This window comes from Mycobacterium sp. IS-2888 (assembly GCF_001954215.1).
Lineage (GTDB): Bacteria > Actinomycetota > Actinomycetes > Mycobacteriales > Mycobacteriaceae > Mycobacterium.
In genome coordinates this window covers 57,672-141,987 of the sequence record NZ_MBET01000104.1, presented here as the reverse complement: position 1 = coordinate 141,987, position 84,316 = coordinate 57,672, and the positions used below count along the sequence as shown (strand labels likewise).

The window sequence follows — 84,316 nt, the reverse complement described above, 5'->3', positions numbered from 1 at the left end:
CAGCCGGACAGCGCCGGCCGCGGTGCGATCGAAGACCTCGCCGGCCGGGGCGTCGCCGCCGAACAGCGCCGAACTCACCAGCGCCCGGCGCAGGTGCAGGTGCGCATCGTGTTCCCAGGTGAAGCCGATGCCGCCATGCACCTGGATGTTGAGTTCGGCGCTGTTCGGCGGCGACGCCCCGGCCGGCGAGGTCTTCGATCGCACCGCGGCCGGCGCTGTCCGGGAGAACAGCCTGGACCTGCCGCCCGAGGCCGAAGAACTGCGCAAGCGGATCCACGCCGATGCCGCCGAGATCGCCGCGCTGGACAAGAAGGCGCAGCGCGACAAGCTGATCGAGACGGGCTACGTGATGCCGCACTGGCCCAAGCCCTGGGGTCGCGCGGCCGACGCCGTGGAACAGTTGGTGATCGAGGAGGAGTTCCGCGCAGCGGGCATCAAGCGGCCCGACTACTCGATCACTGGATGGGTGATCCTGACCCTGATCCAGCACGGAACTCCTTGGCAGATCGAGAGATTCGTGGAGAAGGCGCTGCGTCAGGACGAGATTTGGTGCCAGCTGTTCTCAGAGCCCGAAGCCGGGTCGGACGCGGCGTCGGTGAAGACGCGGGCCACCCGGGTAGACGGCGGCTGGAAGATCAACGGGCAGAAGGTGTGGACCAGCGGGGCGCAGTACTGTGCGCGTGGCCTGGCGACCGTGCGCACCGACCCCGACGCGCCCAAGCACGCCGGCATCACCACTGTGATCGTCGACATGAACGCGCCCGAGGTCGAGGTGCGGCCGCTGCGGCAGATCACCGGCGGCTCGGAATTCAACGAGGTGTTCTTCAACGACCTGTTCGTCCCCGACGAAGACGTCGTCGGCACCCCCAACTCGGGATGGACGGTGGCGCGGGCGACGCTGGGCAACGAGCGGGTCAGCATCGGCGGCAGCGGATCGTTCTACGAGGGCCTGGCGTCGAAACTCGTGCAGCTTGCTCAGGCGTCAGATCGGTTGGCGGGCGCGCGAATCCGGGTCGGAAACTTCCTCGCCGACGATCACGCGCTGCGGCTACTGAACCTGCGCCGCGCCGCCCGCAGCGTCGAGGGCGCGGGCCCGGGTCCCGAGGGCAACGTCACCAAACTCAAGCTGGCCGAGCACATGATCGAGGGCGGCGCGATCTCCGCGGCGCTGCTGGGGCCCGAGGTCGCACTGCTCGACGGGCCCGGCGCGATCGTGGGTCGCATGATGATGGGCGCCCGCGGTATGGCGATCGCGGGCGGCACTTCGGAGGTGACCCGAAACCAGATCGCCGAGCGGATTCTCGGCATGCCGCGCGACCCGCTGATCAACTAGCTTCGACGGGCGGCCTGTCCTGTCGTCCGCGCTATGTCGACGTGTCTTCTAGATACGGCGCCAAGCCGAGGTTTTCGGTTAGTGTCAGCCAATCGGCCGCCGAGACCGTATAGGCAGGGGGTTCATTCGTTACGGGCGCGTTGGCGGACCACGAAAATCGCCGCTTGAGCCCTTCGAAATTGCGGCATCCGATGGTCAGTGGTTGCATGCCCGGAACGCAGACGGACATGGCGGGCGTCGTCGAAAAGTACTGGCCCGCAGCATCTGAGGCGACATTTTGGGCCGACGGGAACGCATGGCCTGCCGAAAGCTGGTAGGTAGCCGGTGTAGCGGTCACCTGCGAAGCCGAGGCCCGGGCATTGGGCGCGTTGGTTTTTGGGTCGATCACTTGGATCGTGTCGTTGTCGACGTCAATGAACAGTTGGGGTTGGGAGAGCGATTGCGTCAGTCGGTGTTTCTTTACGAGCGCGAATGGCCCCATTTCCTGGATCAGCAGCGGGTTGGGAAACAGCAGGCACCGGGTCGGTTCTCCTGGTGCGGGCCCGCGCGCAGCGGACCGGCCACCCAGGAGCAGCAGCTCATCGAAGTCTGACTCCGCCAGCCAGGCGTCGACGACCCACACCGGTGGCGCGTCGAGTGGTGTCGCCGGACCGATGCGACGATCGCGTCCGCCCAGAACAAAATCGCGACGGCCACATTGCAGATGGAGCGCGACCCCGTTGTCTAACCAGAGGCCCAGCTGCGCATCAACGAGTGGATAGACATCACCGCGCCGCCGATCGATGGCGAGCCCGTCGCTGTTCACGGTGATGAGGTACTTGCGGCGCGATCGCCAAAAGATGCGGGCGGCAAAACCCACCCCGACAACCAGCAGCCCGACCACGACGCCGTAGATGACCGGGGCGCCGATATGTGGGGAGGGCAGGCGAATGACCTTTAACACTCGCAAGACCTGCAGCCCGCCAAACAAGACGGCCACCGCAAAAATCGCTGAATAGCCGACCTTCCAGTATCGAATCCAGTTGGGCGAGAAGGCCCCAGAGGACGCTGCGAACTGACGCGATGTGGCCGATTGGTCGCTAATGCTCATGCCGCCTCTTTTCTTTCCGCTGCTGTCGATGGCTATCCGTGGAACCCCGGGTCGTAGTGCGGCGGGACGGGACACCAGCCTGGGCCGCAATTGACACCCGAGGGATTATCGGGCGGGGGATTGTCGCCGTCCCAAGTATGCGAACTCTGCAGCGTCGGCTGCCCGTTGAGCGCAATTCGGGGAACGTTGCCCCATCCGTCGGCGACGATGTACCAGGTATGGCACACGCTCATATCCCAGGCGTAGTTCTGTGCGACGCCACGAGACGAGTTCGGGCCACTCGGCCACTCCATCGACTGCCCTGGGCACCAGGTAAATGGTCCCTTGTTGGCGTGAGCGATACCTGGGACCAGCCCTACGCCGACGACGGCAACGCCGCCGGACAGCAGTGCACCGGCAATGATTCGCGAGATTTTTCGACTGAGGTTCATGCGGGGTCCCTTTGTCCCGTGCGCCGCCTACCTCGGCGCGGCTTTCGCAATTACACCGGCATCGGTTCGCTACCGATCCCAACAAAGCTTTTCGAACCTTTCGCCGAAGGATCATTCGCAGTCGTTAAGGACCCGCAGCATACTGCGCGGCGCTGTGCCGCGGAAGAGAATTCGGAGGCTAGGCGGGCGCGAACAATGGGGCGCCGCCGGCGCCCTTCTCGGGCCGTGCCTCGACTGTCATCCCGCACTTGACCGAATCCGGTTCGCAGTCAACGATATTGGCGGCCACGCGTAGGCCGCTTTGTTCGGCGAGCTCGACGATCGCGATCACGTAGGGGACCGGGATCTCCGGGTTGTACGGGTGGTGGTTGACCGTGTAGGTGAACACCGTGCCGCGTCCGGAGACCGGCCGCGCCACCAGCGGGCCGCCGCACGCGCGACATTCACCGGAAGCCGGATGCACCCAGCGGCCGCAATGGTCGCAATGCTCGATAAGCAGCTGGGACGGCGACTCGGCTGGCACGGCCAATACAGTACACTCTATTGGTCCAGTGTGTGCGGTGGGGTTTGGCCTTTCGGGCGGTGCAGATGACGTATTTCGAAAAAGACGCGATCTTGTCGGGGATCGGCATCTCGCGAATAGGCCGTCGCACCGGCATCCCGGGATTCGACCTGACCATGGAGGCGGTGCGGTCCGCCATCGCCGACGCCGGTCTGGAGGCCGCCGACATCGACGGGATCGCGACCCTGGGCGACACCCCGGCCGCCGAGGTGAACGCCGCGCTGCGGATCGAGGCGGCCGACTGCGGCTCCGGATTCGGCACCGGCGGCCTGCTGAGCCCCGTGATGTCGGCGTGCCGGGCGGTCGCCGAGCGCCGCGCCCACCACGTGGTGGTCTACCGCACGATCCAAATGCTGGGCGGCACGGTCCTAAAGCAGGAAGAGAGCGCGCCGGCGCCGGCGCTCGCGCGCATGTTCGAGACACCCGAAGGGGCCGAGCGTCCCGCCGTCGGCGCGATGGACGACGTCAACGACCTGGTTGCGGCCCAGGCCTACTCCGCCGCGAACTGGCTGGCGCTGAACTGCCGTCGGCACATGGAGCTGTACGGAACCACCAAGGAGCAGCTCGGCTGGCTAGCCCTCAACGGCAGGCGCAACGCCGCACTGAATCCCCTTGCGGTATACCGCGAACCGATGACGATGGCCGACTACCTGGCCGCGCGGCCCGTGTCGACACCGTTCGGCCTGCTGGACTGCGATGTGCCCATCGACGGATCGATCGCCGTGGTGGTCTCGCACGCGGACTACGCCCGCGATTGCCCACACCGCGCGGTGCGGGTGGAAGCGATCGGCGGGTCCGACGGCGCCGGTGGTTGGTTCCACCGCGACGACTACCCCAAGATGGCGATGTCGGATGCTACGACGCAGATGTGGTCGCGCACCGAATTGAAGCCCGCGGACCTCGAAGTCGCCGAGTTGTACGACGGCTTCACCTTTCTCGCCCTCGCCTGGTTGGAAGCGCTGGGCGTATGCGGTGACGGCGAGGCCGGCCCGTTCGTCGAGGGCGGTGCCCGGATCGCCCGCGACGGCGTGCTGCCGCTGAACACCTATGGCGGCCAACTCTCGGCCGGGCGCATGCACGGGTATTGGGCGTTGCACGAAGGTTGCCTGCAGTTGCGCGGCGAAGCGGGGGAGCGGCAGGTGTCGCGACGCCCGGAGGTCGGCGTGGTTTCCGTGGGCGGTGGCCCCGTCGCGGGATGCATGTTGCTCACCTGTTGAAACGATGAGTACCGCTCCGCAGGCCAGCCCAGCGAACAAACTTGCTTCGACGATCGCCCGCGAGATCGAGGCGGACATCGTTCGTCGCGGCTGGCCCGTCGGCGAGTCGCTGGGTTCCGAACACGCTCTGCAGCAACGCTTTTCCGTGAGCCGGTCCGTGCTGCGGGAAGCCGTTCGGCTGGTGGAGCATCATCAGGTCGCCCGGATGCGCCGCGGACCCAATGGCGGACTACTCATCTGTGAACCGGACGCCGGCCCGGCGACCCGCGCCGTCGTCATCTATCTCGAGTACCTGGGCACGACGCCGGCCGACCTGCTCAACGCGCGCCTGGTCCTCGAACCGCTGGCGGCCTCACTTGCCGCCGAGCGGATCGACGAAAGCGGCATCGATCGGCTACGAGCGGTGCTGCGCGCGGAGGAGCACTGGAGGCCGGGTCTGCCGGTGCCGCGAGACGAATTCCACATCGCACTGGCCGAGCGATCCAAAAACCCCGTCCTGCAATTGTTTATCGACGTCTTGATGCGGCTCACCAAGCGATACGCGCTGCAGTCGCGAACCGAGTCGGCAAGCGCGGCCATCGAGGCGATCGACTACATGCACAACGACCATTCCGAAATCGTCGCCGCCGTCACCGCCGGTGATTCGGCGCGAGCCAAGACGCTGTCCGAGCGCCACGTGGAAGCGGTCACCGCCTGGCTGCAGCAGCATGGCGACGGGCGCCGAAGCAGGGCACGCCAGCGGCGGCTCAACCCCGAGGCGCCACGGGCCAAGCTGGCCGAGATACTGGCGGCCAACATCGGCGACGACATCGCGGCCGCAGGCTGGCGGGTCGGGTCGGTCTTCGGGACCGAGACGGAGCTGCTCACGCGCTACCGGATCAGCCGCGCCGTGCTGCGTGAAGCGGTGCGGCTGCTCGAATATCACTCGGTGGCGCGGATGCGGCGCGGACCCGGCGGCGGGCTCGTCGTCACCCAACCCCAGGCGCAAGCCAGCATCGACACCATCGCGCTGTATCTGCAGTACCGCAAGCCGAGCCGCGAAGACTTACGCTGCGTCCGGGACGCGATCGAGATCGACAACGTCGCCAAAGTCGTCAAGCGGCGCAGCGAACCCGACGTGGCCGCCTTCCTCGATACGCATGGGCCCGCGTTCGGCGAGAACCCCCAAACCGATGACGAAGTGCGCAAGGCCACGGTCGAAGAATTCCGGTTCCACGTCGGACTGGCGCGGCTGGCCGGCAACGCGTTGCTGGATCTGTTCCTCAGGATCATCGTCGAGCTGTTCCGCCGGCACGGGTTCAGCACCGGCGGGGCGCTGCCGACCGCCGCCGACGTCGTCGCCGTCGAACACGCGCACCGTCGGATTCTCGAGGCGATGGCCGCCGGGGACGACAGCCTGGCGCGTTACCGCATCCGTCGTCATCTGGACGCCGCGGCCTCCTGGTGGCTGTGATCGAGCCGCATTTGGGGCGATCCCGGTTTGTGACCGATTACCTGCGTAGCCAAGGCGCGCAGGGGGTATGGGGGTAGGTAACGCGTAGGCAGGGCGGGCCGGTCCAGCAGGGGGTTGGCATTGTGATGGAAAGCGGGAGCGCCGAAAAAGTGAGCTTGGGCACGGAAAGGGAACATCAGGGCTTCGTTCACTCCGCGCTCCTCTATCACTCTCAGCGGGAGTACCTGGATTTCGTGGCGGGCTTCGTCATCGACGGGCTGGCGATGGACGAGCCGGTGCTCGTCGCCGTGCCCGGCGACATGATGGCGCTCGTACACGACGAGCTATCCGGCGCGTGCGGGACGCCGGACGGGCTGCGAATGGCCGATACCACCGAGGTCGCCCGCAATCCGAATCGCTTCATGGCCATGGAGGGTTCCTTCGTCGAGGAACACCCCGACCGGCGGGTACGCATCGTCAGCGAAGTCTTCTGGCCGGGCCGTACCGACGACGAGCTCTGGGCCTGCGTCGAGCGTGAGGCGCTGGTGAACGAGGCATTTGACGGTCACGCGGTGACGGGGTTGTGCCTCTACGATGCGAGCCGTCTGGATGACGACGTGCTGGCGGACGTCCGTGCCACCCACCCGATGCTCTGGAATAGCGGTTCGCTGCATCCCAGCGCCGAATACGCGCCGGACGCGGTGATGGCGCGCTGCAACGAACCCCTGCCGAACAACCCCGGGGCCGTCACGTACATGGTTCGCAAGTCCGCGGATCTGCGCCTGGCGCGGGCTTTCGCCGTCAACTACGCCGACTGGGTCGGACTATCCCAAGACGGCATCGAGGATTTGCAGTTGATCGCCACCGAGCTGGCCAGCAACAGCTTGATGTACACCGACGGCGCGTGCCGGCTGGCGTTCTGGCGAGACGACGATCACTTGGTCTGCGAGGCGCGTGACAGCGGACGCCTCGACGACCCGTTGGTCGGACGGCTGAACCCGGGCCCCAGCGGCCCCGCCAGCCGGGGACTATTTCTGGTGAACGCCATATCGGATTTGGTGCGCACCCACTGCACGCCGGCGGGCACGACGATTCAGGCCTATCTGCGGCTTGATCCCTCGCCGCGGCCGGTTGGATAGAAACAGGCGACCCGCTGGAGGGCGATGTTCGCGCAGGTCAACGCGCCCGCGACCGAACCGGGCGCCAGGCGACGCGCCCTCGTGGGTGCCGGCGAAACGGCTAGTCGACGGTGGCTGGCGCTACGACCGAGGTAGGCGCGCCCGGGGCCGGCTGGGCAGGTATCGGTGCCGGCTGCGACTCCGACGCGCATCCCGTCGGGAGCAGCACCGCGACCAGGCCCCCGGCCAGGGCGGCGGATTTCAGAGTTCTTTTGCTCTTCGCATTCATCGGCTTGCCTTTCCCGTGCCGGTGCGTGGCCACGTTTGCGCCTGACGCCACCAAGCAGATGCTATGCCCTTTATTTGACACACGTAAGATACTTCGGGTGAAAAGCACGCCGAAGACCCTGTCGTCGCGTTGGTTGGGGCGGCGGTACCTGTTTCACATTGGGCGACTTGGCATTCCGACCTTCGCCGGACTGCTGTACTTCGGATTTGCGCTCGGCGTGCTGTTGGGGGGCTGCTTAACCGGACTCGGTTACTCGCGTTTTGCGCCGGCCGCGCTAATCCTGCTGGTGTTCGCCCTGATCGGCGCGCGCATCTGGTACTTCATTGGCCACCCGAAATCGCTTGCCGACGGTGCCGTGCGCGTGCAGGACGCCGGCGCCGCGCTCTACGGCGGCTTGGTGCTCAGCTTCGCGGTCTCGTGGCCGGTGCTACACCTCATGGGGCTGGAGTTCTGGCGAGCCTGGGACGGCGTGGGCATCATCATGCTCGTCGGGATGGCCGTGACGCGCATCGGCTGCCTGATCAACGGCTGCTGCTCTGGACGAGAAACGCAGGGGCCCTTCGGGTTATGGCTGCCCGACGACCGCGGCGAATGGAAGCGCCGGTACCCGACACAGCTCTTCGAAGCGGGTTGGTCGGCAATGATTTTGGGTGTGGGAGTGTGGTTGTACGAGCCGTCCGCACGTCCCGGATTGTTGTTTCTGGGCTCGGCCGCGGCGTACGGGACTGGCCGGCTCGGTCTGGAGTTGCTGCGCGCGGACGCCGCGAGCATCGCCCTGCCGACGCGTCTCAATGTGGCGTTTTCGGTGGTGCTGGGGGCGGTCTCGCTGGGGGCGTTCGTACTCAAACTGCGGTAACCGTCGTCGTTCTGCCGGCCGAAAAGCCCGACACCATGCCCCTTTCGAAGCCACTTCCCACGTCGCCGCGCGGTCTGCGGGAGCCGAGCCCATGACGTGGGAAAACTTCGTCGCGACCTACAGTCCCACGGCCGCGGGACGACGTGTCCGCGTGGGCGCCCTGTGAAACTTTTTACTCGACCGTCGGCGGCGGCGCGACGACCGTAACCGGCGCTCCCAGAGATCCCGCGGGAATCTCGACCGGCGACGACGTCATCAAACATCCCGTCGGTAGCAGCAATAGCCCGACAAGTCCCGCGCCCAGTGCCACGGCTTTCAGAACCTTTTTGCGCTTCGCATTCATTGGTTTGCCTTTCACGTGCCTGTAGGTGACCACGATCGCGCCTAGAACCACCAAGCAGATGCTATGCCTTTTTTGACGCACAAGTAAGTTTTTCGGGCGAAAAGCACGCCGAAGAGCCGGTCGTCGCGCTGGTTGGGGCGACGGTACCTGTTTAGCATTGGGCGACTTGGCATTTCGTTTCGCTGCGGGCGTTCGTACTCAAACCGCCGTAAAGGCAGTTGCGTTGCCCGGCCGTGGCGGCTAGCCTCGGCGCTCGTGCGTCTTCTCGAGCGTGCCGTAGTAGCCAGCACCCGCAGCGGGGTCTGATCCAGACCGACCCCCCGCTGTGGGTCGGAAGCTACGCCGTCGGTCGCTCCTGCTGATCAGAGAAGCCCGACACCATGCCCCTTTCGAAGCCAGTTTCGAAGCCTCTTCCCACGTTGCCGCGCGGTCTGCGGGAGCGGGCCGAGGCGATGACGTGGGAGAACTTCGTCGCGACCTACAGCCCGACGGCCGGCCCACTGCGACTCGGGCATTGGGAGTGCACGGATATCGAGCGGCCCGCCGCACGGCTGGGTCCACAAGCCCGCAACTTTCGGGCGATGATCGCCGTCCGCGACCGCATCAGCGCCTCCACCGCATCCGCCAGCGGGCCCATCGCCGCGCTCACCGAGATGCTGCACGAGCGCGGGATCACCGTCGAGACGCTGAGCTTCCATCAGCTGCGGTCGGGCGAATTCACCGCCACATTCATCTGCGGCAGCAACGGGATTCGCTCCGAGTGGGCGATGGGTTGGTCGGAGGATGCGACGCAGTCGGCGCTGCGCGCGGTCATCGCCTGCGCCAACCGGCTGCTCACAGCCGTCTAGGCCGACCGGTCAGAGCGGACGCAGCACGATCGGCATGCCGTCCTTCGGAATCGGCATGCCGCCGTAGTCCCAGCTCGGCTGGTAGCCGGGCCGGGGCAGTTCCAGTCGGTACCGGCGCAGCAGCCGGTGCAGGATCGTCTTGACCTCCAGCCGCCCGAAGGTCATCCCGATGCACTTGTGCGCACCGCCGCCGAATGGCGTGAACGCATAGCGGTGTCGCTTGTGCTCGCTGCGCGGCTCGCAGAACCGCTCGGGGTCGAACTTCAACGGATCCGTCCAGAGTTCCGGAAGGCGATGATTCATCCCGGGATACGCAATGACGTTGGTGCCCTTGGGAATGTAGTAGCCGAGCAGGTCCGTGTCGCGCACCGTCTGCCGCATTGCCCACTGCACCGGGGTCACGATCCGAATCGACTCATCCATCACCAGGTCGAGTGACTCCAGCTTCTCCAGCGACTCGATGTCGAGCGGGCCGTCGCCGAGGCGGTCGGATTCGTCGCGGCAGCGCTGCTGCCATTCCGGATTGGCGGCGAGGTGGTAAACCATCGTCGTCGCGGTCGACGTCGACGTGTCGTGGGCGGCCATCATCAAGAAGATCATGTGATTGACGATGTCCTCGTTGGAGAACTTGTTGCCGTCCTCGTCCTCGGTTTCGCATAACACCGACAGCAGGTCCGTGCCGTTCTTTCCGCGTTGTTCCTTGACCCGTTCGCGGAAGTAGTTCTCCAACAATTCGCGCGCCTTGAGGCCGCGCCACCAGGTGAACGGCGGCACGCTGGTGCGGATGATCGCGTTGCCCGCGCGGGTGGTGACGGTGAACGCCTTGTTCACCTTGGTGACCAGCTCGTGGTCGGTGCCGGGCTCATGACCCATGAACACCATCGACGCGATGTCGAGCGTCAACTCCTTCATCGCCGGGTACAGCAGGAAGCGCGCGTCGTCGATCACCCAGTCGTCGGCGACCACCTGCGACACGACCTTGTCCATCTGCTCGACGTAGCTGACCAGCCGGGAGCGGACGAACGCCTCCTGCATGATCCGGCGGTGGAACATGTGCTCGTCGAAGTCGAGCAGCATCAGCCCACGGTGGAAGAACGGCCCGATCACCGGGACCCAACCCTGCTGCGAGTAGTCCTTGTTGCGGTTGGAGTAGATGACCTGCGCGGCGTCCGGGCCCAGCGCCGCGACTCCCGGCAGCACGGGCGAATCCCCGAACACGACCGGCCCCTTGGTCTGGTAGAGGAACATCAGATAGTCCGGCCCGCCGCGCAGCATCTCGATGATGTGCCCGATGACCGGCAGTCCCGCGTCACCCAGGACCGGCTTGAGCCCGCTGCCGGGCGGCGGATCGGCGAGTTTGTGCTCCGGGAATTGAGTGTTCAGCAGCCTTCGTTCGACCAGTCCCATGCCGGGAAAGTTGTTGATCGACGGGGTAAATCGGCGCCGCGCCTGGTCGAGCAGGTAGTGCGGGGTGCTGATGGTGGCGGCCATGGACGCTCCTTTGCGATCCCGGGACACGTGCGCGCTAGCACTTCAGCCCATCCTGAAGTCCGAACTTGACGCCTGTCAAGTTTTGGTCTTTTCTGAACAGGATGACAAGGTCAGACCATGGCAGCCGACCCGACGCCCACCGCCCGGCGTAGCCGCGGCGATCTTCAGCGGGAGGCGATCGTCAGCGCTGTGCGGGAGCTGCTGCAAGAAAGTTCGTTCGCGGACCTGTCCGTTAGCACCATCAGCGAGCGGGCCCGCATCGCACGGTCGGGCTTTTACTTCTACTTCGACTCCAAGTACGACGTGCTTGCCGTGATCCTGGGCGAGGCAACGCACGAACTCGAGGAGCTCACGCAGTACTTCGCGCCGCGCGCGCCCGGCGAGACGCCGGCGGCGTTTGCGCGGCGGATGGTCGGCAGTGCCGCCACGGTGTTCGCCCACAACGACCCGATCATGACCGCGTGCAACGACGCGCGGAACACCGACGCGAAGATCCGGGAGATCCTGGACGGCCAGATCGACATCGTGATCGACCAGATTGTCAGCATTGTCGATGACGAAATCGCCGCCGGCACAGCGCATCCGATCAGTGACGATGTACCGGCTCTGGTCCGCATGCTGGGAGCGACGACAGCGATGATGCTGTCCGGCGACGTGACCTTCCTCGGGGCCGACCGTGACGTGGAGCGCGGCGTGCGGGTGCTCGAGCAGTTATGGCTGAATTCGCTGTGGGGCGGCGGTCAGAGCTAAGGCGTTACCGGCGGTATCGTCACGGCCATGGCACAGAAGGCGTATTTCGCGGGGAAGCGGTGTCTGGTCACCGGTGCGGCGAGCGGCATCGGCCGCGCCACCGCGTTACGGCTGGCCGCGCAGGGAGCCGAACTCTATCTGACCGACCGCAACCCCGACGGCCTGGAACTGACGGCGGCCGATGCCCGCGCCGCGGGCGCGAGCGTGCCGGAATATCGGGTCCTGGACATCGCCGACTATGAGGATGTTGCGGCGTTCGCCGCCGACATTCATGCCAAGCAACCCAGCATGGACGTGGTGATGAACATCGCCGGGGTGTCGGCCTGGGGAACCGTCGACCGGCTGACCCACGAGCAGTGGAGCAAGATGGTCGCAATCAACCTGATGGGTCCGATCCACGTCATCGAGACGTTCGTCCCACCAATGGTGGCCGCCGGGCGCGGTGGCCACCTGGTCAACGTGTCGTCGGCGGCCGGGCTGGTCGCGCTGCCCTGGCACGCCGCCTACAGCGCCAGCAAGTTCGGACTGCGTGGTGTTTCCGAGGTGCTGCGCTTCGACCTGGCCCGGTACCGCATCGGGGTGTCGCTCGTCGTACCCGGCGCGGTGAATACCCCGTTGGTCAACACCGTCGAGATCGCCGGGGTCGATCGCGAGGACCCCAACGTCAGCAAGTGGATAGACCGCTTCAGTGGTCACGCCGTGTCGCCGGAGAGGGCCGCCGACAAGATCTTGGCCGGGGTCGCAAAGAACAGATACCTCATCTACACCTCGCACGACATCCGGGCGCTGTACGCGTTCAAACGGCTTGCGTGGTGGCCCTACAGCGTGGCGATGCGCCAAGTCAACGTCATCTTCACGCGCGCACTACGACCCGCTCCGGTGCCGTCACGCCGGCATGACCAACTCGAGTCGCACCCCGAGTAACCGGACCGGCCGATCGAGTTCGAAGAGGTCCAGGACGCGCAGGGCGGCCGCGACGATGACGTCGGCGTCGGTGGTGGGCGCCACCAGCTTGCGGATCTTGGTGCGGGTGTAGAACGTCGCGGTGCGCACGGTGACCGCCACCCGGCTGACGATCCGCCCGCCCGCCACGACATCGTCGAGCGCTTGGCGGGCCAATGCCGTTACCGCCGAATCCATCTCGGCGCGATCGGTGAGATCGCGCGGAAACGTCACGACATGGCTGCGTGAGCGCGGAACCCACGGCTCCGCGCTGACGTCCGTGTCGCCGCCACCCTTGGCGAGCAGCAGCAGCCAGAGGCCGGTGCGCGGACCAAAGGTGGACGTCAGCAGCTCGGCGTCGGCGTGGGCGAGCTCGCGTACCGTCGTTATCCCCAGGGCCGCAAGCTTTTTCGCGGTCTTGGGTCCCACGCCCCACAAGGCGTCGACGGGCCGGTCCGCCATCACGTTCATCCAGTTCGCGTCCGTGAGGACGAAGACGCCGGCCGGTTTCGCGAACCCGGTGGCGACCTTGGCCCGCTGCTTGTTGTCGCTGATGCCCACCGAGCAGGACAAGCCCGTCGCGGAGGAAATGACCGTCTGGATCTTTTCGGCGATTTCGACGGGGTGCTCGCCGGCGAAACCGACGTAGGCCTCGTCCCAGCCCCACACCTCGACGGGGTGCCCCAGGTCGCGCAGTAGTCCCATCACCTCGTCGGAGGCCGCGTCGTACGCCGCGGGATCCGACGGGAGGAACGTGGCGTCGGGGCAGCGGCGAGCGGCGGTGCGTAACGGCATGCCCGCGTGCACACCGAACTCGCGGGCCTCGTACGAGGCGCAGGTGACGACCTTGCGCGGTTCGGTCGGATCGCCGCTGCCGCCGACGATCACCGGCAGCCCCGCCAGGTCGGGGTGGCGCCGCAGTTCCACCGACGCCAGAAACTGATCGAGGTCCACGTGCAGGACCCAGTTCGTCACCGCCCGCACAGCTTGCGCGCCAGGCTTTCCCACGCGTCGCCCAACGTCTCCAGGGTGTGGCCACCGTCCTTGAGTTGGTGCTCGACGTAGTTCACATTGAGCAGTGCGAGCAGGGCGTCGGCCTGAGCGTCGAGGTCGCCGGTGGTGTGCGCCGCCTGGAGCAGCACCCGGACGTGGGTGCGGTGTACCAAGACGGGCGCGCTGTTGCGGGTCTGCGGATCCCGGTGGGCTTCCGAGAGCAGCTCGTGGTGGGCGTGGACGAAGCGCATCCGCTCCCGGCCGAAGGCCACCAGCCGGTCCATCGGCGGTGCATCGGGTCCCAGCGGCGGCGGGCCGAACAGGAATGCCTGCTGACTGGCGCGCTCGTCCTCGTCGAGCAGCACCATCATCAGGCCGGCCCGGTTGCCGAATCGGCGGAAGACGGTGCCCTTGCCGACCCCGGCGGCCGCCGCGACGTCGTCCATGGTGACGGCGTCGGCGCCGCGCTGGGCTACCAGATTGCGCGCGGCCTCCAGCAGGAGCGCGCGATTGCGCGCCGCGTCACCTCGCTCGTGGGGGAGCTGTTGGGGAGCGGACACCGGCAACTCGCGCAACCGATCGCTCATACCTGCACTTTAACGCGTTCGGAATAAAACGGACCAGGGTCCGGTTTGGTCGTGCAAAGATGTAGACCAAGAACCGAAGGGAACCGAACAGTGCCAGAGAACAAATCCGAGATCAAAGTCTTGGCGTTGGTGGGGAGCCTGCGTTCGGCGTCGATCAACCGTCAGATCGCCGAGCTGGCGGCGGCGGTCGCTCCCGACGGCGTCAGCGTCACGCTGTTCGAAGGGCTGGCGCAGCTGCCGTTCTACAACGAGGAGATCGACGACGCGATGACGCCCGACGCCCCGGCGCTGGCTGCGGTGGACGCGCTGCGCGCGGCGCTGGCCGACGCGGACGCCGCGCTTGTGGTCACCCCCGAGTACAACGGCAGCATCCCGGCGGTCGTCAAGAACGCGATCGACTGGCTCTCGCGACCGTTCGGCAACGGCGCGCTGAAGGGCAAGCCCCTTGCGGTGATCGGGGGGTCGTTCGGCCAGTACGGCGGGGTATGGGCACACGACGAGACCCGTAAGTCGTTCGGGATTGCCGGCGCGTCGGTGGTCGAGTCGATCAAGCTGTCGGTGCCGTTCAAAACGTTGGAAGGCAGGGCTCCCGCGGATCACGCCGAATTGTCGGCGAATGTGCGCGACGTCGTCGGCAAGCTCGCCGCCGAAGTCGGTTGATTGGCCTGAATTTGGGGAAAGCCGACAAGCCGCCCGACGGCGACCTGCGCCGTTTCGACAACCGAATAGCCAAAGCCGCCAGTTGCCGCTGGCGGCTTTGCTAGCGCGGGGCGCACGCGCCGGCGGAAGCGGCTCCAAACGAGCACTGTCGGTGGCCGGTGATATACCGATCCGTATGGGCATCCGCGGCGCGATATGTGACCTGCGACACGCCGGGCGTGCGGCCGTCGCAAGCCTTACGACCAGGGAATTTCAAAATTGTTATTCCGAACATCTTGTATCTCGACAACTTGTCGGCCACTAGGTGTAGTGTTTCGAGCACCGGCAGATCCCAGGATCCCCAAGCTGGCCGGGCGTGGGGCACCTCCCGGAATCGGTACCGCCAGGCCGTTCGGCCTGACCTCCGCAAAACGGGAATCTGGGGCCTTGACGGGCCGCTGAACATAGCGCAGACGTAGTACCCCCAGCAGTTGCCAGTCCGTAATGAGTTCCCTTCCGCAAAGGAGCGGCATCCATGAGCGTTACCGTGTACACCAAGCCGGCGTGCGTGCAGTGCAGCGCCACCTTCAAGGCTCTGGACAAACAGGGCATCGCCTACGACAAGGTCGACATCACCCTGGACTCCGAGTCCCGCGACTACGTGATGGCGCTGGGCTACCTGCAGGCCCCCGTGGTGGTGGCCGGCAACGACCACTGGTCCGGCTTCCGGCCCGATCGCATCAAGGCGCTTGCTGGAGCCGCGCTGAGCGCCTAGTGCTGTAGATGAGCAAGTAAGGAGGTTGCGGTGCCATGGACACCACGCAGCGCAACCTGGTCTATTTTTCGTCGGTGTCGGAGAACACCCATCGCTTCGTGCAGAAGCTGGGTGTTCCCGCCACCCGAATCCCGCTGCATGGCCGGATCGAGGTCGACCACCCGTACGTGCTGATCCTGCCGACGTACGGCGGCGGCCGGGCCACCCCGGACATCAACGACGGTGGCTACGTCCCCAAACAGGTCATCGCCTTTTTGAACAACGAGCACAACCGATCGTTGATCCGCGGCGTCATCGCGGCGGGCAACAACAACTTCGGTGCGGAATTCGCCTACGCGGGTGAAGTGGTCTCCCGCAAGTGCGGCGTTCCGTACCTCTACCGCTTCGAACTGATGGGAACCCCGGACGACGTCGATGCCGTCCGAGCCGGTCTCGCTGACTTTTGGAAGGAACAGACGTGCCACCAACCGTCACTGCAGAGCCTGTAGCCGCCGGCACGCACGTGGTGCCCGAAGAGACGGATTACCACGCTCTGAACGCGATGCTGAACCTGTACGACAAGGACGGCAGGATTCAGTTCGACAAGGACGTGCTGGCGGCGCGCCAGTACTTCCTGGAGCACGTCAACCAGAACACGGTCTTCTTCCACAATCAGGACGAGAAGCTCGATTACCTGATTCGCGAAAACTATTACGAGCGTGAGGTTCTCGACCAGTACTCGCGCAACTTCGTCAAGGAGCTGCTGGACCGCGCCTACGCCAAGAAGTTCCGCTTCCCGACGTTCCTCGGCGCGTTCAAGTACTACACGTCCTACACGCTGAAGACGTTCGACGGCAAGCGCTACCTGGAGCGCTTCGAGGACCGCGTAGTCATGGTCGCGCTGACGCTGGCGGCCGGCGACACCGGGCTGGCCGAGAAGCTGGTCGACGAGATCATCGACGGCCGGTTCCAGCCGGCCACCCCGACGTTCTTGAACTCGGGCAAGAAGCAGCGCGGTGAACCGGTTTCGTGCTTCCTTTTGCGCATCGAGGACAACATGGAGTCGATCGGGCGATCGATCAACTCCGCCCTGCAGCTGTCCAAGCGCGGCGGGGGAGTTGCCTTGCTGCTGTCCAACATTCGCGAGCACGGCGCGCCGATCAAGAACATCGAGAACCAGTCCTCCGGCGTCATTCCCATCATGAAGCTGCTCGAGGATTCCTTCTCCTACGCCAATCAGCTGGGAGCGCGCCAGGGCGCCGGCGCGGTGTACCTGCATGCGCACCACCCCGACATCTACCGCTTCCTGGACACCAAGCGGGAGAACGCCGACGAGAAGATCCGCATCAAGACGCTCAGCCTGGGCGTGGTGATCCCCGACATCACCTTCGAGCTGGCCAAGAAGAACGAGGACATGTACCTGTTCTCGCCGTACGACGTCGAGCGGGTCTACGGCCTGCCGTTCGCCGACATCTCGGTGACCGAGAAGTACTACGAGATGGTCGACGACGCGCGCATCCGCAAGACCAAGATCAAGGCACGGGAGTTCTTCCAGACGCTGGCCGAGCTGCAGTTCGAGTCCGGCTACCCGTACATCATGTACGAGGACACGGTGAACCGGGCCAATCCCATCGAGGGCAAGATCACCCACTCCAACCTGTGCTCGGAGATCCTGCAGGTGTCGACACCGTCGGTGTTCAACGACGACTTGTCGTATGCCAAAGTGGGCAAAGACATTTCGTGCAATCTGGGATCGCTGAACATCGCGAAGACGATGGACTCGCCGGACTTCGCCCAGTCGATCGAGGTCGCGATCCGTGCGCTAACCGCGGTCAGCGACCAGACGCATATCACCTCCGTGCCCTCGATCGAGCAGGGCAACAACGATTCTCACGCGATCGGGCTCGGGCAGATGAACCTGCACGGCTACCTGGCCCGCGAGGGCATCTTCTACGGTTCCGAGGAAGGTGTCGACTTCACCAACATCTACTTCTACACGGTGCTGTATCACGCGCTGCGGGCGTCCAACCGGATCGCGATCGAACGCGGCACGCACTTCAAGGGTTTCGAGCGGTCCAAGTACGCGTCGGGGGAGTTCTTCGACAAGTACACCGAGCAGGTGTGGGAGCCGGCGACCGACAAGGTGCGTCAGCTGTTCGCCGATGCCGAGATCCGCATTCCCACGCAGGACGATTGGAAGCGACTGAAGGAATCGGTCCAGGCGCACGGCATCTACAACCAGAATCTGCAGGCGGTGCCGCCGACCGGGTCGATCTCCTACATCAACCACTCGACGTCGTCGATCCACCCCATCGTGTCGAAGGTCGAAATCCGCAAGGAGGGCAAGATCGGGCGGGTCTACTATCCGGCGCCCTACATGACCAACGACAACCTGGAGTACTACCAGGACGCCTACGAGATCGGCTACGAGAAGATCATCGACACCTACGCCGCGGCCACCCAGCACGTGGACCAGGGGCTTTCGCTGACGCTGTTCTTCAAGGACACCGCCACCACCCGCGACGTGAACAAGGCGCAGATCTACGCCTGGCGCAAGGGAATCAAGACGCTGTACTACATCCGGCTGCGTCAGCTGGCGCTGGAAGGCACCGAGGTCGAGGGCTGCGTGTCCTGCATGCTGTAGCCCGGTCTGCCCAGGTCAGCGGCTCCCACGCGGTATGGTGCATGACGTGGTGAGAATTCCCCGACCGCCGCACCCGAGCGTGAAGCCCGGGCGCAAGGTCGACGCGCGCAGCGAACGCTGGCGCGAGCACCGCAAGAAGGTGCGCGGCGAGATCGTCGACGCCGCCTTCCGCGCCATCGACCGCCTCGGGCCCGAGCTCAGCGTGCGGGAAATCGCCGAGGAGGCCGGCACCGCCAAGCCGAAGATCTACCGGCACTTCCACGACAAGTCCGACCTGTTCGAGGCGATCGGGCAGCGCCTGCGCGACATGCTGTGGGCGGCGATCTTCCCGTCGATCGACCTGAAAACCGATTCGGCGCGCGAAGTGATCCAGCGCAGCGTCGAGGAGTACGTCAACCTCGTCGACAAACACCCGAACGTGCTGCGGGTCTTCATCCAGGGCCGTTCCGCCGCGAGCCCCAAGATCCTCGATGAGGGCCGCGGGATCACTCTGGCCATGGCCGACATGTTCGACAACGAGCTCCGCGAGATGGAGCTGGACCACGCAGCGATCGAACTGGCCGGACACGCGGCCTTCGGATCGGCCGCGTCGGCCACCGAGTGGTGGTTGGGCCCCGATGCCGACAGCCCGCGACGCATGCCGCGCGAACAATTCGTGGCCCACCTGACCACCATCATGATGGGGGTCATCGTCGGCACCGCCGAGGCGCTGGGCATCACGATGGACCCCGACCAGCCGATTCACAGCGCCGTGCCCAGCAAGCCGGCCGCCAGCTGAGCGGCCGCGACGTTGACATCGCCACGGCCGTCGATAACACTCGCCTTATCCGATACCCTGGGTACTGGGTATTGCGTTAGCTAAAGGAAGACCCGATCCGCCATGACCGATGTCGTAACCGAAGCCGATCTGCGGCCGCAGTCCGACCAGCCGCCCGTGCATACCCGTGTCCTCATCATCGGGACCGGGTTCTCCGGTTTGGGCATGGCCATCGCGCTGCAGCAGCAGAGCGTGGACTTCGTCATCCTGGAAAAGGCCGACGACGTCGGCGGCACCTGGCGTGACAACAGCTATCCGGGCTGCGCGTGTGACATCCCGTCGCACCTGTACTCGTTCTCCTTCGAGCCCAAGCCGGACTGGAAGAACCCGTTCTCGTATCAGCCCGAGATCTGGGACTACCTCAAGGGAGTCACCGAGAAGTACGGCCTGCGTCGCTTCATCGAATTCAACTCCCTGGTCGATCGCGCCTATTGGGACGACGACGAGTACCGCTGGCACGTGTTCACCGCCGACGGGCGCGAATACGTCGCCCAATTCCTGGTCTCGGGGGCCGGCGCGTTGCACATTCCGTCCTTCCCCGACATCGAGGGTCGCGACGAATTCGCCGGTCCCGCTTTCCATTCCGCGGAGTGGGATCACAGCGTCGACCTGACCGGCAAGCGGGTGGCGATCATCGGGACCGGAGCCAGCGCCATCCAGATCGTGCCCGAGATCGTCGGGCAGGTCGCCGAGCTTCAGCTCTACCAACGCACCCCGCCGTGGGTGGTGCCGCGCTCGAACCCCGAGATCCCGTCGGCGCTGCGCACGGCGATGGAAAACGTCCCCGGGCTTCGTCCGCTGGTGCGCCTCGCGATCTACTGGGGGCAGGAGGCGCTGGCGTTCGGCATGACCAAGCGCCCCAATGCGCTGAAATTCATTGAGGCGTATTGCAAGTGGAACATTTGGCGCTCGGTGAAAGACCGTGAGCTGCGCCGCAAGCTCACGCCCAAGTACCGCATCGGTTGCAAGCGAATCCTGAACTCCTCCACCTACTATGGCGCCGTCGCGGACCCGAAGACCAAACTGATCACCGACGGCATCACCCGCATCACGCGCGACGGGATCGTCACCGCGGACGGCGCCGAACACCGGGCCGACGTGATCGTGTACGCCACCGGCTTCCACGTCACCGACTCCTACACCTACGTCCAGATCAAGGGGCAGCACGGCGAAGACTTGGTCGATCGCTGGAACCGCGAGGGCATCGGTGCGCATCGCGGCATCACCGTCGCCGACGTGCCCAACCTGTTCTTCCTGCTGGGACCGAATACGGGGCTGGGCCACAACTCCGTGGTGTTCATGATCGAATCGCAGATCCGCTACGTCGCCGACGCGATCGCGAAATGCGACAAGATGGGCGCGCAGGCGCTGGCGCCGACCCGCGAAGCGCAGGACCGCTTCAACGACGAGCTGCAGAGCAAGCTCGCCGACTCGGTATGGAACACCGGCGGGTGCAGCAGCTGGTACCTCGACGAGCACGGCAAGAACACCGTGCTCTGGGGTGGCTACACGTGGCAGTACTGGATGGCGACCCGTTCGGTCAAACCGGCGGAATACCAGTTCTTCGGCGTGGGCAAGGTAGGCAGAAGCCGAGTTCAGGCTTCCTAGTAGGGGAACCGCGCTTTACGCTAGGAGGCTTATGAGCGCCTATCAGACCGTCGTGGTCGGCACCGATGGCTCGGACTCGTCGCTGCGAGCGGTGGAGCGCGCGGCCGCGATAGCTGCGGACAACGGCGCGAAATTGATCGTTGCGACGGCCCACCTTCCCGTCCCGGAAGAAAAGGGCCGCTACGCCATCCCGCCCGGGAGCGACCACGGCCAGGACTACCGGACGGTCCGCGAGGCCCCCTACTACGCGATCCTGCAGAACGCCAGGGAGCGCGCGCATCAAGCCGGGGCCCGGAACGTGGAGGAGAAGTCGATCGTCGGCGCCCCCATCAACGCGCTGGTGCAGCTCGCCGAGGACGTCGATGCCGACCTGCTGGTCGTCGGCAACGTCGGGCTCAGCAGCGTCGCCGGGCGGCTGCTGGGATCAGTCCCATCCGAGGTCTCCCGCAGGTCCAAGACCGACGTGCTGATCGTCCACACCACCGGCTGAAGCACTCGTTAATCGCGGCCTAGTAGCTCTGAGAAGGCTTTCGCAGCCGCATCCACCGCGGCGTCGTCGGTCGTGGCCACCAGATCCAGCAGCAGGCCACGAGTGACCGCGAGCCCGAGCCTTGCCATCGCGCCGTCGTAGGGCACATCGGCGGAGGCCTCGACCTCGCGCAGCCAGTCGTCGACGGCGCCGGGAATCATGCGCGTGAACGGCTTTTCGCCTTGGGCCGCCCGCGCGTAGCACTCGAAGAAGAGCCGCTCTAGCTGACGCAATTCGGGGCGGCGGAGGTCGGCCCACATCGCCGCGAAGCCTTCGGCCGGATTCACCGGCAGCCCGGGGACGAGAGCCATCTGCCGGCGCTCGACCTCCTCGACGACCGCCACCAACAGATCCTCTCGAGACCCGAAGTGGTGCAACAGCATTCGATGACTGGTGCCGACCGCGGCGGCCACGTCGCGCAGCGACCGGTCGCCGATGCCGTTCGCCGCGAAATCCTCGATCAGTGCGTCGAGCAGCTGCCGGCGCCGCTGTGAGTCAGGAGTGCGGGCCATCGGCGCGGCTGAGCTGTTCAGACCGCGCCTTGAGGCCCTGGGCCTCGAGTTGCAGGAAGCGCTTGGTCTTCTTGACCATCAGCCGCCCGACGAGCGCGCCGAGTGGACCCCGCTGGTCGAGCTGCTGGCGCACCAGGGTGCGGCTGCCGGGTTGGGCGGTCACGAAGTGGCGCGCGGTCACCAGTGAGCCGGGGGAGCGCTGCACCCACGTCCAGGACGTGCCGGGTTCGATCTCGGTGACCTGCCAGACCAGCTTCTGCATGCCGGGCTGCTTGATCGCGAACCGCCTGCCTACGGCCAGAGCGGGTCCGTCCTGCCCGACCAGCGACGTCACCGAGGCGGTCCAGTCGGGCCAGTGCTCGACGTCGCTGAAGACCTCCCATACCAACTGCGGCGGCGCGTCGATCTCGATGGCGTCCTCGTTAAACATGTACCAAATGGTACATCTGGGTGTCGGGCTTTGCCTAGGTCTGTCCGATGCGGGCGTCGAGGCGCTGGAGGGCCGCTTCCGCGCCGTTCCACCCGGGGATGCCGGTCACACCCGGGCCTGGGTGGGTGCACTGGCCGCACAAGAAGAGGCCGTCGACCGGCGTGGCGAACTTGTCGGCTCCCTCGACGACGCGGCCGGTCCACAACTGGTTGGGCTGCAGCAGGCCATGCGAGTAGTCGCCGGCGTGCGCGCTGAAGGTGCTGCCGAAGTAGCGGTTGGAGAACACGACCCGGTTGGTGACGGAGTCGGCGAAGCCGGGCGCGAACGTGTCGAAGATTCGCACGCAGGTGTCGGCGTATTGCTCTTTCCAGCTTCGGTTTTCGTCGGCGTCGAGCCCGGTCGGGAAGTAGGGCGTGAAAATCGTTGCGCTGTGCTTGCCTTCGGGCGCCAGCGACGAGTCGACCATGCTGGGGATGTACAGGTAGGTGGGCGGGGCGTCGGGAAGCTGGCCCTTGCGGTACTGCTCCCACGCGTCGCTGATGTATTCCGGTGATGGCGCGTACGCGACGGTCGGACACCATTGTCCGTTGTCGTGCATGAACGGCTGCAACCGCTCGATCCACTGGGGCGCCTGGTCGATCGTCAGGTGCGCCTGGATGTATCCGAGATTAAAGTTGATTTCCTTGATCTTCCGGATGTAGTCGGGCGGAAAGTGTTGCGCGCCAGCGAGATTCACGAAGGTGGTGTACGGGTCGAGCGAGGATAGCACGACGTCGGCCGAAATCGTTGTGCCGTCGCGCAATTCGACCCCGGAGGCGCGCCCATCGGTCACCAGGATATGCTTGACGTGCTGTTTGAGCTGCACCTCGGCGCCCAGCGATTCGGCGCGCCGGCACAGCGCCGTGCTGAGCGAGCCGATGCCGCCGCGGGGCATGATGTATTCCACGTTGCCGCCGCCGATCAGGTAGTGATACAGCGTCGACGCGTTCGAGCCCGGGGTCCAGGGGCCGCCGTCGAACGCGTCGATGGACATCGCGGCCAGCGAGCCCTGGATGCAACGGGCTTGGTCGGGCGCGAGGAACCGGCGGACCGTGTCCATGGTGCTGCCGTACCACATCTGGGCGAAGTCGTGGCGGTCCTCGGCCGTGGGCTGCGCGGCGATCACCCCGATGATGTCCAGCGGGGGACCGAACGCCGAGTCGACGAAATACGGTGCGAACCGGCCGATGTGGGCGAACAAGCCGCCCAGCGCCGCCGCGGTTTCGGCGCCGTGATCGTCGAGCAGGTGGCGGGCCATGCGTTCGAGGTCGTTGTACATCACGAACGGGGTGTCCCCGGGCTCGCCGAAGGTGCACGTCGACGTCCACTGGTCCATCAGCTCGAAGCCCCACTTGGTCAGCTCCAGGCGCTCGGTCATCTCCTGGCGCCAGATCAACACCGCCCAGGCGCCGACGCTGTGCTTGTAGCCGTCGAAGAGTTCGCGTGTCGCGGCCATCCCGCCGAGGAAGTGCGCCCGTTCCAGCACAAGGACTTTCGCGCCGCTCTTAGCCAGCACGTTCGCGGCAACCAGGCCGTTGTGACCGGCCCCGATGACGATCGCGTCGTAGTCCGCCATGGTGACTCCTTGGGGTGGTGAGCGCATCTGAACGCACAATGTCACATATGACATATTTGCGTCAATGGTGACATTTTGTGGCATGCTGTCAGGCGTGGAATCGCGTAGGCAGCGCACGCGTCAGGCGTTGTTGCACGCGGCGATGAAGCGATTCGTCGCCGATGGCGTGCACCAAACCAGCGTCGCCGACATCGCCCGCGATGTCGGGGTGACCGAGCGGACCTTCTATCGGCACTTTCCGTCCAAGCACGCCGTCATATTCGCCGACTACGACATCGGCTTCGAATGGTTCGCTCGCGCGTTGGCGCTGCGCCCGCACGGCGAACCCATCACGGCGTCGGTGCGAAAAGCTGTGGACGCCTTCCCTTTTGACTTCGCGATGGTCCGCGAGGCCGCCACCATCCGATCGCGCGACCTGGATCAGGACATCATCACCACACACATTCGACGGATGCGCGATCAGGTCGCCGACGAGATCGCGCGCTTCATCCACGAACGATCGGCACCGACGGCCGACGGGGCCATGATCGCCGACATCGCGGCGCACAGCCTGGCGACCGCGGTGTTCGTCGCGCTGGAGGCATGGATGGCCAAAGACGAGCACGACATCGACGACCTGGGCCGGCTGACCGACATGGCGCTGAGCGCGCTGGAGGATGGCCTCACCCACACGTTGCGCAAGGCGGGACTGGATTAGCGCTTGCCTAAGCGCCGAACGTGTACCCAGTGCGAGATTTCGGCCGGTTTGTCGCCATGACTACACGCTCGACGACCCGGGAAGCCGCGACACGCAAGCACAACGTCTTGTGTTGCCGCGGGTTGTCGCACCCCAGGGGTAGTGTTTGAGGCCTGAGTACCGCAGGCAAACCGTCTGGTGAAGTGGGGTTCTGGTGAGCGAAAAATTGAAGCTGATTGACCGCGTCTCGGCGATCAACTGGAACCGGCTGCAGGACGAAAAAGACGCCGAGGTCTGGGATCGGTTGACCGGCAATTTCTGGCTGCCCGAGAAGGTGCCGGTGTCCAACGACATCCCGTCCTGGGGCACGCTGACGGCTCACGAAAAGCAGATGACCATGCGGGTTTTCACCGGCCTGACGCTGCTGGACACCATCCAGGGCACGGTCGGCGCGGTCAGCCTGATCCCCGACGCGCTTACCCCGCACGAGGAGGCGGTGTACACCAACATCGCGTTCATGGAGTCGGTGCACGCGCGCAGCTACAGCAACATCTTCTCGACGCTGTGCTCGACCGCCGAGATCGACGACGCGTTCCGCTGGTCGGAGGAGAACCCGAACCTGCAGCGCAAGGCCGAGATCGTCATGCAGTACTACAAGGGCGACGAGCCGCTCAAGCGCAAGGTGGCCTCCACGCTGCTGGAGAGCTTCCTCTTCTACTCCGGGTTCTATCTCCCGATGTACTGGTCGAGCCGGGCCAAGCTGACCAACACCGCCGACATGATCCGGCTGATCATCCGCGACGAGGCCGTGCACGGCTACTACATCGGCTACAAGTTCCAGCGTGGCCTGGCGCTGGTCGACGAGGTCAAGCGCGGCGAGCTCAAGGACTACACCTACGAACTGCTCTTCGAGCTGTACGACAACGAGGTGGAGTACACCCAGGACCTCTACGACGAGGTCGGGCTGACCGAGGACGTCAAGAAGTTCCTGCGCTACAACGCCAACAAGGCGCTGATGAACCTCGGCTACGAGGCGCTATTCCCCCGCGACGAGACGGACGTGAACCCGGCCATCCTGTCCGCGCTGTCACCCAACGCCGACGAGAACCACGATTTCTTCTCCGGCTCCGGCTCGTCGTACGTGATCGGCAAGGCCGTCGTCACCGAGGACGAGGACTGGGACTTCTGAAACCCGCGAGGTGCTAATTCCAGTGGGCTACCACATACTGCGCACGCTGGAGCAAACCCCACGTCGGAACCTCCTGCGCGTCGTCTGACAGGTCTTGCGCTGATTGTTCCGCGCTCTCGGCGATCGCGGCTGCATCAGCGTCGGAGCACCACGGTGGGCCGTGCATACATGCTCCTATCTTTTGGAGAGTGGACCTGAAGGCTGCAATGTTGGCGGGTTTCAGCTTTAGGGGATTTCCACGGATGAAACACTTAACTCTGATTTTGTTGGACGGCGCGGTAATTGTGTCGTTGTACTTAATCAGTAAAGGCGTGTTGTCCACTACGGGAGCGTCGGCACGCCGATGTAGCGATTGTTCTGCGAGTATGAAATTCGAACTGACGCCAACGTTATATTGTCCTAGCGCGTCGAGGCAGTCGTCCGAACGTTTGACAAAATCCGATACTTGACTTGATGCGACCCCGAGGAAGAAGGCGACCAGAGTGCTAATTAGTACCCCTAGGGCGCCAAGTATTTTTACGAGTGGCCGTTTCTTCGGTTCCTCCAGCTGAACCGTTACTGTGATTCCGCTCGATCGATCAGCGGCTTCGTTGCTGGTCTCGGCCGCTGTCGATGCTTGATGTTCGCTGCTCCGGGGTTCGGCCGTCGTCCGCTCTTGCGCCTGCTCGGCGCTGGCCGGGTCGGGCGTTATTGGTGCTTTGCCTGGCTGCTCGGGTTGTCCCTCATGGTTCATGCAGGGGATGCTAGGCCGACGGCGTCTGCGGTTAGTTGAATTTTGTTAATTCCGAGCTGCTCGGAATTTAGAACGGTTTGATTCGACGCTTTGCTGTTGCTTTAGTCACGGCCGTGCTGATGTCGGATGGCTTCTCGGCCCGTTTTTCAGTACCGAGCTAATTAGACTCCGGGCCTGTGGCCGTCGGCACCGTCGAGGTGTTGGGCCTGGGTGGGCGAGTAAAACCTCGGCGCGATCGTCGCCATCACCGGTAGGCGCAGTGTCATCCCGTCGCGGATCGGCATGCGGACGTTGACGTACACGACCTGCATGTCCAGGCCCATCTGGACGCGCATCTCCCGCAGGCTCTCGGTTTGCACGGCCAGGCCCATATCCCGTAGGCGCGCCGCCAAACCGCGCTGCAAGGCCCGGACCGGTTTCAGATCGCCCGGGTTGTTGAGATGCACGTAGGCGATTGGCTTGGGAAGCTTCGGGCTGGGTCGGGTCATGGCTCGACTGTACTCCGCGCGCCGAACGAGAAAGCGCAAAAACCGTTTTGACCAGCGGCTAGCAGGATTCCGCCGCCCCGACGGTACGGGCGGTGAACGTGGAATGAATTGTCGGGACGGGACGATGCCCCGGTGGCGCGGGTGACCGCGAACCCGTGACACTGATGGGGTGACCACATCCGGTTCTTCGCGCAATCACCCCCACTTCCTGCGGTCGGTAATCCGCTGGCTGCAAGTCGGCTACCCCGATGGTGTGCCCGGCCCCGACCGGGTGCCGCTGATGGCGCTGCTGCGCAGCACGCCGCTGACCGCCGATCAGCTCAAGGAGGTTGTGAGCAACCTGACCGCGAAAGGATCACCCGCGATTACCGACGGCGTGATCGACGGCAACGAGATCGCCGAGACCATCTCCGAGCTGACCCACCGCGACCCTGGCCCCGAGAACGTCCGCCGCGTCGCCGCCACCCTGGCCGCCGCCGGATGGCCGCTGGCCGGCATCGACGTCAGCGAGGTTATCCCCGGTGACGAGGACGGCGAGGCCGCCGAAGAGATCGCGTGCGGGCGCAGTGTGGCCGAAGGTGCCTCACAGGCGTGAGATGTCGATGACGAAGCGGTAGCGCACGTCGCTGGCGAGCACGCGCTCGTAGGCTTCGTTGACGTAATCCGGCTCGATGAGCTCGATTTCGGGCGTCACGTCGTGCTCGGCGCAGAAATCCAGCATCTCCTGGGTCTCGGCGATCCCGCCGATGTTCGACCCGGACAGGCTGCGCCGCGCCAGCGCCAGCGGGAACGCGCCCACCTCCATCGGATGCTCGGGGATGCCGAGCTCCACCAGCGTCCCGTCGACGTCGAGCAGGCCGAGGTAGTCGTTGAGCTTCAGGTTCGCCGACACCGTGTTGAGGATCAGGTCGAAGTTGCTGCGCAGCTTCTTGAAGGTGTCGGGGTCGGCCGTCGCGTAGTAGTGGCTCGCGCCCAGGCGCAGCCCGTCCTCCATCTTCTTCAGCGACTGCGACAGCACCGTCACCTCGGCGCCCATCGCGGCGCCCAGCTTGACGCCCATGTGCCCGAGGCCGCCCAGGCCGATGATCGCCAGGCGGGTGTTCGCCCCGGCGTTCCAGTGCCGCAGCGGCGAGAACAGCGTGATGCCGGCGCACAGCAGGGGCGCCGCCTTGTCCAGCGGCAGCGAGTCGGGGATGCGCACGACGAAGTTCTCGTCGACGACGATCGCCTGGCTGTAGCCGCCCTGCGTGGGCGTTCCGTCTTTGTCGATCGAGTTGTAGGTGAATGTCGCGCCCGGTTTGCAGTACTGCTCGAGCCCGGCCTTGCAGCTACTGCACTCGCCGCACGAGTTGACCATGCAGCCCACGCCGACGTGGTCGCCCACCTTGTACTTGGTGACCTCCGAACCGACCTCGGACACCACGCCGGCGATCTCGTGGCCGGGGACTACCGGGTAATTCGGTTGGCCCCATTCGGCTTTGACGGTGTGGATGTCGGAGTGGCAGATCCCGGCGAACTTGATGTCGATCGCTACGTCGTGCGGACCGGGGTCGCGGCGGGTGATGGTGGTCTTGGTCAGCGGTGCGGTCGCCGACGTAGCGGCATACGCCGAAACAGTGCTCATGGCAGATCCCTCTTTTTCGTTGCGTCTTAGAAAAGCTTAGCTAAGGTAAAGTTTTTAGGCCAATCGGCCGGGGCTCGTTAGTTGATCGCGGCGTTGACCATGCGGAGGTCGTCCACGATGCCGCGCGCGGCGAGCACGCCCTCGCCGGTCTGCCATATCTCGTCGTTGACGACGTAAACCCGGTTGTCGTGATTGGCGGACAGCTTGCGCCACGGGTCGCTGTCCAGGACGGTGGCGGCGCGGTCCGCGGCGGCGGGGGTGGCGCACGACACGTAGATCACGTCGGCGTCGGCGGCGGACAGATTCGGCACCTTCGCGAGGTCGGCATCGGTGGCGGCGATCTCGATATAGGGCTTGTCGGTGAACCGCTGGGCGGCCGGCCGGTCCACGCCGACGGCGGTGAGCACGCTGGCGGGAAAGTTGTTGGACCCGTAGATCCGGATGGTGGTGGTGGTCAGTTGCACGACCGACGCCTGGAAGTGGGCCGCGTCGTGGCTGGCGCCGATCTGGGTGGCCCGCTGGGTGAAGCCGCCGATCAGTCCGTCCACCGCGCCGCCGCGGGCCGTGGCCGCGCCGACGCCGCGCAGGTTGTCCTGCCAGGCGGCGCCCGGCGCCGCGGTGAATACCGTCGGGGCGATCGCCGCCAGCTGCGGGTACAACTTCGGGGTCAACCCTTGCGAGCCCAGGATCAGGTCCGGGTGGGCCGCCGCGATCGCTTTGAGGTCGGGGTTGCTGCGCGTTCCGACGCCGGGCAGGCCGTGGACCGCCTTGCCCAGGTAGGACGGCTGGCTCGGGGAGCCGTCCGGCAGGGCGGCGGCCACGACGCGGGATTGCAGGCCGAGCGCGCACAGGGCGTCGAGCTGATCACCGGAGAGGACCACGATGCGCTGCGCCTCGGCGGGAACGGTGGCGACGTCGGGGGTGACCCCGGCGGCGTTGTGGGCCTGCCGCGTGGGTGGCCCCGGGTCGGCCGCGGCCACGTCCCGCGCGCACGACTCGTCGGGCTGGCGGTCGTTTCCCAGCACCCCGGCCCCGGCGATCTGTGTGGTGGGCGTGACCAGCGATCGGGCCGACGGTTTGGAGCCGGATCCGGACCCGCAACCGCCGCATGCCACGACCAGTGTTGCGGCCACGGCCACGGTCGATTGCCACCTGAGCACGCGTCCGACGCTAACATTCGGCGACTTCGGAGCGGATTACGACAGTTTGTAGGACCAGGCCCGCCACCGACCTGATCGGGGGCTAAGATTCGAACCATTGGTTCTGGGCCCCGGTCCGAGAATGTTTGGAGGAGCTGTTGACAGCTGAAGCGCCCCCCTTGGGAGAACTCGAGGCCGTCCGCCCGTATCCGGCCAGAACCGGTCCCAAAGGGAACCTCATCTACAAACTGATCACGACCACCGATCACAAGCTGATCGGCATCATGTACTGCGTCGCCTGCTTCATCTTCTTCTTCATCGGCGGGCTGCTGGCGCTGCTGATGCGCACCGAGTTGGCCGCGCCGGGTCTGCAGTTCCTGTCGAACGAGCAGTTCAACCAGCTGTTCACCATGCACGGCACGATCATGCTGCTGTTCTACGCGACGCCGATCGTGTTCGGTTTCGCCAACCTGGTCCTGCCCCTGCAAATCGGCGCGCCCGACGTCGCCTTCCCGCGGCTCAACGCCTTCTCGTTCTGGCTGTTCTTGTTCGGCGCCACCATGGGTATGGCCGGTTTCGTCGTTCCGGGCGGGGCCGCGGACTTCGGCTGGACGGCCTACACCCCGCTGTCCGACGCCATCCACTCACCCGGCGCGGGCGGAGACCTGTGGATCATGGGTCTGATCGTCGCGGGTCTGGGCACCATCCTGGGTGCGGTCAACATGATCACCACGGTCGTCTGCATGCGCGCACCCGGGATGACGATGTTCCGGATGCCGATCTTCACCTGGAACATCCTGGTGACGTCCATCCTGGTGCTGATCGCGTTCCCGTTGCTGACCGCGGCGCTGTTCGGCCTGGCCGCCGACCGCCACCTGGGCGCCCACGTCTACGACGCGGCCAACGGCGGAGTCCTGCTGTGGCAGCACCTGTTCTGGTTCTTCGGCCATCCCGAGGTGTACATCATCGCGTTGCCGTTCTTCGGGATCATCACCGAAGTGATCCCGGTGTTCTCCCGCAAGCCGGTCTTCGGCTACACCACGCTGGTCTACGCGACCCTGTCGATCGCCGCGCTGTCGGTGGCGGTGTGGGCGCACCACATGTTCGCCACGGGAGCCGTTCTGCTGCCGTTCTTTTCGTTCATGACGTATCTGATCGCGGTGCCGACCGGGATCAAGTTCTTCAACTGGACCTTCACAATGTGGAAGGGCCAGTTGACCTTTGAGACGCCGATGCTGTTCTCGGTGGGCTTCCTGGTGACCTTCCTGCTGGGTGGTCTGACCGGCATCCTGCTGGCCAGCCCGCCGCTGGACTTCCACGTCACGGACACGTATTTCGTCGTCGCGCACTTCCACTACGTGCTGTTCGGCACCATCGTGTTCTCCACCTTCGCGGGCATCTACTTCTGGTTCCCGAAGATGACCGGCCGGCTGCTCGACGAGCGGTTGGGGAAGCTGCATTTCTGGTTGACGTTCATCGGCTTTCACACCACGTTCCTGGTGCAGCACTGGCTGGGCGATCAGGGGATGCCGCGCCGCTACGCGGACTATTTGCCCACCGACGGCTTCCAGGGGCTGAACATCGTCTCGACGATCGGGGCGTTCATCCTGGGCGCGTCGATGTTCCCGTTCGTCTGGAACGTCTTCAAGAGCTGGCGCTACGGCGAGGTCGTCACGGTCGACGACCCGTGGGGCTACGGCAACTCGCTGGAGTGGGCGACCAGTTGCCCGCCGCCGCGGCACAACTTCACCGAGCTGCCCCGAATTCGTTCGGAGCGACCGGCATTCGAGTTGCACTACCCGCACATGGTCGAGCGGCTGCGCGCCGAGGCGCACGTGGGCCGAGCCCATGGGCCGGCGAGCGGCGACGTCACCAGAGCCGACGACGTCAGCGTTCGCAGCTGACGGGCGGCGGAGGCCCTAAGCGAGGCTAAGTCAGGGGTGAACACTCCATACAGGGTGTCGGTGCTGATCACCGTCACCGGCGCGGATCATCCGGGTGTGACGTCGGCCCTCTTCGACGCGCTGTCGCGGCACGGAGTCGAGCTGCTCAACGTCGAACAGGTGGTGATCCGGGGGCGGCTGACGCTCGGTGTGCTGGTGTCCTGCTCGGCCGAGGTCGCGGAAAGCCCCGCGTTGCGCGCCGACGTCGAGACCGCGATCCACAGGGTCGGGCTCGATGTCAGCATCGAGCGCAGCGACGACGTGCCGATCATCCGGCAACCGTCGACCCACACCATCTTCGTACTGGGCCGGCCGATTACCGCCGGCGCGTTCGGCGCGGTGGCCCGCGAGGCCGCGGCGCTGGGCGTCAACTTCGATGTGATTCGCGGGATTTCCGACTATCCGGTGACCGGGCTGGAGTTGCGGGTCTCGGTGCCGCCGGGAGCCGACGGCCGCCTGCGGACGGCCCTGAACCGGGTGTCCTCCGAGGAGCGCGTCGACATCGCGGTCGAGGACTACGGCCTGGCCTGGCGCACCAAACGGCTCATCGTGTTCGACGTCGACTCGACGCTGGTGCAGGGCGAGGTCATCGAGATGCTGGCCGCCCGCGCGGGCGCAGAGGGAACCGTCGCCGCGATCACCGAGGCCGCGATGCGCGGTGAGCTGGACTTCGCGCAGTCGCTGCAGCAGCGGGTGGCGACGCTGGCGGGCCTGCCCGCGACCGTGATCGACGAGGTCGCCGCCCAACTGGAACTGATGCCCGGGGCCCGCACCACGCTGCGGACGTTGCGGCGCTTGGGTTTTCACTGCGGCGTGGTCTCCGGGGGATTCCGGCGGATCATCGAACCGCTGGCACATGAGCTGATGCTGGACTTCGTCGCCGCCAACGAGCTCGAGATCGTCGACGGCACACTGACCGGCCGGGTCGTCGGCCCGATCATCGACCGGCCCGGAAAAGCCAAGGCGCTTCGCGACTTCGCGCAGCAGGCCGGGGTGCCCATGGCGCAGACCGTCGCGGTCGGCGACGGTGCCAACGACATCGACATGCTGGCCGCGGCGGGCCTGGGCGTGGCGTTCAACGCCAAGCCGGCGCTGCGTGAGGTCGCCGACGCGTCGTTGAGCCACCCGTATCTGGACACCGTGCTGTTCCTACTCGGCGTGACCCGCGGCGAGATCGAGGCCGCCGACGCCGGCGATCTTGGAGTGCGACGTGTGGAGATCCCTTCGGATTAGTGGCCGCCGCGGGCAAGCACCCGGCGGCTTTGGCGACGCCGCGGTACGGCACGATAATCGGGTGCCCGAAACCGGCGACACCGCATCCGATCCCGATCTGCTGATCGACTTGCGGGCTGTGTCGTTGCGCCGCGGCGGGCGCACCTTGGTCGGGCCGGTGGACTGGGCGGTCGAACTCGACGAACGCTGGGTGATCGTCGGCCCCAACGGCGCCGGCAAGACGTCGTTGCTGCGGATCGCGGCGGCCGCCGAGCACCCGTCGTCGGGCGTCGCCCACGTGCTCGGCGAGCGGCTGGGCCGCGTCGACGTCACCGAGTTGCGCGCCCGCATCGGCCTGTCGTCCTCGGCACTGGCGCAGCGGGTGCCCGACAACGAAGTGGTGCGCGACCTCGTCGTCTCGGCCGGCTACGCGGTGCTGGGCCGATGGCGGGAGCGCTACGAAGACATCGACTACCGGCGCGCGATCGACATGCTGGAGAGCCTGGGCGCCGAGCATCTGGCGGAGCGCAGCTACGGCACGCTGTCGGAAGGCGAACGCAAGCGGGTGCAGATCGCCCGTGCCCTCATGACCGACCCGGAGCTGCTGCTGCTCGACGAGCCCGCCGCCGGCCTGGACCTGGGCGGCCGGGAGGAGTTGGTGGCCAGGCTGGCGGATCTGGCCGCCGACCCCGACGCGCCCGCGCTGGTGCTGGTCACCCACCACGTCGAGGAAGTCCCTCCAGGCTTCAGCCACTGCATGCTGCTGTCGGAGGGCCGGGTGGTCGCGGCGGGCCTGCTGTCCGACGTGCTGACCGCCGAGAACCTGTCGGCGGCGTTCGGCCAGTCGATCGCCCTCGAGATGGTCGACGGGCGCTATTTCGCGCGGCGCGTCCGCAGCCGCGCGGCCCACCGGAGGCCGCTATGACCGCACCGCACGACGAGCCCCCACTGGTTCCGCGGCCGGCCGCAACCGTGATGCTGATCCGTGACGACGGGCCCGGCCTCAGCGTGTTCCTGATGCGACGGCACTCGCGGATGGAATTCGCGGCGGGCACGATGGTGTTCCCGGGCGGCGGCGTCGACGACCGCGACCGCAACGCCGAGATCGCGTGGGCGGGCCCGCCGCCGCAGTGGTGGGCGCAGCGCTTCGGCATCGAACCCGACCTGGCCGAGGCGCTGGTCTGCGCCGCGGCCCGTGAGACCTTCGAGGAATCGGGGGTGCTGTTCGCCGGGCCGGCGGGGCAGGCCGGTTCGGCACCGGACAGCATCGTCGGCGATGCCTCGGTGTACGGCGACGCCCGCCGCGCGCTGGCCGCCGGCACGCTGTCCTTCGCCGACTTTCTGCGCCGCGAAAACCTGGAACTGCGGGCCGACCTGCTGCGGCCGTGGGCCAACTGGGTCACCCCGGAAGCCGAACGGACGCGGCGATACGACACCTATTTCTTTGTGGCGGCGCTGCCGCGGGGTCAGCGTGCCGACGGTGAGAACACCGAATCCGACCGCGCCGGCTGGACGACACCGCAGGACGCCATCGACGACTTCGCCGCCGGCCGTTGCTTCTTGCTGCCGCCCACGTGGACGCAGCTGGACTCGCTCGCCGGCCGCACGGTGGCCGACGTGTTGGCGGTCGAACGACAGATCGTGCCGGTGCAGCCGCATCTCGAAATCCAGGGCGACAACTGGATTTTCGAGTTCTTCGACTCCGACCGCTACCACCAGGCGCGCGAGGCCGGGGGAATGGGGTGGCGGCATTGAGCGAGTTCGTCAGCGTCGTGGTCAGTGACGGCTCGCGCGACGCCGGCCTGGCCATGTTGCTGCTGTCGCGGCCGCCCACGAACGCGATGACCCGGCAGGTCTACCGCGAGATCGTGGCCGCGGCCGACGAGCTGGGGCGCCGCGACGACGTCGCCGCCGTCATCCTGTTCGGTGGCCACGAAATCTTCTCCGCCGGCGACGACATGCCCGAGCTGCGGACGCTGAGCCCGAACGAGGCCGACACCGCGGACCGGGTGCGCCGGGAGGCCGTCGACGCCGTCGCCGCGATCCCCAAGCCGACCGTGGCCGCGATCACCGGATACGCGCTGGGCGCCGGCCTCACCCTGGCCCTGGCCGCCGACTGGCGGATCAGCGGCGACAACGTCAAGTTCGGTGCGACGGAGATCCTGGCTGGCCTGGTCCCCGGCGGCGGCGCAATGGCTCGCCTGGCCCGCGTGGCCGGGGCGAGCCGGGCCAAGGACCTGGTGTTCAGTGGGCGCTTCTTCGACGCCGAGGAGGCCCTGGCGCTGGGCCTGATCGACGAGATGGTGGCCCCCGACGACGTCTACGACGCCGCCGCGGCGTGGGCGCGCCGCTTCCTCGACGGGCCGTCGCGCGCGCTGGCCGCCGCCAAGGCCGGCATCAACGCCGTCTTCGACCCGCATCCGGGCGCCGGTTAGGCTGCCCTGCATGACGAGGAGTTCGACTAACGCCGTCCCCAACCCGCGTGCCACCGCCGAGCAGGTCGAAGCCGCCCGCCATGACAGCAAGCTCGCCCAGGTGCTTTATCACGACTGGGAAGCCGAGACGTACGACGAAAAGTGGTCGATCTCGTATGACCAGCGCTGCATCGATTACGCCCGGGACTGCTTCGACGCCGTCGCGCCCGAGGAGGTCCTGCGTGACCTGCCCTACGATCGGGCCCTCGAATTGGGTTGCGGGACAGGGTTTTTCCTGCTGAACCTGATCCAGTCGGGCGTTGCCCGCCGCGGTTCTGTCACCGATCTCTCGCCCGGCATGGTCAAGGTCGCCACCCGCAACGGCCAATCGTTGGGACTCGACATCGACGGCCGGGTGGCCGACGCCGAGGGCATCCCGTACGACGACGACACCTTCGATCTGGTCGTCGGGCACGCCGTCCTGCACCACATTCCCGACGTCGAGCTGTCGCTGCGCGAGGTGGTCCGGGTGCTGCGCCCGGGCGGGCGGTTCGTCTTCGCCGGGGAACCGAGCAATGCCGGCGAGGTCTATGCGCGCGCGCTCTCGACGTTGACCTGGCGGATCGTCACCAACGCCACCAAGTTGCCGGGACTGACCGGTTGGCGGCGCCCGCAGGCCGAGCTGGACGAGTCCTCGCGCGCCGCGGCGCTCGAGGCGCTCGTCGACCTGCACACCTTCGCGCCGGAAGACCTGGAGCGGATGGCCACCAGCGCTGGAGCCGTCGACGTCGCGACCTCCACCGTCGAGTTCACCGCCGCGATGCTCGGCTGGCCCCTGCGGACCTTCGAGTGCGCGGTGCCGCCGGGGCGGCTGGGCTGGGGCTGGGCGAAATTCGCATTCACCAGCTGGAAGACCCTCAGCTGGGTGGACGCCAACGTGATGCGGCACGTGGTGCCGAAGGGCTGGTTCTACAACGTGATGATCACCGGGGTCAAACCGTCCTGAGCGTCGGCGGCCTGAGCTTCGGCACCGACGACGTCGAATATCTGCGGTCGGAAGTGGGCACCGCGGCGCTCGCCGCCGTCGCCGACCTCCCGCTGACGGACCGCACCCGCATCGCCGACGTCGCCTCCGTGCGCGCCCGCTTCGGCGGCCGGGCGCCGATTCTGGTCGAGACGACGCTGCTGCGCCGCCGTGCGGCGGACAAGCTCGGCCAGCTCGGTGACGTGTCCGATTGGCTGTTCACCGACGAGGCCCTGCAGCAGGCGACCGCGGCGCCGGTGGCCCTGCACCGGGCCGGGCGCCTGGCAAAGGCCGGGAGCGCACTGGTTCACGACGCGACGTGTTCGATCGGCACCGAGGTGGCCGCGCTGCGCGCGTCCGGCACCGACGCGGTGGGCAGCGACATCGACCCCGTGCGCCTGGCGATGGCGCGCCACAACCTGGGACCCGGCGCTGCCCTGTGCCGCGCCGACGCGCTGCGTCCGGTGACCCGCGACGCCGTCGCGCTCGTCGATCCGGCGCGACGGGTGGGCGGGCGGCGCCGTTGGCGCCCGGCCGACTATCAACCGGGCCTGGGGCAGTTGCTCGACGCCTATTGCGGTCGCGATCTCGTCGTAAAGTGCAGTCCCGGAATAGATTTCGAGTACCTGCGGCGCGCCGGTTTCGACGGCGAAATCGAGGTGACGTCGTATGGCGGTTCGGTTCGGGAAGCGTGCCTGTGGTCGGCCGGGCTGACCGCGCCGGGGGTGCGTCGTCGAGCGAGCGTCCTGGATATCGGCGAGCAGATCACCGACGCCGAGCCCGCCGACTGCCCGACGCGGCCCGCCGGCCGATGGATCGTCGACCCCGACGGCGCCGTCGTACGGGCCGGGCTGGTGCGCCACTACGGCGCGCGGCACGGGCTGTGGCAACTCGATCCCGATATCGCCTACCTGTCCGGTGCCGAGCTGCCCCCGGCGGTCCGCGGCTTCGAGGTGCTCGAGCAGCTTGCGTTCGACGAGCGCCGGCTCCGGCAGGCGCTGTCCGCGCGGGACTGCGGGGCGCTGGAGATCCTGGTCCGGGGCGTGCGCGTCGACCCCGACGGGCTGCGGCGCCGGCTGCGGCTGCGCGGCAGGCGTTCCCTGTCGGTGATCGTCACCCGGGTCGGCTCCGGACCCGCGAGTCATGCGACGGCCTTCGTGTGCCGTGCCTCTCGATAGTGCCCAGGTAGGCTGGCTGCCATCGATCTTCCAGGCGCCCCGCCTGCGTGATTTTGCGAGGGACGAATTCGAACAATGCGCTACCTGATAGTGAGCACCGTGCTGGCCGCCGTGGCCCTGCTGGGCTGGCCGGCCGCCGCCGCGCCGGCGACGTGTGCCGGGATGGGGGGCACCGTCGACGACACCCAGCTGTGCCACGTGCACACCACGGGGTCCACCTACGCCATCACCATGACGTTTCCCGCCGACTACCCCGACGAACAGGCGCTGACCGACTACATCGCCCAAAACCGCGACGGCTTCCTCAACGTCGCCCAGACGTCCGGCGGGCGCGACCAGCCCTACCAAATGGAGACCAGCGCCGACCAACGCACCTCCGGTCAGCCGCCCCGCACCCGCAGCGTGGTGCTGAAGTTCTTCCAGGACCTCGGCGGATCGCATCCGTCCAGTTGGTACAAGGCGTTCAACTACAACCTGGCGACCAAGCAGCCCATCACCTTCGACAACCTGTTCGCGCCCGGCACGACGCCGCTGGACAGCATCTTCCCGCTGGTGCAGCGCGACCTGGAGAATCAGAGTGCGTTCGGTGCCGCCATCCTGCCCTCGACGGGCCACGACCCGTCGCACTACCAGAACTTCGCCATCACCGACGACCAGCTGATCTTCTACTTCGCCCCCGGTGAGATGCTGCCGGCGGTCGCCGGTCCCGCCCAGGCCCAGGTGCCGCGCAGCGCGATCCCGCCCCTGGCCGTCTAGAGCCGCCTGGTCAGTGCACCGGGCCGGCCAGCCACTCCATGGCCGCGGCACCGATGCCCAGCGCCACCTGGGCCACGCAGCCGATGATCGGGACGAAGAACGCCCGCCGCTGGCGCACCAGGAGGTATACGGCGACCACGAAGTCGGCGACCAAGACCGCGGCGCCGCCCCAGATCCCCAACGTCGTGGCGCGGTCGATCCAGGCCGGGTCGCCGCATTTCACGGAACCGCACGGGTCGGTGACCATGACGAACAGGCCGAGCAGCACGATCGTCACCCCGAACAGCGCCCCGTGCACGATGAGCAGGACAAGCGTCGCGGCGAGGTCCGCGGGCCGGCCGCGTCGATCGGCGCTCATGCCGGCCCGAATCCGTAGACCTGGCCGTCGCTGGTGCAGGCCACCACCCTGCGATCCACCCCGACCGACACCCCGACGGGATACCCGGTGGCCGCGGGCAGCGGATAGCTGCCCAGGGTGTGGCCGTTGCCCGGATCGAAGGCCAGCAGCGACATGCCGGCCGCGCCCTGCCCGGGCGGGGCGCCGACCACCGTGTAGCCAACGCCGCCGCCGGCCAGGCTCGACGACGACAGCGGGCCGACGTCGTCGCGCCGCCAAGCCTGATCGGCGTGATCGCCGGCATCCTTGAAGGCCGCGAGCCGGGTGTCGGGTCCGCCGCCGGCCACGATCAAACCCTGCGGGGTCACCGAGGGCGGCGTCTGCGCCAGAAAACCAAGCGGCACAGACCATTTCACCTTCCCATCGGCGGCGTGCAGCGCCCACAGCCGTTGGTCGCGGCCATTGACGTAGACGGTCGATCCGTCGGCGGAAAGCACCGGGCTGGCGATCACGCCGGCGCCGACCGCGTCGCTGCTCCACTCGCGCGTGAGCAGCGGCGTCTGGCCCGGATGGTATTTCAGCCCGACGAGTTCCGCGGCCACCGCGCCCGGCTGCCAGACGCCGATCACCGCCATCTGGCCGGCCTGCGAGAAGGCGGGCGCCGCGGCGACCGGACAGCCTTGGCGCGCCGGCGCGCAATCGGCCAGCCCGCGCGTCGCATCGGTCGGGTCGACGCCGTCGACCAGATCCAGCGCACTGCCCACCACCATGCCGCGGTGGGCGTCGAACGTCAGGACCTGACCCAGATGCGTGATGACCAACAGTTGACCATCACCCAAAAACCTTGGCGTGGTGGGCATTCCGATCACCGGCTGGCGCCACCGAGTCCACTGCGTCACCGGAAAGGAGAGGAAGGCGCCGGGCTGCCCGACGTAGAGATTGTCGAAGCCGTCGAACAGCGGACCGGCGAAGCCGCCACCCTGGACCATCCGGACGCACCAGCGTTGCCGGCCGTTGTCGTCGTTCTCCCACTCCATGAGCGAACATCCGCCCGGGGTCTGCGCGTTGAGGGCGAGATAGCCGCGTGCGCTCAGCGCGGGCCCGGCGGCCAGGCTGCCCTTGACGGACCGCGTCCACTGCAGCGACAGCTTGGTGGCCCCGCTGGTGGGGGTGTAGCTGCTGTTGGCCGCGTCGGCGTATTGCGCGGGCCAGCCTTGCGATGCCGAGGCTTGCACCCACGAGTCGGTGTTGCCGCAACCGCCGAGTCCCACGATCAGCGCGGCGACCGCCCCCACGAATGACCAACGCCGAAGACCGAGTTGTCGGGCAAGCACCTCGATTTCCCAAATCCTTCCGCGGCCGTTGGTTCGTTTCCAGAGCAGCGATCGAGTACAGGTGAGGGTAACCCGTGGCGGCTCGGATAAGCTCTCCGGCCATGACGACCATGTGGGGTGCTCCGCTCCATCGCCGTTGGCGTGGATCGATGTTGCGCGACCCACGCCAGGCCAAGTTCCTCACGCTGGCCTCGCTGAAGTGGGTGCTGGCCAACCGCGCCTACACCCCGTGGTACCTGGTGCGCTACTGGCGGCTGCTGAAGTTCAAGCTGGCCAACCCGCACATCATCACCCGCGGCATGGTGTTTCTCGGCAAGGACGTCGAGATCCATTGCACGCCCGAGCTGGCGCAGCTGGAGATCGGTCGCTGGGTGCACATCGGCGACAAGAACACGATCCGCGCGCACGAGGGCTCGCTGCGCTTCGGCGACAAGGTGGTGCTGGGCCGCGACAACGTCATCAATTGCTATCTCGACATCGAGCTCGGGGATTCGGCGCTGATGGCCGACTGGTGCTACATCTGTGATTTCGACCATCGCATGGACGACATCAACCTTCCGATCAAGGACCAGGGCATCGTCAAGTCCCCGGTCCGGATCGGGCCGGACACCTGGGTCGGGGTGAAGGTGACCGTGTTGCGGGGCACCACCATCGGACGCGGCTGCGTGCTGGGATCGCACGCGGTGGTTCGCGGCGTGGTGCCCGACTACTCGATCGCGGTCGGCGCACCGGCCAAGGTGGTCAAAAACCGGCAGCTGTCCTGGGAGAGTTCGGCCGCGCAGCGCGCAGAACTGGCGGCCGCGCTGGCCGATATCGAGCGCAAAAAGGCTGCCCGCTAAGCGATTTGGAGTACTACGAGGGCTGGTCGTCGACCTCGAAGCGGTAGTTGACGGTGCCGCCGTCGACGCCGGTGACGGTCACGTTCACCCCGTAGTTCTTCCCGCTCGTGGTCAGCTGGCAGCGCAGCGTCGCGCCCTCGACACCCTTGAGGTTGTCGGGGCACGTCACCGAATCGGGTTTGGTTCCAATCTGCGGGGTGAGTTTCTCGCTGATCGTCTTGGCGACCTGGTTTTTGTCGACCGTCTCGACCATGTCGAACTTGACGTCGCTGCCGTTGACGCTGGTGACGGTGACGTTGACGTTGTAGGTCTGCCCGCCCGCCTTCATCTCGCAGTTCAGCTGCGCCCCGACCTTCGCGTCCAGGTCGCTGGGGCAGTTCACCGACTCCGGCTTGTTGCCCGCGGGGTCCGTCATCTTCGAGGTGATCTGGCCGGCGACATCGCTTTTGCTGACGGAGTGCGATGACGACACCGAACACGAACACGCGGCGACGCCGGCCATCAGGCCCGCTGCTGCTCCGGAAACCAGCAACGTCCGAGCGATCGACTGGGCCATAACGCCTCCCGTGGGCTGTGCAACTGCGGGCAACTGTGAATCGGCTGATAATTGCATGCCAGACATCTTGGGGTGGGCGGATTGCGTAAACATCCGCCGAACGGCGATCTCGCGCCGGCGGCTTTGCTGGTGAAACCGTGCGGCGGTTGGTTACGGTACCGAGGTAACACAGCGGAGGGGGTGCCGCGAATGACGAGCCGGGTGATCGCGGTTGCGAGCGTCGCGGGGGCCACGGTGTTGGCCGGCATCGTGGTTGCCGCCTGCAGCGGCACGTCCACGATGGCGTCGACACCCTCGACGTCGACATCCGTGGTGTCGATTCCGGCCGCTTCGACCGACTACACCACGCTGCTGATCCAGGGCAGCGACGTCAGCACGACACCGCCCAACGTCTTCACCCCGGCGGAGCCGCCCGTCCAAAACCCCAACGCGATGCCCGGCGCGGCGGTGGTGTTCAAAAACCAGGATGACAGCACCCGAATCGGCGACACCGTCCTGATCCTGACCGACGCCGGCGCCGCGGCCAACGCGATGAACGGGTCGGTCGCGTCACTGGGCAACACGGTGACCGGCGGTAACCCGCAGCCGATTTCGGTGGGCGACGGGGGCACGATGGTTGCCGGCACGTCGCCGGATAGGTCCAAAGAGGTGACCGTGCTGCTGTTCACCGAGGGCAAGGCGTTCGTCACGCTGGAATTCGACGGCGCGCCCGGCAACGACGTGCCCACCGACTACGCTCTTACGGTCGCCCAGCAGCAGGACGGCGCCGTCAAGAACAAGCTGCCCGGCTGAGGGCGGTTTAAGTAGGGCGGTTGAGCCGCCAGATATGGGTGGACAGAACGGTGGCGAAGGCACACCACAATCCGTAAGGCGAAAGTGCCAGTCCCGCCTTCGGTTTGGCCTGCGCCGTCCGGCGGATCAGGTCCGCGCTGCTGGCCGCCAGGACGGCTGCACCGAGGGCGGACGCGCCGAGCTTGTGATACCGGAAGAAAAGCCAACTCCACCCGGCGTTGAGGAGCAGGTTGGCTCCGAGCGCGGCGGCATAGCGACGCGCCTTGTCGTGCTGTGCTGCTTGGCGCAACTCATCGATAGCCGCCGCCGACGTGGCGGCGATGTCGGCGTAGAGGGCGGTCCAGACGACGGGAAAGACGACTCCGGCTGGCTGGTATCGCGGTTTGCGAAGCCGTGCATACCAGGTAGGGACACGTCGTGGGCTGGCGATGCTTCCGGTGCCGGCTGCCGCGCCGACGGCCAGCGTTGTCGCGGCCAGTGTCGAGCTGTTCATACTGTGCTCCGTTCATGACGGGCCAACTCCGCTTGCTGCTCAACAGGTTTGGCGTTGGTGCAGAGCTACCCAATAGCGACGCGGGTATGCCTACCGGTCCGGCAGGGCGTGCTCGACGATGGGCAGCCGCGGTTGTGGTTGCCGTTCACGGCGTTTGGCGGCCAGATACACCTGGGCGGTTTGGATGGCCACGGTGTGCCAGTCGAAGTCGGAGGTGAGACGCTCGCGGGCGGCGTCGGCGCGTCGCTGCGCGGCGCGCGGGTCGTCGAGCACCGTGCGCACCGCGGCGGTCAGCCCGGCCACGTCGCGGGGCGGACAGGACACCCCGGTCTTGCCGTTGATCACCGCTTCGCCCAGGCCGCCGATGTTCGACGTCACCAGCGGGGTGCCGGCCGCGGCGGCCTCCAGAGCGGCGAGCCCGAACGGCTCGTAATGGCTGGGCAGCACGGCGGCGTCGGCCCGATGCAGCAACGCCAGCAGCTCGTTGTGATCGCAATGCCCGACGAACCGAGTTGCCTTGAGCACCCGGTGTTTACGGGCCTGCTCGACGAGCCAGTCCTGCTGGGTGCCCTCGCCGGCGACGGTCAGCGTGGTGCCCGGATGCGTGCGCCTGATCCGCGGCAGCGCGGCGATCACGTCGTGCACGCCCTTCTCGTACTCCAGCCGCCCGACGTAGAGCAGCTCGGCCGGCCCGCTGCGGGGACGGCGGGGCGCGAACGGCCAGCGCGCCGCGTCGATGCCGTTGGGGATCACCGTGGTCTCGGCCAGGCCGGGACCGAACAGTTCGGTGATCTCGTCGGTCATCGACGCCGAACACGTGATCAGCGAATCGGATTCACGCACCAGCCACGACTCGACCGCGTGCACCTGACGGCTGATCGCCCCGGAAACCCAGCCCGAATGCCGCCCGGCCTCCGTCGCGTGGATCGTGGAAACGATTGGCACGTCGTAGTATTCGGCGAGCGCGATGGCCGGATGGGCGACCAGCCAGTCGTGGGCATGCACCACGTCGGGACGCCACGGCCGGTCGCTGCCGTATTTCTTCAACCGCAGACCGGCGCGGATCATCGCGTGACCCATCGCCAGGGTCCAGGCCATCATGTCGGCACCGAAGCTGAATTCGTGCGGGTCCTGCGCGGCCGCGATCACCCGGACGCCCTCGCTGAATTCGTCGGAGGACGGATGCGTGCTGGGATCGGTGCCCGACGGACGCCGCGACAGCACGACGACGTCGTGACCGGCCGCGGCCAGCGCGGTGGACAGGTGATGCACGTGCCGGCCGAGCCCGCCGATCACCACCGGCGGGTATTCCCACGACACCATGAGGATCTTCATCGGGGCAGCCTTCGGGCGTCCAGGGCGCCGAACAGGCCGTCGGCGCGGTTCCAGCCGTCGGCCAGGCGCTCCGCGGTCTCGCGCCGGCCCGATGCCAGCGCGCCGGCGATCTCGCGGGTCGCGTGCGCATGCAGGTGCGCGCGGTAGCGGGCGTAGTCGGCGGCCGAGTCCTTACTGACCATGAACGGCCAGTCGCTGGAGACGGTCAGCAGGGTCTCGCGCAGGATCTGATCGGCGACGCGATCGCGGGGGAGCGGCCCGTCCAGCGATGCCGTCTGCGACCTGGTCTGTGACAAGGCCTTGTCGACGGTGCTCAGGGCGGTGTCGACGACTTCGGTGTTGAGCTGGACCAGATCGGCGACCTGCTCGCCCGCCCAAACCTGCCAGTCCTTGCCCGAGCCCCACGAACTCGGCGGCAAGGCGACGGCGTCGCCGACGAATCCGCCGGCCAGCGCGTCGCTGAGCGTGCCCACCCGGACACCGGCGGCGGGCAGGGCGCGCAGCAGCCGCGCCAGCCACGTCGGCCCCTCGTACCACCAGTGGCCGAACAGTTCGGTGTCGAACGCCGCGACCACATGGGCGGGGCGCCCGATGCGATCCGACTCGGACAACAACCGCGCGCGCACCACGTCGACGAAGTCGGCGACGTGGACGTCGACGGCGCGGTCGGCCCGCTCGGGGTCGTAGGGCGCCTTGGCCTCCGATCCCACGTTGCGGCCGGTGACACGGGCCGGCTTGAGGCCGGTGAGGTGGTCGTAGGTGTGGAAGTCGCGATAGGCCGCATGGCCGGGATAGCCCGACTTCGGCGACCACACCCGGTAGCTGACCTGCAGGTCGCGCCCGAACGCGACCACGCCGGTGTCGCCGACGGGCCGCCCCAGCGCGGTATCGCCGTGCAGCGACGGGCCGTCGACCATGAAGTGGGTGACGCCCGCCGCGGCGTAATCGTGTTCCATGCCCGGGGCGTAGGCGCATTCGGGCGCCCAGATGCCGCCCGGGGTGTGGGCCAGCCGCAGCTGCGGGTCGGCCAGGCCTTCGCGCAGCGCGAACTCGCGCAGCCGGGGCGCGAGCAGCGGCTGGAACGGGTGGGCCAGCGGGCCGCCGAGCAGCTCCACCGTGCCCGCGTCGATCAGGCCGCGCAGCAGCGGGCTGCCCCCGTGCCGCCACAGCGTGGCGAAATCCTCCAGCGCGGCATCGGCTTCGGCGCATTCGCGAATCCCGAAGGCCCGCAACGCTTCCGGTGTGCACGATTGGTAGCCGGCCGACTTGGATCTGGGAACCGAGCGGACACTGGCCGCCTCGGCCGCCCGCAGCCGCCAGTTGGCCAGCCAGTGATGCATGCCGTCGAGGCAGTACGGGTCGTCCAGCTGGGCGTTGACCACCGGCGTGACGCCGAGGGTGATCACGCCGCGGCGATCCTCGTCGGCCAAGGTGCGCAGCACCCGCAACAGCGGCAGGTAGGCCGCGGCCCAGGACTGGTAGAGCCATTCCTCGCCCACCGGCCAGCGCCCGTGGTGGGCGAGCCACGGCAGGTGGGTGTGCAGCACCAGGGTGAACATCCCGGGCACGCGGTCGATGTTCACGGGCGCACCGCGATCGCGATGAGATCCAGGCTGTCATCTATGTCGTGCGCGCTCGAGTCGCCCGCCTCGATCAGGTCGAAGTCGTCGGTGCTGACGGCGGCGACGTCCGCGGCCAGCTCGGGCGGCCACGGCGCGTCGGCCACCGCGCGCGCGATCTGCGCGTCGATGATCGAGCCGCCGTGCCGGGCGTCCATCTCGCGCAGCCGCGGACCGTGGAACACACCACTGATCGACACCTCGCCGAAACCGCCGTCGACCAGCAGCTCGGTCAGCTCGCGCGCGTTGAGTTCGCGGGTGTGGAACGGATTGACCGGGGTGTCGCGACCCGGGGAGAAGGTGATGCGGTTGGGCGTCGACATCATCAACAACCCGGACGGGCGCAGCACCCGGGCGCATTCGGCCACGAACTGGGCCTGGTCCCACAGGTGCTCGATCACCTGGAAGTTCACCACCACGTCCACAGACGCATCGGGCAGCGGCAGGTCGGCCAGGTTTGCCTGCATGACGTCCACCCTGGCGTAGCGGGCGCGGACGTGGGCCACCGTGGCCTCGTCGTAGTCGACCGCGATGACCCGGCGGGCGACGCCCGCGATCAGGTCGGCACCGTAACCTTCGCCACATCCGGCCTCGAGCACGTCGCGGCCGGCGCAGCGCGGCGCAAGCCGTTCGTACACCACCTCGTGGCGGCGAAACCAATAGTTCTCGATGTCCAGATCGGGGATCGTGCGCTCGCCTGTCAGCGTCAACACCGCGTCAGGCGCAGGCGAGGTGCTGCCGGGGACGCGTTGCGGGACGTCGGGGACGAATGCGCTCATTGCATAGGGAGGCTAACGCGAAGTGTCCGATTCGCGAACCGGGCCGAAGGAACGTGCACTACGACCCGCTATGGTGTGAGTGCAGAACGCACAAACTTACCTCGTAGTAATACCGCTGTGCGTTGCTAAACGTGTACCGAGTTCCCGCAGTCGCGCACTGCGGAACTCCTTCGAGGAGGACGAACCACACTCATGACGAACATCGTGGTCCTGATCAAGCAGGTCCCAGACACGTGGTCGGAGCGCAAGCTCACTGACGGCGATTTCACGCTGGACCGCGAGGCCGCCGACGCGGTGCTGGACGAGATCAACGAGCGCGCCGTGGAAGAGGCGCTGCAGATTCGGGAGAAAGAGGCCGCCGACGGCGTCGAGGGGTCGGTGACCGTGCTGACCGCCGGTCCCGAGCGCGCCACCGAGGCGATCCGCAAGGCCCTGTCCATGGGCGCCGACAAGGCCGTCCACCTCAAGGACGACGGCATGCACGGCTCGGACGTGATCCAGACCGGGTGGGCGCTGGCCCGCGCGCTGGGCACCATCGAGGGCACCGAGCTGGTCATCGCCGGTAACGAGGCCACCGACGGCGTCGGCGGTGCGGTGCCGGCGATCATCGCCGAGTACCTCGGGCTGCCGCAGCTCACCCACCTGCGCAAGCTGTCGCTCGAGGGCGGCAAGGTCATCGGCGAGCGCGAGACCGACGACGGCGTGTTCACCCTCGAGGCCACACTGCCCGCGGTCGTGAGCGTCAACGAGAAGATCAACGAGCCGCGCTTCCCGTCCTTCAAAGGCATCATGGCCGCCAAGAAGAAGGAAGTCACTGTCCTGACGCTGGCCGAGATCGGGGTCGAGGGCGACGAGGTCGGGCTGGCCAATGCCGGCACCACGGTGCTGTCGTCGACGCCGAAGCCGCCGAAGACCGCGGGCGAGAAGGTCGCCGACGAAGGTGAAGGCGGCAACCAGATCGCCCAGTACCTGGTCGGCCAGAAGATCATCTGAACCCCACGCCCGTCATCCAACGAGAAGAGCGATATAACCCATGGCTGAAGTATTGGTGCTCGTCGAGCACGCCGAAGGCGCCCTGAAGAAGGTCACCTCCGAATTGATCACCGCCGCCCGCGCGCTGGGTGAGCCGGCCGCCGTCGTTGTCGGCGCGCCCGGCACGGCCGCGCCGCTGGCCGACGGGCTGAAGGAGGCCGGCGCCGCCAAGATCTACGTCGCCGAGTCCGACGCCGTCGACAACTACCTGATCACCCCGACGGTCGACGTGCTGGCCGCGCTGGCCGAGTCCAACGCGCCCGCCGCCGTGCTGCTGGCGGCCAACGCCGACGGCAAGGAGATCGCGGGACGGCTGGCGGCCCGGATCGGCTCCGGTCTGCTCGTCGACGTGGTCGACGTCAAGGAGGGCGCCAAGGCCACCCATTCCATCTTCGGTGGAGCGTTCACCGTGGAGGCGCAGGCCAACGGCGACACCCCGGTGATCACGGTGCGGGCCGGCGCCATCGACGCCGAGCCGGCCGCGGGCGCCGGCGAGCAGGTCACCGTGGAGGTGCCGGCTCCCGCCGAGAACGCCACCAAGATCACGTCGCGCGAGCCCGCCGTCGCCGGTGACCGCCCGGAGCTGACCGAGGCCACCATCGTGGTCTCCGGTGGCCGTGGCGTCGGCAGCGCCGAGAACTTCAACGTCGTCGAGGCGCTGGCCGACTCGCTGGGTGCTGCGGTCGGGGCGTCACGCGCCGCCGTCGACTCCGGCTACTACCCGGGCCAGTTCCAGGTCGGCCAGACGGGCAAGACGGTTTCTCCGCAGCTCTACATCGCGCTGGGCATCTCCGGTGCGATCCAGCACCGCGCGGGCATGCAGACGTCGAAGACCATCGTCGCGGTCAACAAGGACGAAGAGGCGCCCATCTTCGAGATCGCCGATTACGGCGTGGTGGGCGACCTGTTCAAGGTCGCCCCGCAGCTCACCGACGCGATCAAGGCCCGCAAGGGCTGACGGCCCCACCGAGTTAACCAACGGCCCCGCGGATTACCCCGCGGGGCTGTTGTTTTCGCCACTATTTCTGCGACATTTCGTCACCTGACGTGCACCGACACGTCACAGCGGCGATGCCGATCGGTACATCGACTGCGCGACGTTGTTTCCCATGAGCATTGCTTCTGTCCTGATAGCCGGCGACCAGCCGGAGGCGATCGGTTCGTCTGGACCGCGCTACTCGCTGCTGTTGGCCACCGACCCCGATTCGATCGAGGCGGCCCAGCGGCTCCGCTACGAGGTGTTCACCAGCACGCCGGGCTTCGCGCTGCCGGCCGCCGACCACGTCGACGCGGACCGCTTCGACGAGTACTGCGATCACTTGCTGGTCCGCGACGACGACACCGGTGAGCTGGTGGGTTGTTACCGGATGTTGGCGCCGGCCGGGGCCATCGCGGCCGGTGGGCTTTACACCGCAACGGAATTCGACGTGCGCGCCTTCGACCCGCTGCGGCCGTCGCTGGTGGAGATGGGGCGCGCCGTGGTGCGCGACGGTCACCGCAACGGCGGCGTGGTGCTGCTGATGTGGGCGGGCATCCTGGCCTACCTGGACCGCTACGGCTACGACTACGTGACGGGGTGCGTGTCGGTGCCCATCGGCGCCGAATCGGACGGTGACGTCCCGGGCAGCCAGCTGCGCGGCGTCCGGGACTTCATCCTGAGCCGGCACGGCGCGCCGGAGCGGTACCGCGTCGAGCCGCACCTGCCGGTGCGCGTCGACGGGCGGGCCCTCGACGACATTCCCGCGCCGCCGCGGCCGTCGGTTCCGGCGCTGATGCGTGGCTACCTGCGGCTGGGCGCGCAGGTCTGCGGCGAGCCGGCGCACGATCCGGATTTCGGCGTGGGTGACTTCTGCGTGCTGCTGGACAAACGACGGGCCGATACCCGATATCTCAAGCGGCTCCGGTCGGTGTCGGCGGCTTCTCAAATGGCGGATGAGATGGCCGGCGGCGCACGATGACCGCCGCCCACGCCTGGCTGCCCCGCGCGACGTGCGATAGCAGCTGCGTGGGTGTGGGTACCGCGTCGTCGTCGCGGTGGCGGGTGGTGCTGCGGGTGACGCTTCGCGTCCTGTTGGCGGTGCTGCTGGCGCCCGGGGTACCGCTGGCGCTGGTGCCGCTGCCGGGCCAGCTGCGGGTGCAGCGCTTCTATTGCCGCGCGGTGCTGCGCTGTTTCGGGGTGCGGATTCGGGTGTCGGGCAGCCCGATTCGCAACCTGCGCGGGGTCCTGGTGGTCAGCCCGCACATGTCCTGGCTGGACGTCTTCGCCATCGGTTCGGTGTTGCCGGGGTCGTTCGTCGCCCGCGCGGACATGTTCACCGGACCCCTGGCCCGCATGCTCAAGATCATCCCCATCGAGCGGGCCAGTCTGCGACGGCTGCCCGAAGTGGTAGACACCGTCGCGGATCGGCTACGTGCCGGTCAAACCGTGGTGGCCTTCCCCGAAGGCACCACCTGGTGCGGCGTCGCCTGCGGTTCCTTCTATCCGGCGATGTTCCAGGCCGCGATTGACGCCGGCCGCCCGGTGCAGCCGCTTCGGTTGACCTACCACCACGCCGATGGCGCCGTTTCCACCGCTCCCGCGTTCGTCGGCGACGACACCCTGTGGCGGTCGATCTGCCGGTTGCTCACCGTGCGCCGCACGTGGGCGCACGTTCACGTCGAATCCCTGCAGCTACCGGGCGCCGATCGGCGGGCGCTGGCCCGCCGCTGCCAGTGGGCCGTGGGCGTCGGGGTGTCGCGGCGCGCGGGGCAGCAGTCGGGTCGGGGACACGTGCTGGTGGCTTCCTAGCTTCGGGGCCGCCCTGGCCTGCAGGTATCGTGGGGCGGGTCATGGTCTATCTCGATCACGCCGCCACGACCCCGATGCACCCCGCTGCCATCGAGGCGATGACGGCTGCGCTGGCCACTGTGGGCAACGCCTCCTCGCTGCACACCAGCGGCCGGGCGGCGCGGCGCCGGGTCGAGGAGTCGCGCGAGCTGATCGCCGAAAAGCTGGGCGCGCGTCCATCGGAGGTGATCTTCACCGCGGGCGGCACCGAGAGCGACAACCTGGCCGTCAAGGGGATCTATTGGGCCCGGCGGGGAGCCGAGCCGCGCCGCCGGCGCATCGTCACCAGTGAGGTCGAACACCACGCCGTCCTCGACTCGGTGAACTGGCTCGTCGAACACGAGGACGCCGAAGTGACCTGGCTGCCCACCGCGCCCGACGGGTCGGTGTCGGCGGCCGCGCTGCGCGAGGTGCTGACCCGTAATGACGACGTCGCGCTGGTGTCGGTGATGTGGGCCAACAACGAAGTCGGCACCGTGATGCCGGTCGCCGAACTCGCGGCCGTCGCAGCCGAATTCGGCGTCCCGATGCACAGCGACGCCATTCAGGCGGTCGGGCAGCTGCCCGTCGACTTCACCGCCAGCGGGCTGTCGGCGATGAGTGTGGCCGCACACAAGTTCGGCGGTCCGCCGGCGGTCGGGGCGTTGCTGCTGCGGCGGGACGTCACCTGTGTACCGCTGTCGCACGGCGGTGGGCAGGAGCGCGACATCCGTTCCGGCACACCCGATGTGGCCGGCGCCGTCGGAATGGCGGCGGCGGCCCGCATCGCGGTGGACGGACTCGCGGCCAACGGTGCGCGGTTGCGAACGTTACGCGATCGCCTGGTCGAGGGCGTACTCGCGGGCATCGACGACGTCGTTGTCAACGGCGCCGCCGACCCGTCCCCCGCAAGCGGGAGGTACCCCCTGCGGCTCCCCGGCAACGCGCACTTCACCTTCCGCGGCTGTGAGGGCGATGCGCTGCTGATGCTGTTGGACGCCAACGGGATCGAGTGCTCGACCGGTTCGGCGTGCACCGCCGGTGTCGCGCAGCCGTCACACGTGCTGATCGCGATGGGCGTCGATCCGGCCAGCGCGCGCGGCTCATTGCGTCTTTCGTTGGGGCACACCAGTGTTGACGCCGACATCGACGCCGTATTGGGGGTGCTGCCGGGCGCGGTGGATCGGGCCCGGCGCGCCGCCCTGGCGGCGGCTGGAGCGGGTCGATGAAGGTCCTCGCCGCGATGAGCGGTGGCGTGGACTCGTCGGTCGCCGCCGCGCGCATGGTGGACGCCGGGCACGACGTGGTCGGCGTGCACCTGGCGCTGTCCAGCGCGCCCGGCACGCTGCGCACCGGCTCGCGGGGGTGCTGCTCGAAAGAAGACGCCTCCGATGCGCGGCGAGTGGCTGACGTGCTCGGAATCCCGTTCTACGTATGGGATTTCGCGGACCGGTTCAAAGCGGATGTGATCGACGATTTCGTGTCGTCGTATGCGCGTGGGGAGACCCCCAACCCCTGCGTGCGATGCAATCAGCGCATCAAGTTCTCGGCGCTGTCCGCGAGAGCCCTCGCGCTCGGCTTCGACACGGTGGCCACCGGGCACTACGCCCGGTTGTCGCAGGGTCGGCTGCGTCGTGCCGTCGATGGGGACAAGGACCAGTCCTACGTGCTGGCCGTGCTGACGGCCGAGCAGTTGCGCCACGCCGCATTCCCGATCGGCGACACCCCCAAGCCGCAGATCCGTGCCGAGGCCGCGCGCCGTGGCCTGGCGGTTGCCGACAAGCCGGACAGCCACGACATCTGCTTCATCCCGTCCGGCGACACCCGCGCGTTTCTGGGGGAGCGCATCGGGGTGCGCCGCGGCGCGGTGGTCGACGCCGACGGCGCGGTGCTGGCCACCCACGACGGCGTGCACGGTTTCACCATCGGCCAGCGCAAAGGCCTGGGCATCGCCGGGCCGGGACCCGATGGCCGCCCGCGCTACGTGACGGCCATCGATGCCGACACCGCGACCGTGCACGTGGGTGCGGCCGACGATCTCGATGTGGTTGCGCTGCGGGGGCGGGCGCCGGTCTTCACCGCGGGGGTGCCATTCGCGGGTCCCGTCGAGTGCGCGGTTCAGGTGCGCGCCCACGGCGAAACCGCCGGTGCGGTGGCTGAATTGGTCGGCGACGAACTCGACGTGCGGTTGCGTACCCCGTTGCGCGGCGTGGCGCCCGGCCAGACGCTGGTGATGTATCGCCCGGACCCCGGCGGTGACGAGGTGCTGGGCAGCGCCACCATCACCGGCACCCGCGGCTAGCCCGGCACGTTGGCGACGATGTTGGTCATCACGATGTCCGACACCGTCTGCGGGAATCCGCAGAACGTGACCTCTAGCAGGGCCACCGACAGCACCCGGTAGTCGCGACCGCAGCCGCCGGGCCGCATCTGCAGCGAGTTGGCGTCGGCCTTCCACTCGCCGACGAACATCTGGCCGGCCACGCCGTCCGCGCAGTTCCCGACGGTCTTCACCAGCGCGCCGAACGCGCCCCGCGCTCCGTCGGCGTCCCGATAGGCCGCCGCGCCTTCGGAGATCAGCGCGCCGTCGGGCGGGTCCTGGAAGGTCGTCTTGTGGAATTCCTGGATGTCGGGCCCAAACGTCGCCGTCTCGGCGAACAGGAACCGGCACTCCCGCGGGGTGGTATTGGCCAACGCGTCGATGTCCACCGGGGACGTGTCATCCATCGTGGGGATGATCGTCAGGTGCTGGCCGGCGCCGGTAATCGCTTGCATGCGTGGCTGGTCCAGCAGGATGGTGTCGACGTTGACGCCCTGCACACCCCGGTGGGGGGCGCCGAATCCCGGCACCGCGGTGCCGCCGACCACCCGGGTGCACGCCGCGATCAGCAACGCCGCGCCGCACAACAGCAGCGGGCGCGCCAATCCCCGGATCTGCGACACCGTTTGCACGTACCTCTCTCGCTCGAACCTACTCGACCGGCCCCGTGGCAGACACCCCCTGGCCGGCGTCCCGCGACGCGAGGTCGAATACGGTTGCCGGGTGAGTGTTTTCGGCACCGCGTTCGCCAGGGCCAGCGGCGTCGGGTCGTGGCCCGGCATCCAGGCCCGGCAGGCCGCCGAGGTCGTCGTCGGTGAGCTGGCGGACGCGCTGGCCCACATCGTCGAGTTGCCGGCCAGGGGAGTCGGTGCCGACACGCTTGGCCGCGCGGGCGCACTCCTGATCGACGTGGCCATCGACACGGCGCCGCGCGGCTATCGCATCGCCGCGCGGCCCGGCGCGGTGACACGCCGGGCCGTCAGCCTCCTCGACGAGGACATGGACGCACTGGAGGAGGCGTGGGAGACCGCGGGCCTGCGCGGCGCTGGCCGCATGGTCAAGGTGCAGGCGCCCGGCCCGATCACGCTGGCGGCCGAGCTCGAGCTGGCCAACGGCCACCGGGCGATCACCGATTCCGGCGCGGTGCGCGATCTGGCGGCCTCGCTGGCCGAAGGCGTTGCCGCGCATCGGGCGGCGCTGGCGCGGCGGCTAGACACGCAGGTCGCTGTCCAGTTCGACGAACCGTCACTGCCGGCGGCGTTGGGCGGGGAGCTGAGGGGGGTGACCGCGCTGAGCCCGGTAGCCGCGCTCGACGAGGCGGTCGCCGGGTCGCTGCTCGACACGTGCGTCGCGGCGGCGGGCGCCGAGGTGCTGGTACACAGCTGCGCACCCGGATTGCCGTGGAATCTGTTGCAGCGCAGCACTATTGGCGCCGTATCGGTGGAAGCCGCCACGTTGCGGGCGGCGGACCTGGACGGCGTCGCGGCATTCGTCGAGTCGGGACGCACCGTCATGCTCGGGGTGGTCCCCGTGCGGCAACCGGACAAGAAGCCGTCGGCGGAAGAGATCGCCGCCGCGGTCGCGGCGGTGACCGATCGGCTCGGATTCGGCCGCGCCGCGCTGCGCGACCGCATCGGCGTCACCCCCGCCTGCGGCCTGGCGACGGCCACGCCGCAGTGGGCCCGGACCGCGATCGAGCTGGCCCGCAAGGCCGCCGACGCGTTCGCCGAAGACCCGGACGCGATCACATAGGCAACCAATTGGTTGCATATCGCACGACCGTGTGCTGAACTGAAAGGCAACTAGGAGGTTGCATATGAGTACGGATCGGATTGAGAAGCAAACATTGCTGCGAGCACCGCTGGACCGCGTGTGGCGGGCCATCGCTGACGCCGAGGAGTTCGGGCGCTGGTTCGGTGTCCGCTTCGACGGGCCCTTTGTCGAGGGCGAGCCCGTCGGCGCGACGATTACCCCGACCACCGTCGACGAGGAGGTCGCCAAACGCCAGCAGCCGCATGCCGGGACCCGCTCCACCTGGCAGATCGTCGCCATCGAACCGCAGCGGCGGTTCGCCTACCGCTGGCATCCGTTTGCCGTCGAGCCGAACGTCGACTACGACCGGGAACCGACCACGCTGGTCGAGTTCGCCCTGTCGGAGACGCCCGACGGCGTGCTGCTCACCATCACCGAATCCGGTTTCGACGCCATCCCCGAGACGCGGCGCTTCGCGTCGTACGACGCCAACTCCGAGGGCTGGGGGATCCAGGCCGACCTGGTTCGCAGATACGCCGAGGGCCTGCGGGTGTGACCGCGCAGCTTTCGGTGGGCGCGCCGGTTTTCGACGCGCTCGGGGACCCCAACCGACTGCGCATCATCGTTCGGCTCTGCGATCTCGGTCCGAGTTCGACATCGCAAGTCATCAGCGTCATTCCGGTCACCCGGCAAGCGGCCAGCAAGCATCTGCAGCTGCTTGAATCGGTCGGTTTGGTCGCCAGCAGCCGGCGGGGTCGCGAGCGCATCTGGACCGTGCAAACCGAGCCGCTGGCCCGGGCCAGTGACTACCTGAACCAATTGTCGCGGCGCTGGGACGCCGCGGCGGACCGGTTGCGGGCTTTCGTGGAGGACTGAACGGGCCGGTGCTCGCCAAAGGCGTCGCAGACGCTGTCATCGCCCTTCGATAGCCTGCGGAGGTGAGCTCGCCAGAAGACGACCCCGTCCCGCCCGAGGTACGGCGCCAGTGGCGTGAGCTGGCCGACGAGGTGCGCGAACACCAGTTCCGCTACTACGTGCGCGACGCGCCGATCATCTCCGACGCGGAATTCGACGAGCTCCTGCGGCGGCTGGCCGCACTCGAGGACGAGCATCCCGAGTTGCGCACGCCCGATTCGCCCACCCAGCTCGTCGGCGGCGCGGGGTTCGCCACGGATTTCACCTCGGCTGAGCATCTGGAACGGATGCTGTCCCTGGACAACGTGTTCAGCACCGAAGAGTTCGACCTGTGGGCCGCCCGGGTCCGCGCCGAGGTGGGCAACGACGTCCCGTTCCTGTGCGAGCTCAAAATCGACGGTGTCGCATTGGCTTTGGTGTACCGCGATGGCCGCCTGGTCCGCGCGGCCACCCGCGGCGACGGGCGCACCGGCGAGGACGTCACGCTCAACGCCCGCACCATCGACGACGTCCCGGAGCGGTTGACGGCCCGCGACGGCTATCCGATACCCGACGTCCTCGAGGTGCGCGGCGAGGTGTTCTTCCGGCTCGACGATTTCGAAGCCCTCAACGCCGCACTGGTCGAGGACGGCAAGACGCCGTTCGCCAACCCGCGCAACAGCGCCGCGGGCTCCCTGCGCCAAAAGGACCCCGCGGTCACGGCCCGGCGCAAGCTCCGGATGATCTGCCACGGGGTCGGGCACGCCGAGGGATTCCGGCCGGCCACCCTGCACGACGCGTACCTCGCGCTGGGGGCGTGGGGCCTGCCCGTCTCCGACCACACCACCCGGGTCGAGGACGCGGCCGGCGCCCTCGAACGCATCGCCTACTGGGGCGAGCACCGTCACGACGTGGATCACGAAATCGACGGTGTCGTAGTCAAAGTCGACGATGTGGCGCTGCAGCGCAGGCTCGGTTCCACGTCGCGGGCGCCGCGGTGGGCGATCGCCTACAAGTATCCGCCCCAGGAGGTGCAGACCGAGCTGCTCGACATCCGGGTCAACGTCGGCCGCACCGGGCGCGTCACACCGTTCGCGTTCATGACGCCGGTCACCGTCTCCGGATCCACGGTCGGTCTGGCCACACTGCACAACGCCGCCGAGGTCAAGCGCAAGGGGGTGCTGATCGGCGACACCGTGGTGATCCGCAAGGCCGGCGACGTGATTCCCGAAGTGCTGGGCCCCGTCGTCGGCCTGCGCGACGGCTCGGAACGCGAATTCGTCATGCCCACAACGTGTCCCGAGTGCGGCACCACGCTGGCTCCGGCCAAGGAGGGCGACGCCGACATCCGTTGTCCCAACTCACGCTCCTGCCCGGCGCAACTGCGGGAGCGGGTGTTTCATGTCGCCGGTCGCGGCGCCTTCGACATCGAGGCGCTGGGATACGAGGCCGCCATCGCGCTGCTGCAGGCCGGAGTGATCTCCGACGAGGGAGACCTGTTCTCGCTCACCGAAGACGACCTGCTGCGCACCGAGTTGTTCACCACCAAGAGCGGCGCGGTGTCGGCCAATGGCAAGCGGCTGCTGGCCAACCTCGCCAAGGCCAAGTCGCAACCGCTGTGGCGAGTGCTGGTCGCGTTGTCCATCCGGCACGTCGGCCCGACGGCCGCGCGCGCGCTGGCAACCGAATTCGGCGATCTGCAAGCCATCGAAGGGGCGTCGACCGAACAGCTGGCCGCCGTCGAGGGCGTGGGACCGACGATCGCCGCCGCCGTCACCGAGTGGTTCACCGTGGACTGGCACCGCGCGATCGTCGACAAGTGGCGGGCCGCCGGAGTGCGGATGGCCGACGAGCGCGACGCCAGCGTGCCGCGCACGCTGGAAGGCCTGACGATCGTGGTTACCGGCTCGCTGCCGGGCTTTTCGCGTGACGACGCCAAGGAGGCGATCGTGTCGCGCGGCGGCAAGGCCGCCGGTTCGGTGTCGAAGAAGACCGACTATGTGGTTGCCGGCGACTCGCCGGGATCCAAATACGACAAGGCCGTCGAACTCGGCGTGCCGATCCTCGACGAGGACGGGTTTCGCCGGCTGCTGGCGGACGGACCGCCCGTAGGGGAGGAAGCCGCCGAATCGGCGCAGTGAGGGTACGGTACTGGACCGTACAGCCCCGACGGGCCTATTGTGTGCGCTATGGCCCAGGCTGCCGATCGGTGTGGCGACGCATCACCGTGGTCGCCCCGCGAAGCCGAGTTGCTTGCGGTGACTTTGCGGCTGCTGCAGGAGCACGGCTATGACCGGTTGACGGTGGACGAGGTGGCCAGCGCCGCCCGCGCCAGCAAGGCCACCGTGTACCGACGCTGGCCGTCCAAGGCCGAACTGGTGTTGGCCGCCTTCATCGAGGGCGTCCGTCAGGTCGCGGTCGCGCCGGAGACCGGCACGTTGCGGGGCGACTTGCTACGGCTTGGTGAGGTCTGCTGTCAGGAGACACGCCAACTCGCCAGCACGATCCGCGCGGTGATGGTCGAGGTGTCGCGCAACCCGGCACTCAACGAGGTGATGCAACGCCAATTCATCGATCAGCGCAGGGCCTTGATACGGCACGTGCTGCAACAGGCCGTTGATCGTGGCGAGATCGCCCAGGAGGCAATCACCGACGAACTCTGGGACCTACTGCCCGGCTATCTCATCTTCCGGTCCATCATGCCGGGCCGGCCGCCCACCCGTCGCACCGTGCAGGTTCTCGTCGACGACGTCCTCATCCCCGGGCTGACCCGACCAGGACGATAAATGTGTACGCTCGCGTCTCTTGTGCAGTACGGTTCAGTACCGTACTGTCATAGCTATCCATCGACCGCGGAGCGCCGGCAACCGCCTTAGCATCGAGGTCGACCGTATCGCCCGATGATCGAAAGGCTAACGGGTGAAGGGGATTTCGATTGCTACCGTCGTCAGACGCGGCTGGATGGTCCTGGTCGCCGCGCTGGTGGTCGCCCTCGTGGGATTTGCCATTTATCGCCTGCACGGAATCTTCGGCTCGCATTACAACACGACGGCCAATAGCGGCCTCGCCAACGAGATCGTCCCGTTCAACCCCAAACAGGTGGTCCTCGAGGTCTTCGGCTCGCCGGGCGCGATGGCCACCATCAACTACCTTGACGTCAACGCCCAGCCGCAGGAAGTCAAAAACGCACCCCTGCCATGGTCGTACACGATCACCACGACCGAGCCCGCGGTCGTGGGCAACGTTGTGGCGCAGGGAAATGGCGACACCCTCGGCTGCCGCATCACCGTCAACGGGGAAGTCAAAGCCGAACGCACCGTCAACAAAGTCGACGCCTACACCTTCTGCCTGGATAAGTCTGGATGAGCAACCATCAACAGTCGCGCCCCCGGGTGCCGCACACCATCCGCCGGCTTGCGCTGCCGATCCTGTTGTTCTGGGTGGCGCTGGCCGCCATCACCAACGTTGCGGTCCCGCAGCTGGAAGACGTTGGTAAAACACACAATGTGGCGCTGAACTCGCCCGACGCGCCATCGCTGAAGGCGATCAAGCGCATCGGCCAAGCGTTCCACGAGTTCGACACCGACAGCTCGGCGATGATCGTCCTCGAGGGCGACAAGCCGCTCGGCGCGGACGCCCACCAGTTCTACGACGCGATGATCCGCAAGCTCGAGCAGGACAAGAAGCACGTCGAGCACGTCCAGGACTTCTGGGGAGACACCCTGACCGCGGCCGGATCCCAGAGCACGGACGGCAAGGCCGCCTACGTCCAGCTGTTCCTCGCGGGCAATCAAGGCTCGGCATTGGCCAATGAGGGCGTGGGCGCCGTGCGCGACATCGTCGAGCACATGCAACCGCCGCCGGGCGTCAAAGCCTATGTCACGGGCGCGGCGCCGCTGATCTCCGATCAGTTCGACGTCGGCAGCAAGGGCACCGCAAAGGTCACCGCGATAACCATCGGCGTGATCGCGGTGATGTTGTTCTTCGTGTATCGCTCCATCCTCACGACGCTCCTCGTGCTCTTCACGGTGCTCATCGAAATGTCCGCGGCCCGTGGGCTCGTCGCGTTTCTCGGCAACGAAGGAATAATCGGGCTGTCGACGTACGCGACGAATCTGCTCACGTTGCTGGTCATCGCCGCCGGAACGGACTACGCGATATTCTTCGTCGGCCGCTATCAAGAAGCGCGCGGCTCCGGCGAGGACAAGGAAACCGCCTACCACACGATGTATCACGGAACGGCCCACATCGTTTTGGGTTCGGGCCTCACCGTTGCCGGCGCTGTGGCTTGCCTCAGCTTTACCCGGCTGCCCTATTTTCAAAGTCTCGGAATCCCTGCCGCGCTAGGCATTCTCGTCGCGCTACTCGCCTCGCTTACCCTCGGCCCGGCCGTGCTCACCCTGGGCGCCCTGGTAGGCATCTTCGAGCCGAAGCGCGCGATGAGAACCCGGGGATGGCGGCGGATCGGCACGGCCATCGTCCGCTGGCCCGCTCCCGTCCTCACCGCGGCGTGCGCGTTGGCCCTGGTGGGTCTGCTCGCGTTGCCCGGCTACAGGACGAGCTACGACACCCGCCCCTACATGCCCCAAAGCGCACCGGCCAATGTCGGTTACACCGCGGCCGAGCGCCATTTTTCCCGCGCCAGGCTGGAGCCCGAATTGTTGATGGTCGAAACGGATCACGACATACGTAACCCGGCCGACATGCTCATCCTCGACCGGGTGGCCAAGGCGGTGTTCCACGTGCCGGGCGTCGCGCAGGTCCAGACCATCACCCGCCCTCTGGGAACGCCGATCGACCACAGCTCGCTCGCCTTCGTGGTCAGCAATCAGAGCGCGGCCCAGCAGCAAAACCTCACGTACCAGCGAGAGCGAGCGGACGACCTACTCAAGCAGGCCGGCGAATTGTCGAAGACGATCAACATTTTGCGGCAGCAGTACGTGCTGCAGCAGCAGCTGGCCGCCGCCACCCACAGCGAAACCCAAAGCTTTCACGACACCGTCGACACGATCAGGGACCTGCGCGACAAGATCGCGAATTTCGACGACTTCTTCAGGCCGATCCGTAGCTATTTCTATTGGGAAAAGCATTGCTTCGACATCCCCGCCTGCTGGGCGATCAGGTCCGTTCTGGACGCCCTGGACGGCATCGATCAGCTCACCGAAAAATTCGAAAACCTCACGGCCACTTTGGACAAGCTCGACGAGCTGCAGCCGAAACTGGTGGCCCTCATACCGCCGCAGATCGACAGCCAGGAGACCAATCGCGCATTGACGTTGGCGAGCCATGCGACGCAGTCCGGTATCAACGCGCAGACGCAGTCCGCGATCGACAACGCGACGGCGCTGGGGCGTGCGTTCGATGCCGCAAAGAACGATGACAGCTTCTACCTGCCTCCGGAGGTTTTCGACAATCCCGATTTCAAGCGCGGGCTGAAACTGTTCGTCTCGCCCGACGGCAAGGCGGCCCGCATGATCGTCACCCATGACGGCGATCCCGCCACGCCGGAAGGCATCTCACATATCGACCCGATCACCAAGGCCGCGCACGAGGCCCTGAAGGGCACACCCATGGCCGGCGCCAAGGTCTACGTCGGCGGCACCGCGGCCACGTACAAGGACATCCAGGACGGCGCCAAGTACGACCTGATGATCGTGGCACTCGCCGCGCTCAGCCTCATATTGCTGATCATGATGATCATCACGCGCAGTCTGGTCGCCGCGCTGGTCATCGTTGGGACGGTAGCGCTTTCGCTGGGCGCCTCCTTCGGGCTTTCGGTGCTGGTCTGGCAGTACATGTTTGGGGTCAAGCTGTACTGGGTGGTGCTCGCACTGGCCGTGATCTTGCTGCTGGCCGTGGGATCCGACTACAACCTGCTGTTGATCTCGCGATTCAAGGAAGAGATCCGTGCCGGGTTGAAGACCGGGATCATCCGGGCGATGGCCGGTTCCGGGTCGGTGGTCACCTCCGCGGGCATCGTCTTCGCCGTCACCATGTGTGCGTTCGTGTTCAGCGGTTTCCAGGTCCTCGGTCAGATCGGGACCACGATCGGCCTCGGCCTGTTGTTCGACACGCTGATCGTGCGTTCCTTCATGACACCGTCCGTCGCAACGCTTTTGGGTCGCTGGTTCTGGTGGCCCCAACGGGTGCGCCCGCGCCCGGCCAGCACCATGCTGCGGCCATACGGGCCGCGTTCGGCGGTACGTCAATTGCTGCTGTGGGAGGACGGCGACCCGGCCGCGCCCAAATCCCCTGCGATGGCTCGATAATTCAGCGCAACATGGTGGCCACGATTCCGGCGAGGTAGCCCAGCCGGGCCACCTCCGAGGGCCGGAACTCGGGGCCCGGACGGCCCAGCACCACCGCGGTGTGCGGATCGCCCAACGGCGCGGCGACCATCGTGGTGTCCATCTCGCGCCATGCCTGCGGCACCCACTCGGCGTTGCCGTCGAGCGTCACGGCCCGCTCGATCGGCAGCCACGGCGCCGAATCCGCTTTGGTTTCCGGAGCGCCCGGGCTGGCCGCGAGGCGATGCAGCTCGCCATCGGAACCCCGCACCACCGCGCACCAGCTCACCCGTAGCACCTTGGGCGCCCCGTCGACCAGAACCTGCAGCCGGGACGCGTTGTCCGCGGCCGCGGCGACATGGTCGAGCAGCTCCAGCTCGCGGTGCGCTTCCAGCAGGCCGGTGTGCGGACGCACACTCTCCACCCGGACCCCGGGCAGCGATTCGGCGGCGGTGATCAAGGTGTCGGGCATTGCCCCGAGCGGCAGTTCGATGACCAGGTCGTCGGTCGCGTAGCCCGAGCTGCGCTCCACCACGTCGAGCGACAGAATGTCGGCGCCCACCGAACCCAGCGCGACCGCCAGCGAGCCCAGGCTACCCGGGCGGTCCAGCAGCTCGATGCGCAACAGATACGACGGCACGCGCCCACTTTGGCACAGCGGGGCCGCGGCGGCATTTCGGCCGGAGAGGCCGACCGGCTCGAAAGCGGGAGGTCCGCGCCTAGGTAGGCTTTTCGCTCGTGTCCCAGATCTCCCGCGACGAGGTTGCGCACCTTGCCAGGCTGGCCCGACTGGCGTTGAGCGACGCCGAGCTGGACAGCTTCGCCGGCCAGCTCGACGCCATCCTGACCCACGTCAGCCAGATCCAGGCGGTCGACGTCGCCGGGGTCGAAGCGACCGACAACCCGCTCAAGGACGTCAACGTCACGCGCCCGGACGAGACGACGCCGTGCCTCACACAGGAGCAGGCGCTGGCCGAGGCGCCCGAAGCCGTCGACGGCCGCTTCGCAGTCCCGCAGATCCTGGGAGAGGCCCAGTGACCGAGCTCATCCGGTCCGACGCCGCGACGCTGGCCGCCAAGATCGCCGCCAAGGAGGTGTCGTCGGTCGAGCTCACCCGGGCCTGCCTGGACCAGATCGAGGCAACCGACGAGCAGTACGGCGCGTTTTTGCACGTGGCCGCGGACGCGGCATTGGCGGCGGCGGCGGTCGTCGACAAGGCACTGGCCGCCGGCGAAGAACCGCCGTCGGCGCTGGCCGGGGTGCCGCTGGCGCTCAAGGACGTGTTCACGACCACCGACATGCCGACGACCTGCGGCTCCAAGATCCTCGAGGGCTGGCGCTCGCCGTACGACGCCACCGTCACGGAGCGGCTGCGCGCCGCAGGCATCCCGATCCTGGGCAAGACCAACATGGACGAGTTCGCGATGGGCTCCTCGACCGAGAACTCCGCCTACGGCCCGACGCGCAACCCGTGGAACGTCGAGCGGGTTCCCGGCGGCTCCGGCGGGGGCAGCGCGGCGGCGCTGGCGGCGTTCCAGGCGCCGCTGGCCATCGGATCCGACACCGGCGGCTCGATCCGTCAGCCGGCCGCGCTGACCGCGACCGTCGGTGTCAAACCCACCTACGGCACGGTGTCGCGCTATGGCCTGGTGGCCTGCGCGTCGTCGCTCGATCAGGGTGGTCCGTGCGCGCGCACGGTGCTCGACACCGCGCTGCTGCACCACGTGATCGCCGGCCACGACGCCCGCGATTCGACGTCCGTCGACGCCGAGGTGCCCGACGTGGTGGGCGCCGCGAAAGCCGGTGCCGGCGGTGACCTGAAAGGCGTGCGCGTCGGGGTGGTGCGCCAGCTGCACAGCGGCGAGGGCTATCAGCCGGGGGTGCTGTCGTCGTTCGAGGCCGCGGTCGAGCAACTGCGGACCCTGGGCGCCGAAGTGAGCGAAGTCGACTGTCCCCATTTCGATTACGCGCTGCCCGCCTACTACCTGATCCTGCCGTCGGAGGTGTCGAGCAACCTGGCGCGCTTCGATGCGATGCGGTACGGCCTACGCGTCGGTGACGACGGCACGCACAGCGCCGAGGAGGTGATGGCGCTGACCCGGGCCGCCGGTTTCGGTCCGGAGGTCAAGCGGCGCATCATGATCGGCACCTACGCGCTATCGGCGGGCTATTACGACGCCTATTACAACCAGGCGCAGAAGGTCCGCACGTTGATCGCGCGCGACCTCGACGAGGCCTACCGATCCGTCGACGTTCTGGTGTCGCCGGCGACGCCGACCACCGCGTTCGGCCTGGGGGAGAAGATCGACGATCCGCTGGCGATGTACCTGTTCGACCTGTGCACGCTGCCGCTGAACCTGGCCGGCCACTGCGGCATGTCGGTGCCGTCCGGGCTGTCCCCCGATGACGGCCTGCCGGTGGGACTGCAGATCATGGCGCCGGCATTGGCGGACGATCGGCTGTACCGAGTGGGCGCGGCCTACGAGGCCGCCCGCGGACCCCTGCCGTCGGCCATCTGAGATCCCGCCCCCACGCCCGGCAGGGCAAGATAAGGGCATGCGGATCGGAATTCTCACCGGGGGCGGCGACTGCCCGGGGCTCAACGCCGTCATCCGGGCGGTGGTGCGCACCTGCGACTCCCGATACGGCTCGTCGGTGGTTGGATTCCAAGACGGTTGGCGCGGGTTGCTGGAGAACCGGCGAATGCAGCTGGCCAACGACGACCGCAACGACCGCCTGCTGGCCAAGGGCGGCACGATGCTGGGCACCGCTCGCGTTCACCCCGACAAACTGCGCGCCGGACTCAACCAGATCAAACAGACGCTGGATGACAACGGCATCGACGTGCTCATCCCGATCGGCGGCGAGGGCACCCTGACGGCCGCGCACTGGCTGTCCGAGGAAAACGTGCCCGTCGTCGGAGTGCCGAAAACCATCGACAACGACATCGATTGCACCGACGTGACTTTCGGCCACGACACCGCGTTGACGGTGGCTACCGACGCCATCGACCGGTTACACAGCACCGCCGAATCGCACCAGCGCGTGATGCTGGTGGAGGTGATGGGCAGGCATGCCGGATGGATCGCGCTGAACGCCGGGCTGGCCTCCGGCGCGCACATGACCCTAATCCCCGAACAGCCCTTCGATGTCGAGGAAGTGTGCCGGCTCGTCAAAAGGCGCTTCCAGCGCGGGGATTCGCACTTCATCTGCGTGGTTGCCGAGGGAGCCAAGCCCATCCCCGGCTCGATTGCGTTGCGCGAAGGCGGAATTGATGAGTTCGGCCACGAGCGTTTCACCGGCGTGGCCGCCCAGCTCGGCGCCGAGGTCGAAAAGCGGATCAACAAAGAGGTGCGGGTGACCGTGCTGGGCCACGTCCAGCGGGGCGGCACCCCGACGGCGTACGACCGCGTGCTGGCGACCCGGTTCGGGGTCAACGCCGCCGACGCCGCACACGCGGGCGAGTACGGCCAGATGGTCTCGCTGCGCGGCCAGGACATCGGCCGCGTGCCACTGGCGGACGCGGTGCGCCAACTCAAGCTGGTGCCCGAAAGCCGCTACGACGACGCCGCCGCTTTCTTCGGCTAAGCGCCGGCCCGCTCGCCCGAATCCGCCGCCGGATTCTTTCGGTCCCGGTAGATGGGCACATTTTCGTGGTTTAGCCGGAAGTCCTACGGGGTTATACGGGGGTATGAGCAACCGCGGTTCGGTTCGCGGAGTCGTTCACCAACCCGCCGCTCCGGCGGGGCCGCCAGGCCCCCGGCGCCGACCGCCACCTGCGCCTTTGCGGCGCGCCGAGCCCGATCCCACGGCGGATACCGCGCCGGAGCCCTACGGCCCGGCCCCGTCACCTCGCCGGCGTCCGGCCAGAGCTGCCGGGCCCGCGAAGCCGTCCAGGGCGGCCCCGGCACGGCCGGTGACCCCGCCGTGGTTTCACCCCGAGTGGCTGCGGGGCGGGACGGCACTCGACATCCTCAGCGAGCCGGACGCCGCAGAGTCGGCCGGCTTCAACTGGCGGGATGCGATCCGCCGCGTCACCGGGATCGAGCTGGGTCCGGGCAAGGACGCGACGCACGAACAGCAGCTGCAGGACCGCATCCGCACCGTCCTGGGCGGTGTGTTTCCCATCGCTGTCCTCAGCTTCAAAGGCGGCGTCGGCAAAACCGCGGTGGTCGAGGCGCTCGGCTCGACGTTCGCGCGCGTGCGCGGCGACCGGGTGCTCGCACTCGACCTCGACACCGGCGACCTGGCGGAGCGTCATGGCCGCCGAAACCCGCTGAGCATGGCCGACCTACTGCTGGACGACTCGGCCACCCAATACCGGGACATCCGGGCACACACCTACATGAACAGCTTCGGGCTCGAAGTCCTCGGGTTGCCGGACTATGGGCGCACCGACTGGCGACTGGAGCGCCGCGACGTCGTCAAAGCGTTCTCGATTCTGCGCAACCACTACTCGGTGCTGCTGATCGATTGCGTCAAGGCGGTCAACTCGGCCGTGATGGACGCCGTGCTGCCGGAGTCACGGGCGCTCGTGGTGGTCACCAGTACCTCCATCGATGCGGTACGGAAGAGCAGGACGACGCTGGAGTGGTTGTGCAACAACGGATATCAGCGGCTGATGAAGTCGACCGCGCTCGCCGTCAACCATGTCGAGCGGGCCAAGCCGGACGCCGTGGCGCTCAAGGAACTCGAGGATCTTTCCGCTCGCGTCGCCACCACCGTGCAGTTGCCGTTCGATCGGCACGTGCATGAGGGCACAGAGATCGGGCTGGACCGGCTGAGCAAGCAAAGCCGGCGCAGTTACCTGGAGCTCGCGGCCGCGCTGGCCGACATGGTCCCCGGCCGGCGCACCGAGTAGGACGCCCTAGTATCGACCGCATGACTGTTGCCGCGGGGACGCCCCACGCTTCGGGCGCTGAGCTGCTGGATTACGACGATGTCGTCGCGCGCTTCGATCCGGTGCTCGGCCTCGAGGTGCACGTCGAGCTGTCCACCGCCACCAAAATGTTCTGCGGCTGTTCCACGACCTTCGGTGCCGAGCCCAACACGCAGGTGTGCCCGGTGTGCCTCGGGCTGCCCGGCTCACTGCCGGTGCTCAACCGGACCGCGGTGGAGTCGGCGATCCGCATCGGCCTCGCGCTCAACTGCGAAATCGTGCCCTGGTGCCGCTTCGCGCGGAAGAACTACTTCTATCCGGACATGCCGAAGAACTACCAGATCTCGCAGTACGACGAGCCGATCGCGATCAACGGCTACCTCGATGTACCGCTGGAAGACGGTGGCACATGGCGGGTGCACATCGAGCGCGCCCACATGGAGGAGGACACCGGCAAGCTCACCCACATCGGCAGTGAGACGGGCCGCATCCACGGCGCGACGACGTCGCTGATCGACTACAACCGCGCCGGCGTGCCGCTGATCGAGATCGTCACCAAGCCCATCGTCGGGGCCGGGGCGCGGGCGCCGCAGATCGCCCGGTCGTATGTGACGGCGTTGCGAGATCTGTTGCGCGCGTTGGAGGTTTCCGATGTCCGGATGGATCAGGGCTCGATGCGCTGTGACGCCAACGTATCGCTGAAGCCGAAAGACACGGACGAGTTCGGCACCCGGACCGAGACGAAGAACGTCAACTCGCTGAGAAGTGTCGAGGTCGCGGTGCGCTACGAGATGCAGCGCCAGGGCGCCGTACTGGCATCGGGTGGCCGAATCATCCAGGAAACCAGGCACTTTCACGAGGCGGGGTACACCAGCCCGGGCCGAGCCAAAGAGACTGCCCAGGACTATCGCTACTTTCCCGAGCCCGACCTGGAGCCCGTCGCGCCCAGCCCCGAACTGGTCGAGCGGCTGCGCCAGACCATTCCGGAACTCCCGTGGTTGGGCCGCAAGCGGATTCAGCAGGAGTGGGGTGTTTCCGACGAGATCATGCGCGATCTGGTCAACGCCGGCGCGGTCGAACTGGTGGCCGCGACGGTTAAGCACGGCGCGTCCAGCAAGGAAGCCCGCTCCTGGTGGGGAAACTTCTTGGTGCAGAAGGCCAATGAGGCCGATGTCGCGTTGGACGAACTGCCCATCACCCCGGCCCAGGTAGCCGCGGTGATCGCTCTGGTCGACGAGGGAAAGCTGTCCAACAAGCTGGCCCGCGAGGTCGTGGAGGGCGTGCTGGCCGGGGAGGGCGAGCCCGATCAGGTGATGGCCGCCCGCGGTCTGGAGCTGGTGCGCGACGACTCGGTGACACAGGCCGCCGTCGACGAGGCCCTGGCCGCCAATCCCGATGTGGCGGAGAAGATTCGCGGCGGCAAGGTCGCCGCGGCCGGCGCGATCGTCGGTGCGGTGATGAAGGCGACCCGCGGGCAGGCCGACGCGGCGCGGGTGCGCGAGCTGGTTCTGGCGGCCTGCGGGCAGGGCTAGCCAACGGGCCGCTGGCCGCCCACCCTGCCGACTGTGAAATCCACGGCGCGACACGCCGATACGACGTCGTGAGATTCACGCTCGGCGGGGATGGGCGCGGGGATAGACCGCGTCAGGTCTTGTCGTCGCTGTTGCGCGGGAAGCCGCCGCCCTGCGGGAACAACGGGAACACCACGTCATCGAGCTTCTCGGCGTCCCCGGCCGTCTTGTTGACGGTGGCGCCCCAGACGTTTCCGTCCGGCGACATCCGCAGGGCGAACGCGTGGGCGTGGGTGTCCTTGCGAACCACGTCGGGTTCACCGGTGACCGCGCCCGTGTTCGGCGCGAGCCGAACCGCCACCGTCAGCTTGGTATTGATGAGGTTGACCAGCACCGTCCCGTCCATGGCCGCGCATCCGGCCACGCCGGGCTTGTCCGGCCAGGTCCACACCGTGGACACCTCGGAGGTCTTGGTGATGCGCTGCAACCGGTCCGCGGTGGGGGTGCGGTCGGCGACATACAGCGAGCCGTCGACGGGGTCGATGCACAGGCCGCCGCCCGAACCGACGCCGGACAGCGCCGTCGTCGGCGGCGCCTGACCGATCGTGGTGGGCTGCTCGATGCGCAGCACCTTGCCGGCTAGCGATTTGGGATCGGCGGCCGCGGCCGGGTTGCCTGCATCGCCGGTCAGCACCACCAGCGTGGTCGGACTGGTGAAGATCAGCGCTCCGGTGTTCCCGGTGGCGCCCTTGGGAATTCCGGTCAGGATGTCCTTCGGGATGTCCCCGTCGGCGATGCGGATCACCCGGTTGTCACTGGGCGTGCTGATGTAGGCGTACATCAGGCGGTCCTGTTGATACGTGGGCGACAGCACGATGTCCATCAGGCCGCCGTCGCCGGACGGGTCGACCGGGATGACCATCTTGACCTTCGGCTCGGCGCTGACCGAGATGTCCTTGACCGCCCCGGTGGTGCGCTCGGCGACCAAGGCGGTTTTGCTGTCGGGCCCCATGATGAGGCCGCTGGTGCTCTCCAGGCAGCCCTGCATCACCCCGGGCGCGGGGCACGCCTTGGGGAACGGTGTGGGCGGCAGCGGCGGCGGCGGGGGAGGCGTCGAACTGGGCTGCGGCTTGAGTTCGGGGTTGGTGGTGAACGGCTGGGACTGGGCGTCGTTGAATCGCGCGCAGCCGCTCGACACGAGCATCACCGCGGACAGCGCAGCGAGCGCGCACCGAACCGACCGCCCTGATCGCCCGAGTCGCATGATCGACAGGCTACGGACATGGCGGGCACCGCCGCCACAGACCTGCCGTGGCGGCATCGGCAGCACCGCCGGTTCGGCCCCGCCGGGCGCCCGGTTTCGGCGTGAGTTCACCGTTTCGAAACGATGCCGAGACCATTTGGGGACAATCCGGGCCGATTTGGCGCGGTAAGTGCCGATTGCCTGGCGAAAGCGCCGCTCAAATCCCCAATTCAAGCCCAAATGCCCTTACCCTGACACCCGTGACCAGTCAACCTAATGACGGACTTTGGCAGCGGCCCAGTGAGGCCGAAGAGCCAATCCCGGCACGGCCCGCCACGGCGCGGGTGGTCGACCCGGAAGATGACCTGACACCGGTCGGGTACCCCGGCGATTTCGGGGCCACCACCGTCATCCCGTACCAGGATCCCGGTCAGGCCGGCTCCGGGTACCACCTGCTCGACCAGCAGGAGCCCTTGCCCTACGTCCAGCCACACTCGGAGTCGGGCGCCTCGGCGGCGGAGCCCGCGGAGATCGACGCGGCCGAGGACGACGAGCGCCATCCCGAGGTCGGCAGGCGTGGCACCCAGCATCTCGGTTTGCTGGTTCTGCGGGTCGGGCTCGGCGTGGTGCTCGGCGCCCACGCGATGCAGAAGCTGTTCGGGTGGTGGGGCGGCCAGGGCGTGGCCGGGTTCAAGAACTCACTGTCCGACGCCGGCTATCAGCACGCCGACATCCTGGCCTACGTCAGCGCCGGGGGCGAGCTTGTCGCGGCCGCGCTGCTGGTGCTGGGGCTGTTCACCCCTCTCGCCGCGGCCGGCGCGCTGGCGTTCCTGATCAACGGCCTGCTGGTGACCATGTCGGCGAAGCCGCATTCGCACAGTTTCCCGTTCTTCCTGCCGGACGGGCACGAATACCAGATCACGCTGATCGTCCTCGCGGTCGCGGTGATCCTGGCCGGACCGGGCCGCTACGGCCTCGACGCCCGCCGGGGCTGGGCACATCGACCGTTCATCGGATCCTTCGCCGCCCTGCTCGCCGGCGTCGCCGCCGGCATCGGCGTGTGGGCGCTGCTCAACGGGGTCAATCCGCTCGCCTGAGCCTGGTCACTGATACGGGTTGGGAACCCGCCCCGAGCTGGCTTCGGTCAGCTGCGGCAGTGTCGCGAAGGTGACCGCCGGCAACCGCAGTTCTGCACCGCTTTTGAGGCGCGCCCGCGCCCAGGAACCCCGGTGGAACCGCAGCCCGTCGATGTCCTCCCAGGGCACCGTCCGGCTGCCCAGCAGGCTCCGCACCGTCACCCCCCGGTCGTCGGCAACCGTGCGTAGCCGGATGACCATCGCCGACAACACCACCGGGATGACGAGCAGCGGCGCCGACGCCGGCCAGGCCAGCACCGGTATCAACAACCCGAGGGTCAAGAATCCGACGGCGATGTGCGCCATCGGCGAAATCTTGATCACCACGGGCGGGCCGGCGGGTGTGGGGGCGGACGAACCGGTAGGCACCCGAGCATCATTGCACTGGCGGCAACGGATTTGACGGCTGAGCTGTGCGAAGGCTACCGTCGGGGGCTATGGAACCCGCCGGAAAGCCCGGAATGCTCGTAGTAATTAGTCGGCGCGTTGGTGGCTGACTAACACTTCAGCATTTGAAGCGATCCTCCCACCAACGCCCTCGTGCAGCAGCTGAGCTGACGGGGGTTTTTTCTTGCCCACAGACAACAAGGACGAAAAGGACGAGAGTGAGCGCACCCACGAGGCCACACGCCGGGTCGCAGGGAGCGGCCAACGGCGCGCCGAAACCCGCCGCGAAAGCTGCCCAGTCGAAGCGCGTCGCGCCCGAGCAACTGACCGGTGCCCAGTCGGTGATCCGCTCGCTGGAGGAGCTCGACGTCGACGTCATCTTCGGCATCCCCGGCGGCGCCGTGCTGCCCGTCTATGACCCGCTGTTCGACTCGAAGAAGCTGCGTCACGTGCTGGTCCGCCACGAGCAGGGCGCCGGTCACGCCGCCAGTGGTTACGCACACGCCACCGGCCGGGTCGGGGTCTGCATGGCCACCTCGGGTCCCGGCGCCACCAACCTGGTGACCGCGCTGGCCGACGCGCAGATGGATTCGATCCCCGTGGTCGCCGTGACCGGGCAGGTCGGTCGCGGGCTGATCGGCACCGACGCCTTCCAAGAGGCCGACATCTCGGGCATCACGATGCCGATCACCAAGCACAACTTCCTGGTTCGCTCCGGCGACGACATTCCCCGGGTGCTGGCGGAGGCGTTCCACATCGCGTCCTCGGGACGCCCGGGCGCCGTCCTCGTCGACATCCCCAAGGACGTGCTGCAGGGGCAGTGCACGTTCAGCTGGCCGCCGCGCATGGATCTGCCCGGTTACAAGCCGAACACCAAGCCGCACAGCCGGCAGATCCGCGAGGCGGCCAAGCTGATCGGCGCCGCGACCAAACCGGTGCTCTACGTCGGCGGTGGTGTGATCCGCGGTGAGGCGACCGAGCAGCTGCGGGATTTGGCCGAGCTGACCGGTATTCCGGTCGTCACCACGCTGATGGCGCGCGGCGCCTTCCCGGACAGCCACGAGCAGAACCTGGGCATGCCCGGCATGCACGGCACCGTCGCCGCGGTGGCCGCCCTGCAACGCAGCGACCTGCTGATCGCGCTGGGCACCCGCTTCGACGACCGGGTCACCGGACAGCTCGCCTCGTTCGCCCCCGAGGCCAAGGTCATCCACGCCGACATCGACCCGGCGGAGATCGGGAAGAACCGGCACGCCGATGTGCCGATCGTCGGCGACGTCAAAGCCGTTATCACCGAACTCATCTCGATGCTGCGGCACTACGAGATTCCGGGCAAGATCGACATGGCCGATTGGTGGCGGTACCTGCACGAGGTCCAGTCCACCTATCCGCTGAGCTACGGCCCGCAGAGCGACGGCAGCCTCGGCCCGGAGTATGTGATCGAGAAGCTGGGCCAGATCGCCGGCCCGGACGCCGTCTACGTCGCCGGTGTCGGTCAGCACCAGATGTGGGCCGCGCAGTTCATTCGCTACGAAAAGCCGCGCACCTGGCTCAATTCCGGGGGGCTGGGCACCATGGGCTTCGCGATCCCGGCGGCCATGGGCGCCAAGATCGCCCGTCCCGAGGCGGAGGTCTGGGCGATCGACGGCGACGGGTGCTTCCAGATGACCAACCAGGAGTTGGCCACCTGCGCGATCGAAGGCATACCGATCAAGGTGGCGTTGATCAACAACGGCAACCTCGGCATGGTGCGCCAGTGGCAGAGCCTGTTCTACGGGGAGCGCTACTCGCAGACCGACCTGGCCACGCACTCGCACCGCATCCCGGACTTCGTGAAGCTGGCCGAGGCGCTCGGTTGCGTCGGATTGCGTTGCGAGCGTGAAGAAGACGTCGCCGACGTGATCAACCAGGCGCGCGCGATCACCGATCGCCCGGTGGTGATCGACTTCATCGTGGGCGCCGACGCGCAGGTGTGGCCGATGGTGGCCGCCGGGACCAGCAATGACGAGATCCAGGCGGCCCGCGGCATTCGCCCGCTGTTCGACGACGAGAGCGAAGGGCACGCGTGATGAACGCGAAGACACACACGTTGTCGGTGCTGGTCGAAGACAAGCCCGGAGCGCTCGCGAGGGTGGCAGCGCTGTTCTCGCGGCGCGGTTTCAACATCGAGTCGTTGGCGGTCGGGGCCACCGAGCAGAAGGACATGTCGCGGATGACCATCGTGGTCTCGTGCGAGGACACCCCGCTCGAGCAGGTCACCAAGCAGCTCAACAAGTTGATCAACGTCATCAAGATCATCGAGCAGGACGAACAGAACTCGGTCTCCCGGGAGCTGGCCCTGATCAAGGTGCGCGCCGACGCCGGTTCCCGCAGCCAGGTGATCGAGGCCGTAAATCTCTTCCGCGCCAAGGTGGTTGACGTATCGCCGGAGGCGCTGACCATCGAGGCCACCGGCGACCGCGGCAAGCTCGAGGCACTGCTGGGTGTTCTGGAGCCATTCGGCATTCGCGAAATCGTGCAATCCGGCATGGTCTCGATGGCCCGCGGTTCACGCGGCATCGGCACCGCCAAGTAACTCATCGAATAGAAGGAAAATTCACAGTGGCATTAGAGATGTTCTACGACGACGACGCAGACCTGTCGATCATCCAGGGCCGCAAGGTCGGCGTCATCGGATACGGCAGCCAAGGGCACGCGCACTCGCTGAGCCTGCGCGACTCGGGCGTGCAGGTCCGCGTCGGGCTGCAGGAGGGTTCGAAGTCCCGGCCCAAGGTTTCCGAGCAGGGCCTGGACGTTGACACGCCCGCCGAGGTCGCCAAGTGGGCCGACGTCATCATGTTGCTGGCGCCCGACACCGCGCAGGCCGACATCTTCAAAAACGAGATCGAGCCCAACCTGAACGCCGGTGACGCATTGTTTTTCGGCCACGGGCTCAACGTTCACTTCGGTTTGATCAAGCCGCCCGCCGATGTCACCATCGCGATGGTCGCCCCCAAGGGTCCCGGACACCTGGTGCGCCGCCAGTTCGTCGACGGCAAGGGCGTGCCGTGCCTGATCGCCGTCGACCAGGACCCCACCGGCAACGGCCAGGCGCTGGCGCTGTCCTACGCCAAGGCCATCGGCGGCACCCGGGCCGGCGTCATCAAAACCACGTTCAAAGACGAGACCGAAACCGACCTGTTCGGTGAGCAGGCCGTATTGTGCGGTGGCACAGAGGAATTGGTGAAGACGGGCTTCGACGTGATGGTCGAGGCGGGCTATCCGCCGGAGATGGCGTACTTCGAGGTATTGCACGAGCTGAAGCTGATCGTCGACCTGATGTACGAGGGTGGCATCGCCCGGATGAACTACTCGGTCTCCGACACCGCGGAATTCGGCGGATACCTGTCGGGTCCGCGCGTCATCGACGCCGACACCAAGGAGCGGATGCGCGCCATCCTGCGTGACATTCAGGACGGCAGCTTCGTCAAGAAGCTGGTGGCCAACGTCGAGGGTGGCAACAAGCAACTCGAGCAGCTGCGCAAGGAAAACGCCGAGCACCCCATCGAGGTCACGGGCAAGAAGCTGCGCGACCTGATGAGCTGGGTCGACCGCCCGATCACCGAGACGGCATAACCTCTCGCGCCGAACGTGCACTCAGGGCGAGATTTTGGCGATTTTTTCGCCGTGAGTACACGTTCGGTGGCTTAGGACGCCGTGAAGCGGTCGGCTGTATGCACCACGCGGCGCGCCAGATGGTCGAGGGCGTTCTCGGTGGCTTCGTCGAGCTCGTGGATGTTGTCGTGGGTTGAGACCAGGCTCACCCCATAGGGATTGCCGTCGACGAACTTGATCGGATCGGTGTAGCCCGGCGGCACAATGATGCCGCCGAAGTGCATCAGCGTGAGGTACAGCGCGACCAGCGTGGTTTCCTGGCCGCCGTGCAGGGTGTTGGAGGACGTGAAGGCCGCGTACACCTTGTCGGTCAACTTGCCGTCGGCCCAGAGCCCGCCCAGCGAGTCGAGGAAGGCCCGCAATTGCGCTGCGGGCGAGCCGAACCGGGTCGGCGAGCCGAAGATCACCGCGTCGGCCCAGACGATGTCGTCGCCGGTGGCCGCGGGAAGATCCTTCGTCGCTTCGTAGTTGGCCGTCCAGGCCGGGTTCTCGGCGAACGACTCAGGGTCGCGCGTTTCGGCGACGTGGCGCAGCCGGACCTCGGCGCCAGCGGCCTCGGCCGCCGCGGCGATGCGCTGCGCCATCGTGGTGCCGTGACCGGTGGCCGAGTAGTAGATGATCGCGAGTTTGGTCATGGCCCCAGCCTAGGCATGCCCAGGCCGAATTCGCGGCGCAGCAGGGTACGCGCCGCGTAGTAGCCGGCCATGCCGTGTACGCCGCCGCCGGGCGGGGTGGCCGCGGAGCACAGATATGCCTTGGGAATCGGTGTGCGCCAAGGGTTCAGGCGCGGCGTGGGGCCGGCGATCGCGCGCCACGCCGAGTTTCCGCCCATCCCGATGTCGCCGCCGACGTAGTTGGCGTTGTGGTCAGACATCCGCGCGGCGGGCACCGCGCGGGTCGCCAGCACGATGTCGCGGAACCCGGGTGCGAACCGCTCGACCACCGCGGTCACGGCCTCCGTCGGGTCGACGGTCGAGCCCGCGGGCACGTGGGCGTAGGTCCAGAACGGGCGACGGCCCCGGCCGTCGATCCGGCCGGGATCGGCGAGGTGAGGCGAGGCCGCCAGCACCATCGGCCACGGCGCGTGGCGTCCGGCCGCGATGTCGGCTTCGGCCTGCGCCATCTGCTCGCGGGTGCCGCCGAGATGAAGCGTCGGCGCGTGGCGCAACCGCTCGTCCGTCCACGGAATCTCGCCGCCGAGCACGAAGTCGACCTTGGCCACTCCGGGTCCAAAACGATAGCGGCGCAACGCTTTAGCGTACCGGGTCGGCAGGGCATCCCCGTAGATTCGCAGCAGCCCGGTCGGGGCCGTGTCGAACGCGACGACGCCGGTTGGCGGCCCGGCGATTTCGTAGTCGGCGGTGAGCTCGCCGCCATGCGCGCGCAGGTCGGCGATGAGTGCGTCAGTGATCGCCTGGCTGCCGCCCACCGGAATCGGCCAGCCGACCGAATGGGCGAGTGTCGCCAACATCAACCCGGCGCCGGCGGCCGTCATCGAGGGCATTCGCGAAATGACATGAGCGGCAACGCCGGTGAACAATGCGCGGGCGTCCTCGCCGGCCAGCGATCCCCACGCCGGGGTGCCCTGGGCCAGCATCCGCAGCCCCAGGCGCAGCGCTGAGGGCAACGACGGGGGCAGCGAGCGCTTATCGCCGAGCAGCAGCCCGACGACCGACGGGGAGTTCGCCACCAGCGGGCCCAGCAGCCGTCGCCAGGACGTCCCGTCGGTCAATTCGGCGCAGGTGCGCTCCAGGTCGCGGTAGGCGATCACGGCGGGCCGGCCCGGCAGCGGATTGGCGTACGCGATCTCGGGCACTTCCAGCCGCACCCCGCGGGCGGGCAGATCGAACTCCGCGAAGAACGGCGACGCCAGCGCCAGCGGGTGAACCGCCGAGCAGATGTCGTGTTGCACTCCGGGAAATTCCGGGTCGGCCGCAGTGCGGGCGCCGCCGCCGAAAGTCGGCTGGGCCTCGACGACCTGCACTTTGAGTCCCGCACGGGCGCAGATTACGGCCGCCGTCAGCCCGTTGGGCCCGCTGCCGACGACTGTGACGTCCACCGGTCAATTAGAGCGGAGACGCCGGCCTATAGCCTGGTCGGGTGAACTTGCCTGTTGTGTTAATCGCCGACAAACTCGCCCAATCGACCGTCGCCGCCCTGGGAGACCAGGTCGAGGTGCGCTGGGTAGACGGTCCCGACCGGGAGAAGCTGCTGGCCGCGGTGCCCGAGGCCGACGCGCTGCTGGTGCGCTCCGCCACCACCGTCGACGCCGAGGTGCTCGCCGCGGCGCCCAAGCTCAAGATCGTCGCGCGCGCCGGCGTCGGGCTCGACAACGTCGACGTCGACGCCGCCACGGAGCGCGGTGTGCTCGTCGTCAACGCGCCGACGTCGAACATCCACAGTGCCGCCGAGCACGCGCTGGCGCTGCTGCTGGCCGCGGCCCGCCAGATCGCGGCGGCCGATGCCTCGCTGCGCGAACACACCTGGAAACGCTCGTCGTTCTCGGGCACCGAGATTTTCGGCAAGACCGTCGGCGTCGTCGGGCTGGGCCGCATCGGCCAGTTGGTCGCCCAGCGGGTCGCGGCCTTCGGAACCCATGTCGTCGCCTACGACCCGTATGTGGCGCCGGCGCGCGCCGCGCAGCTCGGCATCGAGCTGCTCTCCCTCGACGAGCTGCTGACTCGGGCCGACTTCATCTCGGTGCACCTGCCGAAGACGCCGGAGACGGCCGGCCTGATCGACAAGGAGGCGCTGGCCAAGACGAAGCCGGGTGTCATCATCGTCAACGCCGCCCGCGGTGGGCTGGTGGACGAGGCGGCGCTGGCCGACGCGGTGAGCAACGGCCACGTGCGCGCCGCCGGTCTCGACGTGTTCTCCAGCGAACCCTGCACCGACAGCCCGCTGTTCGAGCTGCCGCAGGTGGTGGTCACACCGCATCTGGGCGCCTCCACCGCCGAGGCCCAGGACCGGGCCGGCACCGACGTGGCCGAAAGCGTGCGGCTGGCACTGGCGGGGGAGTTCGTCCCCGACGCGGTCAACGTCGGCGGCGGAGTGGTCAACGAGGAGGTGGCGCCCTGGCTCGACCTGGCGCGCAAGCTCGGAGTGCTGGCCGCCGCGCTGTCCGACGGCCTGCCGGCATCGCTGGTCGTGGAGGTGCGAGGCGAGCTCGCCTCGGAAGACGTTGAGGTGCTTCGGCTTTCGGCGCTGCGCGGCCTGTTCTCGGCGGTCATCGAGGACCCGGTCACGTTCGTCAACGCGCCGGCGCTGGCCGCCGAACGCGGCGTTAACGCCGAGCTCACCACCGCCTCGGAAAGCCCCAACCACCGCAGCGTGGTCGACGTGCGGGCGCTCGCCCACGACGGCTCGTGCGTCAACGTGGCGGGCACGCTGTCCGGTCCGCAGTTGGTCGAGAAGATCGTCCAGATCAACGGCCGCAACTTCGATCTGCGCGCCCAGGGCACGAACCTGGTGATCAACTACATCGACCAGCCCGGCGCGCTGGGCAAGATCGGCACCCTGCTGGGTGCGGCCGGGGTGAATATCCAAGCCGCGCAACTGTCCGAGGACGCCGAAGGTCCGAGCGCGACGATCCTGTTGCGGCTCGACCAAGACGTACCCGACGCAGTCCGGTCGGAGATCTCGACGGCGGTAGGGGCCAACAAGCTCGAAGTGGTTGACCTGTCGTGAAACTGGCGGTGATCGGCGGCGACGGCATCGGTCCCGAGGTGGTGGCCGAGGCTCTCAAAGTGCTCGACGCGGTCGTGCCGGGCGTGGAGCGGACCGACTACGACCTGGGCGCGCGCCGCTTCCACGCCACCGGCGAGCTGCTGCCGGACTCGGTGCTCGCCGAGCTGCGCGCGCATGACGCCATCCTGCTCGGCGCGGTCGGTGATCCGTCGGTGCCCAGCGGCGTGCTGGAGCGAGGCCTGTTGTTGCGCTTGCGTTTTGAGCTGGATCATCACGTCAACCTGCGACCGGCCCGGCTGTATCCCGGGGTGAGCGGTCCGCTGGCCGGAAATCCCGACATCGACTTCGTGGTGGTGCGCGAGGGGACCGAAGGGCCCTACACCGGCACCGGCGGCGCGATCCGTGTGGGCACGCCGCAGGAGGTGGCCACCGAGGTCAGCGTCAACACCGCGTTCGGTGTGCGCCGCGTGGTGGCCGACGCGTTCGAGCGCGCGCAGCGGCGTCGCAAGCACCTGACGCTGGTGCACAAGAACAACGTGCTCACCTTCGCCGGGAAGCTGTGGTCGCGGATCGTGGCGGAGGTCGGCGAAGACTATCCCGACGTCGAGGTGGCCTATCAGCACGTCGACGCCGCCACCATCTTCCTGGTCACCGACCCGGGGCGCTTCGACGTTATCGTCACCGACAACCTGTTCGGCGACATCATCACGGACTTGGCCGCGGCGGTGTGTGGCGGAATTGGCTTGGCCGCCAGTGGAAATATCGATGCCACCCGGGCCAATCCATCGATGTTCGAGCCCGTGCACGGCAGCGCGCCCGACATTGCCGGCCAGGGCATCGCGGATCCGACGGCGGCGATCATGTCGGTGGCGCTGCTGCTCGCCCACCTCGGTCAGGACGAGGCCGCCGCCCGGGTGGACCGGGCCGTGGCGACCTATCTGTCGAACCGCCCGAACGAACGGCTCGCCACCAGCGAAGTCGGCGAACGGATCGCAGCCGCGCTGTAGTCTCCAAACCCGGTGGGAGCAGCCGGGTCGGCACCAACGGGACCGCCAGCAAGGGAAACAACCCGCACCAGGCCCAGGCGGACGGATATCTCTCCGCCGCGATCAACGCGCCGAACAGCGGCGGGCCCGCGGCGGCCATCAGCCGTTGGGTGGTGTTCTGTATGCCCAGCGCCCGTCCGCTCCAGAACGGACCGGCGAATTCGGTGATCGCGGTTGCCTCCAAACCGTTGTCGAGCACCGCGAGCACCGAGATGGCGATCATGAGCGGCACGTCGAATCGCGAATTCATCCGGTCGCTCAGCGCCAGCAGGAACAGGGTTAGTGCCGCGGCGGCGGCGATCATGCGGACCGGCCACATCCGCGAGCCGACCCGGTCCGACCACCGGCCGACCCCGACGCGGCCCAGCGCGCCGAGCAGCTGCGCGAGGGTCACCAAAATCCCCGCGGCCCCGACCGACCAGCCATGGTGGTTCATCAGCCACACCAGCATGAACGTGACGGTCACGGTCTGCGGCATCATCAGCAGGCCCGCCACGGCGTGAATTCGCCAGAGCGCCAACGACCCCCGGTACGGGCTGGCCAGTTCGGCCACGGTGGCCGTCTTGCGGGACTTCCCCGGCGGATTCGCGACTCCGATCACGCTGACCACCGCGGCCACCGCGCACACCAACGCGGGCAACATCAGCCCCTCGCGGACACTGTGTTCGCCCAGCTCGGGGATCACCAGTGCGCCGAAGGCGATTCCCAGCGGTTGCGCGGTCTGGCGGATGCCCATCGCCAGGCCGCGCTGCTGCGGCGGGAACCAGCCGGACACCAGCCGGCCGCCGGCGGTGTTGCAACTCGCCGCGGCCATGCCACCGAGGAACAGATACACAGCGACCCACACCATCGAATGCACCGACGCCGCAGCGTATGCCGCCGCCGCGGTGAGCGCCGAACCCGCGGTCATCACGATTCGCTCGCCGACGCGATCCAGCACGTAGCCCCAGAGGATCAGCGTGGTGACCATGCCCCAGCTGGGCATCGACGACAGCAGACTGGCTTCGGTCAGTGAAATGCCGCGTAAGGCCTGCAGGGAGGGGATCAGGAATGCGACACCGTTGATGAAGAGGAAAGAACTTGCCGTTACCCCCAGCGAGACGACCACGATCGACCAGCGCGCCCCGGTGCTGAGTTGGCCCGCCTCTTTCGGGTCCGACGGCATCAGCCCATGCTCGCACGATGCCCGGCTGAGGCAGGAGTGATCGGCCATTACTAGGCTCGATTGCCTTGCTCCTCCTCGGGCCGTGCTGGCCCGCATCGTCGCAACGCTAGGCTCGTGCGAATGCGCCTTGGTCGAATCGCCAGCCCGGACGGCGTCGCCTTCGTCAGCATCGAGGGTTCGCTGGACGATCCCAGCGGGATGACCGCCCGCGAGATCGCCGAGCACCCGTTCGGCACGCCGACGTTCACCGGCCGATCCTGGTCGTTGGCCGACATCCGGCTGCTGGCGCCCATGCTGGCCGGCAAGGTGGTCTGCGTCGGGAAGAACTACGCCGATCACATCGCGGAGATGGGTGGCCAAACTGGCCCGACACCAGCGGATCCGGTGATATTCCTCAAGCCCAACACCGCCATCATCGGACCCAACGTGCCGATTCGGTTGCCCGCCAACGCATCACCCGTGCACTTCGAGGGCGAGCTGGCGGCGGTGATCGGCCGCCCGTGCAAGGACGTCTCGGCCGCCCAGGCCGCCGCCAACATACTCGGCTACACCATCGCCAACGACGTGTCCGCGCGCGATCAACAACAGGCGGACGGCCAGTGGACTCGGGCCAAGGGTCACGACACGTTCTGCCCGGTCGGCCCGTGGATCGTCACCGACGTCGATCCGGCCGATCTCGAGCTGCGCACCGAAGTCAACGGCGACGTCAAGCAACACAGCCGAACCTCGTCGATGATCCACGACGTCGGCGACATCGTGGAATGGATCTCGGCCGTGATGACCCTGCTACCCGGGGATCTCATCCTCACCGGAACGCCGGCCGGCGTCGGTCCCATCGAGGACGGCGACGTCGTCTCCATCAGCATCGAGGGAATCGGCAGCCTCGCCAATCCCGTAGTCCGCAAAGGAAAGCCGTGACAGTACGAGTCCGGTTCTGCCCGTCGCCCACCGGCACGCCGCACGTGGGCATGGTGCGCACCGCGCTGTTCAACTGGGCCTACGCGCGGCACACCGGCGGCACCTTCGTCTTTCGCATCGAGGACACCGACGCCGCGCGCGACACCGAGGAGAGCTATCTGGCGCTGCTCGACGCGCTGCGCTGGCTCGGCCTCGACTGGGACGAGGGGCCCGAGGTCGGCGGACCCTACGGCCCCTACCGGCAGTCGCAGCGCGGCGACATCTATCAGGAGGTGGTGGCCAAGCTGCTCGCGGCCGGGGAGGCCTACCATGCCTTTTCGACGCCGGAGGAGGTGGAGGCCCGTCACGTCGCCGCGGGCCGCAACCCGAAGCTGGGCTACGACAACTTCGACCGACACCTGACCGACCCCCAACGCGCCGCGTTTCTCGCCGAGGGGCGCAAGCCGGTGGTCCGGCTGCGCATGCCCGACGAAGATCTGCACTGGGACGACCTGGTGCGCGGGCCCACCAGCTTCGCGGCCGGCACCGTGCCCGACTTCGCGTTGACCCGGGCGAGCGGAGATCCGTTGTACACCTTGGTCAACCCGTGTGACGACGCGCTGATGAAGATCACCCACGTGCTGCGCGGCGAGGACCTGCTGCCGTCGACCCCGCGTCAGATTGCCCTGTATCAGGCGCTGATCCGGATCGGGGTCGCCGAACGGATCCCGCAATTCGCCCACCTGCCAACGGTATTGGGGGAGGGAACCAAGAAGCTCTCCAAGCGCGACCCGCAGTCGAATCTGTTCGCCCACCGCGACCGGGGTTTCATTCCCGAAGGGTTGCTGAATTATCTTGCATTACTGGGCTGGGCGATCGCCGACGATCACGATCTGTTCAGCCTCGACGAAATGGTGGCCGCCTTCGACGTGGTGGACGTCAACTCGAATCCGGCCCGATTCGACCAGAAGAAGGCCGACGCGCTCAACGCCGAGCACATCCGGATGCTCACCGCCGACGACTTCGCCGGCAGGCTGCGCGAATACTTCAACGCACACGGCCATCGCCTCGACTTGGATGACGCCTCGTTCGCCACCGCCGCCGAGCTGGTGCAGACCCGCATCGTGGTGCTCGCGGACGCATGGGACCTGCTGAAGTTCCTCAACGACGACGAGTACGCCATCGATCCGAAGGCCGCCGCCAAAGAACTCGGCGCAGACGGGGCCGCGGTGCTCGACGCGGCGCTGGCCGCGCTGGACGGCGTGACGGAGTGGACAACCGCGCGGATCGAGGACGCCCTCAAGGCCGCGCTGATCGAGGGACTGGCGCTCAAACCGCGCAAAGCGTTCGGCCCGATCCGCGTCGCCGCCACCGGGACGACGATCAGCCCGCCGTTATTTGAATCACTGGAGCTGCTCGGCCGCGAGCGCAGCCTGCGCCGGCTGCGGGCCGCCCGCGCTGGCGCGCTCTAAGTTTTTGGTACTCTGCACTGCGGTTTAGAAAGGTCGCCGGCAGCCGCGCAGCCACGGACGCTCGAGTCCGTAGAATGCGCTCTGACCTGCGGCTTTAGGCAGCCAATGGGGTATGGTGTAATTGGCAACACAGCTGATTCTGGTTCAGCCATTCTAGGTTCGAGTCCTGGTACCCCAGCAAAATCCGGCCACCACAAGCGATTAGGTGGGCATATGCGGGTGAGCTATGCTGACAGCTCGGATCGGTTCAGGCCCCGTCGTCTAGCGGCCTAGGACGCCGCCCTCTCACGGCGGTAGCGTGGGTTCGAATCCCATCGGGGCTACAAATCTTTACTGGCCGGTCCCTACCACCGCCGGCGCGGTCGACCCGCCCACCGGCATGGCCGGCAAACCGAGCTTGCGGTGATCCCACGAACGCGCCCGTGCGGCCACGATGCGCACGCAGACCCGCTTGTTCATCATCTGCTCGACGAAGGGTTTCATGTCGTCGCTGTAGGGACCGGTGTAGCGCTCGAACACGCTGACGCCGACGCGGTGCGAGACCTCGGGATCGTCGACGATCTCGGCGACGCCCTCGAAGGACACCCCGCGCAGCGTGTCATAGGTGTCGCCGCCCTCGATCAAAAAGCTCACCCGCGGATCCCGTTTGAGGTTGACCGCCTTCTGCGACTTGGCCTTGGTCTCCAGCCAGATTTCGCCGTCGACCACCGCGTACCACATGGCGGTCAAATGCGGCTGGCCGTCCGGGCCGACGGTGGCCAATGTTCCGGTGCGGCTCTTGACGACAAAATCGGCGATCTCGTCCTCCGACATGACGATGCTCGCGCGCTGATTGGTTCCCATGGCGTCAGTCTGTCAGGTCGTTTTTGGGCGTGCGCTGAGGGCGCCCTGAACGCACAGTCGCCGCCGTGAACGCACACTCGATTCGAATTAGAGACGACGAGTCAGCGCTTCGGCCGCGGACAACAAATCGGCGGCCCAGCGGGCACCCGGCCGGCGCCCGATTCGGTCGATGGGCCCGGACACCGAGATGGCGGCCACGACGACGCCGCGGCTGTCGCGCACCGGCGCCGAGACGCTGGCAACCCCCGGCTCACGCTCGGCCACGCTTTGTGCCCAACCGCGCCGGCGCACGTCGGCCAGCGCCCGGTCGGTGAATTTCGCCGCCGGTAGCACCGCCTTCTGGGTGGCGGCGTCGCTATAGGCCAGCAGCACTTTGGCCCCCGACCCCGCGGTCATCGGCAGGCGCGCGCCGACCGGAACCGTATCGCGAAGGCCCGCAGCCGGTTCCAGCGCCGCGACACAGACCCGCGAGGTGCCCTCGCGACGGTACAGCTGCACGCTCTCGCCGGTGGTTTCGCGCAACTGCGGGAGCACCGCCGCACCGGCGGCCAGCAGCGGATCGTTGACGCGGGCCGCGAGTTCGGTGAGCGCGGGACCCAGCCGCCAGCGCCCTTCGTCGTCGCGTGCCAGCAGGCGATGGACCTCGAGGGCGGCCGCCAACCGGTAGGCGGTCGCGCGGGGTAAGCCGCTCCGCTCACACAGCTCGGCCAACCCGCACGGAGATTCCGCGATCGTGTGCAGCAGCCCCACGCTTTTGTCGAGGACGCCGATTCCGCTATCCTGTCTCACAAGGAGATACTAGCGTCTCGCATTGTGAGATAGCCAGTTCTGAGCGAATCGAGGCGATCGAAGATGGCAGGCACGCCGCGCACGCTGGCCGAAAAGGTTTGGGACGACCACGTTGTGGCGCCGGGTGAGGGCTCCGGGCCCGACTTGATCTACATCGACCTTCATCTGGTGCACGAGGTCACCAGCCCGCAGGCATTCGACGGGCTGCGCCTGGCCGGTCGCCCGG

General features: G+C 67.5%; 81 protein-coding genes, 2 tRNA genes and 4 pseudogenes (1 of these 87 running past the window's edge). 57 read left to right on the top strand and 30 right to left on the bottom strand.

Annotated elements, in window-relative coordinates; translation table 11 throughout:
* A pseudogene (locus tag A5745_RS21780) lies at positions 1 to 1,333 on the top strand (acyl-CoA dehydrogenase family protein); the annotation flags it as partial.
* Between the two features lie 31 nt (positions 1,334 to 1,364).
* On the opposite strand, the gene A5745_RS21775 reads toward A5745_RS21780, so the two are convergent.
* The 3 genes from A5745_RS21775 to A5745_RS21765 all read right to left on the bottom strand — a co-directional run bounded on the left by A5745_RS21775 (position 1,365) and on the right by A5745_RS21765 (position 3,383).
* On the bottom strand, positions 1,365 to 2,423 hold the full coding sequence (locus A5745_RS21775; RefSeq protein ID WP_076118798.1) for a hypothetical protein: 1,059 nt from the start codon (positions 2,421 to 2,423) through the stop codon (positions 1,365 to 1,367).
* Between the two features lie 32 nt (positions 2,424 to 2,455).
* Complete coding sequence (locus A5745_RS21770) at positions 2,456 to 2,827, bottom strand: hypothetical protein (RefSeq protein WP_371337078.1); 372 nt, start codon at positions 2,825 to 2,827, stop codon at positions 2,456 to 2,458.
* A 205-nt stretch (positions 2,828 to 3,032) separates the two neighbouring features.
* Positions 3,033 to 3,383, bottom strand: a complete 351-nt coding sequence (locus A5745_RS21765; protein ID WP_076118796.1) for a Zn-ribbon domain-containing OB-fold protein — start codon at positions 3,381 to 3,383, stop codon at positions 3,033 to 3,035.
* Positions 3,384 to 3,442: 59 nt separating this feature from the next.
* Here A5745_RS21765 and A5745_RS21760 point away from each other — a divergent pair, with 59 nt between their 5' ends.
* The 4 genes from A5745_RS21760 to A5745_RS21745 all read left to right on the top strand — a co-directional run bounded on the left by A5745_RS21760 (position 3,443) and on the right by A5745_RS21745 (position 8,328).
* The gene (locus A5745_RS21760) at positions 3,443 to 4,633 is read left to right on the top strand and encodes a thiolase family protein (RefSeq protein ID WP_076118828.1); all 1,191 of its coding nucleotides are present in this window, start codon (positions 3,443 to 3,445) and stop codon (positions 4,631 to 4,633) included.
* Positions 4,634 to 4,637: 4 nt separating this feature from the next.
* Complete coding sequence (locus tag A5745_RS21755) at positions 4,638 to 6,086, top strand: FadR/GntR family transcriptional regulator (RefSeq protein WP_076118794.1); 1,449 nt, start codon at positions 4,638 to 4,640, stop codon at positions 6,084 to 6,086.
* 122 nt (positions 6,087 to 6,208) lie between these two features.
* Positions 6,209 to 7,204 carry a sensor histidine kinase gene (locus tag A5745_RS21750; RefSeq protein ID WP_076118792.1) on the top strand — a complete coding sequence of 332 codons (996 nt, stop codon included), beginning with the start codon at positions 6,209 to 6,211 and terminating at the stop codon, positions 7,202 to 7,204.
* Between the two features lie 365 nt (positions 7,205 to 7,569).
* Complete coding sequence (locus tag A5745_RS21745) at positions 7,570 to 8,328, top strand: prolipoprotein diacylglyceryl transferase (RefSeq protein WP_076118790.1); 759 nt, start codon at positions 7,570 to 7,572, stop codon at positions 8,326 to 8,328.
* Between the two features lie 172 nt (positions 8,329 to 8,500).
* Here the strand turns inward: A5745_RS21745 and A5745_RS24820 are convergent, their stop codons facing one another.
* A complete protein-coding gene (locus A5745_RS24820) occupies positions 8,501 to 8,671 on the bottom strand; it encodes a hypothetical protein (RefSeq protein ID WP_158070244.1) in 171 nt (56 codons plus the stop codon).
* Positions 8,672 to 9,090: 419 nt separating this feature from the next.
* On the opposite strand from A5745_RS24820, the pseudogene A5745_RS21740 reads away from it, so the two are divergent.
* Positions 9,091 to 9,519: pseudogene (locus A5745_RS21740) on the top strand (homocitrate synthase); the annotation flags it as partial.
* Between the two features lie 9 nt (positions 9,520 to 9,528).
* Here the strand turns inward: A5745_RS21740 and A5745_RS21735 are convergent.
* Positions 9,529 to 11,010, bottom strand: a complete 1,482-nt coding sequence (locus A5745_RS21735; protein WP_076118785.1) for a cytochrome P450 — start codon at positions 11,008 to 11,010, stop codon at positions 9,529 to 9,531.
* Between the two features lie 117 nt (positions 11,011 to 11,127).
* Between A5745_RS21735 and A5745_RS21730 the strand changes: the two genes are divergently transcribed.
* Positions 11,128 to 11,760 (top strand): TetR/AcrR family transcriptional regulator, encoded by a 633-nt coding sequence (locus A5745_RS21730; protein WP_076118783.1) that lies wholly within the window; start codon positions 11,128 to 11,130, stop codon positions 11,758 to 11,760.
* Positions 11,761 to 11,787: 27 nt separating this feature from the next.
* Positions 11,788 to 12,684, top strand: coding sequence for an SDR family oxidoreductase (locus A5745_RS21725; RefSeq protein ID WP_076118781.1), 897 nt, complete (start codon positions 11,788 to 11,790; stop codon positions 12,682 to 12,684).
* Here A5745_RS21725 and A5745_RS21720 read toward each other — a convergent pair.
* Positions 12,646 to 13,686: a DNA polymerase IV gene (locus A5745_RS21720; RefSeq protein WP_175879864.1), complete on the bottom strand. Its 1,041-nt coding sequence runs from the start codon at positions 13,684 to 13,686 to the stop codon at positions 12,646 to 12,648. The genes A5745_RS21725 and A5745_RS21720 overlap by 39 nt on opposite strands.
* Complete coding sequence (locus tag A5745_RS21715) at positions 13,674 to 14,282, bottom strand: TetR/AcrR family transcriptional regulator (protein WP_076063332.1); 609 nt, start codon at positions 14,280 to 14,282, stop codon at positions 13,674 to 13,676. The genes A5745_RS21720 and A5745_RS21715 overlap by 13 nt, the downstream gene beginning before the upstream one ends.
* Before the next feature lie 90 nt (positions 14,283 to 14,372).
* Between A5745_RS21715 and A5745_RS21710 the strand changes: the two genes are divergently transcribed.
* From A5745_RS21710 to A5745_RS21675, 7 genes are all read left to right on the top strand, one after another.
* Positions 14,373 to 14,942 (top strand): NAD(P)H-dependent oxidoreductase, encoded by a 570-nt coding sequence (locus tag A5745_RS21710; RefSeq protein WP_139329723.1) that lies wholly within the window; start codon positions 14,373 to 14,375, stop codon positions 14,940 to 14,942.
* Positions 14,943 to 15,456: 514 nt separating this feature from the next.
* A complete protein-coding gene (locus A5745_RS21700) occupies positions 15,457 to 15,696 on the top strand; it encodes a redoxin NrdH (protein WP_076063331.1) in 240 nt (79 codons plus the stop codon).
* A gap of 35 nt (positions 15,697 to 15,731) precedes the next feature.
* Positions 15,732 to 16,184 (top strand): class Ib ribonucleoside-diphosphate reductase assembly flavoprotein NrdI, encoded by a 453-nt coding sequence (gene nrdI, locus A5745_RS21695; protein ID WP_076118779.1) that lies wholly within the window; start codon positions 15,732 to 15,734, stop codon positions 16,182 to 16,184.
* Positions 16,154 to 18,319 carry a class 1b ribonucleoside-diphosphate reductase subunit alpha gene (gene nrdE, locus A5745_RS21690; protein ID WP_076063327.1) on the top strand — a complete coding sequence of 722 codons (2,166 nt, stop codon included), beginning with the start codon at positions 16,154 to 16,156 and terminating at the stop codon, positions 18,317 to 18,319. The genes nrdI and nrdE overlap by 31 nt, the downstream gene beginning before the upstream one ends.
* 46 nt (positions 18,320 to 18,365) lie before the next feature.
* Positions 18,366 to 19,097 carry a TetR/AcrR family transcriptional regulator gene (locus tag A5745_RS21685; RefSeq protein ID WP_139329722.1) on the top strand — a complete coding sequence of 244 codons (732 nt, stop codon included), beginning with the start codon at positions 18,366 to 18,368 and terminating at the stop codon, positions 19,095 to 19,097.
* 102 nt (positions 19,098 to 19,199) lie between these two features.
* Positions 19,200 to 20,744 carry an NAD(P)/FAD-dependent oxidoreductase gene (locus tag A5745_RS21680; RefSeq protein WP_076063325.1) on the top strand — a complete coding sequence of 515 codons (1,545 nt, stop codon included), beginning with the start codon at positions 19,200 to 19,202 and terminating at the stop codon, positions 20,742 to 20,744.
* Positions 20,745 to 20,775: 31 nt separating this feature from the next.
* A complete protein-coding gene (locus A5745_RS21675; protein ID WP_076063323.1) occupies positions 20,776 to 21,234 on the top strand; it encodes a universal stress protein in 459 nt (152 codons plus the stop codon).
* An 8-nt stretch (positions 21,235 to 21,242) separates the two neighbouring features.
* Here A5745_RS21675 and A5745_RS21670 read toward each other — a convergent pair whose 3' ends face one another.
* Genes A5745_RS21670 through A5745_RS21660 form a run of 3 tightly spaced genes read right to left on the bottom strand, consistent with a single transcriptional unit; the run spans position 21,243 to position 23,830 of the window.
* The gene (locus tag A5745_RS21670; protein WP_076118777.1) at positions 21,243 to 21,785 is read right to left on the bottom strand and encodes a TetR/AcrR family transcriptional regulator; all 543 of its coding nucleotides are present in this window, start codon (positions 21,783 to 21,785) and stop codon (positions 21,243 to 21,245) included.
* Positions 21,769 to 22,215 carry an SRPBCC family protein gene (locus tag A5745_RS21665; RefSeq protein ID WP_076063319.1) on the bottom strand — a complete coding sequence of 149 codons (447 nt, stop codon included), beginning with the start codon at positions 22,213 to 22,215 and terminating at the stop codon, positions 21,769 to 21,771. Before A5745_RS21665 ends, A5745_RS21670 begins: the two co-directional genes overlap by 17 nt.
* 34 nt (positions 22,216 to 22,249) lie before the next feature.
* On the bottom strand, positions 22,250 to 23,830 hold the full coding sequence (locus tag A5745_RS21660; RefSeq protein WP_076118775.1) for an NAD(P)/FAD-dependent oxidoreductase: 1,581 nt from the start codon (positions 23,828 to 23,830) through the stop codon (positions 22,250 to 22,252).
* A 94-nt stretch (positions 23,831 to 23,924) separates the two neighbouring features.
* Between A5745_RS21660 and A5745_RS21655 the strand changes: the two genes are divergently transcribed.
* Positions 23,925 to 24,527, top strand: coding sequence for a TetR/AcrR family transcriptional regulator (locus A5745_RS21655; protein ID WP_175879860.1), 603 nt, complete (start codon positions 23,925 to 23,927; stop codon positions 24,525 to 24,527).
* A gap of 193 nt (positions 24,528 to 24,720) precedes the next feature.
* Positions 24,721 to 25,695, top strand: coding sequence for a class 1b ribonucleoside-diphosphate reductase subunit beta (nrdF, locus tag A5745_RS21650; RefSeq protein ID WP_139329721.1), 975 nt, complete (start codon positions 24,721 to 24,723; stop codon positions 25,693 to 25,695).
* A gap of 13 nt (positions 25,696 to 25,708) precedes the next feature.
* On the opposite strand, the gene A5745_RS24495 is transcribed toward nrdF, so the two are convergent.
* Together A5745_RS24495 and A5745_RS21645 are read right to left on the bottom strand one after the other, a co-directional pair.
* A complete protein-coding gene (locus A5745_RS24495) occupies positions 25,709 to 26,428 on the bottom strand; it encodes a hypothetical protein (RefSeq protein ID WP_139329720.1) in 720 nt (239 codons plus the stop codon).
* Positions 26,429 to 26,589: 161 nt separating this feature from the next.
* Positions 26,590 to 26,916 carry a hypothetical protein gene (locus A5745_RS21645; RefSeq protein WP_076118771.1) on the bottom strand — a complete coding sequence of 109 codons (327 nt, stop codon included), beginning with the start codon at positions 26,914 to 26,916 and terminating at the stop codon, positions 26,590 to 26,592.
* Positions 26,917 to 27,085: 169 nt separating this feature from the next.
* On the opposite strand from A5745_RS21645, the gene A5745_RS21640 reads away from it, so the two are divergent.
* Positions 27,086 to 27,511, top strand: coding sequence for a DUF3349 domain-containing protein (locus A5745_RS21640; protein ID WP_076063312.1), 426 nt, complete (start codon positions 27,086 to 27,088; stop codon positions 27,509 to 27,511).
* Here A5745_RS21640 and A5745_RS21635 read toward each other — a convergent pair.
* Both A5745_RS21635 and A5745_RS21630 read right to left on the bottom strand, forming a co-directional pair.
* The gene (locus A5745_RS21635) at positions 27,500 to 28,540 is read right to left on the bottom strand and encodes an NAD(P)-dependent alcohol dehydrogenase (protein WP_076063310.1); all 1,041 of its coding nucleotides are present in this window, start codon (positions 28,538 to 28,540) and stop codon (positions 27,500 to 27,502) included. The genes A5745_RS21640 and A5745_RS21635 overlap by 12 nt on opposite strands.
* Before the next feature lie 77 nt (positions 28,541 to 28,617).
* Positions 28,618 to 29,700 carry an iron-siderophore ABC transporter substrate-binding protein gene (locus tag A5745_RS21630; protein ID WP_254848635.1) on the bottom strand — a complete coding sequence of 361 codons (1,083 nt, stop codon included), beginning with the start codon at positions 29,698 to 29,700 and terminating at the stop codon, positions 28,618 to 28,620.
* Between the two features lie 137 nt (positions 29,701 to 29,837).
* Between A5745_RS21630 and ctaD the strand changes: the two genes are divergently transcribed.
* From ctaD to A5745_RS21590, 8 genes and pseudogenes are all read left to right on the top strand, one after another.
* Positions 29,838 to 31,583, top strand: coding sequence for a cytochrome c oxidase subunit I (ctaD, locus tag A5745_RS21625; RefSeq protein WP_076063387.1), 1,746 nt, complete (start codon positions 29,838 to 29,840; stop codon positions 31,581 to 31,583).
* A gap of 36 nt (positions 31,584 to 31,619) precedes the next feature.
* Entirely contained in the window at positions 31,620 to 32,855 is a 1,236-nt protein-coding gene (gene serB, locus A5745_RS21620; RefSeq protein WP_076118769.1) for a phosphoserine phosphatase SerB, read from the top strand.
* 61 nt (positions 32,856 to 32,916) lie between these two features.
* Complete coding sequence (locus A5745_RS21615) at positions 32,917 to 33,759, top strand: ABC transporter ATP-binding protein (RefSeq protein WP_076118767.1); 843 nt, start codon at positions 32,917 to 32,919, stop codon at positions 33,757 to 33,759.
* Positions 33,756 to 34,589, top strand: a complete 834-nt coding sequence (locus A5745_RS21610; RefSeq protein WP_076063305.1) for an NUDIX domain-containing protein — start codon at positions 33,756 to 33,758, stop codon at positions 34,587 to 34,589. Before A5745_RS21615 ends, A5745_RS21610 begins: the two co-directional genes overlap by 4 nt.
* Positions 34,586 to 35,257 (top strand): annotated as a pseudogene (locus A5745_RS21605) (enoyl-CoA hydratase); the annotation flags it as partial. The gene A5745_RS21610 and the pseudogene A5745_RS21605, both read left to right, overlap by 4 nt.
* 22 nt (positions 35,258 to 35,279) lie before the next feature.
* Positions 35,280 to 36,254 (top strand): class I SAM-dependent methyltransferase, encoded by a 975-nt coding sequence (locus A5745_RS21600; protein ID WP_076118766.1) that lies wholly within the window; start codon positions 35,280 to 35,282, stop codon positions 36,252 to 36,254.
* Positions 36,251 to 37,450, top strand: a complete 1,200-nt coding sequence (locus A5745_RS21595; RefSeq protein ID WP_217695299.1) for a class I SAM-dependent methyltransferase — start codon at positions 36,251 to 36,253, stop codon at positions 37,448 to 37,450. Before A5745_RS21600 ends, A5745_RS21595 begins: the two co-directional genes overlap by 4 nt.
* A 75-nt stretch (positions 37,451 to 37,525) precedes the next feature.
* On the top strand, positions 37,526 to 38,206 hold the full coding sequence (locus tag A5745_RS21590) for an esterase (RefSeq protein ID WP_076063301.1): 681 nt from the start codon (positions 37,526 to 37,528) through the stop codon (positions 38,204 to 38,206).
* Between the two features lie 10 nt (positions 38,207 to 38,216).
* Here the strand turns inward: A5745_RS21590 and A5745_RS21585 are convergent, their stop codons facing one another.
* Entirely contained in the window at positions 38,217 to 38,564 is a 348-nt protein-coding gene (locus tag A5745_RS21585) for a hypothetical protein (protein ID WP_076063300.1), read from the bottom strand.
* Positions 38,561 to 39,838, bottom strand: a complete 1,278-nt coding sequence (locus A5745_RS21580; RefSeq protein ID WP_139329727.1) for a PQQ-binding-like beta-propeller repeat protein — start codon at positions 39,836 to 39,838, stop codon at positions 38,561 to 38,563. Before A5745_RS21580 ends, A5745_RS21585 begins: the two co-directional genes overlap by 4 nt.
* Before the next feature lie 140 nt (positions 39,839 to 39,978).
* Between A5745_RS21580 and A5745_RS21575 the strand changes: the two genes are divergently transcribed.
* On the top strand, positions 39,979 to 40,716 hold the full coding sequence (locus A5745_RS21575) for an acyltransferase (RefSeq protein WP_076118815.1): 738 nt from the start codon (positions 39,979 to 39,981) through the stop codon (positions 40,714 to 40,716).
* Between the two features lie 13 nt (positions 40,717 to 40,729).
* Here A5745_RS21575 and A5745_RS21570 read toward each other — a convergent pair whose 3' ends face one another.
* Positions 40,730 to 41,272: a DUF4333 domain-containing protein gene (locus A5745_RS21570; protein WP_076118763.1), complete on the bottom strand. Its 543-nt coding sequence runs from the start codon at positions 41,270 to 41,272 to the stop codon at positions 40,730 to 40,732.
* A 189-nt stretch (positions 41,273 to 41,461) separates the two neighbouring features.
* Between A5745_RS21570 and A5745_RS21565 the strand changes: the two genes are divergently transcribed.
* Positions 41,462 to 42,064: a hypothetical protein gene (locus tag A5745_RS21565; RefSeq protein WP_076118761.1), complete on the top strand. Its 603-nt coding sequence runs from the start codon at positions 41,462 to 41,464 to the stop codon at positions 42,062 to 42,064.
* Positions 42,065 to 42,071: 7 nt separating this feature from the next.
* Here the strand turns inward: A5745_RS21565 and A5745_RS21560 are convergent, their stop codons facing one another.
* The 4 genes from A5745_RS21560 to A5745_RS21545 all read right to left on the bottom strand — a co-directional run bounded on the left by A5745_RS21560 (position 42,072) and on the right by A5745_RS21545 (position 46,290).
* Positions 42,072 to 42,557, bottom strand: a complete 486-nt coding sequence (locus A5745_RS21560; protein WP_076118759.1) for a TspO/MBR family protein — start codon at positions 42,555 to 42,557, stop codon at positions 42,072 to 42,074.
* Between the two features lie 90 nt (positions 42,558 to 42,647).
* Positions 42,648 to 43,892 carry a glycosyltransferase family 4 protein gene (locus A5745_RS21555; protein ID WP_076118757.1) on the bottom strand — a complete coding sequence of 415 codons (1,245 nt, stop codon included), beginning with the start codon at positions 43,890 to 43,892 and terminating at the stop codon, positions 42,648 to 42,650.
* Complete coding sequence (locus A5745_RS21550; protein WP_076063378.1) at positions 43,889 to 45,451, bottom strand: glycoside hydrolase family 57 protein; 1,563 nt, start codon at positions 45,449 to 45,451, stop codon at positions 43,889 to 43,891. The genes A5745_RS21555 and A5745_RS21550 overlap by 4 nt, the downstream gene beginning before the upstream one ends.
* Before the next feature lie 20 nt (positions 45,452 to 45,471).
* Complete coding sequence (locus tag A5745_RS21545; protein ID WP_076118755.1) at positions 45,472 to 46,290, bottom strand: bifunctional 2-polyprenyl-6-hydroxyphenol methylase/3-demethylubiquinol 3-O-methyltransferase UbiG; 819 nt, start codon at positions 46,288 to 46,290, stop codon at positions 45,472 to 45,474.
* 192 nt (positions 46,291 to 46,482) lie between these two features.
* On the opposite strand from A5745_RS21545, the gene A5745_RS21540 reads away from it, so the two are divergent.
* The 6 genes from A5745_RS21540 (at position 46,483) to mnmA (ending at position 52,430) form a co-directional block, all read left to right on the top strand.
* Positions 46,483 to 47,283, top strand: a complete 801-nt coding sequence (locus tag A5745_RS21540) for an electron transfer flavoprotein subunit beta/FixA family protein (protein ID WP_076063291.1) — start codon at positions 46,483 to 46,485, stop codon at positions 47,281 to 47,283.
* A 40-nt stretch (positions 47,284 to 47,323) separates the two neighbouring features.
* Entirely contained in the window at positions 47,324 to 48,280 is a 957-nt protein-coding gene (locus A5745_RS21535) for an electron transfer flavoprotein subunit alpha/FixB family protein (protein ID WP_076063289.1), read from the top strand.
* Positions 48,281 to 48,431: 151 nt separating this feature from the next.
* Positions 48,432 to 49,280, top strand: a complete 849-nt coding sequence (locus tag A5745_RS21530; RefSeq protein ID WP_076118752.1) for a GNAT family N-acetyltransferase — start codon at positions 48,432 to 48,434, stop codon at positions 49,278 to 49,280.
* Complete coding sequence (locus tag A5745_RS21525; RefSeq protein WP_076063285.1) at positions 49,277 to 50,110, top strand: 1-acyl-sn-glycerol-3-phosphate acyltransferase; 834 nt, start codon at positions 49,277 to 49,279, stop codon at positions 50,108 to 50,110. The genes A5745_RS21530 and A5745_RS21525 overlap by 4 nt, the downstream gene beginning before the upstream one ends.
* 41 nt (positions 50,111 to 50,151) lie before the next feature.
* Positions 50,152 to 51,357 carry a cysteine desulfurase family protein gene (locus A5745_RS21520; RefSeq protein WP_076118749.1) on the top strand — a complete coding sequence of 402 codons (1,206 nt, stop codon included), beginning with the start codon at positions 50,152 to 50,154 and terminating at the stop codon, positions 51,355 to 51,357.
* Positions 51,354 to 52,430 carry a tRNA 2-thiouridine(34) synthase MnmA gene (gene mnmA, locus A5745_RS21515; RefSeq protein ID WP_076118746.1) on the top strand — a complete coding sequence of 359 codons (1,077 nt, stop codon included), beginning with the start codon at positions 51,354 to 51,356 and terminating at the stop codon, positions 52,428 to 52,430. Before A5745_RS21520 ends, mnmA begins: the two co-directional genes overlap by 4 nt.
* On the opposite strand, the gene A5745_RS21510 is transcribed toward mnmA, so the two are convergent.
* On the bottom strand, positions 52,427 to 53,062 hold the full coding sequence (locus A5745_RS21510; RefSeq protein ID WP_170874523.1) for a sensor domain-containing protein: 636 nt from the start codon (positions 53,060 to 53,062) through the stop codon (positions 52,427 to 52,429). The two genes, mnmA and A5745_RS21510, sit on opposite strands and share 4 nt — an antisense overlap.
* Positions 53,063 to 53,171: 109 nt before the next feature.
* Here A5745_RS21510 and A5745_RS21505 point away from each other — a divergent pair, with 109 nt between their 5' ends.
* The 7 genes from A5745_RS21505 (at position 53,172) to A5745_RS21475 (ending at position 61,363) form a co-directional block, all read left to right on the top strand.
* Entirely contained in the window at positions 53,172 to 54,200 is a 1,029-nt protein-coding gene (locus A5745_RS21505; protein WP_076118743.1) for a methionine synthase, read from the top strand.
* Between the two features lie 64 nt (positions 54,201 to 54,264).
* Positions 54,265 to 54,756, top strand: coding sequence for an SRPBCC family protein (locus A5745_RS21500; RefSeq protein ID WP_076118741.1), 492 nt, complete (start codon positions 54,265 to 54,267; stop codon positions 54,754 to 54,756).
* Complete coding sequence (locus A5745_RS21495) at positions 54,753 to 55,076, top strand: helix-turn-helix transcriptional regulator (protein WP_076063276.1); 324 nt, start codon at positions 54,753 to 54,755, stop codon at positions 55,074 to 55,076. The genes A5745_RS21500 and A5745_RS21495 overlap by 4 nt, the downstream gene beginning before the upstream one ends.
* Positions 55,077 to 55,138: 62 nt before the next feature.
* The gene (gene ligA / locus A5745_RS21490) at positions 55,139 to 57,235 is read left to right on the top strand and encodes an NAD-dependent DNA ligase LigA (protein WP_076118739.1); all 2,097 of its coding nucleotides are present in this window, start codon (positions 55,139 to 55,141) and stop codon (positions 57,233 to 57,235) included.
* A 36-nt stretch (positions 57,236 to 57,271) separates the two neighbouring features.
* Complete coding sequence (locus A5745_RS21485) at positions 57,272 to 57,880, top strand: TetR/AcrR family transcriptional regulator (protein WP_139329719.1); 609 nt, start codon at positions 57,272 to 57,274, stop codon at positions 57,878 to 57,880.
* A 133-nt stretch (positions 57,881 to 58,013) separates the two neighbouring features.
* On the top strand, positions 58,014 to 58,460 hold the full coding sequence (locus tag A5745_RS21480) for an MmpS family transport accessory protein (protein WP_205866323.1): 447 nt from the start codon (positions 58,014 to 58,016) through the stop codon (positions 58,458 to 58,460).
* Entirely contained in the window at positions 58,457 to 61,363 is a 2,907-nt protein-coding gene (locus tag A5745_RS21475; RefSeq protein WP_076118735.1) for an RND family transporter, read from the top strand. Before A5745_RS21480 ends, A5745_RS21475 begins: the two co-directional genes overlap by 4 nt.
* Position 61,364: 1 nt before the next feature.
* Here A5745_RS21475 and A5745_RS21470 read toward each other — a convergent pair whose 3' ends face one another.
* On the bottom strand, positions 61,365 to 62,021 hold the full coding sequence (locus A5745_RS21470; RefSeq protein WP_076063265.1) for an amino acid-binding protein: 657 nt from the start codon (positions 62,019 to 62,021) through the stop codon (positions 61,365 to 61,367).
* A 98-nt stretch (positions 62,022 to 62,119) separates the two neighbouring features.
* Between A5745_RS21470 and gatC the strand changes: the two genes are divergently transcribed.
* From gatC to gatB, 5 genes are all read left to right on the top strand, one after another.
* Positions 62,120 to 62,419, top strand: a complete 300-nt coding sequence (gatC, locus tag A5745_RS21465) for an Asp-tRNA(Asn)/Glu-tRNA(Gln) amidotransferase subunit GatC (RefSeq protein ID WP_076118732.1) — start codon at positions 62,120 to 62,122, stop codon at positions 62,417 to 62,419.
* Positions 62,416 to 63,900 carry an Asp-tRNA(Asn)/Glu-tRNA(Gln) amidotransferase subunit GatA gene (gene gatA / locus A5745_RS21460; protein ID WP_076063262.1) on the top strand — a complete coding sequence of 495 codons (1,485 nt, stop codon included), beginning with the start codon at positions 62,416 to 62,418 and terminating at the stop codon, positions 63,898 to 63,900. The genes gatC and gatA overlap by 4 nt, the downstream gene beginning before the upstream one ends.
* A gap of 37 nt (positions 63,901 to 63,937) precedes the next feature.
* Positions 63,938 to 64,969: an ATP-dependent 6-phosphofructokinase gene (locus A5745_RS21455; RefSeq protein WP_076063260.1), complete on the top strand. Its 1,032-nt coding sequence runs from the start codon at positions 63,938 to 63,940 to the stop codon at positions 64,967 to 64,969.
* 328 nt (positions 64,970 to 65,297) lie between these two features.
* Positions 65,298 to 66,242, top strand: a complete 945-nt coding sequence (locus A5745_RS21450) for a MinD/ParA family protein (protein WP_254848634.1) — start codon at positions 65,298 to 65,300, stop codon at positions 66,240 to 66,242.
* Between the two features lie 20 nt (positions 66,243 to 66,262).
* Complete coding sequence (gene gatB / locus A5745_RS21445) at positions 66,263 to 67,792, top strand: Asp-tRNA(Asn)/Glu-tRNA(Gln) amidotransferase subunit GatB (RefSeq protein WP_076063258.1); 1,530 nt, start codon at positions 66,263 to 66,265, stop codon at positions 67,790 to 67,792.
* Positions 67,793 to 67,904: 112 nt separating this feature from the next.
* Here the strand turns inward: gatB and A5745_RS21440 are convergent, their stop codons facing one another.
* Positions 67,905 to 69,035, bottom strand: a complete 1,131-nt coding sequence (locus A5745_RS21440; RefSeq protein WP_076063373.1) for a sorbosone dehydrogenase family protein — start codon at positions 69,033 to 69,035, stop codon at positions 67,905 to 67,907.
* A gap of 239 nt (positions 69,036 to 69,274) precedes the next feature.
* On the opposite strand from A5745_RS21440, the gene A5745_RS21435 reads away from it, so the two are divergent.
* Entirely contained in the window at positions 69,275 to 70,111 is an 837-nt protein-coding gene (locus tag A5745_RS21435) for a DoxX family protein (RefSeq protein WP_076063256.1), read from the top strand.
* 6 nt (positions 70,112 to 70,117) lie between these two features.
* Here A5745_RS21435 and A5745_RS21430 read toward each other — a convergent pair whose 3' ends face one another.
* Positions 70,118 to 70,456 (bottom strand): PH domain-containing protein, encoded by a 339-nt coding sequence (locus tag A5745_RS21430; protein WP_076118813.1) that lies wholly within the window; start codon positions 70,454 to 70,456, stop codon positions 70,118 to 70,120.
* A 299-nt stretch (positions 70,457 to 70,755) separates the two neighbouring features.
* Between A5745_RS21430 and A5745_RS21425 the strand changes: the two genes are divergently transcribed.
* From A5745_RS21425 to ilvC, 3 genes are read left to right on the top strand one after another with little or no spacing between them, the layout of a single operon-like run.
* Complete coding sequence (locus A5745_RS21425) at positions 70,756 to 72,606, top strand: acetolactate synthase large subunit (RefSeq protein ID WP_076118730.1); 1,851 nt, start codon at positions 70,756 to 70,758, stop codon at positions 72,604 to 72,606.
* Positions 72,606 to 73,112: an acetolactate synthase small subunit gene (ilvN, locus tag A5745_RS21420; protein ID WP_076063252.1), complete on the top strand. Its 507-nt coding sequence runs from the start codon at positions 72,606 to 72,608 to the stop codon at positions 73,110 to 73,112. Before A5745_RS21425 ends, ilvN begins: the two co-directional genes overlap by 1 nt.
* Positions 73,113 to 73,150: 38 nt before the next feature.
* The gene (gene ilvC, locus A5745_RS21415) at positions 73,151 to 74,152 is read left to right on the top strand and encodes a ketol-acid reductoisomerase (RefSeq protein ID WP_139329726.1); all 1,002 of its coding nucleotides are present in this window, start codon (positions 73,151 to 73,153) and stop codon (positions 74,150 to 74,152) included.
* Positions 74,153 to 74,223: 71 nt separating this feature from the next.
* On the opposite strand, the gene wrbA is transcribed toward ilvC, so the two are convergent.
* Both wrbA and A5745_RS21405 read right to left on the bottom strand, forming a co-directional pair.
* Entirely contained in the window at positions 74,224 to 74,826 is a 603-nt protein-coding gene (wrbA, locus tag A5745_RS21410; RefSeq protein ID WP_076118727.1) for an NAD(P)H:quinone oxidoreductase, read from the bottom strand.
* Positions 74,823 to 76,250: an NAD(P)/FAD-dependent oxidoreductase gene (locus tag A5745_RS21405; protein ID WP_076118725.1), complete on the bottom strand. Its 1,428-nt coding sequence runs from the start codon at positions 76,248 to 76,250 to the stop codon at positions 74,823 to 74,825. The genes wrbA and A5745_RS21405 overlap by 4 nt, the downstream gene beginning before the upstream one ends.
* Positions 76,251 to 76,291: 41 nt before the next feature.
* Here A5745_RS21405 and serA point away from each other — a divergent pair, with 41 nt between their 5' ends.
* On the top strand, positions 76,292 to 77,878 hold the full coding sequence (serA, locus tag A5745_RS21400; protein WP_076063243.1) for a phosphoglycerate dehydrogenase: 1,587 nt from the start codon (positions 76,292 to 76,294) through the stop codon (positions 77,876 to 77,878).
* Positions 77,875 to 78,885: a 3-isopropylmalate dehydrogenase gene (locus tag A5745_RS21395; RefSeq protein ID WP_076063241.1), complete on the top strand. Its 1,011-nt coding sequence runs from the start codon at positions 77,875 to 77,877 to the stop codon at positions 78,883 to 78,885. The genes serA and A5745_RS21395 overlap by 4 nt, the downstream gene beginning before the upstream one ends.
* Positions 78,886 to 79,018: 133 nt before the next feature.
* On the opposite strand, the pseudogene A5745_RS21390 reads toward A5745_RS21395, so the two are convergent.
* Positions 79,019 to 80,089, bottom strand: a pseudogene (locus A5745_RS21390) (MFS transporter); the annotation flags it as partial.
* 120 nt (positions 80,090 to 80,209) lie between these two features.
* On the opposite strand from A5745_RS21390, the gene A5745_RS21385 reads away from it, so the two are divergent.
* The 4 genes from A5745_RS21385 (at position 80,210) to A5745_RS21370 (ending at position 82,781) form a co-directional block, all read left to right on the top strand.
* On the top strand, positions 80,210 to 81,007 hold the full coding sequence (locus A5745_RS21385; RefSeq protein WP_076118722.1) for a fumarylacetoacetate hydrolase family protein: 798 nt from the start codon (positions 80,210 to 80,212) through the stop codon (positions 81,005 to 81,007).
* A complete protein-coding gene (gene gltX, locus A5745_RS21380; RefSeq protein ID WP_076118720.1) occupies positions 81,004 to 82,458 on the top strand; it encodes a glutamate--tRNA ligase in 1,455 nt (484 codons plus the stop codon). The genes A5745_RS21385 and gltX overlap by 4 nt, the downstream gene beginning before the upstream one ends.
* A 106-nt stretch (positions 82,459 to 82,564) precedes the next feature.
* Positions 82,565 to 82,636: transfer RNA gene (locus A5745_RS21375), tRNA-Gln, on the top strand.
* Positions 82,637 to 82,708: 72 nt separating this feature from the next.
* Positions 82,709 to 82,781 (top strand) — tRNA-Glu (locus A5745_RS21370).
* A 7-nt stretch (positions 82,782 to 82,788) separates the two neighbouring features.
* Here the strand turns inward: A5745_RS21370 and A5745_RS21365 are convergent.
* Positions 82,789 to 83,301: a pyridoxamine 5'-phosphate oxidase family protein gene (locus A5745_RS21365; protein ID WP_076063236.1), complete on the bottom strand. Its 513-nt coding sequence runs from the start codon at positions 83,299 to 83,301 to the stop codon at positions 82,789 to 82,791.
* Positions 83,302 to 83,388: 87 nt separating this feature from the next.
* Positions 83,389 to 84,090, bottom strand: a complete 702-nt coding sequence (locus A5745_RS21360; RefSeq protein ID WP_076063235.1) for an IclR family transcriptional regulator — start codon at positions 84,088 to 84,090, stop codon at positions 83,389 to 83,391.
* 63 nt (positions 84,091 to 84,153) lie between these two features.
* On the opposite strand from A5745_RS21360, the gene leuC reads away from it, so the two are divergent.
* On the top strand, positions 84,154 to 84,316 hold the start of the coding sequence (leuC, locus tag A5745_RS21355; RefSeq protein ID WP_076118717.1) for a 3-isopropylmalate dehydratase large subunit. Its footprint extends 1,250 nt past the window's final position; only the first 163 of its 1,413 coding nucleotides appear in the window; its start codon is at positions 84,154 to 84,156; the stop codon falls past the right edge of the window.

Bases quoted from the DNA above. Each gene is read 5' to 3' on its own strand.
- A5745_RS21585 (WP_076063300.1), bottom strand. From the start codon at position 38,564: ATGAGCGCCGATCGACGCGGCCGGCCCGCGGACCTCGCCGCGACGCTT.
- A5745_RS21560 (WP_076118759.1), bottom strand. From the start codon at position 42,557: ATGAACAGCTCGACACTGGCCGCGACAACGCTGGCCGTCGGCGCGGCA.
- A5745_RS21570 (WP_076118763.1), bottom strand. From the start codon at position 41,272: ATGGCCCAGTCGATCGCTCGGACGTTGCTGGTTTCCGGAGCAGCAGCG.
- A5745_RS21540 (WP_076063291.1), top strand. From the start codon at position 46,483: ATGACGAACATCGTGGTCCTGATCAAGCAGGTCCCAGACACGTGGTCG.
- A5745_RS21665 (WP_076063319.1), bottom strand. From the start codon at position 22,215: ATGTTTAACGAGGACGCCATCGAGATCGACGCGCCGCCGCAGTTGGTA.
- A5745_RS21550 (WP_076063378.1), bottom strand. From the start codon at position 45,451: ATGTTCACCCTGGTGCTGCACACCCACCTGCCGTGGCTCGCCCACCAC.
- A5745_RS21730 (WP_076118783.1), top strand. From the start codon at position 11,128: ATGGCAGCCGACCCGACGCCCACCGCCCGGCGTAGCCGCGGCGATCTT.
- A5745_RS21555 (WP_076118757.1), bottom strand. From the start codon at position 43,892: ATGAAGATCCTCATGGTGTCGTGGGAATACCCGCCGGTGGTGATCGGC.
- A5745_RS21725 (WP_076118781.1), top strand. From the start codon at position 11,788: ATGGCACAGAAGGCGTATTTCGCGGGGAAGCGGTGTCTGGTCACCGGT.
- A5745_RS21590 (WP_076063301.1), top strand. From the start codon at position 37,526: ATGCGCTACCTGATAGTGAGCACCGTGCTGGCCGCCGTGGCCCTGCTG.
- A5745_RS21610 (WP_076063305.1), top strand. From the start codon at position 33,756: ATGACCGCACCGCACGACGAGCCCCCACTGGTTCCGCGGCCGGCCGCA.
- A5745_RS21575 (WP_076118815.1), top strand. From the start codon at position 39,979: ATGACGACCATGTGGGGTGCTCCGCTCCATCGCCGTTGGCGTGGATCG.
- A5745_RS21430 (WP_076118813.1), bottom strand. From the start codon at position 70,456: ATGGCGCACATCGCCGTCGGATTCTTGACCCTCGGGTTGTTGATACCG.
- A5745_RS21675 (WP_076063323.1), top strand. From the start codon at position 20,776: ATGAGCGCCTATCAGACCGTCGTGGTCGGCACCGATGGCTCGGACTCG.
- ilvC (WP_139329726.1), top strand. From the start codon at position 73,151: ATGTTCTACGACGACGACGCAGACCTGTCGATCATCCAGGGCCGCAAG.
- A5745_RS21755 (WP_076118794.1), top strand. From the start codon at position 4,638: ATGAGTACCGCTCCGCAGGCCAGCCCAGCGAACAAACTTGCTTCGACG.
- wrbA (WP_076118727.1), bottom strand. From the start codon at position 74,826: ATGACCAAACTCGCGATCATCTACTACTCGGCCACCGGTCACGGCACC.
- mnmA (WP_076118746.1), top strand. From the start codon at position 51,354: ATGAAGGTCCTCGCCGCGATGAGCGGTGGCGTGGACTCGTCGGTCGCC.
- A5745_RS21455 (WP_076063260.1), top strand. From the start codon at position 63,938: ATGCGGATCGGAATTCTCACCGGGGGCGGCGACTGCCCGGGGCTCAAC.
- A5745_RS21600 (WP_076118766.1), top strand. From the start codon at position 35,280: ATGACGAGGAGTTCGACTAACGCCGTCCCCAACCCGCGTGCCACCGCC.
- A5745_RS24495 (WP_139329720.1), bottom strand. From the start codon at position 26,428: ATGAACCATGAGGGACAACCCGAGCAGCCAGGCAAAGCACCAATAACG.
- A5745_RS21735 (WP_076118785.1), bottom strand. From the start codon at position 11,010: ATGGCCGCCACCATCAGCACCCCGCACTACCTGCTCGACCAGGCGCGG.
- ilvN (WP_076063252.1), top strand. From the start codon at position 72,606: ATGAACGCGAAGACACACACGTTGTCGGTGCTGGTCGAAGACAAGCCC.
- A5745_RS21680 (WP_076063325.1), top strand. From the start codon at position 19,200: ATGACCGATGTCGTAACCGAAGCCGATCTGCGGCCGCAGTCCGACCAG.
- A5745_RS21525 (WP_076063285.1), top strand. From the start codon at position 49,277: ATGACCGCCGCCCACGCCTGGCTGCCCCGCGCGACGTGCGATAGCAGC.
- A5745_RS21385 (WP_076118722.1), top strand. From the start codon at position 80,210: ATGCGCCTTGGTCGAATCGCCAGCCCGGACGGCGTCGCCTTCGTCAGC.
- A5745_RS21545 (WP_076118755.1), bottom strand. From the start codon at position 46,290: ATGAGCGCATTCGTCCCCGACGTCCCGCAACGCGTCCCCGGCAGCACC.
- A5745_RS21660 (WP_076118775.1), bottom strand. From the start codon at position 23,830: ATGGCGGACTACGACGCGATCGTCATCGGGGCCGGTCACAACGGCCTG.
- A5745_RS21645 (WP_076118771.1), bottom strand. From the start codon at position 26,916: ATGACCCGACCCAGCCCGAAGCTTCCCAAGCCAATCGCCTACGTGCAT.
- A5745_RS21475 (WP_076118735.1), top strand. From the start codon at position 58,457: ATGAGCAACCATCAACAGTCGCGCCCCCGGGTGCCGCACACCATCCGC.
- A5745_RS21520 (WP_076118749.1), top strand. From the start codon at position 50,152: ATGGTCTATCTCGATCACGCCGCCACGACCCCGATGCACCCCGCTGCC.
- nrdI (WP_076118779.1), top strand. From the start codon at position 15,732: ATGGACACCACGCAGCGCAACCTGGTCTATTTTTCGTCGGTGTCGGAG.
- A5745_RS21440 (WP_076063373.1), bottom strand. From the start codon at position 69,035: ATGCGACTCGGGCGATCAGGGCGGTCGGTTCGGTGCGCGCTCGCTGCG.
- A5745_RS24820 (WP_158070244.1), bottom strand. From the start codon at position 8,671: ATGAATGCGAAGCGCAAAAAGGTTCTGAAAGCCGTGGCACTGGGCGCG.
- A5745_RS21700 (WP_076063331.1), top strand. From the start codon at position 15,457: ATGAGCGTTACCGTGTACACCAAGCCGGCGTGCGTGCAGTGCAGCGCC.
- A5745_RS21635 (WP_076063310.1), bottom strand. From the start codon at position 28,540: ATGAGCACTGTTTCGGCGTATGCCGCTACGTCGGCGACCGCACCGCTG.
- A5745_RS21565 (WP_076118761.1), top strand. From the start codon at position 41,462: ATGACGAGCCGGGTGATCGCGGTTGCGAGCGTCGCGGGGGCCACGGTG.
- gatB (WP_076063258.1), top strand. From the start codon at position 66,263: ATGACTGTTGCCGCGGGGACGCCCCACGCTTCGGGCGCTGAGCTGCTG.
- A5745_RS21500 (WP_076118741.1), top strand. From the start codon at position 54,265: ATGAGTACGGATCGGATTGAGAAGCAAACATTGCTGCGAGCACCGCTG.
- A5745_RS21530 (WP_076118752.1), top strand. From the start codon at position 48,432: ATGAGCATTGCTTCTGTCCTGATAGCCGGCGACCAGCCGGAGGCGATC.
- A5745_RS21715 (WP_076063332.1), bottom strand. From the start codon at position 14,282: ATGAGCGATCGGTTGCGCGAGTTGCCGGTGTCCGCTCCCCAACAGCTC.
- A5745_RS21365 (WP_076063236.1), bottom strand. From the start codon at position 83,301: ATGGGAACCAATCAGCGCGCGAGCATCGTCATGTCGGAGGACGAGATC.
- A5745_RS21775 (WP_076118798.1), bottom strand. From the start codon at position 2,423: ATGAGCATTAGCGACCAATCGGCCACATCGCGTCAGTTCGCAGCGTCC.
- A5745_RS21535 (WP_076063289.1), top strand. From the start codon at position 47,324: ATGGCTGAAGTATTGGTGCTCGTCGAGCACGCCGAAGGCGCCCTGAAG.
- A5745_RS21670 (WP_076118777.1), bottom strand. From the start codon at position 21,785: ATGGCCCGCACTCCTGACTCACAGCGGCGCCGGCAGCTGCTCGACGCA.
- A5745_RS21760 (WP_076118828.1), top strand. From the start codon at position 3,443: ATGACGTATTTCGAAAAAGACGCGATCTTGTCGGGGATCGGCATCTCG.